The sequence below is a fragment of the Flavobacterium lipolyticum genome (genome assembly GCF_020905335.1).
GTDB lineage: Bacteria > Bacteroidota > Bacteroidia > Flavobacteriales > Flavobacteriaceae > Flavobacterium > Flavobacterium lipolyticum.
In genome coordinates, this window is sequence record NZ_JAJJMN010000002.1 from 230,686 (window position 1) to 346,028 (window position 115,343).

Consider the following 115,343-nt stretch of genomic DNA (forward strand, 5'->3'; position numbering starts at 1 on the left):
AGAACACCTATAAAAACTGGCCGGATGTCATTCGAAAAAATGATGCAGCCTGGTTCGGTACCGATGAGGCCAAAAATATAGCAGAGAATGTACTGCTCTACCAAAGAGAGATAGGCGGGTGGCCCAAGAACATTCAAATGCAGAATGAATTAACGCCGGAGCAGAAAAAGGATTTACTGAAGCTTAAAAAAACAACTGCAGAAACGACTACAGACAATGGGGCAACGTGTCAGGAGATGCTTTTCATGTCTAAAATGTACGCGCAGGTAAAAGACGACCGATACAAAGAATCGTTTTTAAACGGATTGAATTATTTGTTGGAAGCCCAATATAAAAATGGGGGATGGCCTCAGTTTTACCCTTTAAAAAAAGGCTACTATACGCACATCACGTACAATGATGATTCGATGGTGAATATCCTGAACATTATACGTCAGGTAAGTGAAGAAACCGATTATTTTAGTATAAAACCGTCGAAAGCAATTGTCGAAAAAGCGAAAGAATCTTTCCGAAAAGGAATAGATTGTATTTTAAAAACACAATACAGACAGAATGGTATTTTAACAGCCTGGTGTGCACAACACGATGAGGTTACTTTAGCACCTGCAAACGCAAGAGCATTCGAACTGGCATCGTTAAGCGGTTCTGAATCCGCAAAAATTGTATTGCTTTTAATGTCGGTCGAAAAACCTTCTCCTGAAATTATTACAGCCGTACAAAGCGCAAAGCTTTGGTTTGAAAAAACAAAAATCACCAACCTGGAAGAAAAGCGTGTTTTAAATGACGCCGGAAAAGTGATCGATAAAAAAATGGTTGTAACGCAAAATGCAGCCCCGATCTGGGCGAGATTTATGGATCTTTCTACCAATGAACCCTTCTTTTGTGATCGTGACGGAATCCGAAAAAAATCAATAGAGGAAATTGGTGCCGAAAGACGAAACGGCTATTCCTGGTATTCAGATTCACCCAAAGAAGTACTTAAAAAATACACCGCTTGGGCTGTAAAAAACGGAGTAAAAATAACGTCGAAAGAATCTTCAGAATCCCAAAAAAGCAACCGGATTACCGTTGCTTTAGACGGCTCTGGTGATTTTACAAAAATTCAGGATGCCATAAATGCGTGCCCTTCTTTTCCTTATGAAAAGGTAACTGTTTTTGTGAAAAACGGAACTTATAAGGAGAAAATCCGTATTCCGGAATGGAACAGTCAAGTGACCCTAATTGGTGAAAGCAAAGAAAATACCATCATTACTTTTGATGATAACTTCTCTAAAATTAACGTCGGGAGAAACAGTACTTTTCATACCTATACCCTTTTAGTGGAAGGCGATGATTTTTCGGTATCCAATTTAACGATTAAAAATGCTTCAGGTGATAACGGTCAGGCCATTGCACTGTCTGTTGTAGCAAACAGAGTTCAGATTTCAAACTGTTTAATTCTCGGAAATCAGGATACGCTCTATTTGTCCGGAAAAGAAGCCAAACACTACATTAAAGACAGTTACATCGAAGGAACAACCGATTTTATCTTCGGAAGTGCAACAGCTCTATTTGAGAACTGCGAGATTCACAGTATCAAAAACTCCTATATTACTGCTGCTTCAACACCTGAAGGAACCGCTTTTGGATTTGTTTTTAAAAATTGCAAACTCACGGCTGAGCCGGCAGCAACAGCAGTTTATCTAGGTAGACCTTGGCGTATCTATGCCAAAACCGTTTATATGAACTGTGATTTGGGAAAGCATATCAGACCGGAAGGTTGGGAAAATTGGTCAAAACCCGAATCGGAAAAAACAGCTTTTTATGCCGAATACAATTGTAAAGGCGAAGGAGCTCAAAATGCAAAAAGAGTGTCTTGGTCACATCAGCTCACAAAAAAAGAAGCTGAAAACTACAGCACAGAAAACATTCTAAAAGACTCAATTCCAAATTGGTATTCCGGTCAGGCAGCCATAAAGTAAGAGTAAAAGATTCGCAAAAGCCTTAGCATCTTAGCCACTCAGAACCTAAGAACCTTTAAAAAAACATGACTTTCAAACACTTCATTTTTCTATTCCTTTCCTGGGCTTCTTTTGCTCAGAGTACTGAATTTCCATCGACTAAGGTTGATTCAATTGTCAATAGAATCCAGCTTCCCGTATTTCCTTCGTATCAAATTAATATGGTAAAGTTAGGAGCAAAGGGGGATTCCATTACCAATAACAAACTTTTCTTTGACAAAGCAATGGCTTTGTGTAAAAAGAATAAGGGCGGAACAATCATTGTTCCAAAAGGAATTTATAAAATCAATGGTCCGATTCATTTTGTGAGTAATGTCAATCTTAAATTAGAAAAAGGAGCAAAAATTAAATTCAGCGATACTCCGACAGATTATTTACCAATGGTTTTAACGAGTTGGGAAGGAACAATGTTATACAATTACAGTCCGTTGATTTATGCTAATGAATGTTCGAATATTGCCATAACGGGAGAAGGAACGATTGATGGTAACGGAGGTAAAATCTGGAAAAGTTTTAAAGCAAAGGAAGGCGCCGGAAAAAACAGAAGTCGTGATATGAACCATAATAGTACACCTTTTGAGGACAGGAAATTTGGAGAAGGATACTTTTTGCGTCCGCAGATGATTCAGTTTTTAAATTGTAAAAACATTTTGGTTGAAAATATTCATATTGAAAATTCTCCTTTTTGGTGTTTGCATCTATTGAAATCGCAGAGCATTACCGTGCGTGGTGTGCATTACAAATCATTGAATCATAATAACGATGGAATTGATCCTGAGTATGCAAAAGATGTTTTAATTGAAAATGTGACCTTTGATAATGGTGATGATAATGTAGCCATAAAAGCCGGACGAGATCATGAAGGAAGAGCTAATTCGGCTACTCCAAGCGAGAATATTGTCATTAGAAATTGCAAGTTTAAAGGACTTCATGGAGTAGTGATTGGGAGCGAAATGTCGGCGGGAGTTCAGAATGTATTCGTCGAAAACTGTGAAACAGCAGGATATTTAAAACGAGGCATTTATTTGAAAACCAATGCTGACAGAGGCGGTTTCATCAGGAATGTTTTTGTGCGAAACGTAAAACTCGATGAGGTCGAGGATTGTTTGTATATCACAGCCAATTATCACGGAGAAGGAAGTGGTTTTCAATCTGAGATTTCAAATATTTCATTCTCCAATATTACCTGCAACAAGGCCACGGCATCCGGAATTGTAATTCAGGGATTTCCGGATAAAAAAGTACGTAACATCTCCTTTAATGCTATCAATATCAAGTGGGCAAAAAATGCGATTTCAAGCGAAAATGCCAAAGATGTATTGCTCAACGAAGTTGTTATCGGAGAAAAAGCAACGGTGCCAACGGCAGCGAAATAGTTTTTTTAAAGGATCGGAGTGGCTAAGGTACTAAGGTACTGAGTTTTTTGTTTTAGGTTTTAAAAAGTTTTACTTATTTTCAAAAACACATTAACTATGTGAGAGAAATATATTTCTCTTTTGTATTCTTTTTTAAATTTAGAAACTATGTTTCTATGTGTTCAATATTATTTTTTCGAAGTACACTAAACGGATTAATTTTAAATCAAATGACTAAATATTATCTGCTAATTATCGGTTTGTTTTCAGTGGCTTGTTTCGCTCAGAAAACAACACTTTATACTATTGGTGATTCTACAATGGCCAATAAAAAAGATCCCGAACGCAATCCGGAACACGGTTGGGCACAGGTTTTACAGCTTTTCTTTACCGAAAATATTGTGGTTGAAAATAAAGCCGTAAACGGACGCAGTACCAAAAGTTTTATCAATGAAAAACGATGGGATTCGATTTATAAAAAACTCAAAAAAGGAGATTACGTTTTCATCGAGTTTGGCCATAATGACGAAAAAATCGAAGATTCAACCCGATATACAAACCCGCATACCAGCTACCGCTATAACCTGATTAAGTTTGTAAAAGAAAGCCGCCAAAAGGGAGCAACCCCCGTATTGTTAAGCTCCATCGCGAGACGTAATTTTAATGAAAAAGGAGTTTTAATACCCACACACGGTGATTATCCTTTAATAACCAGACTGGTGGCGCAAGAATTTAAAGTCCCTTTCATTGATCTCGAATATTTGACAGAAATATTAGAACAAACCTACGGCCCCGAAAAATCGAAACTGCTGCATTTGCATTTTAAAGCCGGTGAAAATGCCTATTACGATAGCGATAAAAATGATGATACCCATTTGTCATTAAAAGGAGCCACAGAAATTGCCAGAATGGTAATCAATCAAATTAAAGCAGCAACAGATCCTGCCTTGGCTGCATTAAAAAAAGGAATTAAATAGAAGACTTATACAAAAAAAACGAATAGACAAATTAGTTTCTTATTTGTCTTATTACGATAGTTTTATGGCTTATTGTGGTGCTTGAGAGAAAATGTTACAATTAAATTTGCTGTATACTTTAATTACTTCTTCATTATTTTTTAAGAAGAGAAGAGGAAGGTTAAAAGTGTATGATTTATTAATAAGTAACACTGGTAACAGCATATGGGCACCTCTACTTTTTCATTGGAGTTTGATTTGAATATTGCAGAGATACGTAATTTGCATAAGATGTACTTCAAAGATCTGTACAAACAAAGAGTAATGTTTTTTTTAGCAGTTACTTTACTGGTCTTTGTTTATTCAGATTGGAAAGGGAACAATGATTTTTTTCAATGGATTATAAAAGACTTGTTTTTGGTGATCCTTTTTTTACTTTTTCATTATCCAATAGTAAATACAATTTGCAAAGTAACTTTTCGATTGGTTAGAAAATTATTAAAATTTGATCGTTTTTCACGTCAGTACAAATTTAGTTTTACGAATTCATTTATAGAGGTACATTCCCCCCTAGGCGGATTTACTCATAGATGGTGCCAGATAGAGAAAGCAATTCTCACTAAGGACTGTTTTCTGTTATATATTAAAGACAAAAATGGTTATATTATCTCAATTTCAAACAAAGAAAATTGTAGCAAGAAAATAGAAAAACTAATTGCATTTATTGATTGCAATGTTACCCGGGTAGAAAGAATCTGATTGATGGGTAAGAGATTTTTTTAACAAAAGTAAAAGCTAGAATAAGGGAATAAACCATTTTTCATAGTTGGAGTTTGGTACGACAAATACCTTCATTTTTGAAGTCTTTTGAGTCGAATCCGGCGCATATTTGACGTTTTTTTGTAAAAATAGGAAGAATTTCAATTGCGGAAAGGGGTGAAAATCTAGTTTTTTGATGTGTTTTGAAGCTACAAAATGAAATTTTATTGAAAATACTACGGAATGCCTTACAGGGCAGGAGTTATCAGGGGTGGAAAATAAAATATTGACTATTAGTTTGTTGTGAAAAATGAAATGCAAAAAAGAGAAAAAGTAAATTTATCGTTAAGTCAGAGACCTAAAAATGAGGATAAATTTAACAGCAAATGTGTTGTAACTCCCATTCAAACTTCTATTTTTGCGACTTAATTTAATAATTATAAGCATGAACGATCTATTAGTAAAAATCAACGCCGAAATTGAAACATTTAAAGCAGAGGCTGAATCATTAACTGAAAAAGGTGTTAAAGCTGCTGGACCAAGAGCGCGTAAATCTACTTTAGAAATTGAAAAACTTTTAAAAGAGTTTAGAAAAGTTTCTATCGAAGAATCTAAAAAATAATATTTTTTTTCGAAAGAAAAAGACCTCGCTTAATGAACTTTAAGCGAGGTTTTTTTATGCGAAAATTTTAGAAAGATTTCTATGTAAAAAGTTATTCAGGATTGACAAAAAAATGCAGGCAGATATAGTTTTTTAACAACAGTGTCAACTTCCAAATCTTGCTTATTCTTATTAAAAATAATAGATCCTTTAGATGATTGCATTTATTGGAATTAGTGTTCTAGAACCATAAATAAGGCTGAAAGCCTAAAAGCACAAGCATAGTGCAACGCACTATGATCTAAATTACAAGACGTAAACCATCATTTCTATTGAATCATTTTTTAAATCAACCAACGGTTTTTAGTATTGCCCGGATCGAAGTTTAATTTTATAGTTGTATTTTAGACACATCGGTAAAAAGAGTTAGACAATCTTTTGTTAAGGAAGGAAATCAATATTACCGTGTGTTAAACAGACTTGCTAATATAAAATTGTTTTTAGAATGAGTAACGGAAAAAGTCTAAAGGCAGTTGCCTACGGAGAAGTACTTTGGGATGTTTTTGCTGCAGAAAAAAAGGTTGGAGGCGCACCATTAAACGTTGCCCTGCGAATGCAATCGTTAGGCTGCAATGCAGCAATGATTAGCTGTGTGGGAAATGATGAAGATGGTGTTGCCATTATTAATCATATAAAAAATCTTGGACTCGAAGCAGAAGCGATAATCAAGTCAGAAGATTTTCCAACCGGTCTGGTTCATGTGACCCTGAACGAGAAAGGTTCGGCGAGTTATGTCATTCATTATCCGGCGGCCTGGGATAAGATTGTTTTGAGTGATTTTGCCAGAAGTTTGGCAGCGAATGCCGATGTTTTGATTTTTGGAAGTTTAGTTTGTCGGGATGAGGTATCGAGAAAATCTCTTGAAGAATTGTTACAGACAAATGTTTATAAAGTTTTTGATGTCAATTTAAGAAAGCCTCATTATTCCTATGAGATTTTAGAACAGTTGATGCATGCCGCCAGTTTTATAAAGTTTAATGATGAAGAATTATTAGAAGTTTCCGCAGCACTGCATTCGCCTTTTACCACACTGGAAGAAAATATTTATTTTATTGCAGAGAAAACTAGTACGAATGCTATTTGTGTAACCAGAGGGCAATATGGTGCCGTATTGCTTTGGGAGAATCAATTGTATGAGAATTACGGTTATACTGTAAAAGTTGTTGATACAGTAGGGGCTGGGGATTCTTTTTTAGCTGCTTTGATTGCTTCATTGCTTACCGGAAAAAAGCCTCAGGACGCAATTGATTTTGCTTGTGCTGTAGGTGCCTTAGTTGCTGCGTCACCCGGTGCCAATCCCGAGATTCCGCTTTCAAAAATTGAAGGCCTTCGGATTGGGACAGTTTAATTCTAAGAAGATAATTGGTAAGCCCTTAAACAAATTCTGATTAAGGGCTTTTTTGTTTTTTATCATTAAGGCGAAAAATGAAATCTAATAGAGATAAAATCAACGGTCTACACCATTGGATATAGGTAAAAGTTTACATTTCAGAATTAATTACAACAGTTAGTTATATTCTATTAGGAGGTTTGTAAGAAAGAAAATACATAGAATGCGTAATATTGCGAAAGAGAGTTTTATTCAAAAAATAGAGACCGCTAATGGTTGCTTTTTTAGGAATATAAACCACTTTTAATTATCGCTGAATTTGGTATTCAGTATAATTATTTCTTGTCTTTTATTAATAATCTTTAATTACTATGTTCATTACCCTTACTCAGGATCAGGTTCAGTTTCAGTATGGTTCAAAACGATGGCAATACTGTTTTAATGAAATTACAGAACTTGGTTTACTCAAAAAAAAGAAGACCTATCTTCTTGAAAACGGAGTTTTTACTCTGACTACCGCTTTGGCTTATTATTGTATGTTTTTTTCCAATTTAAATGATTTGTATTATATCGGCCCCACGATTATAGTATATGCTATTCTTATCATTTTAAGATTCTATAATACTTTTGAATTTGACTATTATGTTATTGTAAAAGATGTATATAAAAAAGAGATCAAAGTAAAAATTAAGGTTTTAGACCGTCAAGAAATCGGGAAACAGATCGATGAGTTTCTAAACCTGAATTTTAACAGACTTTTGAAGAAAACGAATACAAAACTATAAAATTTAATAATGTTATTAGATGAAATTTCCCAAAATGATCTTTTGGTTATAGCCCTTGCCATACTTTATGGTTTTATTATTACCACCAGAAAAAAATGAAAATCTGCTGCTTCATAAACCTACGATTGAAGTAGTATGATCGCATACTAAAAAAGTATGGCTGTACTACTATAAGTTTAATAGCGGTTGGTTTTTAGCGATACAAAATACCCCAAATAAAATTATGACCTCTTCGATAAAAAGTAAAATAAAAAGCATAAGAGAACTAAAAAATTACACGCAGGAATATATGGCAGATCAGTTAGGTGTTACACAGGCAGGATATAGTAAAATTGAGAAAGGAAAAACGATTCTTTCGTATGAAAAATTGGTTGAAATAGCCAGGATTTTAGAAGTTAGTGTAGAAGACGTAATCAGTTTTGACAGTCAGAGATACTTTAATAGTTTTAATAAAGTGAGAGGAAACAATAATGGAAGTATTCAGATTAATTCGGATAATAGCGCAGTTTTAAAGGCTTTGTATGAAGATAAAATTGTGCTTTTAGAGAAATTGTTAAGCAAAACGGAAGAAGAGTTACGTCGTTATAAAGAAAAATTCGGAGTGATTTAGTCTTAGGAAATGAAAAAAATGGGGCTCAGTAGCCCCATTTCTTATTATTTTGTATCGCAGTTATGCAGTTTGATCGTCTGTAGAAGCTTCAGGTGCGTTTGTTTTTACCGATGCTATTCCGTTATCTCGGGCGCTAGTACTTTCATACATTTCGCTTGCCCCAATAATCTGGCCGTTACTGGCTTTTAAGTTGAAATAAGGTTTTCCGCTTTTGGATTCCAGTCTGTCAAATCTTCCGTCGTCCTGCGAGTTTGTTTTAACAGACTCAATTCCGTTTAAGCAGGCCGCTTTGGTAGTATAACCTTCACTTGTTAGAATAGTTTGCCCATTACCAGCTTTTAAATTAAATTGAAATTCACCATTGGCTCTCTTAGTAATTACAAATTTTCCCATCTATTTTTTGATTAAGTTAAAAATTAAATTCATTGATATTCATAAAAATACAAAACTTCATCGTATAAAGTATAACCGGATGAAAAATAAATTACAGAGAACTAAATCATAATGATTTTTCTCTTTTTTGCAATTTTTGTTTTCTGTTGAAGCATAAAAAAAGAGACACCGTTAGGTATCTCTTTATCTCTGTCGCTAATTGTGCAGACTATTATTTTATTGTGATTGGAACTTCAACAGTTGTTTTGTCCCAGCCAATTACCAAATTCGTTACGGAACCCTGAGTAGTAAAAGCAATAGATAAGGCCTCAATTGTGTTGGATACTGGTTTTACAGGAACACTTACTCTTGCAATATCCTTACTTTCGTCATACGCATAAGCACCCCATAAATCAATTTCTTTATTGATAATGATGGTCCATTTGTCTTTTTCAGGAATAGCAAATAAACTGTAAGTTCCGGCAGGAATATTTATTCCGCCAATAGTAACCGGTTTGTAAAATTTGATTTCACTATTTTCGTTAGCACCTACACGCCAAACTTCACCAAACTTAATCAATTCACCAAAAATAGCACGTCCCTTAACAGAAGGTCTTGAATAAATAACCTTAACTGTCGGAGCCGGATTATCGGTTTTCTTGAATTTTACCGCTTTGTTTGGAGAATACGCAATATCAACCGGACTCGCATCCAAAGGAGCAAATTTAACGTCTTGTGCATTAACTGAAAAAGCTGTCAATAAGACCATTACCAATAAATTAATTTTTTTCATAGTTAGAATAGTTTTTAAGTGTTCACACAAAGTAAGAAAATCCTAAACAGAAATCATATAGTTTTTTTTCTTTTTTTGTTAATGATTTGGTAATGCGAGAGGATTGATAAGGTTCTGTTTTCGTTTTAAATACTTGCTGCCGCAAATCCTCCGTCTACTTTTAGGATCGTTCCTGTCACAAATTTAGACAGGTCACTGCATAAATACAAAAGAGCTCCGTTGACATCTTCGGGAGTCCCAAATCTTCCCATTGGAGTATGTTCGATGATTTTTTCTCCCCTTGGCGTTAGTTTTCCTTCCGGAGTCAGTAAGAGAGAGCGGTTTTGTTCTCCTATGAAAAACCCCGGTGAAATGGCATTGACACGTATTCCTTCACCATATTTAGTAGCCAGTTCTACTGCCATCCATTGTGTGAAATTGTCGATTGCTGCTTTAGAAGCGGCATATCCTACCACCCTTGTTAAGGGACGTTGTGCGGCTGCCGATGAGATGTTAATGATATTTCCCTGTTTTTGTTGAGCAAAAAGTTCCGAAAATACTTGTGAAGGCAACATAGTTCCAATAATATTCAAATCGATTACTTTTTGCAAATCTTCGGTTTGAAGGTCGTAGATGGCCTGATCCGGGCTGATGGTAGCTCCGGGCATGTTTCCTCCTGCAGCATTGATGAGAATATCGAGACGGCCGTATTTTTTTACGATAAAATCTTTGGCTTTTTCCAGTTCTTCTTTGTTCAAAACATTCGCCTGAATGGCAAAAGCTTTTCCACCTTTACTCTCTATTGCGGCTACGGTTGTATTGGCTTTTTCGATAGATTGGGAAACGATTCCGGTAATAACGCCCTGTTTGGCCAAAACGTTAGCAAAGTTACTTCCCAGTACGCCGGCACCACCAGTAATTAAGGCAATTTTTCCTTTTAGATTAAATATTGAATCCATGTAAAATTTTGTGATTGATAGTGTTTTGAATGCTGTTCCTGTTTTAAACTTAAACTTTTACTTTAATAACAATTTTTTTAAGTGAACTTTCGCTTATCATTGCTGAGTGAACATCTTCGGGAAATAGAATTGTAAACTGCTTTTCCTGTAATTCGAAAAACATATCCGGTTTGTCGTAAAAGAAACGAACATCGCGTTCATCACTGTATTCTCCGTTCGGACTAATGCATTTTTCTCTGGGTTTCCAGGCAAAAGTTTCCGGTCCTTTGATCGGAATTTGGATGTCGATATTTTTATCGTGGCATTCAAACCCTTTTATACTTTCTTCTTTAGTGGTGCCTTCGCCAACAATTACAATTACTTTTAAGCCCTCGCCAATTTCAAAGGCTCCTTCTTCAAGAATGCTGATGTCATTTTGGTTTACGTAATCAAATGCTTTTTTAAAATTAGGATGCAGGCCGTAATATCTGGCTGCGTTTTGTAACGAATCTACGATCATTGGTATTTGGTTTTTAGGTGTTTTAAGTTTCCGAATGGATTGCCGCTTGAATGCATTTGGATTTTATTTGTGATTTATTTTTTACTTTATATGTTTCGGGTTAAAGTATTGGTAATTATGTTGTTAGTTGTTTGCTTTTGTTTGATGGCAGTACTTGTCAGAAGCTCGTTTTTGGACTGTCAGTTCGTCTAAAAACAAGTATTTTTGAGACTGGAATAGTTGTATTTATACTTGATGTAAAAGGATTTAATGAGCTGATTTTTAATTTCTTGTTTTTGTGTTGAATGGTTTTTATTGGACGAGTTCCTGTTGCTTCCGCCAAAACTACTTACCGAAATGGATGTAAACAGTAGTACTCTTTGAAGCCTAAAACTACAAATCAAATTGCATTTACCACTAAGAAAATGGTACTAATAATGTAAAAATTTTGTTCTTTGACCATAATATGGAGAGGCAGTCATTAAAGTTCTTTAAACCGATTCCCATTTGCCATTTTGCTTGGCGAGATCAATCGAAAGCTGACCGTATTCTGTCATTAAACCTTCTGCAATCATTCTTTCTGCCCGCTCTTTATTGGGTTGGCTCCATTTGCTTTTTTTGGCATTTCGTGGGGTAAATGTCAGATAATAACTTTCAGGATCCCGTTTCTTGCACAAACTGTCAATCCACCCAAAACAGAGTGCTTCTTCTGTCGCTTCGATAAGATTTACACTTTCTGTTTTACTTTTTTTGTGGTATAAGATCAACCAGATTGATTTCTCGATCTGACTGTTTTCCTGTAGCCAATCGCGCCATTCTTTTCGGTTTTTGGCATAAAGTGCTATTCTTCCATCTTTTGTTTCCATGAGTTTAGAATTGTGTGCGGACATAAATTTACTGAAATTTAATGGTAAAATGTGTAAAGTTTTAAGGATTCTAATCGTGTTTTGGATACGGTTTGTTTACGAATGAAATGGAGTACTACTTTCAAAGGTTTTTAAAAATAGGAATTGTTTAATGAGTGTAAACCTTTGTAAATTTGTAACTTAGTAGTTCTTAGCTTTGATGAAATTTTAAACAATTAGAAGTGATACGATTTAAAGTGTGTTATGATTAGTATCGGAAAGCTCTTCTAATGGACAGGTGAAAAAGATATAGAGATCAGGATTAATAACAATTTAAAATATAAATGGTATGATACATCAAATTGATACAACAGACAATATTGTCGCTTTTCGGGCATTGGCAGTGGTAACAAATGAAGATTTTCTGAGTGTCGTGATCCCTGCAGTGGAACATTTAGTAAAACAAACTAACGAAATCAATTTTTTATTGGTTTTGGATACAGACACTGAGGCTTCTACTTCAGGGGTATGGCTTCAAGATGCCTTACTTGGTTTAAAACATCTTGGAAAATGGAACAGAGCCGCTATAATTACAGATTCGGAAGAGATTATTTCTTTTACGAATGGGTTTGGTTCTGTCATTCCCGGTGATTTTCTTGGCTTTAAAAAAGAATCCTTCAATAAAGCATTGAATTGGGTGGAAGGAAATATCAATATACATTAGTTTTTATCCGATAAAAAAATAGCCCCGAATTCATGAAGTATTGCCTGATGAGACCAGGCAAAATTCATGAATTCGAGACTAAACTATTTTGGAGAGATTTCGAAATAGATCTGAAACAGATGAAATCTAGTGATTGTATTCGATACCGCTGCTTACGTTAAGATCTCTTTTAGCTTTATTGTTTTTTGAAACTTGTTTGTAGCAAGCTGTAGCCAATAGAGGAATAGCCAGGCTTCCAACAACGGCAGCAGTTTTATCTTGTCCCGCTTTTTTCAAAATAGCACCTGCTACAAGAGTTCCTACACCTGCAAAAATTAAATTTTTTACAGAAAACTTAGAGGCTGGTTTTGGAGTAATCCCGTGTAATAGAGGATCTATAAAATTCAATTTTTCCATGATTATACTTATTTATTTAATTAAACTTTTTTGTTATTCATTCTGATGGTCCTTAACAATCAGTCTTGTTTTTTATTACTTCATTTTTATTTTCTGACTTAACAATGCAAAAACACTTAGTTGAGCATACGCTCTAAAAACAAGCGAAAATCCTGCCAAATTGTTGCCATGCTGCTTATTTAGCAAAATTTTATAATTCTAAGAAATGGTTTACGTTCCATTTATAAGATCCTTTTCGCATTATGGTCAGTTTGATACAAGTTGTTGCAAATCCAAATAATCAAATGATTTAAATTATGTTCTTTGTATGGCATAATTTTTTTGTATTCGTTTTTACAGAACAAAATTGTTGATTTAAAATTACTCTATTTTAGTTTACTGATATTACATAGTTTTCCTCTTTTGTTACACAATTTTAGTACAAATACCCCTTTATAGAAATAACCGCTAAATTTTAGTACTTAGCGGCTATTGTCAATTCTATTAATTATTTGAACACTTGGTTTTAAAAGAGACTATTTTTTACCATACAGAACACCGTTTTTTACTGACTTTTTATTTAGTTCTCCTTTCTCAAATAATTGCTCCAGAATTGTATGGGCTTCGGCATAAGAAATATCCAGAATAACGGCATATTCTTTTGGCGCAAGAGTAGGATAAATTTCAAATAGAGCTAATGGGTGCTCAGTTGCTGTTTTTTTCTTTTTAGCGTCAGGAAACAGGGCTAATACTGCATTTTCATAAGAGGCATAAGGTTTAGAACCATAAACGGTTAATTGATTTTGATTCCCATCAGAGAAAAACAAAGTAGGGAAGCCTCGTACGCCAAGACTTCTGGCATAGTTTAGATCTTCCTGAAAAAGTACTTTTGCTTCTCCTTCGCAATCCCATTTTAATTTTTTGGTCTCTAAACCGGAAAGTTGAGCCGCTTCTGAAATGTTTTCCCATTTCGCAATATTTTTCTTTTCGAGATACAATTTCTCCCTAAGAATCCGCATAAACTTTACCGCTTTATCTTTACTCTGAATTTGCGCTGCTTTCATCGCAATACAAGATGGATAGGAAGAATCGAGCGGGTCTTCGAGCCATACATTTCCATCGATAGGCATTTCATAGTACAAACTTGCTTCTTCCCAGTGATGCGCGACATCTGATGGTTTGCTGATTCCGCCACTATTGTAAGACCAGTCCGGAAGTAAACCGCCCATTCTGTAATCAATATCGATATAATTGCCGTATTCGAGTTTTAGTTTTCTTAACTGGGGTTCAATTCCCCAACAGGAAGAACAGATAGGATCAGTATAATAAATAATTTTTATCGGTTTATCTGCTGTCGGGATGATGGCAGTTTCCTTTGCTTTTTCGTGAATTGGCATTTCGCAGGTTCCCGTTTCAGGATCACATAATAGTGGATTTGTTTGGTCTGTACTCATTTTTGAATTTATTTGTGATTGACAGTTTGTACTGCAGATCAGAATTAATAATAGCGACAGTCTTTTCATAAATAACTGTTTTAGATTTACGCTTCGGTTTAAATTTTATAATTTTACTGTAAAGTTCGTCCATCTTTAATCACAAGTCAATTAGTCTAAAAAATATGACTACAGCAAATACATCAGAAAGGGAGAATGAATGTCCGGCAGAAGGGCTTTTAAAATTGCTTTCGGGCAAGTGGAAACCGCAGATCTTTTTACTGGCCGTTACTGGTCCTTTGCGTTTCAACGCACTTTTAAGAGAACTTAAAGGAGCGAGCAAACAATCTGTTGCAACGGCACTTCGGGAGCTGGAAGATTTCGGAATCCTGGACAAAAAAGTAGTTCGTTTAAAACCTTTACATATCGAATACCATCTTTCTGAAAAAGGAGCATCATTAGTTCCGGTTTTCAAGCAATTGGAGATTTTCTCAAAAGAGTAGAATAGTAAGTTTGATCTAACTTTAGAATAAAATAACATCTGTTGAGCGTAGTTATTTTTAAACGCATAGAAACATAGATGTAACACTTTCACAAAAGGCGTTTCACTTAGTTTAAAACATGCAGAGACTACTAGGTGTTAAATGATTTTTTTATTAATTACAACCAACGGTTTAGTATAATTAAATGATATAAACGATGAAAAAGCTATTGTTATTTTTTGTGTTATTGTTTCAAATGGTTGTAATAACAGGGTACAGTCAAAGTGCAGATCCTTCCTCTAAAAAAATTGTCGGAACCTGGTACGCCGATGCCAATCGAAATACAAGGTGGGTTTTTACGGCAGACGGAAAAGTTTTCAATTACGACAAAAATACTTTTAAAGTGATGTACCGATACACTATTTCAAACAGCTGCCAGAATAATTCAGATGATACACTCGAATTTGTAACGTTGATGGATAAGGACGGTGATGAATATTGTTTTAGAATAAACGCTATAAATGAGAACAAGAATGGCGTTTTATCGATGACGAATATGAGTAATATGGAAGCACTCTTGTTTGTTAACGACATCAACATCGTAATAACAAACTAAATTTATTTCGCATTAAACTTTTATTAACAAAAAGCAAATTGGCATTCGTTTATATTTGTAAGGAAAAAAAGAAAAATAGCACAAACAGGTATGAAAATCAATGTATTAAGAATTTTTGTTGTATTTGCTTTCTCCGTAAGCGGTTATAGTCAGAATGTGAAACTGTTAAACATCAATCAGCTGAACGAAAGAATTAAGAACGGCAAAGACAGTACTTATGTTGTTAATTTCTGGGCTACCTGGTGTGCGCCCTGCATTAAAGAACTGCCTCATTTTGAAAAGTTAAAGGCAGATTATAAATCTGATAAATTAGCGGTTTTATTGGTAAGTGTGGATTTTAAATCTAAGTTAAACTCAGCTGTAGTTCCGTTTGTGAAAAGAAAAAACCTGAAAAATGAAGTTTTTCTGTTAAACGAAAGCAATCCGCAGGAATATATAGACCGCATTGATAAAGACTGGTCGGGAAGCATTCCGGCAACCTTATTTATTAAAGAGAATAAAAGAAAATTTATTGAATCTGAATTTACCTATGAACAATTATTAACTGAATATAAAAAACTGTAAATTATGAATAAGTTTATTACTGCTGTGACTCTGTTTTTGTTTAATCTGCTGCTTTCTCAGGCTCAGAGTACAACCCTTAAAGCCGGCGAAACGGCTCCGGATTTTAAATTGAAAAACGTAGACGGAAAAGAAGTTTCCTTTGCCAGTTTTCCAAAAGCAAAAGGATACATCGTTGTTTTTACCTGTAATACGTGCCCTTATGCGGTAGCGTACGAGCAAAGAATAATTGAATTGGACAAAAAGTTCAAAGCTCAGGGTTATCCGGTAATTGCCATCAATCCAAATGATCCTGAAGCTTCTAAGGCGGATTCTTTTGATAAAATGCAGGAATTGGCAAAAGATAAAAAATATCCGTTTCCTTATTTATTTGATGCCGGACAAAAAGTTACCGATCAGTATGGGGCAAAACGTACACCGCATCTTTTTATCGTTTCTAAAACCGATAAAGGAAATGTGGTAGAATATGTAGGAGCAATTGACAGCGATCCGGAAGGAACTAAAACCGAAAAAACAAAGTATGCTGAAGAGGTGATCGCAGCATTAAAAAGCAATAAAAAACCTGCCGTTACACAAACTAAAGAAATTGGCTGTACGGTAAAAAGAAAAGCAAAAGCTTAATTTTCAAGGATTTCACACTCATAAAAAAAAATATCTCAGCAATGAGGTATTTTTTTTATGGTATTTTTAAAGTAGAAGTTTTTTATTAAAAACGCTATATTATCTCCTGTTTGCCCACGCCCTTTCAGGGCTATTTGTAGCATTAGTTTAGATCATAGTGCGTTGCACTATGTTGGTGCTTTTGAGCTTTCAGCCCATTTTAACAGTTTCGAGTGTTTATATTAGAATGAATTAATATTATAAATAAGAAGTAATAAAATGATGCTTCTATTTGCAATAAAACGCTAGAATATTAAGGAGTTACGATTGTTGATAACCAGAATAATTTTTAGTAGCCTACGAAATATAATGCGGTCTTTAAAACATAAGTATTGGAAATCGGTCGCTCTGAAAGAGCCTTAGCAAAAGCATGTTGCGAAGCATCATGACTAATGATGATGATTGTCTAAGCCCCGAAAGAATGAAAGCCTGGTTGCTCTAAAAAACTAACCAATCCTAAGTATTCGAAACCTATTGCTCTGAAAGAGCCTTAGCAAAAGCATGTTGCGAAGCATCATGACTAATGGTGATGAATGGCCAAGCCCTGAAAGGGCGTAAGCCAAGTCCTCCAAAAGGAAAAAAACAATTATCTTAATTTTTCAAAGAATTTTCTAAAGTAGAAGTTCTATTGTTAAAACCTTAATATTATCTCCCGTTTGCCCACGCCCTTTCAGGGCTATTTGTAGCATTAGTTTAGATCATAGTGCGTTGCACTATGTTGGTGCTTTTGGGCTTTCAGCCCATTTTAGCCGTTTCGAGTGTTTATATTAGAATGAAACAATTTTATAAATAAGAAGTAATAAAATGATGCTTCTATTTGCAATAAAACACTAGAATTCTATGGAGTTACGAACTTCGATAACCAGAATAATTTTTAGTAGCCTACGAAATATAGTGCGATCTTTAAAACATAAGTATTGGAAACCGGTCGCTCTGAAAGAGCCTTGGTAAAAGCATGTTGCGAAGCATCATGACTAATGATGATGATTGTCTAAGCCCCGAAAGAATGAAAGCCTGGTTGCTCTAAAAAACTAACCAATCCTAAGTATTCGAAACCTATTGCTCTGAAAGAGCCTTAGCAAAAGCATGTTGCAAAGCATCATGACTAATGGTGATGAATGCCTAAGCCCTGAAAGGGCGTAAGCCAAGCCCCCCAAAAGAAAAAATACACTGATCTTAATTTTGCAAAGAATTTTCTAAAGTAGAAGTTCTATTGTTAAAACCTTAATATTATCCCTGCTTGCTCTCACCCTTTCAGGGCTATTTGTAGTATTAGTTTAGATCATAGTGCGTTGCACTATGTTGGTGCTTTTGGGCTTTCAGCCCATTTTTAGTCGTTGCGAACACCTATAATAGAACTAAACATAAAAATTACAAGTAAAAAAATGATCTTTTATTTGCAATAAAATGTTTGAAAACTGAGGTGTTGCTATCGTTAATAAACGGAATGATTTTTAACAGTCCACAACATTCTCTACTGTTTCTGTTTTTTGTTGCTCCTGGAGCTCCAGTTCGGCAATAATTTGCTTTTTCATTGTGGTATGCACATAGTCTTTGGCTTCGGCATAAGATACATTATAGTTACGTTTAATTTCCTGAAGATGAATTGGAAAATGAGTAAGCAGTTTGTCATAATAGGCATTCAGTTCTGTATTATTGGGCATTTCAAATTTTAGTTTGATTTGAAATCTTCTCAGCAAAGCCGTATCTATACTGTCGTAATAATTGGTTGCACAAATAAGTAAACTGTCTGCCGGAAGATAATCAATCAATTGAATGATCGTATTTACCAGGCGTTTCATTTCAGCCACATCTTTGTCCTGGCTGTCACGGCTTTTACCAATCTGATCAAATTCATCGAGAAATAAAACTGCTTTTTCACGAATTGCTTTATCAAACAACACTTTTACATTTTTAGAAGTTTCTCCAATTTTAGCATCGATTAGGGTACTGAGATTCACAATAACAATGTTCTTGTTTAAAGCGTTTGCAATGGCTTTTGCGGTAGTGGTTTTACCACAGCCGGAATGCCCGTGCAGTAGTATTTTGTTGTCTACTTTGAGATTGTACTTTTTTAATTCTTCGATGTATTTATGTTCTTTGATCGTCTGAATTAATACCGTTTTATTCTCTGTGCTAAAAAGTAAATCTTCCAGTGCTATTTTTTCGGTATCGTTTACAATAAGTTCGTGCAGATTCATTTGTGATTTTATTTGGTGCAAAATTAGACTTTATTCTGCAATATTTTCGTTCCAGATTTCTTTTCCTAAAAAGCGGTTTCCAAAAATTGAAGTTCCAATTCGTATCAGATTCGAACCTTCAGCAATGGCCAGTTCTAAGTCCTGTGACATTCCCATTGAAAGTTGTAAATTATTGATCCCTTCAATTTCAGCTGCGTAAATTTCATCTCTTGTTTTTCGAAGCAAACGCAATGACGGACGCATTTTTTCTTTTTCGACATCCAGCAATCCAATAGTCATTAGTCCTTTAATCTTAAGAGTTTCGTAACGTTTTATCTTTTGAATAAATGAAAGTACTTCTGTTGGAGGCAGTCCGAATTTACTTTCTTCAAATGAAGTGTTTACCTGTATAAAAACCTCCAGTGTTCGTCCTTCTTTTTGCAATTGCTTGTCTAATTCATTGGCCAAACTTAGTCTGTCGAGAGATTGAATACAAGTGACGTACTTAAGAACGTCTTTGACTTTATTGGTTTGAAGATGGCCAATAAAATGGCGTTCGATTTTTAAATCTTTTAGTGCCGAATTTTTATCACGGAGTTCCTGCATTTTGTTTTCGCCAATGAGTGTCTCTCCGGCATTGATCGCAATTTGAATGTCTGCTGCGGAAACGGTTTTAGTCGCCAGTAATAGTTTCACATCTGATACATTTCTGCCGGAACTTTTACAGGCATTCTCCATGCGTTGATGAACCTGTTTTAAGTTGAAAATTATATCTTCTTTCATGAGGCAAAAGTAGCGGTAAGCAGAAGTACTTAAAAGATCCAGTTTTTAGTATAAGTAATAGTCCAGATTGGATGTAAACTGGACCAGATTAGGACTATAAATGAAAAAACTGGATTATATAGCAGATCCTGAATCGAAGTAATTTTGTACAGACAATAAAGTCAAATTTAAAACAAATTAAAATGAGTAAATCAATTTTTTATCATGCCGGCTGTCCGGTTTGTATTAGTGCAGAACAGGATATTTTAAGTTTAATTAATCCTGCTGAAGTTGAAGTTGTCGATCTGGGTGCCGATAAATCAAGAATTGCAGAGGCTCAAAAAGCAGGATTGCAATCGGTTCCGGCTTTGGTAACGCCAAACGGAAATGTGCTTCATATTAATTTTGGCGCTTCTATAGCAGATGTAATTGGATAGATTCACTGTGAGAGGTGAGATGTAAAATGTAAATCGTATGAAAATAGCAGTGTGGGATACCTATGTAACCCGAAAAGACGGAACAGTAATGCATTTTGATATTCTGGTTGACGAACGTACGGTTGATGAAAACCAGATTTTTGAATATGGCAAAAAGTATCTTAAAACAGTAGCGCAGGAAGGGCAACCGCTGACCTCAAAAGAATGCAAATTTTGTCATATTGACAAGGCTCCTGAGACTGTGGAAAGTCAGATTCTTAAACAGGGATTTTCGATTATCGAAATGGAGAACTGTCATTAACTGATTCTTTAGTTTGGTATAAAAAAGGCTGAAACAATAACGTTTCAGCCTTTTTTTATCGGTGTTCGTAAAAAAAAATGATTTAACGAATAGAAACATAGATTTTAGTCAAATAAAGAAATCAAAAATGAAATTTATTTCTTTCAAATAAGAGTCTATGCACATTCAAACGAAGTGTAACGCCTTTTTTATAGAGACAGAGCCTGTGTTTCTATGTGTTAAATGAATTACACCCGATACATTACTATTATAAACTTTTTAATTTTTTCATAAAAACCGGAAAGACTTCATTCAATTCTTCAAATAGAGGATTGTTGCGGTGCTTTAGTTTTATTTCGCTGAACAATTTGAGACCAAGTGCAAATTGGGTGGCTTCGTGTGGATTTTCAAACAGGTTTTTAGCCTTTATTTTTTCGATGATATCAAATATTTCATCATGATTGTCGAATTCTATTCCAAGTTCTTTTGCGGGTTCTGTTTCGCCGTTTGCGTATTCTTTTAAGCTTAAAGTCAGGTAATATTTGTTTGATCTTTTTTGCATGGTATTATTTTTTAAATTCTATTTCAACCATTTGTCTACAATGGTTTTAAAGGTTTCTTTGTATTGTTCACCAACCGTGATCTCGGTTTTATTAATGAATATGGAGTTTTTACTGATGGAGTTTATTTTGTCCAGTGCAACTATAAAGGAACGGTTGATTCGCATAAATTTTTGGGAGGATAGTTTTTCTTCGAGTGCTTTTAAAGAAATCAAAGACATTAACCCTTTTGGGGAATTTTCAAGATGTACTTTCACATAATCTTTGAGACTTTCGATATACAAGATGTCTTTTAATGAAATTCGAACCCACTGGTATTCTACTTTCAGAAAAATAAAATCATCATCATCTGCGGTAATGGACTGAAATTGACCGGAGGCCTCTTCTGTTAATTGTAAAACTTTGCTGGCAGCTCTTAAAAACTCTTCATAACTAAAGGGTTTTAAAAGATAATCAACAGCGTTAACCCGATAGCCTTCAATAGCGTAATGATTGTAGGCTGTGGTGAAAATTATTTTCGGTAATGTTCCCTGCTGTTCCTGTAAAAGGCGGGCAAGTTCCATACCGCTTAAATTCGGCATATTGATGTCCAGAAAAATAATGTCGGGTTGTTGTTCCCGTATCAGACTCATGGCTTCAATAGCATTATCGCAGCTTTGAACCAACTGTAAAAATGGAGTTTGTTCTATAAAAGTTTCCACCAATTTTAAGGCTAGCGGTTCGTCGTCTACTGCGATACATTTTAATACAATCATTGTTCTAAAGTTATTTGCAAGTTTACTTTATATTTTCCGTTTGGATCAATACCGGCCGTTAAACTGTGGTTGTCAGGATAGATGAGGTGTAATCGGCGTTTGGTATTGGTTAAACCAATTCCGCCCTGTTCTGTTGGAGCTGTTTTTTCGAAAAAAGTATTTTCTACTTCAAATTCAAGCAGGGTTCCGTTTTGTTTCAGCGCAAAATGAATCTCGCTTTTGTCTGTAGCATGTACACCATGTTTAAAGGCGTTTTCGACTAAAGGCAGTAAAAGCATCGGTACAATCGGATAATCCTGAATTTTTTCCGGTATATCACCGGTAATGGTCAGTTTACTGTTGGCACGTAGCTTCATTAAAGCAATAAAGTCCTTCATAAAATCTACTTCTTTCAATAAAGTTGTTCTTTCGCCTTCGGTACTGTAAAGCAGGTATCGCATCATTCGGCTTAAAGTATGAAGCGCATTACGGGAATCTTCAATATTAGTATAGGTAAGGGAGTAAATGCTGTTAAGCGAATTAAAGAAGAAATGCGGATTGATTTGTGCTTTGAGCATGGCCAGTTCGGTCATCGTTTTGTCCTGCTCCAGTTTTTGTTTGTGCTGAGCGGCTCTTTGCCAATGCAGCAGCATGGCATAACTGGTACTGATGGCTAAAACCAGTAAGGTGAGGCTAAAAATATAATTGTCGAAATAGGTATTTCGGTATCGTTTGAATCGGATAAGCGCAGCCAGTTTGTTATGCAAATCGGTGTTGAGGTTGTAAAAATAGGATGCCAGCTGCATGATGAAAATAATCAATAGAATCCATAACAGGAAAGGGCCAATTTTGTCTTTAATGATGGTTTTTGGAACAATTACTTTGGCATTATAGTAAAAAATCGCAAGCATGAAAAGTAAAACAATGGTTTGCCAAATCCAGAATATAGGAGGAAGTACTATATTCCAGGTCAGCGGAATATAAAACAGCTGCATATATCCTAATAATACCCAGGCCAGGATGTGTAATCCGGTAGACATAAACGGTTTAAAAAAATGGGGTTTCATTGTAAGTTGTGATTTTAGGGACAATATTACATTTTATTTGAACAGCATATAAAACCAATCGCCGAAAATAGATTTACAACCCGTAAAAACCATTTTAGAGCCGACGAGGCTGTTACAAAAATACTTATTTATCAGGGAACATCTTCCATCGGTTCTCATCTAATCTTTATCGATTGCAGGGGGCTTTTCGTCTATTGTAAAAATTTTGTGTGTTCTATTTCAGTTCTTTTGTTCCTTAATAAATAGATAATCATACAATCCATAAAAATGAACAAGCAATCTTTTTTAAGTATTCTAGCAGCATCTATTGTGATCACTTCGTGTGGAAACAAAAATGATAAAGCGGCTCAGGCTGGAGGTGCACCACAAGTTAAAGAATATAAAACGCTGACTTTAGAACCTAAATCGGCTACTTTATATACAGATTACCCTGCGAGTATTCAGGGGCAGCAAAATATAGAAATTCGTCCGCGGGTAGAAGGGTATATTGATAAGATTTTTGTTGATGAAGGTGCTGTGGTCAGAGTCGGGCAGCCTCTGTTTAAAATTAGTGCTCCGGAATATGAACAGGAAGTTCGCACAGCTACTGCAAGTATCAAAAGTGCTCAGGCTAATTTAAGTGCGGCTAAACTGGCAGTCAATAAAGTGAAGCCGTTGGTTGAAAAAGGAATCATCAGTAAATACGATTTAGAATCGGCACAATATACTTATGAATCGGCTTTAGCAACACTGGCGCAGGCCAATGCCAGTTTGGTAAATGCGAAGACAAACTTGGGATATACAACAGTAACCAGTCCTGTTGACGGTGTCGTGGGCTCTATTCCATTTCGTTTGGGAAGTTTAGTGAGTTCTAATACCGCAGATCCTTTAACGACAGTTTCAAGCATCGGAAATGTATATGCTTATTTTGCAGTGAATGAAAAAAAGCTCCTGAACTTTACTCAGAATACAGATTCCGGAATTGCACTGGCAGAAAAAATTAAAAAGATGCCTGCTGTTTCTCTGCTTCTTTCAGATGGTACAGCTTACGGTGAAAAAGGGCGTATTGAAACCGTAAACGGATTAATCAATACCGAGACGGGTTCCGTTACTTTCAGAGCACGTTTCCCCAATACAAAAAGCATCATCAGAAGCGGAAACAGTACCACAGTAAGAATTCCAAATGAAGTGAATCAAGCGATTATTGTTCCTCAAAGTGCCACTTTCGAGCTTCAGGATAAATTATTTACCGTAGTAGTTGGAAAAGACGGGAGAACTAAAAATGCCAATATTACGGTTTTAGAAAACACTGCAGGAAATTATTATGTCGTAAAAAGCGGTTTGCAGAGCGGAGACCAAATTGTTCTGGAAGGGGTGGCAGCACTTAAAGACGGAACAGAAATTAAAGCTCAGAATCAAAGTGCAGAAACGGTTTACGCGGATTTAAAATAAAAAGAAATGTTTAAAATATTCATACAACGACCGGTACTATCTACGGTAATATCGGTTATTATCGTAATCCTGGGGATACTGGGACTGGCAGCGCTTCCTATTGCGCAATATCCGGACATCGCACCGCCAACCGTGAATGTAGCAGCAAGTTACACCGGAGCGAATGCAGATGTGGTCCTGAAAAGTATCGTAATTCCACTGGAAGAGCAGATCAACGGTGTAGAAAACATGACCTATATGACTTCTACGGCGACTAATGATGGTAATGCCTCTATAAAAATTTTCTTTAAAGTAGGAACCGATCCCGATTTAGCTGCAGTAAACGTACAAAACAGGGTTTCCAGAGCTACCAGTTTATTGCCGGTTGAGGTAACTCAGGCAGGGGTAACTGTAACCAAAAGTCAGAGTAGTAACTTATTGATTTTCTCTTTGTACAGTGACGATAAAGCCTACGATCAGACATTTCTTCAAAATTATGCTAAGATCAACTTAGTACCGCAAATTCAGCGTGTAGTGGGAGTAGGAGATGTTACCGTTTTCGGTTCCAGAGATTATTCGATGCGTATCTGGCTGAAACCCGATGTAATGCAGCAGTATAAATTGATTCCGAGTGATGTTTCGGCTGCTTTGGCAGAACAAAATATTGAAGCGGCACCGGGAAAATTTGGTGAAAACGGAGATCAGGCTTTTCAATATGTAATCAAATACAAAGGGCGTTTAACAAGCGCAAAAGAATTTGAAGAGATTGTCATTAAATCAGCCGGAAACGGACAATTATTGCGTTTAAAAGATGTGGCAAAAGTAGAATTAGGTTCTTTAAGTTATTCTTCGACCAGTACCACAAACGGACGCCCGTCTGTAGGTATTGCGATTAGTCAGACTCCCGGTTCGAATGCACGTGATGTCATTAATAATTCTAAAAAATTGATTGACGAAGCCGTAAAAACGTTTCCGAAAGGCATAAAGTATACCGTATTAATCAATGTCAATGAAAATCTGGATGCTTCAATTGAGAAGGTAATTCACACTTTGGTAGAAGCTTTTATTCTGGTTTTTATTGTAGTATTTATTTTCCTTCAGGATTTTCGCTCGACTTTAATTCCTGCGATTGCAGTCCCTGTTGCGATTGTTGGAACATTCTTCTTCCTGAATTTATTCGGCTTTACCATTAACCTGCTGACGCTATTTGCGATGGTTTTGGCCATTGGTATTGTGGTCGATGATGCGATTGTAGTCGTCGAGGCGGTACACGCCAAACTCGACAATGGGTACAAATCGGCTAAGAAAGCTACTATTCATGCTATGAATGAGATTTCGGGAGCGATCATTTCGATCACACTGGTCATGGCAGCGGTATTTATTCCGGTAACCTTTATCACAGGTTCGACCGGGGTTTTCTATAAGCAATTCGGAATTACATTGGCGGTTGCGATTATTTTGTCGGCCGTGAACGCACTTACTTTGAGTCCGGCCTTGTGTGCTTTACTTTTAAAACCACATGCTGACGATCACAAACATCAAAGTTTTATTCAGCGTTTTTATACCTCATTTAACGTTGCGTTCGACAATGTAACCGAAAAATACAAACGTTCTGTTCAGTTCCTTTCCATCAAAAAATGGATTGCACTGGGATCTATACTTATTGCTGCGGGAGCTTTGTTCTATATGATGAAAACGACACCGTCAGCTTTCGTTCCGGCGGAAGATCAGGGGGTAGTTTTTGCCAATATCAGTTTGCCGCCTTCGGCTTCTATGGAACGTTCTGATGTTGTAGCGAAAAAGGTCGATAGTATAGCGCACACCATTCCGGGTGTCGAAAATACCCTTCGTATCGTGGGTCAGAACTTTACCGCAGGTGCGGGTAGTGCCTATAGTATGGTAATTGTGAGATTGAAAAGTTGGGAAGATCGTGAGTTGAGTGTCAATGATGTAATTGGTCAGCTGTTTGCTAAAACCAGTGGCATTCGTGAAGCCAATATCTTCTTTATTTCACCGCCAACGATTCAGGGATTTGGACAAAGTGGTGGATTTGAATTTCAGTTACAGGATAAAGGAGGTCACAGTACAGCAGAATTTTATAAAGTAAACAATGAATTTCTGGCCAAGCTTTCGGCACGTCCGGAAATACAATATGCGACGACGCCTTTTAACCCGGGTTTCCCTCAGTACATGATGGATATTAATCTGGCAAAAGCGAAAGATGCAGGAGTTTCAGTCAATACTATTTTATCAACCATGCAAGGTTATTATGGTGGATTGTATGCTTCCAATTTCAATAAATTCGGAAAGCAATATCGTGTGATGATTCAGGCTTCTCCGGAGTTTAGAACCAATACCGAAGGTTTGAACAAGATCTTTGTTCGCAATAGCGCCGGAACCATGGCGCCTATTACCGAGTTCGTAAAAATGACCAGAGTATTCGGACCGGAATCTATCTCAAGATTTAACCTGTTTACCTCTATTTCAATCACAGGAGCACCAAAACCGGGTTATAGTTCGGGAGATGCTATTAAAGCGATTCAGGAAGTTGCAGCAGAGAGTCTTCCTGCAGGTTATGGTTATGAATTTTCGGGATTAACGCGTGAAGAATTAGCATCAGGAAGTGAGACGATCTTTATTTTTGTATTGTGTCTGGTGTTTGTTTACTTCCTGCTAAGTGCACAATACGAAAGTTATATCCTGCCTTTTGCTGTACTGTTCTCAATTCCGTTTGGATTGGCAGGAGCCTATTTGTTCTCGATTATTTTCAAGTTGAACAGTAATATTTATTTGCAGATTTCCTTAATCATGTTAATTGGATTATTGGCCAAGAACGGGATTTTGATTGTCGAATTTGCGCTTGAAAGACGTCGAAAAGGATTGCCAATTGTGCAGTCGGCTATTGAAGGAGCGGTAGCACGTTTCCGTCCGATTTTGATGACCTCTTTTGCTTTTATTTTAGGACTTGTTCCTTTGATGTTTGCTTCGGGCGCAGGTGCCGTTGGAAATAAATCGATTGGAACGGGTGCTGTTGGCGGAATGTTGATCGGTACCATTTTAGGAGTATTTGTAATTCCGGTGTTGTTCATCATTTTTCAGACATTGCAAGAGCGTGTGAGTGGTCCGCCAAAAGAAAATTATGATGATGAAGGTGACGATGAAGAGGAAGTGCAATTGATAGAAACTCACAAAGAGTAGTAATTTAATTTTAAAAAAATGACTTATAGTTCTAATAAATATATTCTTGTGGTAGTGGCAGCTGCTCTGCTGAGTGCGTGCTCGATTACCAAGAAATACGAACGTCCGTCGGCTATTTCGACCGATAAGTTGTATCGCGATCAAAATGCTGCCGATTCGACTACTATGGCAAGTATGCCGTGGCAAACTGTTTTTAAAGATGAAAAACTGAATGCTTTAATTCAAAAAGGTTTAGATCAGAATCTCAATTTAAAGAATGCGATCGAAAATATAGTGCAGTCGAGAGCTACTTTGCGTCAGGCAAAATTGGCTTATTATCCAACGCTGAATTTTGATGCGAGTGCTACACATAACAAACAATCAAAGGCGGGACTGAATTTCCCCCCGGGAATTAATATCAATACATTGACAACAACCTATAAGTTAGGGTTAAGTACTTCCTGGGAACTTGATATTTGGGGAAAATTGAGCAGTTCAAAAAGAGCGGCTTTAGCTGCCTATCTTGCTACAGATGCTGCAAAACAAGCCATTCAGACACAATTGATCGCTGATATTGCGAATAATTATTTTTTGCTGTTAGCGTATGACAAACAATTAGAAATTACCAAAGCGACTTTAGAAAGCCGTATTAAAAATGTGGAAACGATTAAAGCGTTAAAAGAAGGTGCAATAGTGACCGGAGCAGCAGTGGTACAAAGTGAAGCCAATCAACATGCAGCTGAGGTATTGATTCCGGATTTAAAACGAAGTATTCGTGAAACGGAGAATGCTCTTAATATTTTGTTGGGACAAGCTCCGGGCGCTATTGAAAGAGGGACATTGGGGAATCAGACCGTTCCGGAAAATTTGGCAGTAGGTATGCCGGCACAATTGCTGGAAAACCGCCCGGATGTTCGTCAGGCCGAGTTTAATTTCCGCACTGCGTTTGAAAGTACCAATATGGCTAAAACGTATTTTTATCCAAGTTTAACACTTACCGCAAGTGGCGGATTCTCTAACCTGCAACTAACGGATTTCTTTACCAATTCTGTTTTTTATTCTTTGATAGGAGGCTTAACACAGCCTATTTTCAATCAGGGACTGAATAAGGCAAGATTAACAACAGCACAATCCAAACAAGTTCAGGCACTGAATGATTTTCAACAAAGTCTTTTAGTAGCAGGGCAGGAGGTATCAAATGCTTTGTATGCTTATGAAATGGCCGTTGAAAAAGAAGATTCAAGACAAAAACAAATTGAAGCCCTTGAAAAAGCGGTTGATTTCACACAACAGCTTTTAGAGTACAGCTCGGCAACCAATTATACCGATGTATTAACTTCAGAGCAAAATCTATTGGCAGCACAATTAAGCGGGATTACTGATAATTTGCAAAAATTACAAGCAGTAGTTGATTTGTATCGCGCCTTAGGTGGTGGATGGAAATAGTCTTCGCGGCTTCTATTATTTTAAATTTTGAAACGAAAAGCGCCTCAGTTGATGAGGCGCTTTTTTTGTACTATTTAGAGTTTCGTGAGCTTTCTTTGAAAAACAAAATCACTCTTTTGGTTGCGTTCCCGTTATAATCTCAAAACTTCACAGCATTTTTGGGAACGGTTTCTCCGAGGGTAGTTGTTTTAGAAAAATCTGTTTTTGGAGATGCGGTCAACTCAATATTCTGGCAAGCTTCTCCGTTAATGGAGATTGCTTTCGCAGAAGTCGAATTAAAAGCTATATTTTTTAAAGACATATTTTTAGTATTGTAAATCTCAAATACGGTTGGGTTTTCGATGTCTAATTTGGCATTGTTGATTTTAATTCCGTTAGCATCAATAATCGAAAAGCCTTTTTCTGCTTTGGCAATCAAATTGGAGATTTCGATATTTTCCAGATTCATTTCAGGCAAACCTTGCAGAAATACCGCTTGCTGCGCGCCCTTAATGGTGATGTTTTTAATCGATATGTTTTTAAACTGTGGTGTTTGTTCGTTTACAGGAACAGCTTTTGTAGTTACGGTGTTTCCGCCTTCGGCCAAAGTTTCGGCTATGGATTTTCCCCCATAATACAAATCAAATGAAATGGCTTGTGATGGAATATCGGTCATAAAGATATCCGAGATATAAATGTTTTCCACAATTCCTCCACGTCCACGGGTGCTTTTAAAACGCAAACCAACATCCGTTCCCATGAAAGTACAATTGGAGACATGCAGATTTTTCACTCCGCCCGACATTTCGCTTCCCACTGTTACTCCGCCATGCCCGTGATAAACGATGTTGTTTTTTACGATGATATTTTCGCAGGCAACAGCTCGATCACGACCGTCTTTGTCTTTTCCCGATTTGATACAGATGGCATCATCACCCACATCAAAACTTGAATTTTCGATAATGACATTTTTGCAGGATTCTACGTCAAGACCGTCACCGTTTTGAGAAAACCACGGATTACGAACGGTTATGTTTCTAACAATTAAATCCTCTACCATAAACGGATGAAGGTTCCAGGCAGGTGAGTTTTGAAATACCGGACCATCAAACAATACTCTTTTACTATTTTGTATGCTCACTAAAACTGGGCGAAGGAAGTCGTGAATGGCTTCAAATTCTTCTTTTGTTTTCAGATCATGACGAACATTCTGATCAGCACCTTTGGAGCCTTTTAAATATTGTTCAGAAGGATACCAGCTGTCTTTCTTGTCATTTAAAACGCCACCGGAAGCGATAAATTTCTTCCATTGTTCCTCCGTCAGTTTGTTTTTTTTAACCTGTCTCCAGGCTTCTCCGGAACCGTCCCACACACCACTTCCCGTGAAGGCAACATTTACCAGATTCTTACCATAAATAGGAGAGATGCATCGCCAGGTGTTAAGCCCTTCAAAACTGGTTTCAATAATGGGATATAAACTTTTGTCGGTAGAGAATTTAATTAAGGCGCCTGTTTGGGCATGAAGTTCAATATTGCTTTTTAGTATAATCGGACCTGTTAGCCAGATTCCGGGTGGAATAATTACTTTTCCACCACCTTTTTTTGACACGGCTTCTATGGCATCAGCGAAAGCTTTAGTGTTTAAAACATAGCCGCCATTTACAGCTCCAAAATCTTTTAGATTTACAGTATTATTTGGTATTAACGGTTCATTGACTTTTGGCATTTTAAATTCGATGCCTTTGTATGTATCATAAGAATCTGAATTTTGTGCAGTAAGTTCGGAACAGGTCAGAAGTAAAAATACCACTGTAAAAAACAAGTGATGAATAGATTTGGTTTTCATAGGTATAGTTTTTTATGGATTTTTTTATTGATTTTGGAAATGTAGGCCAACATTAATAAAAAAAGTTAAATGTAATCGATTACACAAAACTATTGAAAAATATTTATAAATGATAATTTACTTCAAAAATAAAATAATCATTAAATAAATTTCATTGTTGAACGTGATCGTTTTGCCACGAATGGCATCAATTTTACAAATTCTGTTTGATTTCTTTTTTTGCTATAGAAATTGTGCGAGTCAATATAAGTTTTTTTCTTAACTGAACTTATATAACATTTAAGATTTAATTTTAAGCTTGTTTTTTGTGAAAGAAATAATGTTATTTTAGCTGAAGATTTGTAATGTTAAATAGTGCATTTAATTTTACAAAGTATAACTAAAATATAAGTGATTTTATGAATAAAACACTTTGGGAAAAGGTTTTAGCATTTAGTTTTGATCAACCAAATGATCAATATGGGTTTTCAACAAGATTAGCACTAGAGAATCATTGGACGATTCATTTTACTCAAAGTGCTATAATTGAATATAAAAAGTTTCTTTTTCTGGCCGCAACCAATAACGAAATGGTTTCACCTTCAGAAATTGTTGATATTGTCTGGCATCAACACTTAATTTTTACTAATTCTTATTCAGATTTCTGTGATTTATTAGGAAAAAGAATAGAACATATTCCCTCAACTCATAATAGATCAGAATTTGATAAGTTTAAAATGGCAAAAGAAAGGACAAAGGAGCTTTATGAAGTTAATTTTGGTCCACAGTTAGCTGAAATTTGGCATTATCATAATGAATTAGATTCTTTACATTTAGAGAGAAGCAGCTATGAAATTTCAAAACTTAGAAAAAACTTTTTAATCTATACCATCGCTCTGTCATTTCCGGTGTGTTTGGTTCTCTTTTCATTTTTAATAAAAATTAATAATCCTAATTTCCTTATAGCATATCTTTTGCTTTTTGTTGTTGTAATTTTATTCTTGAAATTTTACGTCCGAAAAAGTTTTCTTTCGCTATATGATACAATTAAGTCCAATTTTATTTTGCAGAATCTTACGGCACTTGAGATGGTGTTTTTTAGAGAAAACAAACTGGATGCTGTAATTCATGGAGTGGTAAATAATTTGATTATAAATCATAAAATTAAGATTTTAACAAATGATAGATTAGAATTAATTGATGAAAGTTTCGTTGAAAATAGATATGAGAACTGTATTGTCGAGATTATGAAAGATTTTGAGCCAATGTCTTATAAGGAATTATGCAAGACTGCCTCGCAAAAACCTATTTTTGAGCAGCTTCAGAAAGCAACCTACAGAATAAGAAACAGAATTTTTGATTCGAAAAAATTTGCGAATGTAGTGATCCTTGTAATGAGTATTTTAGGATTCTTGTTAAGCATTGGTTTTAGCCGATTTATAACTGGGGTTTGGAGAGGTAAGCCTATTACATTTTTACTTTTTGCGATTGTTCCTTTGGTTTTAGTTTCGTTGTATTATATCAATCAGGTATTGAATTTAATGTTTACAACTATTATTCCTTCTGTTTTTGAAGATAAGGCAAGGATAGCTACAGCACATGAAAAGAATTGGGAGTGGGATTATTTTCTTTATGGAAATATAATAGTAGCAAGTTCATTCATGCCATTGATTAATTACAATACAAATTCGGTTTCTTCAAATAATTTTACCAGTTCAGGATCATGTGGGACTTCTTCATGCGGGACTTCTTCGTGCGGAAGTTCTTGCGGTTCTTCGTGTGGAGGGTGCGGTGGTGACTAAAAGAAATCATTAAAAAAACAAACATTCCGTCCCAGAAATCTGAAACGGAATGTTTTAATTAAAAAAAAAACTCAAGTAATAACAATTGTTATGAGTGCTTTTACTGCTTGTGCAGCTTTTTAGAATACTCCAATATAATGGTTTCCTGCTTTGTTTACCAGTTTAGCTCCTTTAGTAACAGCTCCTGTTGGGATATCGATAACGTAAATGTTTCCGTCTTTTCCAACTGGTGTAACCGCTAAGTAAAGCTCATTTCCATCCACTACAAAACCTTGGTACTGACCAAAATCTATAGCTGCGTCATAAGCAATGCCTTCTACTTTTTTAGCCGTTTTAGCATTTAAATCTACTCTTGCAACAAATCCTTGTTTTCCTGTTGCGGTTTGTGTGTAAAGTACATAAGCAATTCCGTTTCCTGCATATCTCCAGGCATCGATATAAGATCCTTTTATGCCTAATGCAGCATCAAGGCTAATTACAAATGAGTCATCATATTGATTGTTTTGGTTGATTCTTACGATATAAGAACCTCTGTTGGTATCTCTTTGGGTAGCCTGATAGATGTTACCGTCAGTTCCTAAGAAACTATTGAAGCTACGGAAACCGCTCGTATCTCCAAAACCAACTTTTGAAGAAATAATTTGTGGATTCGCTAATGATGGATAATCTACTACAACAGATTTAGCACCTAAACGGTCATAGGCAGTTTCGATTTGTCCTGTAGCCGGATTCGTTTTACGCAACCATGTCCCGATAATTACTTTGTTTCCCGCTTTGTTGATCGTAGGAGCATCTAAACGGAAAATATGGTGTCCCAAAGCTTCTTCCTGAGGGCTTAATGGAAGTTCATACTGATCGTATTTTGAAATACGAATACCTTTAAGGTCTAAAGCAAGAACAGTAGCAGTACCTCTTGTATACATATACGTTTTGTCCGGATTTGTTTTAATTACGGGAGAAGTTACATTTACAGCTACACCGGTTTTATCTCCATCAAAAAGTTTATTCCATCTTGGAGATGTTCCTGCATATTGAGAAATGTTTACAGTTGTACCTGATTGTGTAAAGTTTTTAGCTCCATTTACGGTATAGGTCATAAATTCTCCACCATTAGCTCCGGTATAAGTAATGTTGAAAAGCGTTTTTCCGTCTACAGAAGATTGCAAACGAGCTGTTCTGTTGGATTGTACCGGCATACCATCTGCATAAACATTAATCGAATAGTTTGGATCTTTGGCGTTTTTCTTAGTTACGGCATAAACCATAGTTCCGCCGTTTCCGTCTCCTGGATTTTCCTGCATTAATGCTCCCGAAACCGTAATCCAGCGATCAGTTGTTTCAGGATTTATTGGATCTGCAACTTTCTCATCATTGCTACTACAGCTTGTAGTCAATGAAAATACACCTAAAACTAGACCAGATGTAAATAGTTTAAACATATTTTTTCTCATATTCATTGTATTAAAAAATTAGATATTAAAAGTTATTAAGGGTATAATTCAGTTTTAGATAAAAAGCACGTCCGGGTTTTTGAACAGCGTAATTATCGAAAACTTGTTTATCAAAAATGTTTTTGGCATCAATACTTACCACAAATTGTTTGTTCGGAAAAACATAACTCAAACCTAAATCCTGTGCAAATTGGGCTGGTGTTTTGGAATCCGGTACGTCAATCCAAATTGTTGGAAAAGGATCTACATAACCAAAGTTGTAGTACAAATTCAACTGTGATTTCTTTTGAATCAGTTCATTAAAGTTGTACTGAACGTTTCCGTTTACGGTAAAGAAAGGTTCATTAGGGATTTGTCTGTTGTAAAAATCCAGCTCCTTCCCATTATCATCGTATTTCTTTTTGTATAAGGAGTTGAATCTTGACAGGTTCATCGATACAAACAAACGGTCGTTATAGCTATAATTAAAGGATGCTTCATAGCCAATGGATTGCGCACGTCCCAGATTGTCAAACGGTAAAACCTGTATGGCATCATTCACTCTGTCATTGGAGACACGAACAATTCTATCTCGGGTATTTCTCGAAAAACCTGTTGCAGCAACCGAAATTTTGTGCGTATTTATGGCGTAAGGGCCAAATTGTAATCCTAAATTGAAATTGTTGCTTTGCTCCGGTTTTAGATTGGGGTTAGCCAGTACATTTTCACTGGGTCTTCCAAATATTTCAGTTGCACCTGGTAATCTGATGGCTTTTTCTGCTGATGCCGTAATCATAAGTTCAGGAGTAATAAAGTAGGAAGCGGCCAGTCCGTATCCAAATAGCGGAGTTGTACTTTTACTAATCTTTTCCACTACCGTGGTTTGCCCGTTTTGTGTGACCAATTCCGGTTTTCTGTGGTTTACTTTTTGTTCGTAAAACTTACCGAAAATATTGGTTCTCAGACGGGAGTCAAAAGCCTGCATTTCGTAGGCTAGGGAAGTAACCGTTTTTTGTAAATCAGATGTGGCTTCAAAATCTCTTTGAAATTCCGGTTTGATTAAATCGTCTTCATTTCTATCCAGTGTATAGAATAAATTGCTGAATATAAATCTGTTTTTTTCATTTAGATTATAAGTCAATACGGTTCTGGAGCTAAGTACATTCTCTGAGATGGTATTGATTGTTGGTGCACCTTGTTGTGCCCCCGTATAAGATAAAAGGGGTTTGCCTGTCCTTAAATCTATTACTCTTTCACCAAACCAGTTGTAAGTCCATCTGACAGTATCATTTACGATTTGATGTTTACCGCTGTAGACCGTGTTGGTTGAAAAATCCAGTTTTTTAAATAGGAAATCTTTTTTAGAGTAATTCAGACTTAAAACAGTCGCATCAGCTTCGGAGAAACGACCTTTATAAGGTTTTGTCATGTATTGACCGTGCTGAATTTGATTGTGATCTTCAGAGACATTTAACCCAATTAGAAAATTGTCAGCCCATTTGACATTGGTAAAACCGGCTTCAAATCTTCCTCCGTAGGATCTGTATCGGTTTTCGAAACGTTTAACCCGCACCGCTTCACGAGTTCCGTCCGGTGCTATATTGTAAATAAATCTTCCCCATACTTCATAATCGTTATCAGAATAATTATAAAAACCGGATCCTTTTACCGTAAAACCTGATTTTGCGCGATAGGTTGTATTAAAGTTAGACTGAATAGTATTGAAAGAACCATAAGAAGCAGAGGCATTCAGTGTATTTTTGGCACCTTTTTTTAGAATCACATTTATAGCTCCACCCAAGGCATCATCAGCGAGTTCTGCAGGAGTGACTCCTTTGTACACTTCGATGCGCTCGATTAAGGCCGGTGGTATACTGTTAAGACTAAAGGAGGAGCCGTAGGTATCTAATGGAATTCCGTCAATAAAAATTCGGATGGCATTTCCGGACATTCCGTTCAGATTGTAATTTACGCTTGAACCTAATCCACCGTTTTGTCGGATTCGTACACCCGCAGAGCGGTCAAGTAATTCATTGGTTTGCAGATTTCGAGTGGCAGCGTCTTTAGTTTCTATCACATTGACAGAGAAACCTTTGGTCATAATTTCTCTTTTTACCGATGTCTTTTTTACAACAACCTCTTTTAAGGCTTGTGGATCATTTGATTTTTCCAATGAGATATTTACCTGAGCAGTAGGACTGTTTAAAGTTACCTTTACTGTTTTAGTTTTCGCTTCAAGTGATGTAATTTCGAGAATGTATGTACCGTAAGCAACATTTTTAATTTCAAATTGACCATTGTTACCAACTAAGGCAAATTTTTGAGTTCCGGCAATTGTAACTGAGGCACCAAATGCAGATTCAGAATTTTCAAAAGTAACTTTTCCTTTAATATTCCCATTTTGGGACCAAACTGAAAAATGAACGAATACCAACAATAACAATAAAAACCTCATGATTTATGTACTTCTTAAATAGAAATGCAAAGCTAGATCATTGTTTATATTTAATCTAAATAAAGGAATTAGAAGATCATTAGAATTACATTAGAAATTCTAATGTTGGGATAGATTTAGATTTAGAAGTCTAAGAATCGGATGTGTTTTGTACTATTATACTTTTTAAATTACCAAGGTCGAAATTAAGAATAGTTCACTGAAAGGTTTGGTGTTCTGTGTTTGTGGCTGATAAACAGTTGTTTGTGTTGTGCTGCAATAGTACATAATAATTTCTTAATTTTGAAATGAATTATTGCCAAAATAAGGTCAGTTTTTTGAAATGGCTTTTGTTTGTTTTATAATCGTTTGTCTCTAATTTCTTCTAATTATGCTTTCTTTTCAAACCAACCATCAGGAATTTATTCCGGCCGAAGAATTACAAAAAAGCGTAAAGTGCTTTTGGTATGATAAGATTGATTACGGGAGAGTACCATCGAATTTTGAAGTGATACCGGATGGTTATGCTGAAATTATTTTTTATTTTGGAAATGAGCTTCGTATTTCTTCTAATGGAGTTATGAAACCACTGACATCACCATTTATGATTGGGTTACTCCATCAACCGGCTGTTTTCAATTCTGTTGATTCACTTGAAATTATCGGTATTAGGTGTTATCCGTGGATGGTTTTTGATCTGCTTGAATTGTCTTCCCAAAAGGGTAAGGTGGGAGTACAGGCTTTTCAGCATCCTATTGCTAAACTTCAGTCTGTTTTGAACGATCTGATCGCTTCACACAAAATTGAAGAGGCAATTGCTAAAGTCGAAGACTATTTTTTGACAGTAGAAGTAAAATCTGGCACTAACACTTTGTTATCTAAAGCAGGTGCCGCCATGACAGTGGCTGGAGGAAGTATGTCGGTTGGTGAGGTTGCTGCGGTTTCTCATGTTACAATACGTACTTTAGAAAGAAATTTTAAGCAATCGTCAGGTTATACGGTTAAAAATGTTTCGGCTGTCATGCGCTTTGAACAGGCTCGCAACCGATTATGGCTCGAGCCCAATCTAAGTATTGCCAGTTTAGCGCAGGAATTAGGTTATACGGATCAGTCTCACTTGAGCAGAGAATTTAAACGTTACAGTGGTACCACACCGGGTGCATTTGCACGAAAAGCAAAGCAACAGATGGTAAATTATGATTTTGTCGCATTTATACAATCCTAAAATAACCGGATAGCAGAATTTTGTCATTCTTAATTTAGAAGATAAAATGATGTTATTAAAAGATCAAAAAGTAGCCATTATTGGTGCAGGACCAGTTGGTCTTACTATGGCAAAATTATTACAGCAAAACGGAGTCAATGTTACCGTTTATGAAAGAGATTTAAATGCCCAAACCAGAATTTCAGGTGGAACACTTGATCTTCACAAAGGTTCGGGACAAGAAGCTTTAAAACAAGCAGGTTTATTAGAGGGGTATTTGGATAAGGCACTACCCATGGGAAGAACAGTAGCAGATCCCCAGGGAAATGTGTTATTTTCTAAAACAATAACCGAAGAAGAACGTTATGATAATCCCGAAATCAACAGGAACGATTTAAGATTGTTATTGCTTAATAGTTTGAAAATTGATACTGTAGTCTGGAACAGCAAGTTTACCAATCTTAAAGCCGACAGCGGAAAATGGTTTTTGGAGTTTGAAAACGGGACAAATACGATTGCCGATTTTGTTATTGGAGCTAATGGAGGAATGTCTAAAGCCAGAAAATTGATCACACCCGCTACAGTCGAATATACCGGAACATTGATGATACAAGGCGAGGTGCTTTGTCCGGAAACATCCTGCAGGAAGTTCAATAAATGGTGTAACGGCACTATACTTATGACTTCTGGAAAAGAAGGCTTGTTGGTTGCGAATCCAAAGAATGGAAAAGTATTGAGTTATAATATCATTTTCAAAAGTCCGAAGGAGTTTATCAGGAAAGATGGTACTTTTGAGAGTACCGATGGTATTCGAAAGTACCTTTTAAATCGGTTTTCTGAATGGGATGAATGTTATATAGAATTGCTTGAAGCTACTTTTTCTTTTGTTTTATGGCCAACAAGGAAGATCAGTCTAGATTATCAGTGGAAAAAAGAGCGTCCGCTGCCGATCACACTCATAGGAGATGCAGCACATATTATGCCTCCATTTGCGGGCCAGGGTGCCAATATTGGGTTATTAGATGCTTTAATTTTATCGAATAATCTGACCAATGGAGAATTTGAAACGATAGAGGAAGCAATCAGCGATTACGAACAAAAGATGTTTGTTTATGCCACACAAGCACAACTCGAGACGGCAACTAACGAAATAGCAATGCTAAGTCCTGATTTTTCTTTCCTGAAATTTTACAGGTAATTTTCTGGTTTTATTTTTATAAAGTGTCGTGTAATAAATAGCCACGAATTCACGAATTCTTTCTAATTTGTATTCTTAAAAAATTTGTGAATTCGTGGCTAATTTTTTTAAGGTTATAGATTAAAAGAAAGAAATCTGAAATTATTAAAAAAATGCTTCAATATTAGCGCTTTGAAGGGGTAAAAATCTGCATTATCTGCTAACCCGAGCGATAGCGAACGGGCGAAGCAATCTGCGTGAAATAAAACTCTCGCAGAGGCGCAAAAGCGCAAAGTTTTGCATTGGAGTATTTGATGTCTTTAAAGAGAAAGATCTTAGCGTCTTCGTGACTTTGCGAGAAACAAAAATCTGCGTGAAAAAATACACTCGCAGAGTATCTTCAACAGATTACAGTTTAGCCTTGAATTTCTTGATTTTGAAGTTTGCAGATTTGACTAATTTTCCGTTGTCGGTGATCATGACACAGCTATAGTCGGGATATTTTTTTAAAAGAAGAAGTCCCGATTTTTGTCCCAAAACCATAAGCGAAGTACTTAACCCATTTGCAGTTTCTGCGTTTGGACCAAAAACAGAAACACTACACAAACCCGTAACAGGATATCCGGTTGCGGGGTTGATGATATGAGAATAACGCTTGCCGTTGAAAACAACAAATTTTTCATAACTTCCGGAGGTGGTCACAGCACCATTGTTTAACGGAACAACGGCAAACAAAGCATCGGGATGAAAAGGATTCGTCATGCCGATGTTCCAGTCTTTTCCGTTGGGCTGTCTTCCCCAGGCTGTCATATCTCCTGAACCGTTTACAATTCCGGCTTTAATACCTTTTGCAAGCATTACATTTCGGCATTTATCGGTTGCGTAACCCTCTCCCAAAGCGCCAAATCCAATTTTCATTCCTTTGAGTTTTAGGAATACGGTCGATTGAACGCTGTCGAGGATAATATTTTTGTAACCTACTTTTTCTACTGATTTTTTAATAGCCTCGGCAGAAGGCATTTCTGTCATTGATCCGTCAAATTTCCAGATTCGATCCATTGCGGCAAAACTGATGTCGAAACCGCCTTTGGTAGCTTCAGAAAATTGTAATGCTCTTTGGGTAAGTTCAAAAACTTCACGATCTACCTTTACGGGACGGATTCCCGCATTTTGATTGACCTCAGATACTTGTGAATCAGATTTCCAGTCGGAGATCAGGTTTTCAATTCGTGTGATTTCAGCAATTACAACACCGATATTTTGTTCTGCGGTGAGCGAGTCTTTTGCAACGATCGAAATGTCAAAACGTCCTCCCATGAGTAGTGTAGTTCTTTTCCGTAAAACTTGTGCATTACTGGTCAGACCACCTAGTATTAGCAGTAAAAACAAGTAAGGAGTAAGAATTGATTTTTTGATTGACATTGAAATTTATTTTACATTTTAAACGAAAATCAGGTGTAATAGTTCATTAGTAACAATCGCTCAAAAGCTGACCGTTTTTCTTGTATTCAGAAAGGTTCCTGACATTTCTTTCGAGACACAATTGGTCGAGAATTGCTTCGACATCCTGCTGCATGGCAAGTGAACCGCAGATCATAATAACACCGCCTTTTTGCAACAAGTTGATAAAGAAATCAGCATCACGTTTGATGAGATCCATCACATAAAAATGCTCGTTTTCGCGGGACAGAGCCAGATGAAAACTATGCAGTTTTTGTTTCTGAATCATTTCGGCAGTAAACTTTTTATAGCCTGAAACCGTTTCTGTTTCCATTCGGAATCCTGAATATAAATGTGTTTCTGTCCTGGTTTTATTTTGCTCAATCATTCCAAGAAAAGGAGCAATACCCGTTCCGTTTGAAATAAAGGCAGCCTGAGGTACTTTTTTAGGAAAATGGAACGCTTTATTGTTGATGATTCTGGCTTTGATTGTGTTTCCAGGAACCAGAGCGTTTAGAAAACTTGAGCCCAATCCGTGTGGATGTAGTTTAACTACTAATTGTATGTTTCCGGAATGACTTCCGATGGAGTAGAGACGTTCCCTGCTGTCGTTAGCCGGATAAATAGCCAATAAGTCACCAGAAGTAAATTTAGCCCTCATGTTGGCGCGCAAGGTGATCAGGAAAGTCTGCTCGGTTTCGGAAATAAGCGTTTTGTCCAGAACCATTAATTTTTGCAATCCTTTGGGAACATGATTGTAAAGCGAAGGAGTTGTCGACAATGGAATTTCCATCTTAGCACTCCACAGTCTGATCCAGTTCACAAATTCAACTGCCGATTTATCATTTATCGTCTGAACATCTAATAAACGTTCCGCCCAATTTTGATTTTCTAACTGTTTGTCAATTTCGAAAGCAAAACCGCAAAAATCAGGATAGGCATTTGAACCGAATCCTACTACAGAATAAGTGATTTTTTGCTGTTGCGGGTATTTCTTTAAAAGGGATATAAATTTATTTCCATTCGAAGGTGCATCTCCTAATCCGTGGGTAGAGGAGAAGACAATTAGATGTTCTGCTTTTGAAAAAGCAGTGTAGCTGTTCAATTCGGTAATGAATGCTTTTTTGCCCTGATCGATCAATTGTTTGTGAACAGCATTGGCAAATCGTAAAGAACTTCCATTTTCTGAACCGACAAGCAATATAAATTCACTTTCATTGGCTTTGAATTTATTTTTGATTCGGCTAGACCTTCTTTTTAAGGTAATTGCAAAACCCGAATAGATAAAAAAGAGGATGTTAATGCTGGCAATAGCAAGTACAAAAGCCCAAATTCCGTTGGCTCTTCCGGTATGAAGATCAAGGCTTAAGTCTGAAAACTGGGCTGTCATTGGAGAAAGTTTTTTTCCAACAATAGCACCGGTTACCTGATTGACTTCAATTTCACGGTCTTTTAACTCTATGATATAATATTCTTCCGGATCATCTGTAAAAGGAAATTCAATTTGTTTGACGTCCGCCAAAAGGGTATGTTTGAAAACAGAAGTTTCTTTTTCTTCTTTGGAAATAACAGCTTTGACCACTTTGACTTTTTCCTGATCTTTTTTATCCATGAAGAAATTGAATTTTTCCAGAGATAAATACGTTCCCGTAAGTGCAATAATCAAAATCGGAATTAGTGCCAGTCTTCCCAGAACAACATGGTAGTATTGTGCGAAATATTCTTTAACTACTTTAGCGAAAAAATTACGAATGCCTCTTTGTCGGTTTAAAACCAATGCAAAACCCGAAATTGCAATTAAAACGAGTAAAAAGGAAATAACACCAACAAAAAATCGTCCCGTTTCATGAAGAAACAAAGAACGATGGAATCCGGTAACCCATTGAATAAATTCACTTTTTTTCAGGGGTGTTCCTAATTTTTTACCGGTTTTAGGATCAATATAAGCGTTAACGTCATTGCCCTCTTCATCAATAGCCTGTAGGGTTACAAATTGATTGTGATCGATACTTATGGTAGTGATTTCAGAATAATTCTTTTTGAGTACGGTAAGGGCTTCTTCCAATGTGATCTTATCAAAATTCTCAGCCCGGTACGGAAGTGTTTTTTCCTGCATCGCATCAACAGCCAATATAGTACCTGTTGCCGAAGCGAGGATTAAAAATAGAGAAGAGAATAAAGCAAGAGCCAGGTGCGCGTAACGCCAAAAAGAAAGAGTCATTGAATGTAATCTATAATGTAATCAAATGTAAGCGTTTTTTTTGCCACAGATTAAAAGGATCTGATTTTGTTGAAACTTTGTAGAATCTGTGGCTGTTCTTTTTAAAGAAATTAATTTAATAGTGAACCGTACGATTACTACAATTAAATTTTGTTTAATCTCACATATCTGATATAACCTTTTCCTTCTGTCTTGTCTGCCAATCCTTGAGTAGTAAGTGGAATTTCTAAATCACTTACGTAATATTTTTGATCTTCTACAGCCGATTCAAATCTTAGTTTATATCCTTTATTTATTTTAGAATCTTCTATTTCAATGGTGGTGATACTTCGGTCTCCACCTGTAACAGAAGCTCCTGTTTTTGCACTGATATCAGTAGGTTTTGAAGTTTGAAATTTATTCCATTCTTTCAATGATTTGTACCATTTTTTGTCGTCACCCATTACGTAAAGTGTTTTCTCGTATTCTCCTTTTGGATTGATAAGTGAAACAACGATGTAAGCACCTTCTCCCATATAATTAGCCATTTGAAGCATACATTTGTATTTGCTTTGTGCTGCAGACTGAAAAGAGATCAAGCAGATTAATGCTGCTGTAAGGGCTATTTTAAATATTGATTTCATTTTTTTAGATTGTTAGATCTTTAGATTTTTAGATTGTTGGATTATCAGGTTTTTGAAACTTGAAACATGAAACATGAAACATGAAACTTGAAACAAGAAACATGAAACATACAGTTTTTAGCTATTACTTTAAAAAGTCAATAGAAACATTGTTTTTGGTTAACGATTCGTTTTCTTTTGCTAAAGCATAAGCACTTTCGTCAAATTCCGTGTTGATGTCTTTTTTAGCACCAATGGATAAAAGATACTTTAAGATAGAGTCGTCTTTGGCAACCATAGCTGCTTTGTGTAAAGCGGTTAATCCATCCTTGTTTTTAGCATTAACGTCAATGTTTAAAGGAGCTAATTTTTTTACCAGAGTCAGGTCATTTTTAGCAATGGCAGAATGGTACAGTGAACTTCCGTCTTTTTGTACAGCTGCTAAGTTTAGTCCTTTTTCCTGAAGTAATTTTATTTTTGCTTCGAATGGATCTTGAGCAGCATTGGCTTCACGGCCCATCGGACGGTAAGATTGTACCAAATATACTCCCAAATTGTTTCCGTCTTTGTCTTTTACATTTACATCAGCACCTTTGCTCAATAAAGTAGCAACTGCTTCCGGTGCTCCTGATCTTACTGAGAAAGTCAATGCCGATTCACCTTTGGCGTTTTGCAGATTGATGTTTTTGGTAACCGGTAATAATTTATCTAATGCAGCAGTTTCTCTTGCTCCTGCAGCAATCATTAATGGTGTATTTCCGTCTTTGTCGATTTTGTTAGCATCAACACCTTTGGCCAAAAAGTAAGCAATGATCTCTCCCTGGTTGGGTTTGTTTGCCAATAAGTGAAGTACATTTTCTCCGGACTTACTGGTCGCAATAGCTTTTAATTTTACTTCTTCCACTAAATATTTGTAAGTTTCAAGAGTATTGGTTTCTCTACGTGAACCTTGTGCTGCGATTAGAAGCGCATTGTCAGTTGGTTTTACTTTTCGGTCTAAAAGTTTTTTTAGAAGAGTAATATTTCCTGTTCTTGCTGCATAATCGAAAGCAGTACTTCCGTTAGCATCAACATCCTTTAAAGACAATCCTTTTGATACTAAATAATCCGTCAAAACAAGGTCTTTGTCAGAGGCTACAGCCATTAGTAACAAATTGGCACCATCGGCATATTTTTTCTTTGGATCAATTCCGGCTTTGAAAAAAGCATCGTACAAAGCAGTATTGGTTTGACCGTTTGAAGCAGCAAAAGCGATTGGAGTAGTACCGTGGCTGTCTTCCAGATTAATGTCAGAACCTTTTGCAATAAGGTAATTAACCAGTTCAAGATTTCCTCGGTAAGCTGCCCAATGCAGGTAAATACGATTGTCGTGAGTTAATTTAGCCGTGGTATTACCGGGCTGGTCCAATAAGAATTTTATAGAAGCGATAGGAGCATCATTGTTAATCGCAACAACAGTCGCATCAAAAGCATTAGCATTGGGTACTGTCGGACTATTTCCTTTTGCAATTTCAGCTTTAACGGCATTTACATCCGGTGCTGTTTTCCAAAAAGACTGTTCTAATAATATGTTTTTTTGCTGAGCACTAACAAAAAAAGAGGCGGCTAATGCAAAAGAGAGAAAGAAATTCTTTTTCATATTGTAAGATTTACTATTTTTTTAAAATGAGTTAGTTTTGGTACACTACTGAAATAGCTTGAGAAACACAATCTATTTAGAATAGTTAAAAATAACGCAAATGTAAAAATTAATATTAGTAAATCAATGTATTTGCTGAAGAAACTCCAATTTTAATCTTTTTTTAAGGATTAAAGACCGAAATGTTCAGAAAAGTAAAAGCCACAGTTTGCAGTCTCAGTTTGCAGTCTCAGTTTGCGGTCTCAGTTTGCAGTCTCAGTTTGCAGTCTCAGTTTACAGTCTCAGTTTACAGTCTCAGTTTACAGTCTCAGTTTGCAGTCTCAGTTTGCAGTCTCAGTTTGCAGTCTCAGTTTACAGTCTCAGTTTGCAGTCTCAGTTTGCAGTCTCAGTTTGCAGTCTCAGTTTGCAGTCTCAGTTTGCAGTCTCAGTTTGCAGTCTCAGTTTGCAGTCTCAGTTTGCAGTCTCAGTTTGCGGTCTCAGTTTGCAGTCTCAGTTTACATTTTACCGGTTTTGTTAGGTGATTATTGTTTTCCTTTTTTTCCTTCGATGTTTGGCAAGAAACTGGTCAGAACACCAATTAAAGGTAAGAAAGCACAAATTTTAAAGACATATTCGATGCTGGTAGTGTCGGCAAGTTTTCCCAGTACGGCAGACCCTAATCCTCCCATACCAAAGGCTAAACCAAAGAAAAGACCTGCAATCAGACCTACTTTTCCGGGAACTAATTCAGTAGCGTAAACCAAAATTGCGGAGAAGGCAGAGGATATGATCAATCCAATAATTACCGATAAAATTCCGGTCCAGAAAAGCGAAACGTAAGGTAATAATAGTGTAAACGGAGCAACGCCTAAAATAGAAACCCAAATAATATACTTTCGTCCAAAACGATCACCTAATGCGCCACCAAACAACGTTCCGGCTGCTACTGCACCCAGAAAAGCGAAAAGATAAATTTGTGATTCCTGAACTGATAAATGAAACTTATCAATCAGATAAAAAGTATAATAACTGGTCATGCTGGCCATGTAGAAGTACTTTGAAAAGATCAGAACCAGTAAAATTCCCAAAGAAATTATTACTTTTTGCTTAGAAAGGGTGTGGTGTCTTTCTTCAGAAATAGCCGATTTGTTTTTTGCCTTCAGATTCAAATGTTCCTGATACCATCTGGCAATACCTGAAAGTATTACAATGCCAACAATAGCGGCCAAGCAGAACCATATAATGTTAAACTGTCCGTAAGGAACAACAATTATCGCTGCTAATAATGGTCCGATAGCACTTCCGGCATTTCCTCCCAGTTGAAAAATAGATTGGGCCAGACCTCTTTTTCCTCCTGAAGCCAGATGGGCAACCCTTGACGATTCGGGGTGAAATATAGACGAACCAATACCAATTAAACTTACCGCAAGTAAAATATTGACAAAGCTGGAAGCGACCGCAACTGCCGCAAGACCCACGAGGGTAAAGCCCATACCTATTGCCAGCGAATACGGACGCGGCTTTTTATCGGTATAAAAACCAATGAAAGGCTGTAGGATTGAGGCTGTTAGCTGATAGGTCAGGGTAATAAGTCCGACTTCAGTAAAACTCAAACTAAATTTAGTTTTTAAAATGGGGTAAACGGCCGGAATTACAGCTTGTAACATATCATTAATGAAATGCGTAAAACTGATCGTGAACAAAATGGAGAAAACGGTTTGCTGCGCTAATTGCTTAGAGTCTGTTAGGGTATTGGTAAAAGTAGTTTCTGTTTTCATAAGTAATATTAGATCAGATCATCTGATGAATATGGATAAAAAATTAGTAATTGATATGTCCTATAATTTTTGCGACAGTATTCCAGGCTTTTTTAGGATCCTGTGCAATAATATTTTCTAATAGTTGTTGGTGTACGGCTGATGTTTCCTGGAATATTTTCGTATCCCCATAAAGATGCAGGAATCCTTTTTTAAGATGTACGGAAGCAGATTTGTAAAGATCAGCCAGAATTTCATTTTTTGAAGCTTTTGCAATCGCAATATGAAATTGTATATCAGCTTCTACACATTCTTCCAGATTTCCTTCTTTGGCAGCGATCATTCTGTTGAGTAAATGCTCTTTCATGGCAACGATATCGTCATCAGTTCTGTTGATTGCAGCTTTTTCAGCAATTTTCATTTCGAGTATTTGTCGAACTTCGTCCAGGTCCTGAACATTGGCGCGCATGATACGCTGATCCATTGGTTCGCGTGTACTGGTTAATCGCTCTACAAAAGTACCTACACCTTGTTGTATACGTAAAAAACCTGAGTTAGCAAGCAATTTCATCGCCTCACGTATAGACGAACGACCCACACCAAAACTTTTCATCAACTCAGCTTCAATGGGTAGTTTTTCATTAATTTTATAATGACCCAAGGTGATTTGCTCCTGTATTTTGGAGGCAACTTCTTCTGCAAGTGATTTTTTTTGGATTAGTGTTTTCATGCGTAGTATTCACATCATCTGATGATCGCAAAAATAAAAGAATAATTGTAGAATCAACCATTATTAAGTCTTTTTTATGATTTAATTGGTGAGCTGATGATAGGGAATTGGGGCGATTTTATGGGTTGTTGGTTGCTTTTCAGTTTGTTATGTTTAGATATGGTTTCGTTTTAATTTGAATCTCTTAACAATAAAATTGTATAACTTTTCGGGTGAATTATATAAAGTTTTTCAATTTAAATTACAGAAATTTGATGTTGATACCCAAATATCATTTTTTAACTAAATCTACTATGTATGAAAAATCTAAAACACATTGTGCTTCTTTCGGGCGTATTCTTTACTTTTCTGAGCTGTTCAAATGACAAAGAAACGCCATCTAATCCCGGTACGATTACAAATCCTGTAGAAGGTAATCCTGCGAATACGACTTATAAACCTGCTTTTGTAGGGCAAACTCGTACCAATGGTGTACAGACCAATACGGCATTTGAAGCTAAGGTTATTACAAGTGCGCTTACAAGCCCTTGGGGAGTTAAAAGTCTTCCAGATGGCCGTTTGTTAGTCACACAAAAGGGAGGTACTATGCGCATCGTTACAACTGCGGGAGTGATAAGTGATCCAATTACCGGTATTCCTGCTGTAAATGCAGGAGGGCAGGGGGGTCTGTTGGGCTTATGTCTGGATCCTGAGTTTGCATCAAACAGAATGATTTATTGGGTATTTTCAGAAGCTACTGGCGGAGGAAATAACACGGCAGTGGCCAAGGGAAAATTATCGGCTAATGAGAAAACAATAGAAGGAGCGACGATTATCTACAGAGCAAAGCCTGCCAATGCCAGCACCCTTCATTATGGCGGACGTATTTTGTTTGATAAGACAGGTAATTTGGTAGTTAGCACCGGAGAACGTTCGGTTTTAGAAACAAGGCCTTTGGCACAATCGATTACATCAGGTCTTGGTAAGGTGGTAAGAATTACAAAAGAAGGTCAGCCGGCACCAGGAAATCCAACTTTTAGTCAGGCAGGAGCATTGCCTGAATTGTATACTTACGGACACAGAAATCCTCAGGGATTGGCGCTTCACCCGGTTAGTGGTGAAGTTTGGCTTTCGGAACATGGACCACGAGGAGGAGATGAAATCAATCGCTTAAAGGCTGGTACAAATTACGGATGGCCTACCATTACTTACGGAATTGAATACAGCGGAGAAAAAATAGGCGCGGGAATTCAACAGCAGGATGGTATGGAACAGCCGGTTTATTACTGGGATCCGGTAGTCTCGCCTAGTGGTATGACGTTTTATAGCGGTAATCGCGTTCCGGAATGGCAGAACAATCTTTTTATTGGGGCTTTAAGCGGAATGCATATCGTGCGTCTTGCTATAGATAATAATAAAGTTGTGGGTGAAGAGAGGCTTTTGGTGTCAGAGAATCAACGCTTCAGAGATATTACTCAAGGAAATGACGGGGCTTTATATGCGGTTACGGATGGCGGCAGATTGTATAAGATTGATAAAAAGTGAGATTTGAGTTTTGAAAATTAGGATAAAAAAATGGTGCTGAGAGGCGCCATTTTTTGTTGGTATAAAAGTGTTTTTTTTAGATTTTTAGATTGTTGGATTTTTAGATTGTTGGATTTTTAGATTGTTAGATTTTAGATTAGCGATTGCAGATTTTTAATTTTTGACTTTTAATTTTTAATTTAAGATTGTTGATGACATTGTCCGTTTGATCATAATGGTTTTGAGACGCGCAACATGCTTTTAGTCTATTATTTTGATAGGTTAATAAAAGTTTTGTTCGTTTTTGTCTTGAAATTAAAAATAACTCATTAAATTTGCCGCATCAATGAGAAAAAAGAACCAGAATAGAAGCTATTGTAACAGCAACATGATGATGTGCTGCGGCCCTGTTATGAGGTTAATTGATCTGGCTTACCTATAAAATAATAGTATTTATTTAAGAAGCCTTTCATGATTTTTTGAGAGGCTTTTTTGTTTTTAAACTTGAATTACGGAATGATTGAATTAAAAAATGTCACTAAGAATTTCCATCAGAAGGACCGAATAGTTTCTGCCTTATCGGATGTATCGCTTAGGGTTCCACCCGGGAAAATTTTTGGTGTAATAGGAACATCGGGAGCAGGAAAAAGTACCTTAATTCGATGTGTGAATTTGTTGGAAAGACCCACTTCGGGAGAAATTATTGTAGACGGAAAAGCATTAATGCAATTGTCTAATGCCCAACTGGCGGTAGAGAGAAGACAAATTGGAATGATTTTTCAGCACTTTAATTTACTTTCATCACGCACGGTTTTTGAAAATGTTGCCTTTCCTCTGGAGCTTGTGGGAGCTTCTAAAGCTGAAATCAAAAGTCGTGTTTTAGAATTATTGGAATTGGTAGGTTTGAAAGAAAAGGCAAGTGATTATCCGGCAAGTCTTTCGGGCGGTCAAAAACAAAGGGTTGCCATTGCACGTACGCTGGCCAATAATCCCAAAGTACTTTTATGTGATGAGGCTACAAGTGCACTGGATCCTGCGACTACAAGATCGATTTTAAATTTACTGAAAGACATTAACCGTCGTTTGAACATTACCGTTCTTCTAATTACGCACCAAATGGAAGTCGTGAAATCGATCTGTGATGAAGTAGCGGTAATCAGTCACGGAAAATTAATAGAGCAGGGAAGTGTTGGAGAAATTTTTGCTGATCCGAAACACGAACTGACCAAAGAATTTATTGCTTCGTCTTTGCATCTTGATGTTCCACAGATCTATCAGGAAAGGCTGCGAAAGGAAGATGGTGAAGGACTGAACCCGCTCTTGAGACTTGAAATGACGGGTAAATCGGTTAACGAGCCTGTTATTTCGGAGGTTTCGCGTTTGTTTGATACCAATTTTAAGATTGTAAGCGCGCAAATGGATCAGGCAGGAGAAGTTAATTTTGGTGTGATGCTGATCGAATTGTCAGGTAAACGTGAAAATTATGACGCTGCAATCCAGTATTTTATTTCAAAACATATTAAAACAGAAATCATAGGTTATGTCTGAATCCATTATTGAATTATTATTAAAAGGTACTTGGGAAACCATAGTGATGACTTTTGTCTCTGGTTTTTTTGGTTTTCTGCTTGGACTACCAACAGGTGTTTTGCTTTTTCTGACCCGAAAAAATCAAATTTTAGAACAGCCGGTTTTGAATCGGTTTTTATCGGTTTTGGTGAACGTTTTTCGTTCGATTCCGTTTATCATCTTAATTGTATGGATGATTCCATTTACACGAGCGCTGGTAGGAACTTCTATTGGTGTAAGTGCAGCATTAGTCCCGTTAAGTATTGGGGCAGCTCCTTTTATTGCAAGATTGGTAGAGAATAGTCTTTTGGGACTTCCGTCAGGGCTAATCGAGGCAGCACGTGCATTGGGGGCAACACCTTTGCAAATCGTATTTAAAGTGTTGCTTCCGGAAGCTTTACCATCTTTAATCAATGCCGCTTCCATTACTTTAATCACACTTGTGGGATATTCTGCTATGGGTGGAGCAGTTGGAGCAGGTGGTTTAGGACAGGTGGGGTATCAGTACGGCTATATCGGTTATGATGCTGTAACGATGAACTCGGTATTGGCTTTACTGGTTGTTCTGGTATTCCTGATTCAGTTTGCAGGTGATGCATTGTCTAAACGATTTGATCTTAGATAACGTTTAATTGAGAGTAAAGAAGAAAGAGTTAAAATTATAAATAGTAGAAGGATGAATAATAAACTAAATTTTTTAAAATTTGCAGGAATTGTGGCACTGTCAATTGTGGTGTCCAATTGCGGAAAAAGTAAAAGTAACGATCCGCACCATATTAAAGTTGGTGTTGCTGCCGGTCCGGAATATGTGGTGGCTCAGGCAGCTCAAAAAGTGGCCAAAGACAAATACGGTCTTGAAGTAGAATTGGTTTCTTTTAACGATTATGTGATTCCAAACGAAGCGTTGAGTCAAGGTGATATTGATGTGAATGCTTTTCAACACAAACCTTATTTAGACGAGCAATCGAAACAGCGCGGATACAAACTGGCGATTATTGCCAAAACCTTTATTTATCCAATTGCCGCTTATTCTAAAAAGATCAAAAACCTTTCGGAATTGAAAAACGAAAGCACAATCATTATTCCAAATGACCCGACAAACGGAGGGCGTTCTTTGTTGCTTTTAGAGAAAAACGGTGTACTGAAACTTCGCCCAAATGTTGGTTTATTACCTAAAGTAACGGATATAGTGGAAAACCCTAAGAATCTTAAAATATTAGAATTAGAAGCGCCGCAATTGCCACGTGCTTTAGACGATCAGAATGTTGCAATTGCGATTATCAATAATACTTTTGCTTCACAGGCAGGACTGGTTCCGGCTCGTGATGCCCTGTTTGTAGAGGACAAAGATTCGCCTTACGTTAACTTAATCGTGAGCCGTGATGACAACAAAAAAGAAGAAAAAATAAAACAGTTTGTAGCAGCTTTTCAGTCAGCAGAAGTAGAACAAGCTGCGGTTCGTGAATTTAAAGGCGGAGCGGTAAAGGGCTGGTAAAAGTTTTTCTAGAAATATTAAGTAGGTCGGATAATTTTTTTTTAATCTGGTAAAACCTTGCAGTTTTATAATGCGCAATGATTTTTTAATCGTTGCGCATTTTTTTTGGCTAAAATCGACGTGGTGAAATCTGTTTTTCCATTGCTTTAAGATTTTGGGTTTGTTTAGTAGGCTTTTTTGTAATACTACCAAGTGTTACATAATTAAGCTTATTTATTTCATTAATGCTTCCAGTTGTTGATTTTGTTTGTGTTTGATTATTTTATTGTTTTAATTTTAATTAATGAATTAACAAGAATAAAGATACTTTTTGAGGTATAGAAATTAACTGTTTGATTTGATCCAGCCATTTAATTAACCACAAGATTAAAACGAAAAGCCTTATGAAAAAATGCTATCTGTTACCTATGTTAATTTTATCCTTCTTTGCCTATTCTCAGGACATTCTCTGGGAAAAATCATACGGAGGGCAGCATGCCGATTATTTGTTTGACGCGCAGCCCACAGCCGATTATGGTTTTATCCTGGCAGGTAGTTCCTTATCTAACAAAACCGGAAATAAAGACGATGATAATCATGGGGATCTGGATTACTGGATCTGGAAAATGGGTGAAAAAGGAGAACTGGTCTGGCAAAAAAGCATTGGCGGAAGCGGCTGTGATTTGCTTCAGAGCATTAAAAACACCAGAGACGGCGGTTTCATTCTGGCTGGGACTTCTGACTCAGGAGTTGGCTTTCAAAAGAAAGATAGTTGCAAAGGCATTACTGATTTTTGGGTCATCAAATTGGATGCATCGGGTAGTGAACAATGGCAAAGAACTATTGGAGGTACAGGGAAGGATGAACTCTTATGTGCTTTTCAAACCAAAGACGGAGGTTATATGTTAGGAGGTTCATCCAGTTCCGATTATTCAGGTAATGGACTTACCGGAACAAACAGAATTTCTAAGCCCACCACAAAAGCGGCTCAGTTTAATAAATTAGAGAAATGCCGTGGTAACATGGACTACTGGATTGTTAAACTGGACCAACAGGGCGATGTTGAATGGCAAAAGACCTACGGAGGAGCATATACCGATGTACTGAGAAGCATGGAACAAACCACAGACAATGGCTATATTTTGGCAGGTTATTCTAATTCTCCTGTTTCAGGGGATAAAACAGAAAATAACAAAGGAGTCGGTGATTACTGGATTATCAAAATAACGGATACCGGCGAAATTCAATGGCAGAAGACCTATGGAGCCGAAGGAGACGATCAGCCTTATGTCATTCATCAGACTGCCGATGGCGGTTATATTGCGGGCGGAAACTCCAACAGCAAAAATGCTTTGACCACACTGGGCGGCATAGTAGGCAACGGGACCGATTACTGGATCCTGAAACTCGATAAAGACGGAGGTGTGGTATGGAGTAAAACCTATGATTTTGGAAAAACAGACATCCTGACCTCATTGGTAGAAAACCAAGATCAAAGTTACCTCATAGGCGGTTATGCGCAAAGCGAAAGCAGGCGTCCGCGTGAAGGGATCGTAGCCAAAGCACTTAACACTGTCAGTAAAGAAAAAGAAGGTATTAACGACTATATCGCGATGAAAATAGACGATAAAGGCGAAGAAATCTGGAACAAAACCGTAGGCAGTGCCGGTGAAGATATCCTCAGGAAGTTAATCGAAACCCGAGACGGAGGATATCTGATGGCAGGAACCTCAAATTCGGCTTCCTCAAGAGATAAAAATGGCAGTATGGGAGGCAATGATTTTTGGGTAGTAAAACTCAAAGACAAAACCAAAGTAGAAAAGGTAAAATCCAGCATCGAAGTCATTCCTAATTCTGCTTCAAGCTATACCAACATCATCATTGGTTATGATTTTAAAGAGGGTACCGCCACACTGATCGACATCGCCGGACGCACCTTACAGGAATTTGACCTCAACAGCAGAACCGTTCCCGTTAATCTAAGCCGATACCCTGAGGGAATCTACATCATCAAAGTCAGAACAGATGTGAAAACAGAATCTGTAAAAGTGATTAAAAGTGTACGATAAATTAAATAATCAAAAAAATCAATAAGATATGCAAATGAAAAAATCCTTCATTCCTTTTTTGATTTTCGTTTTATTATTAAGTATTTCGAAAACAGTAGCGCAAAATGATGCTGATAGACAACCACAAATTACACCTCCATATCCTGCAACTGCTGATTTAGGGAATTATGGTAATGTTCCTGTTGGACTTTTTACAGGTTCACCTTCAGTAAATTTAGAATTATATACACTTAAAGAAGGTGGAAATACAATTCCTCTGTCGATGTCTTATAATTCAAATGGCGTTCAGGTAGATGCAATTCCCAGACAGCTTGGTATAGATTGGAATTTAATAGCTACTGGAGTAATTACTAGAAGTGTAGTGGATCAGCCGGATGATGAAATAGCTTTTTATAATGTTGATGCCTCATTGATTGATTGCATTCCAAATGATACCGCTAGGAATATAGCGGGAGCAAATCAGGTTGATACGGAGAAAGATGTTTTTAGTCTGAATGCATTTGGGTTGTCTGTCAAATTTATATTTGCAGATGATAGAAGAAATACAATCCAAATTGAACAGAGTAAAATTAAAATTGTTTACGAAGGTGGTTTTTTTACTGTCATAGACGTTGATGGAACTGTCTATACTTTTGGAGGAACGAATGCTGTTGAAGAGTCACTCAGCAGAAACGAAGGAGTCTCAGGCCCTGTCCCCCCAGTACAATATAACACCGCCTGGTATCTTACTAAAATTCAAAAGCCAGGTGGAGTATCACCAGTAGTTTTTTCTTATTCTCAAGAATGGATGAGATTTTACAGCTCTTATTTTCAAAAAGCAGTATCAACTCAACAGAATATACGTAGTACAGGTTATATGAGTGGTATTTCCCAACCAAGAACTCAGACGTATAAGAACAAACAATATCATAAAACATCATTATTAAAAGAGATAAAAATTAATAATAAGAAAATAATTTTTGATTATGATTATAAAAATCCGCCTGCGGAATTTCAGAGTCATAATTCAAAACAACTGATTTCTATTAAGGTTTATAATGACACTATCAATTTAGCAAATTCTCTAATTAAAAAAATCGATTTTAATTACGATCAAATAACACCATCCAATATTGGTGCTAATGGGTATACCAATGTTGATCAGAAATTAATATTTCTGAAAGAAGTGCGAGAACAAGGAAAAAGTTCATCAGCTGAATTTGTTAAATACTCCTTTGATTATTATCAGCCCGAAAAACTTCCGGCAAGGCATTCATTTGCAAAAGATTTATATGGTTATTTTAATGGAGGTAATGGGGTAAATGATCTTATTTTTAACAATATCTCTACCAGTACCGTTCCCGGAAATGAGTGTTATTCTTCTCCATTATTTACTGCTTATAAAAGTATTGGTTCATTGAGAGCTCCTAATGATTTACATACCTACTGTGGGATGTTGAAATCTATTTATTACCCAACTAAAGGAAAGACAGTTTTGGAGTATGAATCAAATAAACTTGTTGCAAATGTTTTTGTGAAAGGGAAAAATGTTTCAACTGTTACGGTTGATTGTATGGATAGTACAACAGGTGTTTCGATTCCCTTCCAAATTGGTAAAAGGCAGGTTGTTGCTATTTCTGGTAATGTTGGAATAGGTGATGAAGAAGGACTCTGTGAAAATTATTTTGCAGCGCCACACCATGTAACAGGGCAGAAAGTTGTTGTTAAAATTCTCGATGCGTCTACAGATGCTATTTTGTATTCGTTCGATAATACTCAGGAAAGGGTTATAAATAAAGAAGTATGCCTTGAAGCAGGTTGGTATAAAATTACGGTGAAAGCTTCAAAGTGCTCTTTTGGTAATGCGTCTATTAAGTTCTTTCCAACTGGGATGGAACCCCATTGGGAAAATAAAGAAACTTCGATGGCCGGAGTACGAGTTATGCGTACTACTGATTATGATAATAATGGATCTGCGAATGTAAAAAGATATTATTATGGCACTTTGAATAATTTGGAAACATCTTCGGGGTCATTTGCGACAATTGATCCTTATATAACGGAGAATATAGATGTTTCGGATGTTGATTTAATTGATTTGGGACAATATACAGGAGATATATCCACTAGAGATTTTGTTAGAACCTTCACTGTAACTTCCAGTCCAAAAAAAACCCTTATTTCATTTGACGGAACAACAATAGGATATAGTTCTGTAGTAGAGAGCTGGGGTGGGGATCATTTCGAAAATGGAGGTATTGAGAATATTTTTGATGTTCATAGTGACATTGAACCGTTAATGTTATGTCAGGAAATTATTAGAAATGTTAACTATTCTAATTCTCATTTAAATGGGAAACTTAGAAAGAAAAGAATCTTTAAAAAAGAAAATAGCTTGGTAAAAAATATATCAGTTGAACAATATTTTTATGATGCTAAACCCGAGTTAGAATACAGTAAAAATAATTTTGTAGGAATACCTTATTATAGCGCTAAAAATTTCGTACTGTACGTAATAAACCAATATTCGATTACAAGCAGATTTAGTTATTTATCAAAGAAAATAGTATCCTCATTTGACATTAAGGGGCAAAATCCTGTGTCAGTAACAACCTTATACGATTATGCTAATAATACCCATCTACAGTTAACATCAGAAAGTATTTTAAACTTAAATGAAGAGAAAGAGTTAGAAAAGAAATATTACTATCCTGATGATTTATTAAACGAGCCTTTTATGGCCGAGTTAAAAACAGCGAACAGAATCGGTATATCGATAGCTATTGAGAAATATAGGAGAGGAACACTTTTTTCTAAGGATAAAACAGTTTATGATAAAAGTACGTCAACTAGTAATTTATTGCTTCTAAAAGCGATATATGCAGCTAAGTTTACAAATGAACTCCTTAATATTCCTAATATAGGTAATCTTGAAAAGAAAATTACTTACGATCAGTATGATGATAAGGGAAACATTTTGCAATATACACCTGAATCAGGAGTACCGGTGTCTATAATCTGGGGATATAATAAAACACAACCTATTGCCAAAATTGAAAATGTATCTTATAGTTCGATCCCGGCAGGAACTATAATAAATTTACAGGAGCTTTCAAATGCAGATACTGATAATTGCATGTCAGATGATTGTAGGGAACAGTTATTGAGAGAGGCTTTGAATGCTTTAAGAAATTCTTTTCCAAATAGTTTTATTACCACTTATACTTACAATCCACTGCTTGGTGTTACAAGTATAATAGATCCGAAAGGAGTATCTTCTTATTATGAATATGATTCCTTTGGCAGATTGAAATTTGTAAAAGATCAGGATCTAAATGTAGTTCAAAAATATTGCTACAATTATAAAGGTCAGCAAACGGATTGCAGCGATAATACTTCGGCCAGCGAGTATTTCTATAAAAGTGCAGCCAGAAACGGATCGTTTACCAGAAATAATTGTGCTGCAGGAGGAACAGGTCAAATGGTGAGTTACAGTCAGGCGGTTGGGGCGTATACGTCTACGATTTCGCAGGCTGATGCGGACAGCAATGGTTTAAATAAATTTAATACTGATGGGCAAGCCTATGCCAATGCAAATGGGACCTGCACTTTTTACAGTGCCGCAATAAACCGATCTATTACTAAGAATAACTGCGCGACAGGAGGAGCAGGTTCAAGTATTGTCTATAGTCAGCCGTATGGCGCAGCCTTTTCTAATTCTTCACAGGCGGAAGCCGACAGTAAGGGATTAACTAAATTTAATGCTGAAGGACAAAACTTTGCAAATACAAATGGAACTTGTACTTTTTCTAACGTTAGCATAACAGGAAATTTTACCAAAAACAATTGCGTTGCAGGAGGTGTTGGACAGGTAGTTAGTTATACGCTTCCGGCAGGTTCAAAAACATCGACTGTTTCCCAAGCCGATGCAGATTCCCAAGCAGCAACCTTATTTAATACAAACGGGCAGGTAAATGCTAACGCTATTGGTTCCTGTATCTTTTCAAGTGCAAGTTTAACGGGTACATTTACTAAAAATAGTTGCTTTGGAGGAGGTGTGCCACAGGTCGTTAATTATACGCTGTGGGCAGGGGCGAAAACATCGACAGTTTCTCAGGCTGATGCAAATGCACAGGCAACAGTATTATTTAATGCAAACGGACAGATTTATGCTAATGCTATTGGAACTTGTACCTTTTCTAGTGTAAGCAAGACCGGTACATTTACTAAAAATAATTGTCCTGTTGAAGGTGTTGGGCAGGTCGTAAGTTATACACTTCCGGCAGGTTCAAAAACATCAACTATTTCTCAGGCTGATGCAGATTGGCAGGCATTAGCTTTATTTAATGTAAATGGACAAGCAAAAGCTAATGCGACAAGTATTTGTACTTTTTATAATAAAGCTAAAAGCAGAATGTTTGTACTGAGTAAGTGTCCCGAAAAAAGTAATACTACATATACTGTTCCTGCCGGGCAATATTCCTCTACAATTTCACAAGAAGATGCAGATGCAAAAGCTCAAAAAGATATCAATGCGTTTGGAAAAGATTTCCGTAAAGGGAAATGTTGGTAAATTCTGTTATTAATTGATAAAATAATGACTCTTATGAAAATATATATAGCAGGAGTAATTTTACTATTCTTTATAAGTGAGAGTATCAAAGCTCAAACTTTAAGCAATGGCAACTTTATATACACCCTAAGTCCTAAAAAACCGGTTAAAGCAGCAAATCTAAGTACGCTGACCAAGGACGAAATGAGTCAGACTGTAACCTATTTTGACGGATTAGGCCGTCCGATACAAACCATTGCCATCGGTCAGGGAACAGGAGACAAAGACATTGTAACCCCTATGGAGTATGATGACTTTGGCCGGCAAGTCAAAGAATACCTGCCGTATGCAGTGGCCAATGGAAGCAACAGTTACCCCATGATCGACCCGAAAACAGCTATAAGTGCAGCAACCATCTTTTATGGTAAATCGGAATACGATAATACCTCAAATCCTTTCTCTCAAAAAGCATTTGAACCATCACCATTGAACCGCGTTTTAAAACAAGCTGCTCCGGGAGCTTCGTGGGAAATGGGCAAAGGCCATGAAATTAAAATCGATTACCAGGCCAATACCGATGTGGATGCGGTAAAACTCTACAAAGCCAATACTACTTGGGACGCAGGTTTAGGATTGTACGACATTAGTTTTACTGATGCAGGAACCTATGCGGAAGGAAGACTCTATAAAACGATTACGCACGATGAAAATACAACTGCAACCCCAAGCGAAAGTGCCGGTTCGACGGTAGAATTTAAAAATACCGAAGGGCAGGTTATCTTAAAAAGAACCTACAATTCAGGCAATCCACATGATACGTACTACGTTTACGATATTTATGGGAATCTGACCTATGTATTGCCCCCAAAAGTATCGGGTGCAGTTAATGACGAGATTCTAAACGGATTGTGTTACCAGTACAAATACGACTACCGCAATCGTCTGGTCGAGAAAAAACTGCCCGGAAAACAATGGGAGTTTATAGTGTACGACAAACTCGATCGTCCCGTAGCCACAGGACCGGCTTTTTCACCTTTTAAAGATGAAACTGCCGAAGGCTGGCTCATTACCAAATACGACGCCTTTAGCAGACCTGTTTATACGGGCTGGAGCAGTCAAACCTCAAATTCAGCTACCAGAAAGGCATTACAGGATGCCCAAAATACCGCTGCCGTTTTATTTGAAACGAAACAAAGTTCAGGAACCATAGACGATATACCGGTATACTACAGCAATAACATTGCTCCAACGAAATTTAAACTTTTAACCGTTACCTATTACGACAATTATAATTATCCTAATGCAGCTGTTAAGCCTACAACTATTGAAGATCAGACCGTTTTAGACAATGCCAAAGGTCTGGTAACCGGAAACTGGACAAGAGCCTTAACCACTGCCTCAGAAACATCAGGAGAAACCACCACTACCTTTTACGATCGAAAAGCCAGAGCAGTGAGTACTCGAACTCAGAATTATTTAAGCGGTTATACCAATACCGACAGCAAACTAGATTTTATTGGAAAGTCACTCTATACCATCACCAAACACAAACGTACCTCAGGAGATACCGAGCTCATCATAAGAGAAGAATACACCTATTCGCCGCAGGATCGTTTGCTGACGCACACCCACCAAATCAATGGCGGAACAGTAGAACTTTTGGCAGATAACACTTATGATGACTTAGGACAATTGATCGTTAAAAATGTAGGGAACAACACAGCAAGCCCTTTGCAGAAAGTACATTATAGGTACAACATTAGAGGCTGGCTTACCGGAATCAACAATGTGGAGAACCTACAGCAAGATACGGACCCGGTGGATTTGTTTGCCTTTAAGATTAATTACGACAAACAGCCGGGTAATTCACAGGTTCAGGCTTTGTACAACGGAAATATTTCAGAAACCTATTGGAAGACCAACACCGATCTTACCAAGCGTTCCTATGGGTATCAGTACGACAATCTGAATCGTTTAACCAGTGCAATTTACAGTAAACCCAATGATGCTATTCCGATTTCAGGGGCCTATAACGAAAGTTTGAGTTATGATAAAAACGGAAACATTAAATCTTTGCAGCGATATGGAACCAGTGATGCACCGTCTATTGTTTTTCAAACAGATGATTTGACTTATGATTATTTAAATGAAAACTCCAATCAACTGACCAGAGTAACCGACGGTACTGCCGGAAATGACAACGAGGGTTTTATAGATGCTAATAAAATCGGGGATGATTTTACCTATGATGCCAATGGAAATATGATTACCGATAAAAACAAAAACATTACTTCTATCACTTACAACCACTTGAATTTACCTCTAAAAATTACCTTTGCGACCACCGGAAATATTGAGTACATTTACAATGCCAATGGCGTAAAACTAAGTAAAACGGTTAATAAAGGCACTTGTATCACTACCATTACAGACTATTTAGGAGGATTTCAATATGAAAGTATGGCCAACAAATGCACAAGGGCAGGAAGAGGATATACCGGAGTTCTGAAGTTTTTCCCAACTGCTGAAGGTTATGTAGAGCCTTCAGGAAGTTCTTATAAATATATCTATCAATACAAAGATCACTTAGGTAACATACGATTGAGTTATACTAAAAATCCGGCAACCCAAGTTCTTACTATTATTGACGAGAATAATTATTATCCTTTTGGATTGAAACACAAGGGGTATAATGATTATGTAGCTGCTAGTAATAAGTATAAGTACAACGGGAAAGAACTCCAAGATGAACTAGGACTTAACATGTACGCAATGGATATTCGTCAATATGACCCAGCTATAGGTAGGTGGACAGTAATTGACCCCGTTACACATCATACAGAATCACCATATAGTGCATTTAATAATAACCCTGTATTTTGGAAAGACCCAAGTGGAGCAGATAGTCAAATATCAGATTTAGTTAAAAAACTTTGGGATTTGACGCCTGATGATGGCAATGTTTATACTTATACTTTTAATAATGAAGACCCAAAAAAGAAAACGACAACAGATGCAGGTCATGGTGATAAAACTGGCTGTTGTGTTGACCCTGGTACAATAGATGGTTCTGAATATGAAAAAGATTATGCCTTAAAAGTTGAACAATCCGTCAATAGTTGGTTAAATGAATGGGGTATAGATAATCAAAGTACTAGAACAGGGGACATAGATAAATCAGGACAAAAAAAAATTGCTTGGAGATTAAAAGCAGCTAAAAATCATGGTTCAATTATAATGGTTAGTATTCATATAGATTCAGGTGGTAAAGATGGTCTTTTTGCTATCTATGATAAAGATAATTTAGAATCTAAATCATTAGCTATGAAAATAGCAAGTAGTTACACATTTGGATTAGGAGACGCTGATGGCATTAAAGAGGATGTTAGAAATTTAGGTATAGTCCAAAGATTCTCCGGAAAAGCATCTGTTTTATTGGAATTAGGAGGTATTGCAAATAAAAACATGAGAGATAGAATAAATACTAACTCAAATTTGATGGGCTATGATATAGCAAGAGGTATGTATTTATACCTAAATGGAGTAGAACCGCCTACGCCCCAAACGAACAAAGCACCTGCAACAACATCACCATGGCCAGAAATGTTTAATCCTTTTAAATTTTAAATATGAAAATAGAAAAATCATTATTGTTTATTTTTATTATTTTATTAAATTCATGTAACTCACAAAATCATAATTCAAAAAAAGCGCTAATAAATAGTAGCAAAGTTGATGTTTTAACCGTAAATAGAGTAAAGGCTTTTTATTTTATGAACAAAATGGACAAATCTATTACAGCATTTGTAAAACTGGATACTATCAATCCAATAGATTTAGATGAAGTAATTGAAGAAAATTTAAAACTAAGTCCAAATTCATTTACAATTGAAATTAATAAAAAAATTATCGAACTTAATTTTAATGAGAAAATAAACAGGTGGATTAAGATAAAAAGTCAAATAGATAATGCTATTGATAAAAGTGAAAATGTGGATTATTTAGAGTTTTTTTACAAAAATTCAAAAACAAATAAATTATTTAATAAGTATGTAACAAATAAAATTTCACAAGATTGGGGTAGTTTATCAAGTTCAGATAGTTATAATGTATACTTTGATATAATAACGACTATATCTGATTTAGATAATAAAAATGAAAAAGAAGTAATTTCAAGTTTTTATCATTTTATGGAAGTATCATCAATTCCTAAAGATTAAAATAAGTAGCATTTCCTTTTATACTTCTGATTTAATTGAATATTCATAAAATACTCCGAGTAGTTCTTTATGAAAGCTATGGGAATGTTTCCTGACTTAACACCCACAAACCAACTAAAATCCATTCCTTATTCAGAGTGGCTTTTTCCCAACTGCTGAAGGTTATGTAGAGCCTTCCACAGGTTCTTACAAATATGTGTATCAATACAAAGATCACTTAGGTAACATACGATTGAGTTATACTAAAAATCCGGCAACCCAAGTTCTTACTATTATTGAAGAAAATAATTATTATCCTTTTGGATTGAAACACAAGGGGTATAATGATTATGTTGCTACTAGTAATAAGTATAAGTACAACGGCAAGGAACTCCAAGACGAGTTGGGGCTTAACATGTACGATTATGGAGTAAGGAATTATGATCCTGCGATTGGGAGATGGATGAATATTGACCCATTAGCAGAAATATCAAGAAGATTCTCTCCATATACTTATGCACTTGATAATCCAGTATTTTTTATAGACCCAGATGGTAGAAAAGCTGAAGCTGGACAATCTGGAAATTATTATGATTGGGATGAAGGAATTTACAAAAATAAGGATACGGGAGAACAAGTAGATGCTAATGTGGCTATTGCAAGTCATACCAATGATATTGACCCACCCAAAAAAGGAAGTTCTTGGGGAGATAAATTTAGAAGTATGGCGGACTCAGCTAGTAAATGGGTTGATAATGCTTTTGGTAACGATGCTAGACAGATGGCAGATAATGCTAGTCAATGGGCAACGGATTATAGTGAAGCTCATTCGAGTATAGGTGCAGGTGATATTTGGGCTAGGCAGATGGAACCTATCAAAGAGCTTTACGAATTAGGCTTAGGTGCGACGGGTGTAGGAATATCAAATACCAGAAGTTTTGCAAAATTTGCACCAGAAGGCTATACTGTTGCGGCAGAAAAGTTTGATTATTTCTTTGGAAAAGTTAATTCTTCACCTGATAATATGAGAAGGTCTTTGCAGAATTTGAGTGATTTAAAAGAAATGGGCTTAGCTTCTAAAGGTGCGTTGATAAGAATGTTTAATAAAGCATTTTCTTCTGGGACTGAAATAAGCACGAAGTTTACTCCGCATGGAACAACAATAACAAAACAGGTACAAGTTGGTGAGCATGCGTTAAATGTAGGCTTTTTCTATAAAGCGGGCAATATGGATGCTACTCCAGCTGTAACAACTATTATTCCTAAATTAAAACATTAAATATGAATATTAAATTTGAAAGAATAAAGAAAGCTGAATTTAAAAATAAGCAAAATTCTATTGTTTTATTCGAGAAAATATCAGATGATAATTTCGGAGAGATTCAATCGAATGGATGTATTTTTCAATTTGGTTGGAGAGGAGATTTTATTTTGCCTGTTGTAAAAGAGATTGATTCGATGAGATTTGGTTTAGGAGTTGACTTTAATTTTATTATTGTAGATAGTGAAAAAAAAGAAATTATATATAAAATAGAATTAGATGACTACTTTATTAATTTTATTGTTATCGGTAATGTGATTTATATTGCTTCTGAACTAAAAGTAATTCAACTAAGGATAGATAATTTTGAAATTTTAAATGAGTTTTATTTACCTGAAATATTTGATGATTTTGTTATAACAAATGATTCAATTATGGCTTCATGTATAGACAATCAAAGCATCAATTTGAATAACTTTTAACATACAACCCCCCGCTGGCGCGAGCGTCCCGCTCGTGAACGCAAAGAAAATCGATAAAGAATATAAAAGCCCCGAACTGCCGAAGGTTATGTAGAGCCTTCAGGAAGTTCTTATAAATATATTTATCAATACAAAGATCACTTAGGTAATATTCGTTTGAGTTACACGAAAAATCCGGCAACCCAAGTTCTTACCATTATTGACGAGAATAATTATTATCCTTTTGGATTGAAACACAAGGGGTATAATGATTATGTACCTACAAGTAATAAGTATAAGTACAATGGAAAGGAGCTTCAAGACGAGCTGGGGCTTAACTTCTACGATTATGGAGCTAGGAATTATGACCCTGCGCTTGGTAGGTGGATGAACGTTGATCCGTTAGCGGAGCAAATGAGAAGACACTCACCTTATAACTATGCATTTAATAATCCTGTATATTTTCTTGATCCTGATGGAATGGCACCTGATGATTGGATACAAAGAAAAGGAAAAGACGGTAAAAGTACTTTTTTCTTTGATGCGAGTGTTAAAACGCAAGAACAAGCCACAGCCGCATATGGAAATGATGTTAATATAGTAAAAGAAGGTACTAAAACTATGAGTATGAGTGATGGTAAGGCTGATGGTCGTTATTCATATACATATCACAATGATGGTAGTGTTACCGATGGAAATAATCAAAATGTTACTTTTTCTGATACTAAGATTGAAACTGAAGGGGGTACAACTATTGTAAATCCTGCTCATAAAGATGGAACTTTTTCAGGTATCTCTATGGGAGGAGCACTTGGAGGAGGAATTTCTTTAGAAGCTGGAATTGTAAATGATCCTACAGGTAGTAGTGCTTTATATTTTTCTTTTGGAGGAAATTCAGGACTTGGTGGTGGTTACGGTGCTAAAGGAGGAGCTATAACTCCAACAGCTTCAAATCCTTTTTCCGTTAATGATTTTGCAGGAAAAGGAAATTCTTTTAGCGCGGGTATTGAATCTCCTATTGGTGGATATAGTATTGAAAGAGGCGGAACGCAGGGAAATAGTTTTTCGAATTATGGAACTGTGACGCAAGACAATGCACGACCATATACTTATACAGCAGGAAGCGTTGGCTCAAAGAGCTCGTTAAGTGTAGGAGCAATGGCTAGTGAAACAAAAACATGGATCTTTAAATATAATTAAAAATGAAAAATGAAGGGTTTGAGTTATCAGCTAAACAATTAAAAGTTATTTTAACTGTTGTAACAATTATATTTGTGATTTTTCTCATGTATAATTTTTTTATTTTAGACAACAGAGAGAAATTACTTGATACCTCATTAAAAAATATTCAAGAGGAAAATTATCAAGGATTTGTAATTAATAAAAACTATGACAAAGACAATCATAATTCTCCAATGATATATTTAAAAAATGAAACTAAAGTTGCTGTATTTGGTGAGTTTTGGTCTAAAATAGAAATTGGAGATTCTATCGTAAAGAAAAAAGGAGAAACAGTTATTACAGTTTACAGAAATAATGAAAAATTTATATTAGATAATCAAGAAATTATTAATGGTTTAAAAAAGAAATAATTTCTGCACTCCGCTGTTCGAAGTCCCCCGCTGGCGCGAGCGTCCCGCTCGTGAACGCAAAGAAAATCGATAGAGAATATAAAAGAGCCCCGAACTGCCGAAGGTTATGTAGAGCCTTCTGCAGGTTCTTATAAATATATCTATCAATACAAAGATCATTTGGGTAACATACGATTGAGTTATACTAAAAATCCAGCAAGCCAAGTTCTTACCATAATTGACGAGAATAATTATTATCCTTTTGGATTGAAACACAAGGGGTATAATGATTATGAAGCTGCTAGTAATAAGTATAAGTTCAATGGAAAAGAACTGCAGGACGAGCTAGGGCTTAACATGTACGATTATGGAGCAAGGAATTATGATCCTGCGATTGGGAGGTGGATGAATATGGATTCTAAAACTGAAGCTTATTATCCGATATCACCATACCAGTATGTACTTAATAACCCTGTTGTTAATATTGATGTTAAAGGAGAATGGACAGTTACGAGACACTATAATTTGACTTATAATTCACTTGCCGCAGCTGGAATAGGAAAAGTACAAGCTAATTTATTAGCGCATTATGTATCAGTATATGCAGATAATCCAGGAAGCCACATAAATGCAAATAATATGGCACATCCAACTAATCAGAAATTTTATTCGCCATATATTGATTATTCGGGTACTTCAAATTCGCAGGTTACCGATTATACAGGTAAAGGATATAATTATAATATTTGGCATTCTATGCGTTCAGAATGGGAAGAAGACAATAATACAATTTCGGCTCATGATGCAACCGAAAGGGGGATGGAATTTGGATGGGACAAAATTTTCCAATCAGCCGAAGAAGGACAACTTAAGGATTTAAAAGCAAATAGTAAAGGAATTGAAGCTTTTGGACAAGGTGTACACGCGCTACAAGATGCGTATGCACATAAAGGGCGTTCAGATGTTGGTGTAGGGCATTTGTGGAATGATAGATATGGCGATACATCAGGTGCACAAAGAATTTCGGACTCAGCAATTACGGTTCACAATATTATGTCTGGTAATTGGAAAGCTTTTGAAGGTAAAGAAGAAATAAAATTTGATGCAAATGGTATGACTAAGAATCAATTTGCAAAAGCAATGGAACAAATTAATAAATATTTAAATCAGTAAAATTATGACGAAATTAATTAGGATTTTTAGTGTACTATTAGTAATATTCTCATTAGGAATGATTATTTTATTTGGTGCTTCAGGTCATAAATTCGACTTGAATAAACATGATAATCAAGTTTATCTACTCTTTATTCTCTTGTACTTGTCATCAGCAATTGTTTTGTTTTTTTCTTTATATAAAGAAAGTCTAATAATGAAAAGAATTGCAGTTACTCTTTTATTCTTGATTTTGATTTCATTCATATATTTATTTTATGAGATAGTTTCAATTACAATAGGCGATTTTTCCGCGATAATACCAATAATTTTTAGTTTAGTTATTATTTATATGGATATAAAAATTTTGTCAATTCTAATTAGTAGTAATCCTAATGTCTAGTCCTGAAATATCGGTAAACAAAAATTGCCTTTGCAAGCCCTAGATCAATTGTGTACATTTACAACGTTGCGAGACAAAAACTTTGAAAAACTGTAAACGAAACCTGTAAACCTGCTACTACAACCGGTTGTCTGTTTGGTTATCAGTATGATAACGATGCTTTAGAGTTTATTAAAAATTGGGTTATGATTATAGACTTAGCTATAACATTAATTATTTTTTTTCTGAAAGCATTATAATATATAATTTTTTAAATATAAATTTTCAAGAAATAAATAACTACATAGCCCCCGCTGGCGCGAGCGTCCCGCTCGTGAACGCAAAGAAAATCGATAAAGAATATAAAAGCCCCGAACTGTGGAAGGTTATGTAAGAGCCTTCAGGAAGTTCTTATAAATATATCTATCAATACAAGGATCACTTAGGTAATATACGATTAAGTTATGCTAAAAATCCGGTGACTCAGGTTCTTACCATTATTGACGAGAATAATTATTATCCTTTTGGATTGAAACACAAGGGATATAATGATTATGTAGCTACTAGTAATAAGTTAAAGTTTTATTCAATTAATAAAAGAAGGTTTAGGAATAAGAAGTTCAGTAAGAATATTGAAAATATCAGCTACTACAACATTTAAAAGAAACGTTTCAATTACTCTGAGTATTACCAATTCAATTAATAGAAAAGGAAAAAAATAGGAAGTGGGTAAACTGTGTATTTTCGTTTTTAAACAATTTATTTACTACTCAAGCAAACAAATCTCAAAAATAGTTTTACCATTTTCATTACGGTGCGTGATGTAGCCGCCGTGTGCCTCAATGATATTTTTAGATAACGTTAAACCAATTCCGGCGCCTTCTGTTCGGGTGGTGAAAAAAGGAAGGAATACTTTGTTCTCAATCTCTTTTTCGATTCCGTTTCCGGTGTCCGTGATTTTAATGAAAGCCCTATTTTCTTTAAACTCTGCCGACACCGTTACTGTTTTTTCCGTGGCATCATTTAAAGCATAGATGCAGTTGGTCAATAGGTTGATAAAAACCTGTTCGATTTGCTGTGAATCGATCGTAATCCAGTGTTTGGAAGTAATAGTGTTGACAACTTCAATACCTTTTTCTCTGAACAGGGGAGCCATAATCTGAAGACAATTGTGCATCAGTAGCTGTAAGTCAGCTTTCTCTTTTTTTGGTGTAGGTAGCATGGCCAATTTTCGATAACCTTCAACAAATTTTTGCAGGTGATCGCTCCGTCTCAACATGGTCTCGACACTATTTTTCACATCTTCCAAATCTTCAGCGGACATAGTATCCTGATCAACCAGATCTTGTAGATTCTGGCAAATAGAACGAATGGGAGTGATCGAATTCAAGAGTTCATGCGAAATGACTTTCATTAAGTTTACCCAGGCATCTTTTTCTTTTTTTTCGACTACATTCTGAATCGAATCCAGTAAGACAATAAAGTAATCTTTTCCAAAAACTTCTGTACGCGAAGCCTGCAACACAAAGGTTTGCATGTTTTGCTCTTGTACCCGAATTTCTAAGGAGGTTTTGACTTCCTGAAAATCGTCAGCTTCGATAACTTCACATAACGAAGGTAATTGGTCTTTAAGATATTTCCATTTGGAGACTTTGGGAACATTAAAATGAGAAGAAAAATGATCGTTCATTAGGAAAATGTTCCATTCCAATTCTTCTTTTTGCAGAATGATAATCCCGGATTCAATAGTGTTTAAAATCGAACGATAGACAATGTCTTTGGAGATTTGTTCGTTTTGTTTGCTTTTTAGAGTATCGTAGAGGAGAAATAATTCGTGGTAGTTTTTATTGTATTTATGTTGTGAAAAATCCGAACCGAAATCATTTTGTAGTATAGAGGAGATAGTTCTGTTGTAGAGTAAAACAAAATTTCGAACATAAAAGTACATTTCGCGAACGAGCAGAAAGACAATAAAGAGACCAAATATTCCGGTAAAGAGTAACTCTTTCTTAAAAAAGAGCAAGGAGATTTCGATCATCACAACAATTAAGATCAGTCTTAAAAACAACAATTTATAGGTTTGAAATGTTCTGAACATATTAGTTGATATTGATGTTGTATTTTTCTAAACGACGGTACAAAGAGCCTCTGGACAATCCTAATTCTTCAGCCGTTTTACTGATATTATTGTTGTTTTTCAGCAAGGCTTTCTCAACTGCGGCCTTCTCTACGGAAGAAAGCTGAATGTCATCCGGGTTTTCTTCGTAGGGAGTTATGGTCTCTAAATCTAAATCGGAAATGGTGATTTTATTGTTTTCGCACAGAATAACGGCACGTTCAATTTTATTTTCCATTTCTCTGATGTTGCCATTCCAGGCATGTTTTTCAATTTGTTCCAGTACTTTTTTGTCAAATTGAATACCATTTCGGTCGTATTTTGCAATCATTTTGTCGAGAAGATATTCTGCCAGTGGAATTTTATCTTCATGACGTTCCCGTAATGGAGGCAGAACGATTTCCATGGTATTGATACGATAATAAAGGTCTTCTCTAAAGTTTTTATCGGTAACTTCTTGTTTAAGATTTAGGTTGGTTGCTGTAATTATTCGGACATTTAGTGGTCTTGGCTTTGTTTCACCCAGCCTGGTTACTGTTTTGGTTTGAATAACCTGTAGCAGTTTCGATTGTAAATGCAGCGGTACATTCCCAATTTCATCCAAAAAGATAGTTCCGTTTTGCGCCATTTCGAAACGTCCGGGAGTATCGGTTTTGGCATCTGTAAAAGCACCTTTGGCATAACCAAATAGTTCACTTTCGAAAATGTTTGAATTTAAGGCTCCCAGATCGACGGCTACAAATGGATGGTTTTTCCTTTCGGATTGGCTAAAAATATGATGTGCTAAAACAAATTTACCCGTTCCGTTTTCGCCCAAAATCAAAACGTTGGCATCCGTTTTAGCGACTTTATCGGCAAGGGAATAGGATTTTTTGATCATTTCGGAAGTACCAATAAAAAAGTCATTTTCAATTTCGATATCCCTGGTTTTCTTTTGCTCCTTTCGGGATTTGTCGACGGCTTGTTTGACCGATTCCAGTAGTTTTTTATTTTCCCAGGGTTTTAATATATAATCAAAAGCACCTGATTTTAAACCTTCAACAGCTGTTTCGACTTTGCCAAAGGCGGTCATTAGAATCACAACGGTTTTTGGCGAAAGCGTTTTGATTTCCTTTAATAGATACAACCCTTCTCTTCCGTCTTCAAAACCTATTCTGTAATTCATGTCGAGCAAAACAACATCAATGTGTTTTTGTGACAATAATTCGACAATATTTTTCGGATTATTGAGCGTATAAATGTCTTCAAAATACTTTTTCAGGAACACTTTCGACGCAAAAAGGATGTCTTCCTGATCGTCTATGATTAATATTGCGGCATTTGTCTTTTTCATTTTTGTTCAGTTTTGGACGAAAGCTGTCCATTATTGGACACTTGCGGATTCTTTTAAATACTAAAAAATTTAAAATAAGGCAGTTATAAATTTTAAATTTTTGGCACGAAAATCATATTACTATTAACAAATCATCAAATAGGAGAATGATTATTGCCGGTAAATGTAACAAAAATAGATATTTATAGATTATCTTATCAATTATCTTAATTTAGGATCTGTTTTTTACTTCGGCAATAAAATTCTCAAAAGGAAAAACAAACATCAAAAACAAAGTAGTATGATCAGAATTAAAGAGCTTTCAAAAATTTTCAGAACCGAAGAAGTAGAGACAAAAGCCTTAAGCGAAATTTCATTAACCGTAAACGAAGGCGATTTTGTATCGATCATGGGACCTTCGGGTAGTGGAAAATCAACTTTGTTAAACATTATCGGTTTATTGGATAGCGCTTCCGGCGGAAGTTATGAACTGTTAGGACAGGAAATGATTGGTCTGAAGGAAAATTTAAAATCAAAAGCGAGAAAAGAAAATATCGGATTCATTTTTCAGAATTTTAATTTAATTGATGAATTATCGGTCTCTGATAATATTGAATTACCGCTGATTTATAATAATGTTCCCTCAGCAGAGCGAAAGAAAAAAGTACAGGAAATGGCTACTATATTGGGCATTTCACATCGTTTGAAACATTATCCGCAGCAGCTTTCGGGAGGACAGCAACAGCGTGTAGCCGTTGCAAGGGCTTTAATCAATGATCCGAAAATTATTCTTGCCGATGAACCTACAGGAAATCTGGACAGTAAAAATGGTAATGAAGTAATGGAATTGTTGACAGATCTTCATGCGGGAGGTGCGACAATTCTAATGGTTACACATTCAGATTATGATGCTTCGTTTTCGCAAAAAACAATTGTTATGAAAGACGGCGTTATTCTTTCGGAGAAAATGAACCATAGAAATGTAGATGTTTTAGTAAACCATTCAATAAACTAAATCATGCTAAAGAACTGGATCAACATATTTATTTACCACATCAAAAACAACAAGCTTTTTACAGCTTTAAATGTTTTGGGCTTGAGTATTGGAATCGCGGGATTAATTTTTGCTATTTTGTACTGGAACGATGAACAATCCTACGATCAGTGGAACCCTAATAAAGACAAAATTTTTTTAGTAACCAATAAAATGAATGCTACGACCTATTGGTCTTCGAGCTCAGCACCGGTAGGATCAGCGTTAAAAGCTGCAAGTCCTGAAGTCGAATCATTTTGTTATTTAAACGGAGGTTATGATAATGACATTCTTTATTTTAAGGACAAAAAAGTACAATCGGACAAGATTACCATTGCCCAAGGAAACTTCTTTGATTATTTTCCGTATGAATTTACTGAGGGCAGTCGAAAGGGAGCTTTACCGGATGTAAACAGTATTTGTTTATCGGAGGATTTAGCGTTTAAGCTTTTTGGAAATCAAACTGCTGTAGGCAAAAAAGTAGTTTTACAGAAGAAAGTTTTGATGGTACGAGGCGTTTATAAGTTGGATAAAAAATCAGCCTATAATCCTTCCTGTGTTGTTAATTTTATGGACCAGCGAATTAATGCAAACATTCAGTTATGGGGAAACTTTCAGTATGTTTTATTACTGAAACTGAAAGAGCAGGGGAATCAAAAACAAGTAGCAAAAAATCTCCAAAAAATATATTTTGAAAACCTGACGGTCCGATTTGCAAAAGAGAAGGGAATTACTCCTAAGGAACTTATTCGCAAATATGGTGAAGTAAAACCAAGTTTAGAGTCTCTGGCCTCAGTTCGTCTGCATACCAAAACCGGAGGTATGACAGAATCGAAAGGGAATTTCCAATTTTTACTTATCATGGTAGGGTTATCGGTTTTAATCCTTCTGTTATCGATTGTAAATTATGTTAATTCAGCTACGGCAAATGCGGTGAAGAGAGCGAAGGAAGTTGGAGTTCGAAAAATTATAGGTGCTTCAAAATATGGTATAATTCAACAATTTTTTTTTGAAACGGCTCTCATTGCGTTGTTTGCCATTTTGGTATCATTGGTTATCGTCGAAATTTCGCTACCGTATTATAATGCCTTTTTAGAAAAATCACTCGTATTACAAAGCAGTCAGTTTTATCTGCAGCTGATGGTTATATTTTTTATAACGGTTGTATTGGCCGGTATACTTCCGGCAGTTTACGTTTCTAATTTTGAGCCTTTAAAAGTGTTGAAAGGAAACTTTGGCCGAAGTAAAAACGGTATTTGGCTCCGTAACGGTATGTTGATTTTTCAGTTTAGTGTGGCCGCTTTCTTTATTATCGGATCTTATATTGTGTATCAGCAAATAGAACATATGAACTCTAAAGAGTTAGGTTTTAATGGAAAACAAATTCTGAACATTTCGTATAAGAACATCTATGGAGAAAAAATCAGCAATAAAGAGCGATTGGACCGATATACTAGCATCAGGAATCAATTGCTTCATATCAAAGGGGTTAAAGAAGTTTCGGGTGGCGGTTTTGTCCTGGGATATGGTCCAAAATCGACTATAACCTATCAATATAAAGATAAAAGTGTAGACGGAGAAAATATACCAATAGACTTTGGATTATTGGAAATGTTGAAGATTAAAATCGTTAAAGGGCGCTATTTGGATCCCAAATTTGCTCAGGATACTGTCAGTTCAATGTTGATTAATGAGACTGCACTCAAGTTATTGAACGAAAAAGATCCGATAGGGAAAAAGATAAACTGGAATGGTCAGGATGCCATTATTGTGGGAGTTGTAAAAGATTTTAATCTGCTGGATCCGGGTCAGGCTATTCCTCCGATGTCTTTTTTTCATTTTAAAACAGTACCTTGGTTTACAGAACTTTTGAATAATATTTATATCACTGCGGATGCCAAAACGATGCAGCAGACTTTGACCGATATTGAAAATCTTTGGGTAAAAAAAGTAGATACAGAATATCCGTTTTCCTATGATTTTGTCGATAAAGGGTACAAAAGATCGTATAGTAATTATGTGAGGCAGAAAAATCTATTTTCTTTATTAAATGTTATCGTTATCACCATTGCACTCTTTGGATTATTTGCTTTGGCTTCGTACTCTATCGAACGACGTATGAAAGAAATCGCGATTCGAAAAACACTGGGTGCGGAAACCAATGTTTTACTAAAAGAACTTTGTAAGCAGTATGTGGTTTTCAGTGTTATAGGTTTTTTAATAGCATTGTTTCCCGTATATTATCTGTTGAACAAATGGTTAGAGAATTTTGCTTACAGAATTAATATCTCTGTATATCCCTTTGTGATTGGATTTACTGCTTTACTTACGCTAACCTTAGTAGTGGTACTAACAAGAGCGTATCAGGCTACTAAAATAGATGTTTTGAAATATTTAAAATACGAATAACATGCTAAAGAACTGGACCAACATATTTATTTATCACATCAAAAACAATAAGTTTTTTACAGCTTTGAATGTTTTGGGTTTAAGTATTGGAATTGCAGGATTGATCTTTGCCACTCTGTATTGGAATGATGAACACTCTTATGACGAGTGGAATCCTGAGAAAGATAGAATTTATACGGTCCTGAACAATATTGGCGGGGGCAATGTTTGGGCTGTAAATTCGCCTATTCCGGGACCTCTTTTAAAAAGAATGAGCCCGCCTTTAGAGAGTTATTGTTATTTTACAAGCAATTATGCCAGAGAAACAATACAGTACAATGGTAGAATAGAAGTAGTCGATAAAATTTTCTCAGGGCAGGGTAATTTCTTTTCTTTTTTTCCTTTTGAGTTTATTCACGGCAGTGGAAAAAGCGCACTTTACGATCGGAACAGCATCGCTTTTTCTGAAGAGACAGCTTCCCGCTTGTTTAAAAGTGAAAATCCAATAGGAAAGCAGGTTAAGTATGCCGACAAAATTTTTATTGTTCGGGGCGTATACCGATTGTCTAAAAAAGCTTCAGTAATGCCTAATGCTGTTACAACTATAATTGAATACGAAATAGATAAAAACAGAGAAAGCTGGGGACTGCGCTATGGATTAATGTTAAAGTTAAAAAAGCAGAGGGACACGACAGCAATACTCAAAAATTTGAATACCATCTATATCGAAAAGAAAGTCAAAAAGCAGGCAAAAGCGGAAGGAATCACTTATGAAGGTTATTTGAAAAAGTACGGAGAGGTAGAAAAAGCTAAGTTACTTCCGTTTTCAGGAACAAGATTGTATCAGGGAAGTTACCCTTTTCCGGAAGGAGGAGCCAATCTTCGGTTTTTAAAAATTTTAATGGGATTATCAATTCTTATTTTACTGCTGTCAATTGTCAATTATGTTAACCTTGCCACCGCAAATGCTGTAAAGCGAGCTAAAGAAGTTGGAGTAAGAAAAATAGTTGGTGCCACAAAATCGCAAATTATTACTCAGTTTGTTTTTGAAACAACTCTGATCACGCTTTTTTCACTTTTGTTGGCATTGGTGATTGTTGAACTTTCATTGCCTTTTTACAATTCACTTTTGCACAAAGAGCTGATTCTTGAAGGCTCTCAGTTTTATTTACAGCTAATTTTCATTTTTATAATCGTCATTACGGTTTCGGGAGTTTTGCCTGCGATGTATGTCTCCAACTTCGAGCCTTTGAAGGTTTTGAAAGGGAATTTTTCCCGCAGCAAAAACGGAATCTGGCTTAGAAACGGTATGTTGGTTTTGCAATTCGCTATTGCTACATTTTTTATCATTGGTTCAATTATAGTATACCAGCAGGTTAATTATATGGCTCATAAAGATTTAGGATTTAAAGGTGCTCAGGTGATGGATATTTCTTTTAAACCTAAGAAAGGAAGAAATCAATTTGAAAGATACAAAACGATACGGCAGGAACTTTTGAAAATAAAAGGCGTTAAGGCAGTTTCGGCAGGGGTATTTTCTATCGGTAACGATATTAATTCATGGTCAGGCATGCACTACAAAGCAAATAAAGAAGTGATAACACAGCAGATGGCGATTGACTTTGGGATGATGAATGTTTTGGGGATCCGGATAGTTAAAGGAAGAGATTTAAACAGCAAAATTGCATCAGATAGTAGTAGTAATGTTTTGTTGAATGAAGCTGCCGCCAAAACACTCTTAGAAAAAGATCCTATTAACAAAGAAATCATCTGGGAAGATAGAAAATTAAAAGTTGTTGGCGTGGTAAAGGACTTCAATTACTTTGGACTTGAAAATAGTATTTCGCCCATGATTTTCATGCACATCAAAGCTTTCGAATGGATGGAAAAGGATTTGCTTAACATTTCGGTTAAAATCGCACCACAAGATATGCCCGAAACAATTGCGGCTATAAATAAATTTTGGATAACAAAAGTAGATGCAGAATATCCTTTTGAATACAATTTTGTTGACAGAAGCTTTGCCCGGACATATAAAATGTATGAGAAACAAAGCCAGCTGTTTTCACTCTTAAACGGAGTTGTGATTCTTATTGCCGTTTTTGGATTGTTTGCTTTAGCTTCTTTTTCAATGGAAAGAAGAGTAAGGGAAATTGCGATTAGAAAAACATTGGGAGCAGACACCACTATTTTACTCGGTGAATTATCGAAACAATATGTCGTTTTTTGTATGATTGGTTTTGCAATCGGAATAATTCCTGCTTATTTTTTATTGCGAAAGTGGCTTGAGGACTTTGCTTTCCGGATTGAAATTCCTTTGCTTCCTTTTATAGTTGCTTTTGTATTGTTGCTCTTTTTAACCTTATCAATTGTGTTGGCAAAAGCCTATCAGGTAACCAAAATAGATGTTTTGAAATATTTGAAATACGAATAAATCATAAAAAGTAAAGCCTTCAAAGTGAGAACATTTTGAAGGCTTTTTTAATGGCAGAAAACTGGGAAAAAGAATTATCTTTGAAATAATAAGATTCTATTGGTAAAAAAAAGAATGTGTTTTTTTAATTTTTCAGGCTATATTTTATGAAGATGTTTTTCCTTAAATCGGTACTGTTTATATTTTGTCTGACCTTATTTTCCTGCGAAAGTAAAAAGCAAAATCCAGGCGTCAAAGCTTATGAAGCTGGTGTAATTTTATCTTTTGATGATGCCTATGTAGACGAATGGGCCGAAGCCGATCAGGCTTTGAGAAAATACTCCTGGAAAGCTACTTTTAATGTCTGCCGTATTGATTCGATTGGGAAACCGCAAATCGAAAAACTTCTTGAAATGCAAAAATACGGACATGAAATAGCCGGACATGGCTATCATCACTATAATGCCGTTAAATTTGTCAATAAAAATGGAATGGATGCTTACATTGATCAGGAAATTACCCCTATGATCGCTTCCATGAAAAAACATTCTTTTAAAATGACCACCTTTGCTTATCCATACGGATTAAGATCTGATGCATTGGATAAAGCGTTATCTCCCAAATTTAAAATTATTAGAGGAAGAGCTTTTGGAGGAGAACTTCCGGAAAAACAGGACAGCTATTTTAACAATTCTAAAATTGTATTTGCCTTTGATATCGACAATAGCCATATTCATTTCAGTATTCCGTATCTTCTAGAATTATTGCACTATGCAAAACAACACAACAAAATCCTGATTTTATGTGGTCATAAACCCGTTAGAAATGTTACCGAAAATTATCAGACTAAAATCGAAACTTTAGAATTTATCTGCAGGTACATGAAGTTAAACGATCTCAAGTTTTATACCTTATCGGACTTAGACCGTTTGCTCGAGCACAAATAAATTTTCTTCAACGTTAAATAACAATAATTTTTTGCTGAAACGAAAGATTCAGATCAGCTCTTTTTTCGACAGAAATCATGTGTTTTTCACTCAGGTCAATCTTTAAAAATGGAGAGAAGGTCTTTTGTGAGAATAGCTGTTTTTTTTCGAAATTAGGGAGGTGATAGGTTAGAAATCAGTGTTTTGGCCGGTGAATTTGAGGTGCGCTACAAGCTCCCGATCAAACGATTTCGTAAATAATCCGGCATATTTTTTCAAAAATCGTATCTTTGTATCAGGAAAATTGTAGAATTAATTATTAGTTAAATTGTAGAACAAGTTCTACAGGCTATTATAAAATGTTCTACAGTCGATTTAATTTCAGCATACTATTTTTGCTACTTATTAAGAAAATAGAAACAATTATATATTTAAAAAATAGAATAAAGTAAGGTTTTTGTATAAAACACATTTATTCTAAAAAAAAAGATCCCCCCAAATCTCTTTTAAATATCTGTTGTGTTATGGTTACTATTGATAGAGAAGTATTCTGCTTTGTTGTTTTTTAAACAAAGAAAGAGTATCTTAGAGGAATAAGATCTGTTATCAGTATTAAAAACAGAATTAGTATTTGCTAATTTTTGCTATAGAACAATATTTATTCAAAATGTAGTACATCATTCAGGATGTTCTTTCGATACCTAATTAAAAAAGTGGCATGAGTTATTGATTTGATTCTGTGACTCATTATTTTATTTATCATTTTAAAATATAAATTTTGATTAGAAAAGATTCCTTAAATAGTACCTTTAGTTTTTTTAAACTAAAGTTCAAACACAGAAAAATAATTCACTACACTTTAATAGCCTGTGTTATTCTTTTACAAATAATTGCTATCGTTATCTGGTATAACGAATCGTCTAATGAAGCAGAAATGTCGAAGACTTTAAACTCGATGGATTCATTGAATAGAATAACGCATTTTACCAGCGGTATAAATAATTCATTTGTTGATTCTCAAAAGAGTTTTAGTAATTATACCTATTATAGAGATAAAGAATCACTGAATAAGTACACCGCTTCTTTAAATGAGATCAGTCGTTTGATCGACAGCTTAAGCTTAATTACCAGAGATAATAAGGCGTTCATGAAGATTCTAGAAGAAAAGAATCAGTCAGAGCACTCTGTAGAGGCTATAAAATCCAGTATAGATTCTATTATTGAGTCGCAGATTAATTCCGATAAAACTGCTTTATCAAAGCCTTTTAAATTAAACAAGTTTGAGTTTAAAAAGATCTTAGACAGCATTAAAACGGACTCTTATATGACCGTAGACAGTGTATCTAAAAAAGGTTTGTTCTCAAGATTGGGAGCTGCTTTGGCCGGAAAAGTGGATGTGCAAAAAGAGAAGCTGAATATTACGGTTACGATGAAATACGATAACAAAGTAGTTACCGGAAGTATCGAAGAACAGTTTGCGAACCTGTTTAATACCACTAATAAATTTTACGAAGAGCAGTTTAAGAACTTAAAGAAGTCATTTGCTAATTTAAAAGATCAGGATGCTAAACTAAAAGAATTCAATAACGAATTACTGAATTTAGAGTCGGCGATTATGCCGAATTACAATAATTCATTGAAATTGCTTCAGGACAATACTCAGAAACAATTGCAAAAGCAGTACGAATCCAATAAAATAGCGAGAAGTTATACCATTGGGATTTTGATCCTGATGATGTTTATCGTTTCGCTTGTGCTTTTCGGCTTCACGAGACTGGCTTTCCAATACGAAAAAAGACTGACTACTGCTCAGATGCAGATCCGTGAAAACCTGAATTTTAAGAACAGAATTATGGGAATGATCAGTCATGAAATAAGATCGCCTTTAAGTATTATTTCTATTTACAGTAAGATGATTAGTGCTTCTATAAAAGATGCCGAAATAAAAGATACTTTTAAATCAATTCAGTTTACTACAAACTCATTGCTTCTTTTGGCCAATCAGATTCTGGAGTATTCGAAAGACGGAAATTATGAGCCCAAATTGAACAATAAGAAGTTCCTGCTTAAGGAAGAGATTCATCAGATTGTTCATTCGATGGCTTCATTGGTTGAAAGTAAAGGAAATAAGATTGAAGTTAATTCTAATCTGATTTCAAATCTTGAAGTGAATTCTGATGCAGCAAAAATTCATCAGCTTTTTTATAACATTATTGGGAATGCGAATAAGTTTACCGAAAATGGATTGATAAAAATTGCGATGGATCTCGAGAAGACCTCTGATAAGCAAGTAAATTTAAAAATAGAAATTGAAGACAGTGGAATTGGAATTGCCAAGAATGACCTGAAAAACATATTCGAACTTTATTATCAGGGTACCGTTTCAGGAAAAGTAAACGATCTTGGAGTAGGTTTGGGGCTCAATTTGTGTAAAGAAATTGTAGAATTGTTTGATGGGAAAATAGATGTTCAGAGCGAAGAAGGCAAAGGGACAACGATTATTTTCAACCTCTTCATAAGTTTAGTTTAAAATAAGACCAAATTAATATACTTTTTGTATATTGACAGTAAAAAGGCAATTAGTTAGAGAAAAGCGCTGAAACAACCCTAAATTAGGTAAATGAAAATGAAATCCCCATCCAATAACTATAGCTTTTTAGTAGCTGATGACCATAGTGTGGTTCGACAAGGCGTTTCTTTGATGATAAAAGAGTTATTTTCGAATGCTTTAATTCATAAAGCCGGAAATTTTAAGGATACCCTTACTATTTTAAAAGAACAGAGTATAGATTTATTAATCTTAGATGTAAATTTTCCTGACGGAAACAGTATCAGTATCATAACAGAGATTAAATCCATCCAGCCCGAAGTGAAAATACTGATCTTCTCCGCTTATGATGAGAATATTTATGCAATGCGGTATTTGAATGCGGGAGCATCCGGATACCTGAACAAAGAAACTTCGGAGGAAGAAATGAAAAACGCAATCAGTTCGATGATTTTGTCCGGAAAGTATATTACACAGAATCTTAAAGACAGGATTCTGGACTCTTATATTTCAAAAAAACCAACAAATCCATTAGATGTATTGTCTAACAGAGAAATTGAAGTGGCACAGCTTTTAATTAAAGGCTATGGTAACCTCGAAATAATTGAACACCTGAACATTAAGAAAACAACGGTAAGCACCTATAAAAACAGGATTTTTGAAAAGCTTGAAATTGATAATCTGGCCGATTTGATCAAAGTTTTTCATTTGTATGCGGACTGATAAACAACATACTTCAAACCTATTTTAAAAAACAGGACTTTTTAAGTACCTGTTTTTTTTGTGATTATTATTTTTTTTGTGATGTTTTTTCTGTAGAAATAATTCTACAACAAGGTGTTCCATGTTCTATAACGTATTGATTTTATTGCATGTATTTTTGTTTTGTCAGGAAGACGCAGTTGCTGGAACTTTATAAATAAGATGGATTTGTAGCAGAATGGATTATTTTTTTTCAGCATCTAGCTTCCTGTATTAAAAGACACTCTTTTGTTGTTACGGACGGCTTTTTTTGTTTTTGCTTTTGTTTTTTGGGTTATAAAAGTCAGGTCAATTTTTATTTTTTTAGAAGATCGCCGTCTGATCAACAAATAGTGCTTTTAAAATCTAATGCAAATTTTAATGCTAAAGAAAACTACAGTTAATAGAAAGGGAATGTATAAAAGTAAGACTATGGAATTCGATTTTTATAATACAAAGAAGAAAGCAAATGTGAATGTTTTTAAATCTAAAGCATTTGATGAGGTTCAGGACGCTCTTTTCGTATTTACGATTTCGGCAGATAACGATTATGAGATGCCCTTTATAAATGACGCCACTTATGAAATGTTTGAAGTTTTATCCAATAAGATGTTTACTAATACCGTACTTTCTATATACGATCGAATTCATCAGGATGATAAAAAAAGGGTGAAAAACTCTTTATTCGACGCTATTAAAAAAAGAAGAAAATGGAGTGTTGTGTTCAGGGCAGAATTGCCTTTCAACGGATTAAGTTGGTTTAAGGTGACTTCAAAAAGGCTAGTCAATAAAGATGGAAGTACGGAATTTTATGGCCGTATAACTGATATTACCGAATTAAAGGAGCAGGAGTTAAAACTCAGAAGAACGGAACAACGTTTTAAGTTCATGCTGATGACTTCAAATGAAGGTATTTGGGATTGGGATCTAACCAATGATCGAATTTATTATTCGCCGCAAGCCTTAAATATACTGGAATTGAAAGCGTCTGATATTGCTCACACTTGCGACGGATGGAAGAAAATGATACATCCGGAGGATGTTGAAGATTGTCAAAAGGCATTTAATGATCATTTTGATAACAGAACTCCTTTTTACGAAAATTTTCAACGTGTATTAACTTCAAATAAAAAATACAAATGGATTCTCAGTAAAGGAATGGTGACCGAGCGTGATCTTGAGGGAAAACCATTAAAGGTAATAGGAACTTACAGCGATGTTTCTTTTCAAAAAGAGAAAGAGCTTGAGTTAAGAAGAGAAATGGAAGTGTATAAAGAAAAGAACAACAGATTGTTGAATTTTTCGCACATCGTTTCTCATAACCTAAACTCGCACGCAGGTAATTTTAAAGTTCTTTTGGACTTGATCGATTCAGAAGAAGGTTTTGATGAAAAAGTTGAAACATTAAAATACCTGCGTGCGGTTTCCGGCGATCTTAGTAAAACAATTGAAGATTTGTCGCAAATTGTAAATGTTCAGAACAATGCCGAAATTAATATCGAGGCACTGAATTTAAACAGTTATTTAAACAGGGTACTCAACATTGTTAATGCTTATAACAACAAGAATAATGTTACGATTATCAACAACGTTTCCCCTGAAGCAGTGGTTCATTTTAATCCGGCATATCTTGAAAGTGTATTGCAAAATTTAAGTAGCAATGCTATAAAATATGCAGATCCTAAAAAACCACTGATCGTCGAATTTAATTTTTTCAGAGAAAATGGAAGAAAGGTATTTACCATAAAAGATAATGGTTTGGGAATTGATCTTAAGAAACACGGAGATTTAATTTTTGGAATGTATAAAACATTTCACAAACACGAAAAAGCAAACGGTTTGGGCTTATACATTACAAAAAATCAGATCGAATCTATGAATGGAAACATTACAGTAGAAAGTCAGGTAGGAGAGGGTACAACTTTTAAAGTCTTTTTTAAAGAATAAGGGTGCTGCGTTCCGCATTATATATAGAATTTCAGATTACATAAATAATTATTTTTAGAATGGAAAAATTTATCGTTATTAAAAAAGCCAATGGAGAATTTCAATTCGAATTTGTAAATAAAAATGGTGAAATTATTTTAAGCAGTGGCGATTATACCCGAAAATTCATGTGTATGAAAGGGATTGAATCAGTAAAAGTTAATTCACAGGACAATACAAAATTCTTCCGGAAAACCAATTCAAAAGATGAAAGATACTTTAATCTTAAAGCTTTTAACGGAAAGATTATCGGAACAAGTAAAATATTTAAAGACAGAGATTCCCGCGATGAAGGAATACTGGAATTTAGAAAATATGCACCACATGCTATTGTAGAAGATCACTCTAATACAGTATTGGCTGAGAGTGCAGCATTTTAGAGTTATTCAATAAAACCGTCTGCCATTCGGTTTGATTTTATAAAACAATGAACTTTTGTCGTTTTCCGGATTGTAATAACGGAATCGTTTTTTAGATAATTTAATTGGTATTTTACACAGCTAAGACCGCTTTTGCGGTCTTTTTTGTTTTCAGTAAACTCAAGTTATAAGGCAATTATAGGTTACGCTCTGAAAGAGCAAAAGCGAGGTCGAAAATATAGTCATCCCATATATTTTGTATAAGATTCTCTAAAAATGCGAACGTTTTTGTATTGGAATTTGTTGGGAACTAAAATTGCTTTTGCCCTTTCAGGGCAATGCTGTATCTTGATCTAACACATAGTACTTTGTACTATGCTGTTGCTTTCGGGCTTTCAGCCCTTTTTTCCGCAATTTCTGTTCTTGATCTGCTATAAGCCGAAAAACATTTGTGTCTTTTGTTACTTGCCCGTTTTATTTTAATTCTTTTTTTTGTAAAAAAGGAGGTTAATATTTTACAAATAGTAAAAAAATGACTTTACAAGGAAGTTGCGCTTAATCAAGACTTAACTTCGGCTCCCTGCAGTATTTTATCTGCCACTTTCCTTGAATTTCCTCACTTTAAAGATGTAAATCCGCCACTATTCTGCCAATATTTCAAGGATTATAAAACTATTTTTTTACAAATACTTAACAAATTACACCCCTTAATTTTCTTTTCTTTAACAATTAGATAATTTTTGATTATTTACTATTTATAAAATTAATTGTTTATTTGCTTGTATAAATTTAATATTTGTAAACAAATTAACCATGAAAACAATTTACAAGGCAATTTTAATTTTTTCGGTTGCACTTTTTACTCCAAACATAATGGCTCAAAAGGCAAGCATCAGCGGAACAATTACCGACACACAGTCTCCGCTTCCGGGTGCTACCATAATATTGTCTAATAATCTAAAAACTACAACAGATTTTAGCGGTTATTTTACCATTCAGGATGTCAGACCAGGCAGCTTCGAATTAGAAATTTCTTATATCGGATATGAAGTGAAACACATACAGATTGAAATTACTGACAATCAAAAACTGAATTTAGGTACAATTCAGCTGCAAACCAACTCAAAAGAACTTAATGAAGTTGTGGTTAGTGGAATGACCCAAAGAAATAGTGAAGCAAGAGCATTGAACATGCAGAAAAAATCAATGAGTATTGTAAATGTAATTGCAGCCGATGGGATTGGAAAACTTCCGGATCGTAATGCTGCCGAAACCGTACAGCGTATGCCGGGAGTTTCGATAGAGCGCGATCAGGGTGAAGGACGTTTTGTATCGGTGAGAGGATTGCCGCCATTTTGGTCGTCAACTACAATTAACGGAAACAGAATTCCAACTGCCGAAGAAGAAACGACTTCGAGAGCTACCGCATTTGATTTTTTTCCTTCAGATCTTATCGCTTATGTTGAAGCTACTAAAGCGCTTACACCGGACATGGATGGTGATGCGATTGGCGGAAGCGTCAATTTTACTACACAAACCGCTCCAACGAAAAGAACAATTAAAGCAAGTGTTTTTAGCGGATACAATCAAAAATCGGATAAAGGAATTTATAGTGGATCACTTACAATAGGGGATAAAAGTAAAAATGGAAAGTTTGGATACATTATCAATGGTACGTATTGGGACAGAAACTGGGCAACCGATAATTACGAGGCGAGAAGACAAGGTGATCAGGGCGTTTACAGATTGGAGTTGAGAGATTACACCGGAGTTAGAAAAACCACAGGTTTGAATGGTGCAATGGAGTTTAATCCTTCATCTAGAGATAAAATTTTTCTAAAAGTAACTTATGGCGGACTTACAGATGAAGAAACACATTACAAACACCGTATCCGATTTGATAAATTCAATGGTACAACAAATGCATTAACGGTGGAACAACAAGATATTCACAACCAATTAATGACACAATTTTTAGGTCTTGATTTGGGAGGGAAACATCAGTTAGCGAACGGAAAATTAGATTGGAGTCTTGCTTCTTATCGAAACAGGTTTAAGTATGGCAACATCCCAAATGCAGAAGACAACAGTTATTTTTTAATTCAGTTCAATCAAACGGGAGTAGGTGTTAAACCCGAATATTTAAAAACAGTGCCGCTTGCCAATGGTGGAGCAGGAGGTCCAAGAGCGTATTGGGCTGCTGATGGTGGAATTATGGATCCAAGCAATCCAAAGTCAATATTTGATTTTTATTCCGATCCAAATTTCAAAACAGATCCGACAAAAATGAAGTTTTCTACTTTAGAATTATACAAAATCAACATCGTAGAAAGAGACAACATTATTGCGGCAGTCAACTACGAGCACAATTTTAATGAGAATCTTAAAATGAAGTTTGGAGCGAAAGTAACAGATAAAGATCGTATTGCAACTTTTAGAGACGAGTATTACAACTGGACAGGTTCTCCAACCCCTTATTTATCCAACTATGCTTCTGATTTAATTCTTCAACCGGGAGGTACAGATTACTTAAGGAAAGAAACAGGCACTTTGATTGGAAATAGTTTCGGTCCGGTTTTATCAGCGGATGGAATGACAAAATTATTCAATACCTCCAAAGCAAATCTGGTTTTAAATCCTGCTGATTCGCAGATTCCGGAACTGGGTAAAGGATTAGGAAGAAACTTTAATGTAGGGGAGACAACCTCTTCTGTTTATGCGATGTCAACCTATAATCTGTCGGATAAATGGACTGTTTTGGGAGGTCTGCGTGTAACCAATACTATCACACAGGTAACCGGTAAAACTGTAGAAAACAATGTGGTGGTAGATGCTGAGAATACTAAAACGTATACCTCCGTACTTCCAATGTTGCACGTAAAGTACACTCCGATTGAGAATTTGAACCTTCGTTTTGCCACAACCAGGACATTTGCAAGACCTAATTTTGGAGATATTTCACCTGCAGGTTCGCTAAATACTATTGACGGAGAGTATGCAGGAGGAAATCCAAACTTGAACCCTACCTATTCCTGGAACTTTGATTTGTTGGGAGAGTATTTCCTTGACGAAGTAGGAATCATTAATGCCGGAGTATTCTACAAATCGATTACAGATCCAATTTTTGACGATACTTATCAGGGTACCATAAACGGAATTCCTGATATAGAAATCAGTTCACCTGCTAACGGAGGTAATGCATGGATTGGTGGAGTTGAATTTGGAATTACCAAGAGATTCAGCTTCTTGCCGGGATTCCTGAAATATTTTGGGACTCAGATCAATGCAACTCTTATGGACTCTGAAATGACGTTAGGGAAAAATGCTAACAATCCTAACGGAAGAAAAGTGTCAACACCTTATCAGGCAAAAGAATTATACAATATACAACTGTTTTATGAGAGCGGCAAACTAAATGTGAGAGCTGCCTTTAATCACAAGGGAGCTTATGCCACAAGTTTTGATGCCAATGCTAAAAATACAGACATGAATGATATTTATTACGGTAAATACAACTCGCTTGATTTTTCTGCTTCCTATAAAATTGGAGATCATTTTACCATTTTCAGTGATGTAAACAATGTATTGAACGAGCCTTTGATGTACCATTTTGGAGAAACACCAAACCGTCCGAAACAGGTAGAATATTACGGAATGAAGTTTAACCTTGGTTTAAAATATAATTTATAGACAACTATAAGTTAACCCGTTGGATGTGCGCAGATTTTATTTTTACAGTTTATTTTTTTTTAATCTGCCGCAATCAACGGGTTTCTAAAACAACCGTACTTATTTCACATTGATCACAACCCCATCACGTTAAATCTTAAGAACTAATGTCTAAAAAAGCGTCTAATTTTAGGTTCATACTCAAAACGTCCATAGCGGCATTCGGCACTTATTTTTGTATGTATGCCTTCAGAAAACCTTTTACGGTCGCTACTTTCGATCAGTTGTCTTTTTGGGGAATAGATTATAAGATTCTGCTCATTCTAGCACAGGTTTTAGGTTATACTTTTTCTAAATTTTTAGGAATCAAAATCATATCCGAATTAAAGTCGGCCAGGAGAATTTTATACTTAATCAGTTTTATCGCCATTTCAGAATTGGCTTTGCTGGGTTTTGCTTTGGTACCGGCACCTTACAACATTCTATTTTTATTCATCAATGGATTGCCTTTAGGAATGATTTGGGGAATCGTTTTTTCTTATATCGAAGGCCGAAAAACAACTGAATTACTGGGGGTAATTTTATGCTCGAGTTTTATCGTTTCCTCTGGAGCGGCGAAATCTGTGGGAGTATTCGTTCTGAAGGTTTTGGGGTGCAATGAGTTTTGGATGCCTTTTGTTTCGGGATTACTTTTTATTGTTCCGCTAATCGTATTTTCATTGTTTTTGGAAAAAATCCCAAATCCGGATGACGAAGATTTAGCCCTGCGATCCAAACGCAGACCTTTAGATAAAAAAGAACGTGCATTATTATTCCGACAATTTGCTTTTCCGTTGACCATACTTATAATTTTCTATGCCATGTTAACGGCAATGCGTGAATTCAGAGATAATTTTGCAAGAGAATTATGGGATTCTTTGGGATATAAAGAGAGTATTTCGATCTATATGTACTCCGAAATTCCGATTGCGATAGCTGTTTTGGTCATTTTAGGATTTTTAGGAAGTATGAAAAACAACTACAAAGCCTTCAAAAATTATCATTTGGTGTTGCTCGTAGGTTCTGTACTTATAGGGATTACAACCTTATTGTTTCAAAAACATTTAATATCACCAGTTCCATGGATGATAATTTCCGGATTTGGAATGTACGTTTGCTACATTCCGTTCAACGGTCTGTTTTTTGACCGTATGATTGCCACCTATAAAATTGATGGAAATACCGGATTTTTAATTTACATCGCCGATGCTTTTGGTTACTTAGGAAGCGTACTGGTATTGTTTTTTAAAAATTTTGGCGACAAGAATATTTCCCTGTTAAGCTTTTTTACTACCTGTATTTATCTGCTCTCTTTTGTTGGGATCATCACTACCATCATGTCCTTTAACTATTTTAAAAGGAAGTTTAGAAAGACAGCTAAGATTCATACAGCTATGAGTTATGAGATGTGAGTTATGAGATGTGAGATGTGAGATGCAAGATTTGAGATGTAAGATGTGAGATTTGAGATGTAAGATCTAAGATTTGAGATTTGAGATGCAAGATCTAAGATTTGAGATTTGAGATTTGAGACGCCGAGGGAAACTTGAAACCTGAAACTTGAAACCTGAAACCTGAAACCTGAAACTTGAAACTTGAAACCTGAAACCTGAAACCTGAAACCTGAAACAACAAACCATAAACCAAAAACAAATAAACAAATAACCAGTAAAACAAATAAAAACACAAACATGAAAGAGAAGTATGATTTAATAATTATCGGGGCAGGAGTTCTGGGCACATTTCACGCCTACCATGCCCTGAAAAAAGGAATGTCGGTTGCCATTCTGGAAAAAAGCAGTAAACCGGAAGGTGCGACCGTTAGAAATTTTGGACAGGTTGTACCGTCTGGAATGGATCGAAAATGGCAGAATTTTGGAAAAGAAAGTTTAAAGATTTATAAAGATATTCAATCGCAGTTTGAGATCAATCTCCGCCAGAACGGAACTGTTTATCTGGCTTCAAATGAAGAAGAAATGCAGTTGATTGAAGAACTTCATCAGATTAATATTTCGAATGATTACGAATCTAATTTGCTGACCAAAGAGCAATGCCTGAATAAATACGACGGTTTACGTGCTGACTATTGTAAAGGAGGATTGTTTTTTCCGCAGGAAGTTACCGTTGAACCTTCCACAATGATTCACAAATTGCACCAGTTTATGACAGCCAATCTTGGACTTGATTTGTTTGTAAACACTACGGTCGTAGAAACCCAGGACCTAAACGATGAAGTAATAGCAAGAACTGCAGCAGGTGAGGTATACAAAGCTTCAAAAATTATTATTTGTAACGGAAGTGATTTCAAAATATTATATCCTGAGATTTACAACAACAGCGATCTCATTGTATCTAAATTGCAGATGCTGCAGACGAAACCTCAGAACAATTACAGATTGGACGGCTCTATTTTAACGGGATTGACCATCAGAAGATATGAATCGTTCGAAGAATGTAAATCGTATCAGACCATCAAAGCAAAAGAAAATCCGGATAGTTTTGAGAAGAAGTATGGCGTTCATATCCTGTTCAAGCAAGCCCTTGACGGCTCCGTAATTTTAGGAGATTCTCATGAGTATGCTCCCGCAAAAGATATTGATTCTTTGGGATTTGATCTGAATATGGACATCGATCATTTTATGATTGAAGAAGCCAAAAAGATAATTGATTTGCCTACTTATGAAATCCAGAACAGATGGTTTGGAATGTACTCGCAATGCAAGACCAAAGATATTTTCGAATACACCGTTGACCAGAATATTCACATCATAACCGGAATAGGAGGAAAGGGCATGACGGGAAGCGCAGGATTTGCCAAACACAATATTGATATGATTTTTAATGCTTAGGGATTGTGAGATGTGGGTTATGAGTTATGAGGTATGAGTTATGAGTTTCAGAGATAACCTGAAACCTGAAACAAATTTAATTATAAATCATAGTATATAATCTATAATTAAAGTCTTTTTTAGAGAAATAACACAAACGATCAACCATTAACCATCAACTATAAACAAAAAAAAAAAACAGCCTGTTTGGCTATTAAAATAAATACACAAAATGAAAATTAATGAAATTGAAATGGTTGTTTTTGATATGGCCGGAACAACAATAAATGAGCAAAATATAGTTTACAAAACATTGCATAAATCCATCAACAACTTCGGGATCGGGGTTTCTTTGGAATCGGTATTGTCATTAGGAGCGGGAAAAGAAAAACATCAGGCGATCAGGGATATTTTAGAATACAATAAGATCACAGACGAGAATAAATCAGATGTAATATTCGAATATTTTAAAGAAACACTGGACAAAGAATATCTTTCAGCTTCCGTTTTACCTATAGAAGGCATTGAAAATATTTTTGAAAATTTAAAAAAGGACGGTGTAAAAGTGGTACTAAACACAGGCTACAGCAGTCACGTTGCGAATACCTTATTAGAAAAGCTGAACTGGAAGGAAGGAAACCAATACGATGCCTTAATCACCGCTGATGATGTAGTGTTGGGACGTCCATTTCCGGATATGATATACAAAGCCATGCAATTGTTTGCGATTACAGACGCTTCAAAAGTTCTAAAAGCAGGAGATTCTGCGATAGATATTGAAGAAGGTAAAAATGCCAAATGTGGCGTAACTATTGGTGTTTTATCCGGCGCACAAACCAGACAGCAGCTTGAAGCAGCCCAGCCCGATTACATATTAAATTCGTTGGCATCGCTTTATAGTGTTATGGGGTGAGCGGTTAGATGTGAATAATGTTAGAAGTAAGAAGTGAGAAGTAACAATTAACAATTAACAATTGACAATTAACAATTAACAATTAACAATTATCAATTATCCATTATCCATTATCCATTATCCATTAACCATTAACCATTATCCATTAACCATTAACCATTATCAATTAACAATTAACAATTAACAATTAACCATTATCCATTATCCATTATCAATTATCAATTAACAATTAACAATTAACAATTAACAATTAACCATTATCCATTATCAATTAACAATTATCAATTAGTAAAAACAATATCCCTGCAGGAAAAGTTTCAAACAAGTAAATAAATAGTAACCATAAAACAATTCAACCCAATGAAAAAGATTTTTAGATTAAGTTACATTACAATTCTTGCAAGTGCGCTTTTAGTCACTTCCTGTACCAACGATTCAGCGCTTGCGAAAGACGAACAGGCAGTAAATGCTAAAGCAAACTCTAAAACCGGCAAATCTGCTTTAAGCAGTGGAACCAGAAAATTACTGATTATAGGAATCGACGGCTGTCGCGGCGATGCTCTAATGGGAGCCAACACTCCTAATATTCATGCTTTATTACCCAATGCGGTTTACAGTGTAGATGCATTGACCGAAGCACCTACGTGGAGCGGAAACGGCTGGTCGACGATGCTTACCGGCGTGACCCATTTGAAACATGGCGTAACCGATAATTCATTTTCGAGTCCGAATTTTACCTCGTATCCTAGTTTTTTGAAAAGACTTGAAACGTATAATTCTGCTTTAAAAACCATGTCGATTGTGCATTGGGCACCCATCAATACCTATATTGTGAATGGCATTGATGTAGAGAAAACACTCACTACCGATTTGGCTGTTAAAAATGAAGTGGTTGCCGCACTTACAAACGACAATCCGGATGCCTTGTTTTTGCATTTTGATGATGTCGATCATGCAGGACACAGCTATGGATTTTCGCTTAATGTATCGCAGTACAAATCTTCAATTGAAACCACAGACGGTTACATAGGTGAAATCTTAACGGCTTTAAAGAACAGACCTAACTATGCCAATGAGGATTGGTTGGTCGTGGTAGCGCCGGATCACGGAGGGATTGTTACAGGTTCCAGTGGATCTCATGGCGGAAGTTCTTACGAAGAACGAAACATCTTTACTATTTTCAACAATAAAAACTTTACGTCGACTAAAATCGAAAAACCGGTCGATCCCACTACAACGATAACGGGTAAGTTTGTCAATTTTAATTCCAATTCTATTTATGCTTCAACATCTAATGCACTTTACAATTTCGGAACTTCGAGTTTTACAGTGGAGTGTCGGGTAAAAACATCAGGATATAGCAGTGATCCTTCGCTGGTTTCGAATAAGAACTGGGTGAGCGGTAAAAACCGAGGTTTTGTCATCTGCGCCAATACCGGAGGAACATGGAAGGTAAATATTGGGGACACTCAAAGTCGTGTGGATATTTCCGGTGGGACAATCAATGATGGGAAATGGCATCATTTGACACTTGTGGTGGACCGCACAGCCAAATTGGTTAAAACGTATCAGGACGGTGCTTTTGTGGGGCAGGCTGCTATTGGAGCCAGTTTCGGAAGTCTGACTTCTGGACTGCCTTTTGCGATAGGACAGGACGGAACGCTAACGTATGGTGCCAATGTAAACGGAAATATTGCTGAGGTGCGTGTATGGAACAAAGCCTTATCGGAAGCTTCGATTTTAAATTATACCTGTTCTTCGGTTACCGCTTCACATCCGGATTACTCCAATCTTATTGGATACTGGAAAGGAGATAACGGATCAGGAAACAGTTTTACCGATTCAAGCGTTCAGCAGGTAAACCTTGCTTTTCCAAATACTCCAACATGGATAAACACTACAGCCTCTTTAAAATGTGGTACCGCAACAGGAGCAGTTCCTAAAATGGTAGATATCGCCTATTCTTCGTTACAATGGTTTGGTGTACCCATCAATACAAGCTGGTCATTAGACGGCCGTTCATGGCTTCCGACAGCGAATTAAAAATTTGTGTTTTTTGTTTTTTAAAGGGTTATCTTCTTTTTTGAAGGTAGCCTTTTTGGTTTGATTCTGGCTTGGAGTTTAACCGCAAAGAACGCTAAGATGTTGCGCAAAGTTCGCAAAGATTTTTTTTTCTCATTTTGTGTCATTTCGATCGAAGAGAGAAATCGCATTAGAAACTCGACACAGAATGTCGCCAATCTTTTTCGAATCCCACGTGTGATTTGCTTCGTTAAAAATTTGTGTTTTATTGTTTTTTAAAGGGTTATCTTCTTTTTTGAAGGTAGCCTTTTTGATTTAATTTTGGTCTTGAGTTTAACCGCAAAGAGTGCAAAGATGTTACGCAAGGTTCGCAAAGGTTTTTTTTCTCATTTTGTGTCATTTCGATCGAAGAGAGAAATCACATTAGAAACTCGACACAGAATGTCGCCAATCTTTTTCGAATCCCACGTGTGATTTGCTTCGTTAAAAATTTGTGTTTTATTGTTTTTTAAAGGGTTATCTTCATTTTTGAAGGTAGCCTTTTTGATTTAATTTAGGTCTTGAGTTTAACCGCAAAGAGCGCAAAGATGTTACGCAAGGTTCGCGAAGTTTTTTTAATGTAAAGGGATGAGTTTAACCGCAAAGAGCGCAAAGATACTGCGCAAAGTTCGCAAAGTTTTTTTTCTCATTTTGTGTCATTTCGATCGAAGAGAGAAATCACATTAGAAACTCGATACAGAATGTCGCCAATCTTTTTCGTATCCTACGTGTAATTTACTTCGTCTATTCACTGTCCTTCGAGTCCCCTTCGGTCGATATTGACAAGCTTAGTAGCTATTTAATCGTAAAGTTCTATCTATAGAGCTTTGCGAACCTTACCTTTTTTAAAGTCTTAGCTCTAAAAAAACTTAGCGTTCTTTGCGGTAAAAAAAACTAACTATTACTCTCAGAATAAAAGTAAAGTACCAGCATCACACAGTTTTCTGTTGTTCGGTTTTGAGGCACGTGTGGATGTCTTCCGTTGAAGCACAATGAATCACCTTCATTGACAACCACTTCTGCATCATCAATAATATAAGTCACACTTCCTTTTATGATGTATTTGAACTCCCAGGCATCTGTAATTACTTTTTCGCGTTTACAGTTGGGTTCCACGTCAAGAATTACAGCTTCAAAACCAATAGAGTTAATGCTTTTACTGAAAATATGATAGTAGTTAAAACCGGTGGTTTCGGCACGGTCCTCTTTTTCTATCTTTTGATAATCGTCTTTTTTAATATGAATGTACTTCGCATTCTTGGTATTTTCAACACCTTCAAAAAAATAACTCACATCCGTATTTAAGGATTGTATCAATTCAATCAAAACAGGTAGGGAAGGAATTGTTCTTCCGTTTTCAATTCTGGAAATCAAACCGTTGCTAACTCCGGCTCTGTTGGCTACTTCGTGTATGGTTAATGCATTTTTCTTCCTGATCTCTTTTAATCTCTTTCCAATACCAATTAAAAAATCTTCCATAATAAAAACTTCAGTTTAGTATGGTAAATATAACACAATTAGCGGGTGAGTTGCAAAAGAAGAGAAGCCTTAGTGTGAACTTTTGTATTTTCTATAGCTAGGATTATGGCACACGGATGATACGGATTCGTTTCACGTAAACACGGATGAAAACGGTTTTTTAGAGGAATAAAAGACATTATTATGATAAAATAATCCTATCCCAGATAAAACAAAAAATAATCCGTGAAGATCCGCGTCTTCGCCTAGCGAATCAGTATCATCCGTGTACTTTTTTTAGTACGGCTTTAAAACAAAAAAGAAGTTTTATAAAAAAGGAGCGAAATCAATTCACCGTGACATTTCTTACCCTGGCTTTTTTAATGAGGTTGAGTGACTCTCTAATCAGAGATTTTATTTCGAGAGGTGGAGTTTTACGCCCTTCATGTTTGTTTTGTATTGGACCATCTATGTCCATTTTAGCTGTCTGTAAATCTCTTTCAAAAGCTTTGAGAACCTGATTTTCGATAGTTGAATGTTTTTTGTAGTAATAGATTGCATTGTGCAGATCTTCGATATGACCGGTAAAATCTAAGATTGCTCTTTTGGATATTGCCCGATTGTAGTAAATAGAAAACTCTAAAGGATCAGTTTCAATGGCTTTGTCGAAATCCTCAATGGCATTATAATGGTAATCCAGTTTTTGAAGACAGGTTCCTCTTAAGGCATAAACCCCCTGATCAAATCCGGAATTGATCGCACAGTTTAAATGCAGCAGGGCATCCTGAAACCGATTCGACAAATAAAACTGTCTGCCCTTTTCCAAATGAAGAGAACCATCATTAGAAACGGGTTTTGAAAGTCTTTCCGTAAACTTTTTTATTACTAAAGTGTTGAACCATTTCATGCTCTTGAGATTTTAGCCAACAGATTAAACAAGTCCTAAAAAGATTTATTAGAAATGGGGGGATTAAATTTAGGTAATTTTTTGAAATATAACAACTTACGATTGTTTTTATTTCGAAGAACACAGCAAAAGGATCCTAATTACCGAATAGGTAAGAAAATTTTTCCAAAGAAATACAACAACTGAATAAAGTGATTTGCTTCGTCAAAAAGCTACTTTTTCTTTCTGCCGAGCCAAATGATTAGTCCTGTAATAGGTAATGTCGCAGCAAAAAGACAAACCAAAAAAGCAATTATTTTAGTGGTCAATCCATAAACACTTCCGGTATGAATAGGATACATCAGACGTTTCAGTTTGTCACCGTTTGAATAGGATTTGTAAGGTCTGTTTTCAATATTTTCCGCCGTATACTTATCAAAATAAGCCGAGCTGGATTGATGTGGAATGATTCTTTCCAGATCTTCCTTCAGAACCGTAATACTATTGATTGTATCCACCGGCATTCTAATTTGGATATTTCCGGTATAAGGAAAAATACTGTCGGTCTTATTGTAAATACCTTGATAAAAAGCAGTATTATTGAGTTTAGGATCTATTTTTGTTGGATTCTTTACTTTTAAAGACACTTTTTTACTGGTAGTTCCATCGGCGATTAAATAAAGGCCATTTTGAAACCAGTCAAAGGCAAAGGAAAGACCGGTTAGCGAAATAATAAGCAAAGCTAAGAAGCTGTAAAAGCCAAAAGTAGAATGAAAATCCCAATTGATTCTTTTGAAGGAACCGCTCCATTTTACCTTTAGTCGTTGTTTTAAATTTTTAATCTTTTTCGGCCACCATAAAACCATACCTGTGATCAGCATCAGAACAAAAATAATACAGGAAGATCCCATAATAAGCTGCCCGGCATCACCCATTAGCAATTGTCTGTGGAGGGAAAGCACTACTACAAAAAACCGACTTTCCTGAGGTGTTGTGGCGAGCACTTTTCCGGTATAAGGATCAATAGAAAAAAACTGTGCCTTTTTATCGGCATCCTTTGCCAGAATTTGGAAGGTACGCGAAGGATCATTGAAGGTATAAATTCGGGTAATTTTTTTGATGCCGTACTGTTTCTGAAGAACGTCTGTACAATAATCAATTGTTTTTTTGGTCGTCCCTACAGATGAAACCTGATAGTATTGAGGATGTAAGAATGAGTCAATTTCTTTTTCAAAAACTAAAATACTGCCGGTTAAGGCCGCAATAAAAACGATTAAACCTGAGCCAAGCCCCAGCCATAAATGTATTTGTCTGATCGTTTTTTTTATTCCTTTCTTCATTTAGTAGCTTATTTGGTTTTATAGGCACTCTGGTTCACACCGTAATGGTATCATTTTCTGTTAGAATTAAACTTGAATCCACAGAAAATGCGTCGCAAATTTATACTTATTTAGACTAAATCTTTGTTTTTTGAATGAAAAAAAGAGCCGTAAAACCTCAAAAATGCTTATTTATTAACTTTTGAATGGAGTAGTCTTAAACTTTGAGAAGAGAAAACTTACAGATTGATTTTGATTCGTTTTGTGGCATTCGTACAATTTTTTAAGCTGATGCTGTTGTAATATTGCTTTTTTATCAAGAAACTGATTTATTTTCTGACAAAGGCGCATGAATTATTAAAAATTCTATAGAATAAATCGAAATAATACTTGTTAAACAATTATTAATCTTTATTTTTGCGCTGTTTTTATTAATTCTAAATAAGAATAAAATCACTAACCAAAAAATTAAAATCAATGAAATATCTTAGTTTAAGAACATCAAAGTTTTTATTTATTATCAGCCTTTTATTTTCGGTCTTTTCTTCTTTTGCACAACAAAATGGTGGAAAAATTAAAGGACAAATCACAACCTCTGACGGAAAATCGGCTTCGGGAGTTATTATTACACTTAAAAATTCAAGATATAAAACCATTTCAAATAGCGACGGCAGCTTTAGACTGAACAAAATAGCAGAGAATATTTATACTCTGCAAGCTTCATTATCGGGCTACGAAACGATCGAACAGGAAGTTACGGTTGCCAACAATGAAACGACCAATGTGACTTTGCAATTGAAATTTAATGGTAAAGAAACCAACGTTTCTGAAGAGAATGGCGATCAGTTAGATGAGATAATCGTCTCGGCCAGTAGAAAAGTAGAAACTTTATCAAAAACACCTTCTTCGGTAACTGTCATTAATGCTAAGGATATTGAAGATTTATCGATTGTGAGTCCAAATATTGCCAATATTGTGGCATTTGCGGTTCCAGGCTTAGGATCGGGTACAAACAATACAGGGAATTACGGTCAGACACTTCGCGGTAGAAATCCCTTAGTTTTGATTGATGGAATTCCGCAATCGACGCCATTGAAATCTGCAGGACGTGAGCTGCGTTCTATAGATCCTTCTGTAATTGAACGTATCGAAGTCATTAAAGGAGCAACTGCTATTTATGGAAATGGTGCTGACGGAGGTTTGATTAATTACATTACAAAATCAGGTAAAACTCAAAAGAAATTCGCCGGATACAGTGAGGCAGGAACTAACGGAAATATAAAAGGTGACAGTACATTAGGATACCGCTTCAATCAGCAGTTTTATGGGAAAATCAGTAAGTTCAACTATATGGTAGGCGGAACTTATGAAAAAACGGGTGTTTTTCGTGATGGAGGAGGGAAGGTTATTTCTCCTGAGTACGGATTAGGAGAAACTAAAACGTATAATGTGTTTACTAAAGTAGGTTACGATTTAACCCCTAAGCAAAGAATTGACTTCATGTACAATTATTTCAGTTCGAATCAGGATTCGGATTTTATCCTTAAAAATGGAGTATACGGAGTAAGTCCTGCAATTGGAGTATTGGGTAACAGGCCTGGTGTAGACGAAGGAAATCGTTACAATCACAATGCGAATCTTCAGTATGTAAACAGAGGGATTTTTGGGAGCACTTCACTTACAGCTAACTTGTATTTTCAGGATTTCCTGACGGCATTTTCTAACTCTACTTTTTTCTACGGAAGCGGACAATCACAAACGGCATCTACCAAAAAAGGGGTAAGAGTATATTTGAATTCTCCTTTTGTAATTTCGTCAAACTTCACGGGTGATGTGACTTACGGATTCGATTTATTGAACGATAAAACGAACCAAAAACTGGTAGACGGACGTGTTTGGGTTCCGAACATCGATATGGTCAATCTGGCACCTTATGCACAATTATCGACACAGCTGTTTGGCGACTGGAATGTAAAAGCAGGTTTGCGTGCAGAAAACATTAAAATCAATATCGACGATTACAATACTCTTGCTACCGGTGCAAATGGAGCGGGAAGTATTGCTGTAAAAGGGGGAAAACTTAATTATGATGCTTTTGTTTTTAACACGGGTATTCGATATTCAAGATTTAAATTCTTCAATCCGTTTGTGAGTTTTTCTCAGGCTTTTTCTGTATTTGATTTAGGAAGGGTTTTAACCAATGCAAAACAGGATGCCATCTCTAAGTTGGAGACAGAACCAATTATTGTCAACAACTATGAAGGAGGTTTTAGCAGTCAGTTAGGAAAATTCAATGTAAGTGCTTCTTATTATTTGAGTACATCAAAATTAGGAACCAATTTGATTCAGGTAGACGGATTTTTAGTAGCAGAACGTTTGCCGGAAAGAGTTTGGGGATATGAGGTTCAGGCCGATTACCAAATTCTTAAGGAATTGACAGTAGGGGGTAACTATGCCAATGTACAGGGAAGAGGGGATAAAGATTCTGATGGGAACTTTTACGGACCAAACGATATTTATTTGAAATCAAACCGAATTCCTCCGGTTAAAATTACAGGTTACGCAAAGTATGGCGGTAAAAGATTAAATGTTGAATTGTACTGGATGTATGTTGGTGATCGTGATGTTTTCAAACCAAATGCCAAAGGAGCTTATGCCATTGGAGAAGGACCAATTCATTCTTTCAATTTATGGAATCTGGCATCTGCTTATAAAGTAACAGATAGCATCCGTGTTAAACTTGGAATTGAAAATATATTCAATACAGATTATTATCCAACAACTTCGCAGTTTTTTGGTACAAATGCCAATTATACAAGAGGAAACGGTACCAGATTTAATTTAGCACTGGGGTATAGCTTCTAAAAGATAGCTTTCCAAATAATATTATTTTGTTTTTTTATTTAAAGGTTCCTGACGCAGTTTTGTCAGGAGCCTTTTTTTGTTTTGAAGGGTAAAAAAAGTCACAGTATTCAGTCGCAGTTTTCAGTTTTAATGTGTACTGATTACCGTGACTGAATACTGCGACTTGTTTTGAAAGATAAAAGAAATAGTCACAGTTTTCAGTCACAGTGCTCAGTTTTAATGTATACTGATTACCGTGACTGATTACCGTGACTGACTACTGCGACTGCAAACTGCAAACTGCGACTGAATACTTAAAACCTATAAAGCCCCTTCTAATTCCAGTGACTCCTTAAGTAAAGGATAGTTTACTTTTCCGTTTGGTGTAAGCGGAACGTCTTCTATGTGCATCACTTTTAAAGAACTGGCGTGAAGATTTAGTTTGGCTTTTAGCACTTTCAGAATCAATTCTTTGTTCAGATTTTCGTCGGTGTACATTACGGCCAGATGTTTATCGTTTATTCCGATACAGATAAACGTTTGCCCACCCAATGCATCTTTCAGCAATAATTCTGTTTCGTCAAGATTGAGACGTACTCCGAACAATTTCACGATTCGTTTGATTCGGCCTACAATATAGTAGTAACCTTCTTCATCTTGTCTGGCCTTGTCTCCGGTGTGGAGTCTTTCCTGTTCTTCATAAAACTGAAGATCAGCTCTCACATTGGCATAACCACCATAGACATTTGGACCAATGTAAATCAGTTCCTCTGTTTCGTTATCGATCTCAAAACGTCCATTTTTAACTGGTAAACCAATAGAAGTTCCTTTTCGCAACAGATCTTTCGGAGGCAAATAAGCCATACGACCGGAAGCTTCTGTTTGTCCGTACTGCGCAAAGAATTGCTTGCCGAATTTCTCACTAAAATCTGAAATTGCCTCAATTAGTTTGTGATTCAGCATTCCGCCCGTATGGGTCAGGTAACGTAAGGAAGGATGATCTTTCTTGAAGAATCCAATACTGTACAGCATCTCATAGAAGTACGGAACTCCACCTAAGGTAGAGTATCCGTACTTTTTGAAATCGGCCCAGAATTCTTTTTGAAAAGCATCTTTATCTGTACAAACAATCTGACTGGCTTTGATACAATTGGTGGTAAAAATCGACAAGCCATACACAAAATTGATCGGTACATTTAAAGGTACTACATCATCTGACCGGATTGGCATATACTCCATAATCGATTTTGCATTGTGTACCAGGTTTTCATCAGAAAGCCTAACAAATTTAGGCGATCCTGTAGTTCCGGAAGTGCTTAGCAAAAGTTTTATTTTGGCATGTATCGGGTAAATTAAATTTACGTTTCGTTTAAACAATACTATCGTTTCGGATGCATTTACAGCCGTATAGCCTTCTATTTCAGTTCGCGTAGGGTCATAGATATAATAAGGAGTATATTTCTGTTCCAGATTTTCCTTAAAATTTTCGAGTAAACCCATTCCCAACAAAGCAATCGTAAACCTGCTCTGGTAAAAATTTAAAAGCGTTTCAATAGCCGGTAACTGATTGTCATTGTAAATAAAAACAACTGAACGGATGTTTTCGATTTCCAGTGACTGATCCATTTCTGCAATAGATTTTGAAACTCCGGTACTGGCGTCGGTAAAAGTCAGCTTTTCATTTTTTCTGATTAAATCGTATAGTTCCATAAGTTTAGTGGTCTATTCTAATTGATTTCAAATCCGTATTTTTTAAGAATGTCTTTAATTTTTGCTACACTTCCCATCTCCAGAATGTCTTCCATTTCGATTGAGATTTTGTAAGTACTTTCAAGTTCTTCTACTAATACCAAATGACTCAGCGAATCCCATTCGGCTATAGCCTGATATTCCAGTCCGTCGTTTACTGCCTCAACAGGAATTTCAAAAGCTCTTGCAAATACTCCGTGTAATTGTTCTATTGTACTCATTGTTCTATTATTTAATATTAAATTGATATTTTTTATTTGTTGTCTAATGTTTTGTGATGTAATTCATATGCAATAGATATGACGCTCCTCCGGAGCTTTCGCAAAAAAATACGTTATAAATGCTATAAATATGATGCTCCTTTGGAGCTTTTACAAATGTTATCTCATTGGAACGTAATTCTATAGATATGACGCTCCTTCGGAGCTTTTACAAAAAAATACGTTATAAATGCTATAAATATGACGCTCCTCTGGAGCTTTTACAAATGTTATCTCATTGGAACGTAATTCTATAGATATGACGCTCCTTTGGAGCTTTTTATAAATGCTAAGCCCCATCGGGGCAAAATATTTATAGAAATTGGTAAAATCGTTTCAATAAACCCCAACGGGGTGGCATATTTTGAACCGCTTTAGTTTTAAAGCTTTGTATGTTTCCATTTTCCTTTTCGGAAAACAACGATACAAGCCACGGCCAATATAATTTCTGAAACAAGGATGGCCGTAAAAACACCATTGGAACCCAAATCAAAAGAAATTCCCAGGGCATAGGCAAGCGGAATCTGTATGACATAGAACATCAGGATGTAAAGCCAGGTCACCACTTTTACTTCGCCGGCCGCATTAAGGGCTCTTGAAATCACCATCGTATAACCTAATAATATGTAGGCTATCGAAATTAGATGAATGTACATGGTACTAAAAGAGATCACCTCAGGAATGTCAGTAAAGATTTTTATAACCGGAACAGCAAGGAATATCCAGCAAATTCCAATTAAAACCAGAAATCCCATGTTTAACATTCCCGCTCTCCAAACCGATTTTTCGGCACGTTCGGGCTGTTTGGCTCCCAGATTTTGTCCGGTTAAGATTCCTGCGGCATTTCCAAGACCCCAGGCCGGCATCGTAGCGATAGAAGTGACTCTTTGTGCCAGAATGTAACCTGCAAGAGCACTCTCGCCAAAATGCGACATGATCTTAATCATGAACACCCAACTTGATGCCGGAATGATAAATTGTACGGTACCGCCAAAAGCAAGTTTCAGTACTCTTTTGAAAATAGCAAGATTGAAGACCATTTGTGCCAGACCAATTTTTAACATGGTTTTTGCCCTTATCAGATACCAGGCCTGATACAGTACTCCAATTACTCTCGCAATTAAAGTGGCCAGTCCAACTCCCAATAAACCGTATGCCGGAATAGGACCCCAGCCATAAATAAATACCGGACACAGTACAATGTTCAATGCATTGGAAAGCCACAGTATTCTCATAGCTGTCGAAGCGTCTCCAACACCTCGAAAGATTCCATTTACGACGATTCGAAGAATCAAAAATCCGCTGGAAGCAAACATGACGATGCCGTAAGTTCTTCCTTCCTCAACCATAGCAGCCGAAAGTCCCATAGCACTCATAATATCAGTGGTACAGATGGTACAGACAATGCTAATCAGGGCGGCAATAGGTACTGTAGCATAAATCACCTGCATGGTGGTTTGACCTGCAGCTTTGAATTTTTTCTCGCCAATTCTTCTGGAAATCATCGCGGATGCCGCTATCCCCAAACCAATGGAAACCGAGTAACAAAAAGTGATAAAAGTAGTGGTCGCTCCCGCAATTGAAATGGCATTCGTACCCAATCGGCTTACAAAGAACAGATTGGAACATACAAATAGGGATTCCATCAGAAGCTCAACCACCATTGGAACTGACAGTAAAAGAATGGTTTTGTTAATACTGCCGGATGTGAAGTTTTTTTCACTTCCGGCAAGAGAACGCCTTAATAAACCAAAGAAGGAGCGTGTTTTTAAAAGGGCTTCTTTCATTAGTTTTCTTTTGCTGTTACTATTTCTTCATGGATTAACTGATGTAACGGATTCGGTACAAAACCACTTTTCTTCATGTGTGGAAATCCGGCCGTTTCTTCATAACCATTATACAAACGTCGGCTATTGAAAATAAGACGTTTGAATTCAGGTATGAACATATTGTACTTGTCGAATATTTCCTGAAGCTCAGGATGTTCTGCCTGATATTCGATGATAATATCGTAAACACAATTCCAGAATTCCTTCTCTGTGTAGTTAGCGTTTGTAATCATAACGTGACTCAGGTATCTGAAGAAGGCATCAAAAATGGCGATAAGTATCGTTAATGGTGCATTTTCAGGATTTGGAGAGGCATTAAACAAGTTATCAATAAATTCCTGCGGCAATTTTTTCTTTGCTTCTTCATTAATTAAAATATCTCCCACAAAGTCCTGCAGGGCAATACGTGTTGGCACATAATCTTTTAGAATCAGAATCACATTTTGTCCATGTGGATCAATAGATAACGAATGCTGGTAATAAATCTGAAGCACGGGCTTAAGATACGCAGTCATATAAGCTTTGAGCCATTGTTCTGTAGAAAGACCTGACTTTTCTATCAGTTCTTGTACAAGACTTTTTCCGGTGTTGTCTACATATAATAATGCCGCCATCGTCATTAAATTCTCTCCTTCTCTAAGGGAATTTATAGGACTTTCGCGCCACATAGCCCCCAAATATTCATTGTACTGGTAAGGAGGATTGTCAATTTTACTATAACTCGGGTGGGCATAGGTAACCGAAACGACTTCACCTAAAAGTACAACTCCCATTTTTTGCAAGTGCTCGTCTTTTTTAAGAACATTTTTCAGATACTCTGTCAAACGTGGCGCTATCAATAATTGTTTAGGAGACAAACCTCTAACATGGCTGGTGTTTAAAATAGACATTGATGTTTTTACATAATGTTTATGAGGTGCACTTTCGTTGAAAAAAGTACGAATACTTTGTTGAGGGCTGTAAATGTCTTCGGTTAGCTCTAATGGGATAAGATGTTTGGAAGCAATATCATTAGAGAATTGCATCACGAGTTTATTTTGCCATTGCCATACATGCACCGGAATAAAAACATAATCATACGGATCTACATTTAATGCCGCTAACTTGTTTCTAAAGGCATCCAGTTTTTCTTTGCCAATTTCATTTTCATAAAAATCCTGATCGTTCACATCGGTCTGTAAACGCAGATTAGCTCTGTTTTTATGAGCAGCAATCCAAATTAAACGTGTTCTTTGATCAGACTCCGGATTGTATTTTGTATAATCTTCCGAGTCAAAACCAATACGCCCCTTGTTGACTATTACCCACGGGTGGCCATCCAGACTGTGTTCGATCGTTTGAAAATCAGCATCGGCTAGTTCCGCAGCAGGCACACGACGGTTTGACTGAATGTAAGCATCGGCGTATAAGGTGTGCAGTAACTCTTCGATATAATGGGCCAGGGTAAAAGAGTTGATACCGAAAGTTTCCTGAAGTTCGATAAAGAAATTCGGTACATCGATATGTTCTAATTTTACTTCATGTTCCACTTTACAAAGGCTGTCTTTAACAATATGCCAATAGTTAAGAAATCTCGGATAAGCCGAAAAAGTATAGTAAATACTCGCGGTGTCGGTTTCTAATCTGAAATGGGTAAGTCCATCCTCATCTTTAGCGGTTATTTGAGGGTTCGCGACGTCTTCACGCATCAATTCCGAAATACTTTTGGCAAGTAAGTTTCGATTGACCTGATTCCAAATATCGGCGTTGAGGTGCTGAGCGTCTTTAAAGGTATTTTCTGGGGTTATCATCTGAGTTGATTTTTAGTATGATCTAATGGTTTACTTGCTCGTTTACTAATTCCAAAACATTCGCCGATGAAAATTCAGGAGTTGCTCTTTGTACTCCGAATTGTTGAAAAGCAATACGTTTTTCAACCTTATACACTTCACGATTAGCGATTTGGTTAATGATGTACGAATTTCGATAAGCACCCATTCCCAAGTCCGGAGTCGAAAGTCCATGCGTATGCAATTCAGCATTCTGAACAAAAATATCCGTACCGTTTTTGTCAATAGTATAATTGCGATGTACTTTGAATAAGCCATTTTCCAGTCGGCCAATTTTGTCCTGAATTCCTGAAAGAATTGTGGGTTCTTTATATTTGTAACCCGTTGCCAGAATCACATAATCGGTTTGATCCTCGAAAGGCTGCTCCAGTTCTGTTTGTACAAAATCAAGTAAATGCGAACCATCCGTATCTTCTTTTACCGAAGTCAGGCGCATATTCGAACGCAATTCTACATTTAGTGGAGTGTCTTCTAAGCTCATCTCGTACAAGCTGTCGAAAATCTCGTTAATCAATTCGTGATCAATCCCTTTGTATAGCCCATGCTGACTGTCTAAAAGCTGTTTTCTTTTTTGTGCCGAAAGACTGTGAAAATGATCTACATATTCCGGAGAAGTCAGCTCCAAAGTCAGTTTGGATTTATTGTCAAGCGGGAAGAAGTGTGACGAACGGGTGAACCATTTCAATTGCAATCCGTCTTCCGTATCCGGTAAAAGATCACGGAATACCTCGGCAGCACTTTGTCCTGAACCAATGATTGTTACCGACGCATTTTTCTGAATCTGAGGTTTGAAATACAAATATTGAGAGGCATGAATCACATTTGGAAGAGCTTCTGTGTCAATAAAATCAGGTACATGTGGTGAAGTTCCCGTACCCAAAACTATTTTATGTGTATAATAAACTGTCGTAACACACGACTGAGTATGGATCACCGTAACTTTGTACACATCATCAACAGGGTCAATTGAAATCACCTTGTGCGAAAATTTAAGGTTGCTTAACTGAGCCGCCGCCCATTTGCAATATTCATTGTACTCTCTTCTGTAGATAAAGAAATTTTCGCGGATATAAAATTTATAAGCACGTCCGCTTTGTTTGATGTAATTTAAGAAGCTGTATTTATTCGTTGGATCGGCCATGGTAACCAAATCGGCTAAAAACGGAACCTGTAAAGTGGCATTGTTTAGCATTAAACCCGGGTGCCAGTCAAAGCCTTCCGATTGATCAAAAAACAGTGCTGATAAATCTTCAATGGGTTCGATAAGTGCGGCTAGTCCAAGGTTGAAAGGACCAATTCCAATTCCGATTACCGAATATATTTTTTCTGTATTCATTGTGGTTATTTTATGAATTAAACTTGTGGGGCTGAAACGATATTTTTTTGAAACTCTTCGGCAGCCGGGAATTTAGCCCAGTACCATTCTCGGTAACAAAAGTTCAGATTGGCTTTTTTATGAGGCATTTCGATTACTTTCTGAATTTTAAATCCAACGTGAGCTTTGTTCATCATCGAAGCGATAGAATCTACAGAACCTTCACCTACCATTTTGCCTACTTTTGATTCGCTCAATACAAAATCCATCATAGACTGAGTTGCCGGAGAGCCGTATTTCAGTTTCGGATCTGTTGGCGCGATAAACTGGTGCGTTCCATAATCAGACGGAAGTACGTCATAGTATTCTCCCACAATGTCACGGCTCGCCCAATATACTTCGATATTAAAAGTAGGAACACCATTAGCTTCTCCAATGTAACTGTGCGAGTGACCACCAGGAAGCAACGTGCGGTAAAACACCTCCAAATCGCGGATTGGCCAGTTCATCTGCCAGATTTTCAAAGCATGTTCGCGGTGAAACCACTCGTGAAGCATCTCCAAATCTTTGTCTACATCTACCGGACGCAAGGTGATGGTTACATTTTCTTTCTCAAAATAACGGCTGAAAACAGTAGTGTTTGCTTGTGGCTGAATTAATTTTTTAGAGAAATAGTGTCTGTTTAAAGGATTTGGGAAAGTTTTGTACACCGCCGGATTGGTTCTTGGTGCACTGGCCTCATCCATATTGTTTAAACTGGTTAGTAAATTTCCTTTTACGATTAATTTGACACTTTCGGTGAAATGTGAAACTAAGCCGGTTACATCTGATTCTCCCTCTTTTCTGATAGCTTCGTAAATCAGGTTAAGCAAAGTATCTTCGTCAGCAAGTTTGTTTTTACCCAAAGCACTCACAATTCCAAGCAAGTGATTGATTAAGAAATAATAACCCCAGAAATCAATAATTCTTTTTTCAGCAATAAAAGAACGGCTGTCTTTACCAAATTCCGGAATCAAACGTTCCAGTTCTTCTACTTGTCCCTGACGGAAAAAGTATCCCTGATTGTCTCTGAAATAGAATTTTGAAGGGAAAAGATTTTCATCGAATTCAACCATTACATTCTGTTGGTGAAATTCTGATCCAAATCCGTATTTGTTGAAAATACCAATTAAAGGCGTAAGGCTAATATTCAGGTATTGTTTGAACCAGGCAATAGCAGTGTCTGCTACTGTTAAGTCTTGTCTTTTTGCCGATTCTTCAATCAGAGTTACGATTCTTGGCAGCTCAGTCAAAATGTTATCCTGTGTCAAAGAAGCTACCAGCGTCACATTTTTATTGGCGTTGGCTCCATGAAAAGGATTTTGACGGATACTAGTACTGAAACCATCGATAATTTTATCTTCAAAAACCACCGTGATGAATGCAGGATCGGTAATCAGCTGAATTTGTGGATAGTCTTTCTGAATGCCTTTTCCCCAATCTGTTTTCATCAACTGCGCGGCATCATAACCACGATTAAGTTCGTGTAGGTAATTGACGCGGAAAGAGTTGGTGATTTTCACATGCAGTGAGAATTTATACATCCATTCGCTTTCGTCATTGTACACGGTACGAACCGATGAGGTTGCCGCATAGGAAGGACCAAATTGCCCCAGACTGAAAAGCAGTTGTCTGGATTGCATTTCTTTTACTTCTTTTTGCTCTAATAGATAGTTGGCTTCCCAAGGGTGTGCAGGTACTACTTTGTATTGCGAATAAAAATCCAGTAATTCTTTGGCATTTTTATTGGCATACTTTGAAATTTCATTTCTCAGATAATCGGTGATCAGATAGTCTTCGGCACTTTTTTCGGCTACATTTTCCGGGTGAATCAGGAAATAGTGAAGCGGGAATTGTCCTTGGGTTTCAGGAGAATATTGAACCAATTCGTCCTTTGTAAATCCTTCTCTGCTTTTTGGCAACGGATGCACGGTATGCCCCAGGATCAAAGATTGTTCAGAAGCTATAAAAGACTGTTCCGGATTGTTGGCTGTACGGTCACTGTTTTTGTAATGTTCCAGATATAGTGCCAGATTTTCGATGCTGTTTTGCATACGTTTTTGCGTAGGAACAGGATCAATATCAGGGTTTTCTGTTTTAGAATATGCCGCAACAAGTTCTGTAAATTCGATTGGATTTATTTCTCGGAATGTATCTGTCGCAATAGTGCGTGACACTACGGGAAATCCGAAGGCATGTACGCCACTTTGAGAAAAATAAACCAAAGGAGCAAAAACTTCCTGGCCAATAGCAGTGAAATCAAATTTAAGAAAAGAACTATGATCGATAGTTTTCATAAATTCGGCCAAAGCAGGGTCGTATTTTGGAACACCTTCGTATTGGATCCAATTGCTAAATTCTCTGCAATAGCAATTGAGCAGGGATTTGTAGTTTACTTGTTCTGCCAGTTGGTAAAAATTAGTTGAGTCTGTGGTATTCATCTCCGTTTTGTTTTATGAGGTTAAGAATGTTTTTAATATCATTTAGGGTGGTAAGAGGATTTAAAATGGTGAACTTCAGGTAGAATTCTCCATTTACTTTGGTGCTGGCTACGAGTACTTCTCCGCCATAGAAAAGTTTCTCTTTGATGTATTTGTTGACCTCACAAGAGTTTGATTCAACGGGTCCGTCCAGATAGCGGAACAATAAAATACCAATATCAGAGTGGCATAACAGTTCAAAATTCGGATCGGTTTCAATGTAGGCGGCGGTTTGTTGAGTGATTTCGATTAGGGCTTCAGTAAATTGTCCAAGTTTTTTCTTGCCCATATAACGAAGAGTAAACCAAAGTTTCAAAGCATCAAAACGGCGTGTAGTCTGAACAATCGATTTATTAACCTGAGCCGGAAGCACATCGTAATTTTGTTCTTTTGGATTCAAATAATCAGCGTGATGCTTGATAATGTCGAGCTGAAGTTTGTCTTTTACAATAAAAGCACTGCTGCTCACCGGTTGGAAGAACGATTTGTGGTAATCGATGGTTACAGAATCGGCCAATTCGATACCGTTTAATAAATACCTTTGTTTCTCTGTCAGTAATAATCCACATCCATAAGCAGCATCTACGTGAAGCCATAAATTATAGCGGTTGGCGATATCAGCGATGCTCTTCAAGGGATCTACGTTACCGAAATCGGTGGTACCTGCGGTTGCGGTAATGGCAATTGGAATATTTCCTCTCCTAATTTCGTCGGCGATTGCTTTTTCCAGTTTTTCAGGATCCATGCGGTATCTTTGATCCACTCCAACATTTACGATTGCCTGTTCTCCAAGACCTAAAATCCAGGTGGTTTTATGATTGCTGAAGTGCGCCTTGTCTGAAACAAAAATTCTGTATTTGTGTGCATCCGGAGGAAGACCTTCCAATTTGATATTCCATTTTTGATACTGCAAAGCATAATAATCTCTCGCTAAAAGCAAGCCCATCAAATTACTTTGAGAGCCTCCGGCTGTAAAAACACCATCACCCTGAGTATAGCCAATCTGCTCGCTTGTCCAGTCAATTAGTTTTCTTTCGATAAACGTTCCACCGGCGCTTTGGTCGTAAGTATCTTGTGAGGAGTTGATAGCGCTGATCAGAATTTCTGCCGCTAGTGCCGGAATAACAACCGGACAGTTTAAGTGTGCAATATATTCCGGAAGGTGAAAGGCAGTGGCGTGGTTCACATAAAGCTCGTCTACTTCGTTCAGCAGACTTTCGTAATCGGGTAGTGGAGTGTCAAAATCTATCTCTTCAACTTTTGCTCGGATTTCTTCAGGTTTGATTCCACTGAAAGGTTTTTTATTATTTTTTAGGAAATTCGAAACGCGTTCCTGTGCTAATTTCATGGCTTGAGCGTATTCTGTTCCGGAGTTTTGATGGAAAATGTCTTTGTAAAAATCCTGGTCCGGCTGGACTCCTTTTTCGGTGACTTCTGTACGAATCAATGTGGTATTCATAAAATAGTTGTTTTAAGGGGTTAAAGTTATTTTTCAGTCGAGGTAAACGACTTTTTTAGATAATGGGGTTCTCTTTTTTTTGGAGGGTTTTAAGGCTTCGGGATAATACCCCAGATAAAGAAGCCCTAGTGATTTTTCATTTTCTGAGAGGCCAAATTTTGCCACATAATCGATAGCTACTCCTTTGGTACTCCAGTAACTGCCCATTTTATGAGCATGACAGGTAAGCGCAATATTTTGCACAGCAGAAGAGACTGCAGCAATTTCTTCCCATTCAGGCAGGTCAATTTTGGTGTTTTTCACCATGACTACTCCAATCATGCAGGCTGCATTGAGCGGATAATTTTCGAGATAAGAAAGCTTGTCTTTTTGATCTTCAGGAGATAATTCAGTATAGAAATCTCGGTAATAATGAGCCATATATTCGCCGTACTTTTTCAAATATTTACCCCTAAAAACGATAAACCTCCAAGGCTCTGTCATTTTGTGGGTAGGAGCCCAGGTGGCATTCGTCAAAATTTCTTCAAGCAATTGATCCGGTAATTCTCCCTTGATAAACTGATTGGCGTAGACGCTTCTCCTGTTACGGATGTTCTTCGAAATTTTGTTTAATTTATAAGAAGAGTCTGATAGCTTGATTTTACTGGGGTTGTTCTTAATTTTCATTTATTTTGGAAATTTTTCTAAGAAAATTCTTTTTTATTTTGGCCAAATAAAAATAAATTTGTAAGTAATTCTTATTTAGAATGAATAAGAATAGTGAGTAGCAAAAGTATAAATTAATCTGGTAGAAAAAAATGTTTTTTTAAAAATTTATACGAATGAACGTACACTTGGTTTTGAATTTCTTTAGTTTTTATTATTTAATAAACTGATTATTAGTTTTTTGTGTTTTGGTGTTTAAAGTCTTTTTACAGCTATTATTAAATTGTAAAAAAGAAGTTACGTGTAATTTTTACAGATAAAAAGTGAGATAAGAATACTGGTTTTATTTTGTATTCTTACAAGAAGTTGAACAATGAAAGGAGATCAGCAGGGAAGGAGCATTTAGCCTGCTTTTAGGAAGTTTTTAGCAAAATTTTAATGGAAGTATTCTCGTCCATTTAGAAATAGAAAAGGGGTCGGAATTTTAGAATTTTGAAGCTCTTTTTTGAGTAAAAATGCCTTAGGATGGATCAATTTAATTTTGAATTGAGAATAGTTGTTCTAAATTAACTTTTAGATTAGATAAAATGTTTTAATTTTTAGTTTTGAATGTGATAATTACAGTTTTTATTGCCATAAACAAGTAAAACCATAAAAATTAGTAGCTTCTTGTTGTAAGTGTAAAATTATTTTGTGACATCGTTTAAATTTGTGAGGTGCGAAAAATCATTATATCTCTCTTCATCTTTTTAATTGTATCCAATATTGGGTTCTTTCAGCAGTTTTATAAATTGCCGATATTGCTGGAGCATTTTAAGGAACATCAGCAAAGACATGATATCAGTTTTTTTGATTTTTTGGAAATGCATTACTGGGGAGAAGATTTAAAAGACAATGATTCTGATCGTGATATGCAGCTTCCGTTTAAGAACATATCCGGACCTTACGTACAGCTGGTGTTTGTTCCGCAGGACAAGCCCGTATTTTACATTCCTTTTACCGTTGGATTTTCACAATCGGATACAATTCCTTATACCTCAGATTTGTATTCAAATCCTTCCTTGTTTTCGGTATTTCGTCCTCCTATAGCCTAATTTAATATTATAGAATTTTTATTGTGGTTAAGACATTTTTGATGTTTTAGCCCTGGCATTACTATATTCAAATAAATTAAATTATGCTTAATAAGATCATACAGTTCTCCGTTAAAAATAAACTGGTAATTGGGATCTTCACGTTGCTATGGATTATCTATGGCGTGTTTGAAGTAACCCGTTTACCCATTGATGCGGTTCCTGACATCACCAACAATCAGGTACAAATTATAACAACTGCTCCGTCTTTGGGGGCAGAAGATGTAGAGCGTTTAATTACATTTCCAATCGAACAGGCGATTAGTAATATACCACAGCTGAAAGAAAGCCGCAGTATTTCGCGTTTTGGACTTTCGTTGGTTACGATTGTTTTTGCAGACGATACCGATGTGTATTGGGCGCGTCAGCAGGTGGCCGAACGATTGCAAAAAGTAGAAATTGCAGAGAACGCCAATATTCCTGAAATGGCACCTGCCACTACAGGTCTGGGCGAAATTTATCAGTATGTTTTGAAACCGCAACCCGGATATGAAACGAAGTATTCTCTGGAAGACCTGCGTACCATTCAGGACTGGACGATAAGAAGACAGCTTCTGGGAACTCCCGGAATTGCTGATGTCGCTACTTTTGGAGGGAAACTAAAACAATATGAGGTTGCCGTTAATCCGTCGCGGCTTAAAGCGCAGAACCTGACTATTAAAGAAGTTTTTACAGCACTGAGCAGTAATAACGAAAACACGGGTGGAGCTTATATTGAAAAAGGGCCAACGGTACTTTACATTCGAAGCGTTGGACTGACCCGAAATATAAAAGACATTCAGAATATTATTGTCAAAAATACACAGGCCGGAACTCCGATTCTGATTAAAGATATTGCAGAAGTAAAAATGTCTTCTGCTATACGCTACGGAGCCTTAACGACAGACGATATTGGTGAGTCGGTTGGTGGAATTGTAATGATGCTTAAAGGAGAGAATGCGAATAATGTGATCGTAAAGGTTAAAAAACGGGTTGCTGAAATTGAGAAGATCTTACCCAAAGGTTTAAAAATAGAACCTTTTTTAGATCGGACTAAAATGGTAGATAATGCTATTGGAACGGTAGAGAAGAATCTTATTGAAGGAGCTTTGATTGTAGTATTGGTACTGGTACTTTTTTTAGGCAATTTGCGAGCAGGTTTTATTGTGGCTTCGGTAATTCCTTTGGCCATGCTGTTTGCAATTATCATGATGAATACGTTTGGTGTGAGCGGGAATTTAATGAGCTTGGGTGCGCTTGATTTTGGTTTGATAGTCGATGGTGCCGTAATTATTGTCGAAGCCATTTTGCATCATATTCATTCCGCCAAAAAGTACAAAGAGATCGATTCTATTTCGCAAGAGGAGATGGATAAGGAAGTGACAGGTTCGGCAGGGCGTATGATGAACGCTGCAGTATTTGGACAAATTATTATTCTGATCGTATACCTCCCAATATTATCATTAGAAGGCATCGAAGGAAAGATGTTCAAGCCAATGGCACAAACGGTAGCCTTTGCTATTTTGGGTGCTTTTATATTATCCCTTACTTATGTTCCAATGGTGAGCGCCTTGTTTATTAGCAAGAAAATAAGTCATAAGCCCAATTTATCCGATCGAATAATGACAAAACTTGAGTTTTATTACGAAAGAGTTTTGTCACGAGCATTGCAAGTTAGAAAAGGGATTGTGATTTCAGCTTTCGTTTTGTTTGGTATCGCCTTGTTGCTTTTTAGTCGAATGGGCGGTGAGTTTATACCACAACTGGAAGAAGGTGATTTTGCTGTAGAAACCCGTTTACTACTGGGGACAAATTTGTCAACGACCACAGCAACCATTGAGAAAATTTCGACGGCATTAAAAAATACTTATCCGGAAGTGGAAAAAGTAGTTTCCAGAATTGGGAGTGCCGAGATTCCAACAGATCCTATGCCTATAGAAGGAGGTGATATGATTATTGTCTTAAAAGATAAATCAGAATGGACCAGCGCTTCTTCGTTTCCTGAACTGGCCGATAAAATGACCCAAACCGTTAAAGAGGTTGCTCCGGGAGTTACGACTGGTTTTCAGTTTCCGGTTCAGATGCGTTTTAACGAATTAATGACAGGAGCAAAGCAGGATTTGGTTTGTAAAATTTATGGCGAAGATCTCGATAAACTGGCAAAATATGCCGAGCAGTTAGGCGCGATTAGCACTACTGTAGAAGGAGCTACGGATCTTTATGTGGAGAAAGTTACCGGAATGCCACAAATTGTTATCGACTACGACTGGGCAGAAATGGCGAAATACGGCATTTATGTTTCGGATATCAATCAAACCGTAAATGCCGCGTTTGCAGGAGCTGTAGCAGGCAGTATTTATGAAGGAGAAAAAAAGTTCGATATGGTGGTACGTGTAGAAGCTAATGGACGGAAAGATATTGAGGATGTTCGTAATTTACTGATTGCAACCCGCTCCGGAATGCAGATTCCGTTGTATCAGGTAGCTTCGGTAAAAGAAGTGGAAGGTCCGAACCAAATTCAGCGGGAAGATGCCAAAAGGAGAATTATTGTTGGTTTTAACGTAAGAGGACGGGATGTTGAATCTATTGTAGAAGAATTACAAAAGAAAGTAAACAGTCAGATCAAATTTGATCCGGGTTATTATATTACCTATGGTGGTACTTTTGAAAACCTGCAACAGGCAAAATCGCGCCTTGGAATTGCAGTCCCGTCAGCTTTGTTTATGATTTTGGCCTTGTTGTATTTTGCTTTCCGATCTTTTAAAGAAGGCATTATCATTTTTACTGCCATTCCTTTGTCCGCAATTGGCGGTGTTTTTGGACTGGCTTTGCGGGATATGCCGTTTAGTATTTCGGCCGGAGTTGGTTTTATTGCCTTGTTTGGAGTAGCCGTTTTGAATGGAATTGTTTTAATCTCCGAGTTCAACCGCATACATAAACAAGGTGAAATTATCGATCCGCTTCAAATTATCATTACCGGAACCAAAAACAGGTTGCGTCCTGTATTGATGACAGCTGCTGTTGCTTCTTTAGGATTTTTACCTATGGCTTTGAGCAATGGCGCAGGAGCAGAGGTACAGCGTCCGTTGGCCACGGTCGTGATTGGCGGACTGATTACGGCTACTTTGCTTACACTTTTTGTACTTCCTGCGATTTATTTAATGACGTATCATACTAAAGTTTTTTCTAAGAAAAATAAAAAACATAAGATGGATAAACTGACTTTACTGGTGCTGGCTTTGTTTCTTACGGCTTCCGTACAGGCACAAGATGCACCTATTTCGCTTGAAGAATCTTTATCAATAGCGATGCAGCACAACAGAAGAATTAAATCTTCTCAATTGAATGAGAGATCAAAAGAACAATTAGAAAAATCTGCTTTTGATATTCCTAAAACAGCTTTTACTGCCGATTATGGTCAGTTTAATAGCGCTGTAAACGACACCCGTTTTGGGATTAGTCAGACTTTTGCTTTTCCAACAGTATATGCAAATCAGAAAAAAGTACTGAGAGAGCATCACAATGCCGCAAAAGCAGAATCGCAGCTAACAGTACAGCAGGTTAAGTCGAATGTGAGGAACTTATTTTATGATTACATCTGGCTCAACAG

General features: G+C 36.3%; 84 protein-coding genes (2 of these 84 only partly in view). 50 read left to right on the forward strand and 34 right to left on the reverse strand.

All coding sequences use genetic code 11. The features are described 5' to 3' along the window. The 8 genes from pelA to LNQ34_RS17870 all read left to right on the forward strand — a co-directional run. Positions 1 to 1,961, forward strand: the 3' portion of a protein-coding gene (gene pelA / locus LNQ34_RS17840; protein WP_230000697.1) for a pectate lyase. 64 nt of this gene lie to the left of the window's left edge; 1,961 of the gene's 2,025 nt are visible here — the last part of the coding sequence; the start codon falls outside the window, past its left edge; its stop codon occupies positions 1,959 to 1,961. A gap of 65 nt (positions 1,962 to 2,026) precedes the next feature. Continuing rightward, the gene (locus LNQ34_RS17845; protein WP_230000698.1) at positions 2,027 to 3,376 is read left to right on the forward strand and encodes a glycoside hydrolase family 28 protein; all 1,350 of its coding nucleotides are present in this window, start codon (positions 2,027 to 2,029) and stop codon (positions 3,374 to 3,376) included. A gap of 209 nt (positions 3,377 to 3,585) precedes the next feature. Beyond that, positions 3,586 to 4,332: a rhamnogalacturonan acetylesterase gene (locus LNQ34_RS17850; RefSeq protein ID WP_230000699.1), complete on the forward strand. Its 747-nt coding sequence runs from the start codon at positions 3,586 to 3,588 to the stop codon at positions 4,330 to 4,332. A gap of 303 nt (positions 4,333 to 4,635) precedes the next feature. Next, on the forward strand, positions 4,636 to 5,070 hold the full coding sequence (locus tag LNQ34_RS23655) for a YcxB family protein (protein ID WP_428979067.1): 435 nt from the start codon (positions 4,636 to 4,638) through the stop codon (positions 5,068 to 5,070). A gap of 445 nt (positions 5,071 to 5,515) precedes the next feature. Then, positions 5,516 to 5,692: a histone H1-like protein Hc1 gene (locus tag LNQ34_RS17855; protein WP_017495627.1), complete on the forward strand. Its 177-nt coding sequence runs from the start codon at positions 5,516 to 5,518 to the stop codon at positions 5,690 to 5,692. A gap of 484 nt (positions 5,693 to 6,176) precedes the next feature. Further along, positions 6,177 to 7,079: a carbohydrate kinase family protein gene (locus LNQ34_RS17860; protein ID WP_230000700.1), complete on the forward strand. Its 903-nt coding sequence runs from the start codon at positions 6,177 to 6,179 to the stop codon at positions 7,077 to 7,079. Between the two features lie 353 nt (positions 7,080 to 7,432). Then, entirely contained in the window at positions 7,433 to 7,846 is a 414-nt protein-coding gene (locus tag LNQ34_RS17865; protein ID WP_230000701.1) for a hypothetical protein, read from the forward strand. A 223-nt stretch (positions 7,847 to 8,069) separates the two neighbouring features. After that, a complete protein-coding gene (locus tag LNQ34_RS17870) occupies positions 8,070 to 8,456 on the forward strand; it encodes a helix-turn-helix domain-containing protein (RefSeq protein WP_230000702.1) in 387 nt (128 codons plus the stop codon). Positions 8,457 to 8,516: 60 nt separating this feature from the next. Here the strand turns inward: LNQ34_RS17870 and LNQ34_RS17875 are convergent, their stop codons facing one another. From LNQ34_RS17875 to LNQ34_RS17895, 5 genes are all read right to left on the reverse strand, one after another. After that, the gene (locus LNQ34_RS17875; RefSeq protein ID WP_017495632.1) at positions 8,517 to 8,849 is read right to left on the reverse strand and encodes a YegP family protein; all 333 of its coding nucleotides are present in this window, start codon (positions 8,847 to 8,849) and stop codon (positions 8,517 to 8,519) included. A 211-nt stretch (positions 8,850 to 9,060) separates the two neighbouring features. Next, complete coding sequence (locus LNQ34_RS17880) at positions 9,061 to 9,621, reverse strand: DUF2911 domain-containing protein (RefSeq protein ID WP_230000703.1); 561 nt, start codon at positions 9,619 to 9,621, stop codon at positions 9,061 to 9,063. Between the two features lie 125 nt (positions 9,622 to 9,746). Next, complete coding sequence (locus tag LNQ34_RS17885; protein WP_202704314.1) at positions 9,747 to 10,559, reverse strand: SDR family oxidoreductase; 813 nt, start codon at positions 10,557 to 10,559, stop codon at positions 9,747 to 9,749. A 49-nt stretch (positions 10,560 to 10,608) separates the two neighbouring features. After that, on the reverse strand, positions 10,609 to 11,058 hold the full coding sequence (locus LNQ34_RS17890; RefSeq protein WP_202704313.1) for a NanQ anomerase/TabA/YiaL family protein: 450 nt from the start codon (positions 11,056 to 11,058) through the stop codon (positions 10,609 to 10,611). A 470-nt stretch (positions 11,059 to 11,528) separates the two neighbouring features. Further along, complete coding sequence (locus LNQ34_RS17895; RefSeq protein ID WP_202704312.1) at positions 11,529 to 11,903, reverse strand: YdeI/OmpD-associated family protein; 375 nt, start codon at positions 11,901 to 11,903, stop codon at positions 11,529 to 11,531. A gap of 328 nt (positions 11,904 to 12,231) precedes the next feature. Between LNQ34_RS17895 and LNQ34_RS17900 the strand changes: the two genes are divergently transcribed. Next, positions 12,232 to 12,606: a SpoIIAA family protein gene (locus LNQ34_RS17900; RefSeq protein WP_017495637.1), complete on the forward strand. Its 375-nt coding sequence runs from the start codon at positions 12,232 to 12,234 to the stop codon at positions 12,604 to 12,606. A gap of 126 nt (positions 12,607 to 12,732) precedes the next feature. Here the strand turns inward: LNQ34_RS17900 and LNQ34_RS17905 are convergent, their stop codons facing one another. Together LNQ34_RS17905 and LNQ34_RS17910 are read right to left on the reverse strand one after the other, a co-directional pair. After that, on the reverse strand, positions 12,733 to 13,002 hold the full coding sequence (locus LNQ34_RS17905; RefSeq protein ID WP_017495638.1) for a hypothetical protein: 270 nt from the start codon (positions 13,000 to 13,002) through the stop codon (positions 12,733 to 12,735). Between the two features lie 515 nt (positions 13,003 to 13,517). Then, complete coding sequence (locus tag LNQ34_RS17910; protein WP_230000704.1) at positions 13,518 to 14,435, reverse strand: DsbA family protein; 918 nt, start codon at positions 14,433 to 14,435, stop codon at positions 13,518 to 13,520. A gap of 164 nt (positions 14,436 to 14,599) precedes the next feature. Here LNQ34_RS17910 and LNQ34_RS17915 point away from each other — a divergent pair, with 164 nt between their 5' ends. The 4 genes from LNQ34_RS17915 to LNQ34_RS17930 all read left to right on the forward strand — a co-directional run bounded on the left by LNQ34_RS17915 (position 14,600) and on the right by LNQ34_RS17930 (position 16,694). Further along, complete coding sequence (locus LNQ34_RS17915) at positions 14,600 to 14,917, forward strand: winged helix-turn-helix transcriptional regulator (RefSeq protein WP_230000705.1); 318 nt, start codon at positions 14,600 to 14,602, stop codon at positions 14,915 to 14,917. 196 nt (positions 14,918 to 15,113) lie between these two features. Further along, complete coding sequence (locus tag LNQ34_RS17920; RefSeq protein WP_230000706.1) at positions 15,114 to 15,512, forward strand: hypothetical protein; 399 nt, start codon at positions 15,114 to 15,116, stop codon at positions 15,510 to 15,512. Positions 15,513 to 15,602: 90 nt separating this feature from the next. Beyond that, positions 15,603 to 16,076 (forward strand): TlpA disulfide reductase family protein, encoded by a 474-nt coding sequence (locus LNQ34_RS17925; protein WP_230000707.1) that lies wholly within the window; start codon positions 15,603 to 15,605, stop codon positions 16,074 to 16,076. Positions 16,077 to 16,079: 3 nt separating this feature from the next. Then, positions 16,080 to 16,694 (forward strand): thioredoxin family protein, encoded by a 615-nt coding sequence (locus LNQ34_RS17930; protein ID WP_230000708.1) that lies wholly within the window; start codon positions 16,080 to 16,082, stop codon positions 16,692 to 16,694. 1,493 nt (positions 16,695 to 18,187) lie between these two features. Here the strand turns inward: LNQ34_RS17930 and LNQ34_RS17935 are convergent. Then, complete coding sequence (locus LNQ34_RS17935; RefSeq protein WP_230000709.1) at positions 18,188 to 18,934, reverse strand: AAA family ATPase; 747 nt, start codon at positions 18,932 to 18,934, stop codon at positions 18,188 to 18,190. Between the two features lie 30 nt (positions 18,935 to 18,964). Then, positions 18,965 to 19,696: a YggS family pyridoxal phosphate-dependent enzyme gene (locus LNQ34_RS17940; RefSeq protein WP_230000710.1), complete on the reverse strand. Its 732-nt coding sequence runs from the start codon at positions 19,694 to 19,696 to the stop codon at positions 18,965 to 18,967. A 182-nt stretch (positions 19,697 to 19,878) separates the two neighbouring features. Between LNQ34_RS17940 and LNQ34_RS17945 the strand changes: the two genes are divergently transcribed. Then, on the forward strand, positions 19,879 to 20,112 hold the full coding sequence (locus LNQ34_RS17945; RefSeq protein ID WP_230000711.1) for a thioredoxin family protein: 234 nt from the start codon (positions 19,879 to 19,881) through the stop codon (positions 20,110 to 20,112). 37 nt (positions 20,113 to 20,149) lie between these two features. Beyond that, positions 20,150 to 20,413: a DUF2024 family protein gene (locus tag LNQ34_RS17950; RefSeq protein WP_202702775.1), complete on the forward strand. Its 264-nt coding sequence runs from the start codon at positions 20,150 to 20,152 to the stop codon at positions 20,411 to 20,413. 247 nt (positions 20,414 to 20,660) lie between these two features. Here LNQ34_RS17950 and LNQ34_RS17955 read toward each other — a convergent pair whose 3' ends face one another. The 3 genes from LNQ34_RS17955 to LNQ34_RS17965 are packed head-to-tail and all read right to left on the reverse strand — an operon-like array spanning position 20,661 to position 22,753. Continuing rightward, positions 20,661 to 20,954, reverse strand: coding sequence for a DUF3861 domain-containing protein (locus tag LNQ34_RS17955; protein WP_017495650.1), 294 nt, complete (start codon positions 20,952 to 20,954; stop codon positions 20,661 to 20,663). An 18-nt stretch (positions 20,955 to 20,972) separates the two neighbouring features. Continuing rightward, positions 20,973 to 21,707 carry a LytR/AlgR family response regulator transcription factor gene (locus tag LNQ34_RS17960; protein WP_202702777.1) on the reverse strand — a complete coding sequence of 245 codons (735 nt, stop codon included), beginning with the start codon at positions 21,705 to 21,707 and terminating at the stop codon, positions 20,973 to 20,975. Then, complete coding sequence (locus LNQ34_RS17965) at positions 21,704 to 22,753, reverse strand: sensor histidine kinase (RefSeq protein ID WP_230000712.1); 1,050 nt, start codon at positions 22,751 to 22,753, stop codon at positions 21,704 to 21,706. The genes LNQ34_RS17960 and LNQ34_RS17965 overlap by 4 nt, the downstream gene beginning before the upstream one ends. Before the next feature lie 267 nt (positions 22,754 to 23,020). On the opposite strand from LNQ34_RS17965, the gene LNQ34_RS17970 reads away from it, so the two are divergent. The 3 genes from LNQ34_RS17970 to LNQ34_RS17980 are packed head-to-tail and all read left to right on the forward strand — an operon-like array spanning position 23,021 to position 28,786. Further along, positions 23,021 to 24,184 (forward strand): efflux RND transporter periplasmic adaptor subunit, encoded by a 1,164-nt coding sequence (locus LNQ34_RS17970; RefSeq protein ID WP_230000713.1) that lies wholly within the window; start codon positions 23,021 to 23,023, stop codon positions 24,182 to 24,184. 6 nt (positions 24,185 to 24,190) lie between these two features. Further along, on the forward strand, positions 24,191 to 27,361 hold the full coding sequence (locus LNQ34_RS17975) for an efflux RND transporter permease subunit (protein ID WP_230000714.1): 3,171 nt from the start codon (positions 24,191 to 24,193) through the stop codon (positions 27,359 to 27,361). 18 nt (positions 27,362 to 27,379) lie between these two features. Then, the gene (locus LNQ34_RS17980) at positions 27,380 to 28,786 is read left to right on the forward strand and encodes an efflux transporter outer membrane subunit (RefSeq protein WP_230000715.1); all 1,407 of its coding nucleotides are present in this window, start codon (positions 27,380 to 27,382) and stop codon (positions 28,784 to 28,786) included. A gap of 139 nt (positions 28,787 to 28,925) precedes the next feature. Here LNQ34_RS17980 and LNQ34_RS17985 read toward each other — a convergent pair whose 3' ends face one another. After that, a complete protein-coding gene (locus LNQ34_RS17985; RefSeq protein WP_230000716.1) occupies positions 28,926 to 30,611 on the reverse strand; it encodes a glycoside hydrolase family 28 protein in 1,686 nt (561 codons plus the stop codon). 398 nt (positions 30,612 to 31,009) lie between these two features. Here LNQ34_RS17985 and LNQ34_RS17990 point away from each other — a divergent pair, with 398 nt between their 5' ends. Continuing rightward, positions 31,010 to 32,392, forward strand: a complete 1,383-nt coding sequence (locus LNQ34_RS17990; protein ID WP_230000717.1) for a glycine-rich domain-containing protein — start codon at positions 31,010 to 31,012, stop codon at positions 32,390 to 32,392. Between the two features lie 119 nt (positions 32,393 to 32,511). Here LNQ34_RS17990 and LNQ34_RS17995 read toward each other — a convergent pair whose 3' ends face one another. Together LNQ34_RS17995 and LNQ34_RS18000 are read right to left on the reverse strand one after the other, a co-directional pair. Then, a complete protein-coding gene (locus LNQ34_RS17995) occupies positions 32,512 to 33,831 on the reverse strand; it encodes a DUF4374 domain-containing protein (RefSeq protein WP_230000718.1) in 1,320 nt (439 codons plus the stop codon). A 37-nt stretch (positions 33,832 to 33,868) separates the two neighbouring features. Continuing rightward, positions 33,869 to 36,277 (reverse strand): TonB-dependent receptor, encoded by a 2,409-nt coding sequence (locus LNQ34_RS18000; protein ID WP_230000719.1) that lies wholly within the window; start codon positions 36,275 to 36,277, stop codon positions 33,869 to 33,871. Positions 36,278 to 36,647: 370 nt separating this feature from the next. On the opposite strand from LNQ34_RS18000, the gene LNQ34_RS18005 reads away from it, so the two are divergent. Continuing rightward, positions 36,648 to 37,481: a helix-turn-helix domain-containing protein gene (locus tag LNQ34_RS18005; protein WP_230000720.1), complete on the forward strand. Its 834-nt coding sequence runs from the start codon at positions 36,648 to 36,650 to the stop codon at positions 37,479 to 37,481. A 46-nt stretch (positions 37,482 to 37,527) separates the two neighbouring features. Then, positions 37,528 to 38,658 carry an FAD-dependent oxidoreductase gene (locus LNQ34_RS18010; RefSeq protein ID WP_230000721.1) on the forward strand — a complete coding sequence of 377 codons (1,131 nt, stop codon included), beginning with the start codon at positions 37,528 to 37,530 and terminating at the stop codon, positions 38,656 to 38,658. A 387-nt stretch (positions 38,659 to 39,045) separates the two neighbouring features. Here LNQ34_RS18010 and LNQ34_RS18015 read toward each other — a convergent pair whose 3' ends face one another. From LNQ34_RS18015 to LNQ34_RS18040, 6 genes are all read right to left on the reverse strand, one after another. Further along, positions 39,046 to 40,059, reverse strand: a complete 1,014-nt coding sequence (locus tag LNQ34_RS18015) for an FAD:protein FMN transferase (RefSeq protein ID WP_230000722.1) — start codon at positions 40,057 to 40,059, stop codon at positions 39,046 to 39,048. 46 nt (positions 40,060 to 40,105) lie between these two features. Further along, a complete protein-coding gene (locus LNQ34_RS18020) occupies positions 40,106 to 42,298 on the reverse strand; it encodes a PepSY domain-containing protein (RefSeq protein ID WP_230000723.1) in 2,193 nt (730 codons plus the stop codon). A gap of 143 nt (positions 42,299 to 42,441) precedes the next feature. Beyond that, a complete protein-coding gene (locus tag LNQ34_RS18025) occupies positions 42,442 to 42,921 on the reverse strand; it encodes a DUF2271 domain-containing protein (RefSeq protein WP_230000724.1) in 480 nt (159 codons plus the stop codon). A gap of 124 nt (positions 42,922 to 43,045) precedes the next feature. Further along, positions 43,046 to 44,539, reverse strand: coding sequence for an ankyrin repeat domain-containing protein (locus LNQ34_RS18030; RefSeq protein WP_230000725.1), 1,494 nt, complete (start codon positions 44,537 to 44,539; stop codon positions 43,046 to 43,048). A 521-nt stretch (positions 44,540 to 45,060) separates the two neighbouring features. Continuing rightward, the gene (locus LNQ34_RS18035; protein ID WP_230000726.1) at positions 45,061 to 46,296 is read right to left on the reverse strand and encodes an MFS transporter; all 1,236 of its coding nucleotides are present in this window, start codon (positions 46,294 to 46,296) and stop codon (positions 45,061 to 45,063) included. A gap of 43 nt (positions 46,297 to 46,339) precedes the next feature. Beyond that, positions 46,340 to 47,005 (reverse strand): FadR/GntR family transcriptional regulator, encoded by a 666-nt coding sequence (locus LNQ34_RS18040; RefSeq protein ID WP_089077545.1) that lies wholly within the window; start codon positions 47,003 to 47,005, stop codon positions 46,340 to 46,342. Between the two features lie 297 nt (positions 47,006 to 47,302). Between LNQ34_RS18040 and LNQ34_RS18045 the strand changes: the two genes are divergently transcribed. The 13 genes from LNQ34_RS18045 (at position 47,303) to LNQ34_RS23575 (ending at position 66,816) form a co-directional block, all read left to right on the forward strand. Then, positions 47,303 to 48,529 carry a PQQ-dependent sugar dehydrogenase gene (locus LNQ34_RS18045; protein ID WP_230000727.1) on the forward strand — a complete coding sequence of 409 codons (1,227 nt, stop codon included), beginning with the start codon at positions 47,303 to 47,305 and terminating at the stop codon, positions 48,527 to 48,529. Positions 48,530 to 49,024: 495 nt separating this feature from the next. Beyond that, complete coding sequence (metN, locus tag LNQ34_RS18050; protein ID WP_202702793.1) at positions 49,025 to 50,056, forward strand: methionine ABC transporter ATP-binding protein MetN; 1,032 nt, start codon at positions 49,025 to 49,027, stop codon at positions 50,054 to 50,056. Then, on the forward strand, positions 50,049 to 50,702 hold the full coding sequence (gene metI / locus LNQ34_RS18055; RefSeq protein ID WP_230000728.1) for a methionine ABC transporter permease MetI: 654 nt from the start codon (positions 50,049 to 50,051) through the stop codon (positions 50,700 to 50,702). The genes metN and metI overlap by 8 nt, the downstream gene beginning before the upstream one ends. A gap of 51 nt (positions 50,703 to 50,753) precedes the next feature. Then, positions 50,754 to 51,572 (forward strand): methionine ABC transporter substrate-binding lipoprotein MetQ, encoded by an 819-nt coding sequence (gene metQ, locus LNQ34_RS18060; protein WP_230000729.1) that lies wholly within the window; start codon positions 50,754 to 50,756, stop codon positions 51,570 to 51,572. 383 nt (positions 51,573 to 51,955) lie between these two features. After that, a complete protein-coding gene (locus tag LNQ34_RS18065) occupies positions 51,956 to 53,620 on the forward strand; it encodes a T9SS type A sorting domain-containing protein (RefSeq protein ID WP_230000730.1) in 1,665 nt (554 codons plus the stop codon). Positions 53,621 to 53,654: 34 nt separating this feature from the next. After that, positions 53,655 to 58,172 (forward strand): DUF5977 domain-containing protein, encoded by a 4,518-nt coding sequence (locus LNQ34_RS18070; RefSeq protein WP_230000731.1) that lies wholly within the window; start codon positions 53,655 to 53,657, stop codon positions 58,170 to 58,172. Between the two features lie 33 nt (positions 58,173 to 58,205). Then, positions 58,206 to 61,778, forward strand: a complete 3,573-nt coding sequence (locus tag LNQ34_RS18075; protein WP_230000732.1) for a DUF6443 domain-containing protein — start codon at positions 58,206 to 58,208, stop codon at positions 61,776 to 61,778. Between the two features lie 2 nt (positions 61,779 to 61,780). Further along, positions 61,781 to 62,371: a hypothetical protein gene (locus tag LNQ34_RS18080; protein WP_230000733.1), complete on the forward strand. Its 591-nt coding sequence runs from the start codon at positions 61,781 to 61,783 to the stop codon at positions 62,369 to 62,371. A 232-nt stretch (positions 62,372 to 62,603) separates the two neighbouring features. After that, the gene (locus tag LNQ34_RS23660; RefSeq protein ID WP_428979068.1) at positions 62,604 to 63,629 is read left to right on the forward strand and encodes an RHS repeat-associated core domain-containing protein; all 1,026 of its coding nucleotides are present in this window, start codon (positions 62,604 to 62,606) and stop codon (positions 63,627 to 63,629) included. A 2-nt stretch (positions 63,630 to 63,631) separates the two neighbouring features. After that, positions 63,632 to 64,093: a hypothetical protein gene (locus LNQ34_RS18090; RefSeq protein WP_230000734.1), complete on the forward strand. Its 462-nt coding sequence runs from the start codon at positions 63,632 to 63,634 to the stop codon at positions 64,091 to 64,093. A 156-nt stretch (positions 64,094 to 64,249) separates the two neighbouring features. Continuing rightward, a complete protein-coding gene (locus LNQ34_RS23665; RefSeq protein WP_428979069.1) occupies positions 64,250 to 65,272 on the forward strand; it encodes an RHS repeat-associated core domain-containing protein in 1,023 nt (340 codons plus the stop codon). Positions 65,273 to 65,274: 2 nt separating this feature from the next. Beyond that, a complete protein-coding gene (locus LNQ34_RS18100; RefSeq protein WP_230000735.1) occupies positions 65,275 to 65,664 on the forward strand; it encodes a hypothetical protein in 390 nt (129 codons plus the stop codon). Positions 65,665 to 65,823: 159 nt separating this feature from the next. After that, entirely contained in the window at positions 65,824 to 66,816 is a 993-nt protein-coding gene (locus tag LNQ34_RS23575; protein ID WP_346432367.1) for an RHS repeat-associated core domain-containing protein, read from the forward strand. A 1,127-nt stretch (positions 66,817 to 67,943) separates the two neighbouring features. On the opposite strand, the gene LNQ34_RS18110 is transcribed toward LNQ34_RS23575, so the two are convergent. Together LNQ34_RS18110 and LNQ34_RS18115 are read right to left on the reverse strand one after the other, a co-directional pair. After that, positions 67,944 to 69,275, reverse strand: a complete 1,332-nt coding sequence (locus LNQ34_RS18110) for a sensor histidine kinase (RefSeq protein ID WP_230000736.1) — start codon at positions 69,273 to 69,275, stop codon at positions 67,944 to 67,946. Between the two features lies 1 nt (position 69,276). Further along, entirely contained in the window at positions 69,277 to 70,626 is a 1,350-nt protein-coding gene (locus LNQ34_RS18115; RefSeq protein ID WP_230000737.1) for a sigma-54-dependent transcriptional regulator, read from the reverse strand. Between the two features lie 280 nt (positions 70,627 to 70,906). Between LNQ34_RS18115 and LNQ34_RS18120 the strand changes: the two genes are divergently transcribed. The 13 genes from LNQ34_RS18120 to LNQ34_RS18180 all read left to right on the forward strand — a co-directional run bounded on the left by LNQ34_RS18120 (position 70,907) and on the right by LNQ34_RS18180 (position 92,491). Then, on the forward strand, positions 70,907 to 71,620 hold the full coding sequence (locus tag LNQ34_RS18120; protein ID WP_230000738.1) for an ABC transporter ATP-binding protein: 714 nt from the start codon (positions 70,907 to 70,909) through the stop codon (positions 71,618 to 71,620). Positions 71,621 to 71,623: 3 nt separating this feature from the next. After that, positions 71,624 to 74,047: an ABC transporter permease gene (locus LNQ34_RS18125; RefSeq protein ID WP_230000739.1), complete on the forward strand. Its 2,424-nt coding sequence runs from the start codon at positions 71,624 to 71,626 to the stop codon at positions 74,045 to 74,047. A gap of 1 nt (position 74,048) precedes the next feature. After that, entirely contained in the window at positions 74,049 to 76,460 is a 2,412-nt protein-coding gene (locus tag LNQ34_RS18130) for an ABC transporter permease (RefSeq protein WP_230000740.1), read from the forward strand. A gap of 152 nt (positions 76,461 to 76,612) precedes the next feature. Next, on the forward strand, positions 76,613 to 77,386 hold the full coding sequence (locus LNQ34_RS18135) for a polysaccharide deacetylase family protein (RefSeq protein ID WP_230000741.1): 774 nt from the start codon (positions 76,613 to 76,615) through the stop codon (positions 77,384 to 77,386). Between the two features lie 757 nt (positions 77,387 to 78,143). Continuing rightward, positions 78,144 to 79,895, forward strand: coding sequence for a sensor histidine kinase (locus tag LNQ34_RS18140; protein WP_230000742.1), 1,752 nt, complete (start codon positions 78,144 to 78,146; stop codon positions 79,893 to 79,895). A 90-nt stretch (positions 79,896 to 79,985) separates the two neighbouring features. Continuing rightward, on the forward strand, positions 79,986 to 80,636 hold the full coding sequence (locus LNQ34_RS18145; protein WP_202704003.1) for a response regulator transcription factor: 651 nt from the start codon (positions 79,986 to 79,988) through the stop codon (positions 80,634 to 80,636). A gap of 450 nt (positions 80,637 to 81,086) precedes the next feature. Beyond that, complete coding sequence (locus tag LNQ34_RS18150) at positions 81,087 to 82,601, forward strand: PAS domain-containing sensor histidine kinase (RefSeq protein ID WP_230000743.1); 1,515 nt, start codon at positions 81,087 to 81,089, stop codon at positions 82,599 to 82,601. A gap of 59 nt (positions 82,602 to 82,660) precedes the next feature. Further along, on the forward strand, positions 82,661 to 83,020 hold the full coding sequence (locus LNQ34_RS18155) for a YegP family protein (RefSeq protein WP_017495681.1): 360 nt from the start codon (positions 82,661 to 82,663) through the stop codon (positions 83,018 to 83,020). 792 nt (positions 83,021 to 83,812) lie between these two features. Beyond that, positions 83,813 to 86,689: a TonB-dependent receptor gene (locus LNQ34_RS18160; protein WP_230000744.1), complete on the forward strand. Its 2,877-nt coding sequence runs from the start codon at positions 83,813 to 83,815 to the stop codon at positions 86,687 to 86,689. A gap of 146 nt (positions 86,690 to 86,835) precedes the next feature. Continuing rightward, complete coding sequence (locus LNQ34_RS18165) at positions 86,836 to 88,119, forward strand: DUF5690 family protein (protein ID WP_230000745.1); 1,284 nt, start codon at positions 86,836 to 86,838, stop codon at positions 88,117 to 88,119. A gap of 279 nt (positions 88,120 to 88,398) precedes the next feature. Next, positions 88,399 to 89,556 (forward strand): TIGR03364 family FAD-dependent oxidoreductase, encoded by a 1,158-nt coding sequence (locus tag LNQ34_RS18170; RefSeq protein WP_230000746.1) that lies wholly within the window; start codon positions 88,399 to 88,401, stop codon positions 89,554 to 89,556. A gap of 211 nt (positions 89,557 to 89,767) precedes the next feature. Next, on the forward strand, positions 89,768 to 90,448 hold the full coding sequence (locus tag LNQ34_RS18175) for a phosphonatase-like hydrolase (protein WP_230000747.1): 681 nt from the start codon (positions 89,768 to 89,770) through the stop codon (positions 90,446 to 90,448). A 360-nt stretch (positions 90,449 to 90,808) separates the two neighbouring features. Further along, complete coding sequence (locus LNQ34_RS18180; protein WP_230000748.1) at positions 90,809 to 92,491, forward strand: DUF4983 domain-containing protein; 1,683 nt, start codon at positions 90,809 to 90,811, stop codon at positions 92,489 to 92,491. Between the two features lie 912 nt (positions 92,492 to 93,403). Here LNQ34_RS18180 and LNQ34_RS18185 read toward each other — a convergent pair. The 3 genes from LNQ34_RS18185 to LNQ34_RS18195 form a co-directional block, all read right to left on the reverse strand. Further along, a complete protein-coding gene (locus LNQ34_RS18185) occupies positions 93,404 to 93,988 on the reverse strand; it encodes a helix-turn-helix domain-containing protein (protein ID WP_173965216.1) in 585 nt (194 codons plus the stop codon). Positions 93,989 to 94,313: 325 nt separating this feature from the next. Next, positions 94,314 to 94,874: a tetratricopeptide repeat protein gene (locus LNQ34_RS18190; RefSeq protein ID WP_230000749.1), complete on the reverse strand. Its 561-nt coding sequence runs from the start codon at positions 94,872 to 94,874 to the stop codon at positions 94,314 to 94,316. 212 nt (positions 94,875 to 95,086) lie between these two features. After that, positions 95,087 to 96,193, reverse strand: coding sequence for a PepSY-associated TM helix domain-containing protein (locus LNQ34_RS18195; RefSeq protein WP_230000750.1), 1,107 nt, complete (start codon positions 96,191 to 96,193; stop codon positions 95,087 to 95,089). Positions 96,194 to 96,649: 456 nt separating this feature from the next. Between LNQ34_RS18195 and LNQ34_RS23470 the strand changes: the two genes are divergently transcribed. After that, on the forward strand, positions 96,650 to 99,037 hold the full coding sequence (locus tag LNQ34_RS23470; protein ID WP_202702902.1) for a TonB-dependent receptor: 2,388 nt from the start codon (positions 96,650 to 96,652) through the stop codon (positions 99,035 to 99,037). Positions 99,038 to 99,337: 300 nt separating this feature from the next. Here the strand turns inward: LNQ34_RS23470 and LNQ34_RS18215 are convergent, their stop codons facing one another. The 8 genes from LNQ34_RS18215 to LNQ34_RS18250 form a co-directional block, all read right to left on the reverse strand. Next, entirely contained in the window at positions 99,338 to 100,726 is a 1,389-nt protein-coding gene (locus LNQ34_RS18215) for an AMP-binding protein (protein ID WP_230000751.1), read from the reverse strand. 17 nt (positions 100,727 to 100,743) lie between these two features. Then, positions 100,744 to 100,986 (reverse strand): acyl carrier protein, encoded by a 243-nt coding sequence (locus LNQ34_RS18220; RefSeq protein ID WP_230000752.1) that lies wholly within the window; start codon positions 100,984 to 100,986, stop codon positions 100,744 to 100,746. A 419-nt stretch (positions 100,987 to 101,405) separates the two neighbouring features. Beyond that, positions 101,406 to 102,812 carry an MATE family efflux transporter gene (locus tag LNQ34_RS18225; protein ID WP_230000753.1) on the reverse strand — a complete coding sequence of 469 codons (1,407 nt, stop codon included), beginning with the start codon at positions 102,810 to 102,812 and terminating at the stop codon, positions 101,406 to 101,408. Next, positions 102,812 to 104,644 (reverse strand): IucA/IucC family protein, encoded by a 1,833-nt coding sequence (locus LNQ34_RS18230; protein WP_202702899.1) that lies wholly within the window; start codon positions 104,642 to 104,644, stop codon positions 102,812 to 102,814. Before LNQ34_RS18230 ends, LNQ34_RS18225 begins: the two co-directional genes overlap by 1 nt. A 22-nt stretch (positions 104,645 to 104,666) precedes the next feature. Next, positions 104,667 to 106,019 (reverse strand): lysine N(6)-hydroxylase/L-ornithine N(5)-oxygenase family protein, encoded by a 1,353-nt coding sequence (locus LNQ34_RS18235; RefSeq protein ID WP_230000754.1) that lies wholly within the window; start codon positions 106,017 to 106,019, stop codon positions 104,667 to 104,669. A gap of 17 nt (positions 106,020 to 106,036) precedes the next feature. Then, positions 106,037 to 108,478: a GNAT family N-acetyltransferase gene (locus LNQ34_RS18240; protein WP_202702897.1), complete on the reverse strand. Its 2,442-nt coding sequence runs from the start codon at positions 108,476 to 108,478 to the stop codon at positions 106,037 to 106,039. After that, on the reverse strand, positions 108,456 to 109,976 hold the full coding sequence (locus LNQ34_RS18245) for a pyridoxal phosphate-dependent decarboxylase family protein (protein ID WP_230000755.1): 1,521 nt from the start codon (positions 109,974 to 109,976) through the stop codon (positions 108,456 to 108,458). Before LNQ34_RS18245 ends, LNQ34_RS18240 begins: the two co-directional genes overlap by 23 nt. Positions 109,977 to 110,009: 33 nt before the next feature. Beyond that, the gene (locus LNQ34_RS18250) at positions 110,010 to 110,642 is read right to left on the reverse strand and encodes a nitroreductase family protein (RefSeq protein WP_230000756.1); all 633 of its coding nucleotides are present in this window, start codon (positions 110,640 to 110,642) and stop codon (positions 110,010 to 110,012) included. A 695-nt stretch (positions 110,643 to 111,337) separates the two neighbouring features. Between LNQ34_RS18250 and LNQ34_RS18255 the strand changes: the two genes are divergently transcribed. Together LNQ34_RS18255 and LNQ34_RS18260 are read left to right on the forward strand one after the other, a co-directional pair. Beyond that, entirely contained in the window at positions 111,338 to 111,715 is a 378-nt protein-coding gene (locus tag LNQ34_RS18255; RefSeq protein ID WP_202702894.1) for a hypothetical protein, read from the forward strand. An 83-nt stretch (positions 111,716 to 111,798) separates the two neighbouring features. Further along, on the forward strand, positions 111,799 to 115,343 hold the 5' portion of the coding sequence (locus LNQ34_RS18260) for a CusA/CzcA family heavy metal efflux RND transporter (protein ID WP_230000757.1). 835 nt of this gene lie beyond the right edge of the window; 3,545 of the gene's 4,380 nt are visible here — the first part of the coding sequence; it begins with the start codon at positions 111,799 to 111,801; the stop codon falls past the right edge of the window.

Coding starts and splice junctions, on each gene's coding strand:
- LNQ34_RS18025 (WP_230000724.1), bottom strand. CDS start 42,921: ATGAAATCAATATTTAAAATAGCCCTTACAGCAGCATTAATCTGCTTG.
- LNQ34_RS18155 (WP_017495681.1), top strand. CDS start 82,661: ATGGAAAAATTTATCGTTATTAAAAAAGCCAATGGAGAATTTCAATTC.
- LNQ34_RS18240 (WP_202702897.1), bottom strand. CDS start 108,478: ATGAATACCACAGACTCAACTAATTTTTACCAACTGGCAGAACAAGTA.
- LNQ34_RS17905 (WP_017495638.1), bottom strand. CDS start 13,002: ATGGAAAAATTGAATTTTATAGATCCTCTATTACACGGGATTACTCCA.
- LNQ34_RS18245 (WP_230000755.1), bottom strand. CDS start 109,976: ATGAATACCACATTGATTCGTACAGAAGTCACCGAAAAAGGAGTCCAG.
- LNQ34_RS18250 (WP_230000756.1), bottom strand. CDS start 110,642: ATGAAAATTAAGAACAACCCCAGTAAAATCAAGCTATCAGACTCTTCT.
- LNQ34_RS17915 (WP_230000705.1), top strand. CDS start 14,600: ATGACTACAGCAAATACATCAGAAAGGGAGAATGAATGTCCGGCAGAA.
- LNQ34_RS17940 (WP_230000710.1), bottom strand. CDS start 19,696: ATGAAAGAAGATATAATTTTCAACTTAAAACAGGTTCATCAACGCATG.
- LNQ34_RS17980 (WP_230000715.1), top strand. CDS start 27,380: ATGACTTATAGTTCTAATAAATATATTCTTGTGGTAGTGGCAGCTGCT.
- LNQ34_RS18135 (WP_230000741.1), top strand. CDS start 76,613: ATGTTTTTCCTTAAATCGGTACTGTTTATATTTTGTCTGACCTTATTT.
- LNQ34_RS17960 (WP_202702777.1), bottom strand. CDS start 21,707: ATGATTGTATTAAAATGTATCGCAGTAGACGACGAACCGCTAGCCTTA.
- LNQ34_RS17860 (WP_230000700.1), top strand. CDS start 6,177: ATGAGTAACGGAAAAAGTCTAAAGGCAGTTGCCTACGGAGAAGTACTT.
- LNQ34_RS18150 (WP_230000743.1), top strand. CDS start 81,087: ATGGAATTCGATTTTTATAATACAAAGAAGAAAGCAAATGTGAATGTT.
- LNQ34_RS18230 (WP_202702899.1), bottom strand. CDS start 104,644: ATGATAACCCCAGAAAATACCTTTAAAGACGCTCAGCACCTCAACGCC.
- LNQ34_RS18195 (WP_230000750.1), bottom strand. CDS start 96,193: ATGAAGAAAGGAATAAAAAAAACGATCAGACAAATACATTTATGGCTG.
- LNQ34_RS17910 (WP_230000704.1), bottom strand. CDS start 14,435: ATGAGTACAGACCAAACAAATCCACTATTATGTGATCCTGAAACGGGA.
- LNQ34_RS18065 (WP_230000730.1), top strand. CDS start 51,956: ATGAAAAAATGCTATCTGTTACCTATGTTAATTTTATCCTTCTTTGCC.
- LNQ34_RS18045 (WP_230000727.1), top strand. CDS start 47,303: ATGAAAAATCTAAAACACATTGTGCTTCTTTCGGGCGTATTCTTTACT.
- LNQ34_RS17885 (WP_202704314.1), bottom strand. CDS start 10,559: ATGGATTCAATATTTAATCTAAAAGGAAAAATTGCCTTAATTACTGGT.
- LNQ34_RS17995 (WP_230000718.1), bottom strand. CDS start 33,831: ATGTTTAAACTATTTACATCTGGTCTAGTTTTAGGTGTATTTTCATTG.
- LNQ34_RS18185 (WP_173965216.1), bottom strand. CDS start 93,988: ATGGAAGATTTTTTAATTGGTATTGGAAAGAGATTAAAAGAGATCAGG.
- LNQ34_RS17935 (WP_230000709.1), bottom strand. CDS start 18,934: ATGAATCTGCACGAACTTATTGTAAACGATACCGAAAAAATAGCACTG.
- metN (WP_202702793.1), top strand. CDS start 49,025: ATGATTGAATTAAAAAATGTCACTAAGAATTTCCATCAGAAGGACCGA.
- LNQ34_RS18125 (WP_230000739.1), top strand. CDS start 71,624: ATGCTAAAGAACTGGATCAACATATTTATTTACCACATCAAAAACAAC.
- LNQ34_RS18000 (WP_230000719.1), bottom strand. CDS start 36,277: ATGAGGTTTTTATTGTTATTGTTGGTATTCGTTCATTTTTCAGTTTGG.
- LNQ34_RS17965 (WP_230000712.1), bottom strand. CDS start 22,753: ATGAAACCCCATTTTTTTAAACCGTTTATGTCTACCGGATTACACATC.
- LNQ34_RS17975 (WP_230000714.1), top strand. CDS start 24,191: ATGTTTAAAATATTCATACAACGACCGGTACTATCTACGGTAATATCG.
- LNQ34_RS17990 (WP_230000717.1), top strand. CDS start 31,010: ATGAATAAAACACTTTGGGAAAAGGTTTTAGCATTTAGTTTTGATCAA.
- LNQ34_RS18100 (WP_230000735.1), top strand. CDS start 65,275: ATGAAAAATGAAGGGTTTGAGTTATCAGCTAAACAATTAAAAGTTATT.
- LNQ34_RS18005 (WP_230000720.1), top strand. CDS start 36,648: ATGCTTTCTTTTCAAACCAACCATCAGGAATTTATTCCGGCCGAAGAA.
- LNQ34_RS18120 (WP_230000738.1), top strand. CDS start 70,907: ATGATCAGAATTAAAGAGCTTTCAAAAATTTTCAGAACCGAAGAAGTA.
- LNQ34_RS18090 (WP_230000734.1), top strand. CDS start 63,632: ATGAATATTAAATTTGAAAGAATAAAGAAAGCTGAATTTAAAAATAAG.
- LNQ34_RS17845 (WP_230000698.1), top strand. CDS start 2,027: ATGACTTTCAAACACTTCATTTTTCTATTCCTTTCCTGGGCTTCTTTT.
- LNQ34_RS17875 (WP_017495632.1), bottom strand. CDS start 8,849: ATGGGAAAATTTGTAATTACTAAGAGAGCCAATGGTGAATTTCAATTT.
- metQ (WP_230000729.1), top strand. CDS start 50,754: ATGAATAATAAACTAAATTTTTTAAAATTTGCAGGAATTGTGGCACTG.
- LNQ34_RS17865 (WP_230000701.1), top strand. CDS start 7,433: ATGTTCATTACCCTTACTCAGGATCAGGTTCAGTTTCAGTATGGTTCA.
- LNQ34_RS17950 (WP_202702775.1), top strand. CDS start 20,150: ATGAAAATAGCAGTGTGGGATACCTATGTAACCCGAAAAGACGGAACA.
- LNQ34_RS18080 (WP_230000733.1), top strand. CDS start 61,781: ATGAAAATAGAAAAATCATTATTGTTTATTTTTATTATTTTATTAAAT.
- LNQ34_RS18010 (WP_230000721.1), top strand. CDS start 37,528: ATGATGTTATTAAAAGATCAAAAAGTAGCCATTATTGGTGCAGGACCA.
- LNQ34_RS17985 (WP_230000716.1), bottom strand. CDS start 30,611: ATGAAAACCAAATCTATTCATCACTTGTTTTTTACAGTGGTATTTTTA.
- LNQ34_RS17920 (WP_230000706.1), top strand. CDS start 15,114: ATGAAAAAGCTATTGTTATTTTTTGTGTTATTGTTTCAAATGGTTGTA.
- LNQ34_RS18115 (WP_230000737.1), bottom strand. CDS start 70,626: ATGAAAAAGACAAATGCCGCAATATTAATCATAGACGATCAGGAAGAC.
- LNQ34_RS17850 (WP_230000699.1), top strand. CDS start 3,586: ATGACTAAATATTATCTGCTAATTATCGGTTTGTTTTCAGTGGCTTGT.
- LNQ34_RS18235 (WP_230000754.1), bottom strand. CDS start 106,019: ATGAATACAGAAAAAATATATTCGGTAATCGGAATTGGAATTGGTCCT.
- LNQ34_RS17895 (WP_202704312.1), bottom strand. CDS start 11,903: ATGGAAACAAAAGATGGAAGAATAGCACTTTATGCCAAAAACCGAAAA.
- LNQ34_RS18175 (WP_230000747.1), top strand. CDS start 89,768: ATGAAAATTAATGAAATTGAAATGGTTGTTTTTGATATGGCCGGAACA.
- LNQ34_RS17930 (WP_230000708.1), top strand. CDS start 16,080: ATGAATAAGTTTATTACTGCTGTGACTCTGTTTTTGTTTAATCTGCTG.
- LNQ34_RS17955 (WP_017495650.1), bottom strand. CDS start 20,954: ATGCAAAAAAGATCAAACAAATATTACCTGACTTTAAGCTTAAAAGAA.
- LNQ34_RS17900 (WP_017495637.1), top strand. CDS start 12,232: ATGATACATCAAATTGATACAACAGACAATATTGTCGCTTTTCGGGCA.
- LNQ34_RS17880 (WP_230000703.1), bottom strand. CDS start 9,621: ATGAAAAAAATTAATTTATTGGTAATGGTCTTATTGACAGCTTTTTCA.
- LNQ34_RS18170 (WP_230000746.1), top strand. CDS start 88,399: ATGAAAGAGAAGTATGATTTAATAATTATCGGGGCAGGAGTTCTGGGC.
- LNQ34_RS18075 (WP_230000732.1), top strand. CDS start 58,206: ATGAAAATATATATAGCAGGAGTAATTTTACTATTCTTTATAAGTGAG.
- LNQ34_RS18190 (WP_230000749.1), bottom strand. CDS start 94,874: ATGAAATGGTTCAACACTTTAGTAATAAAAAAGTTTACGGAAAGACTT.
- LNQ34_RS17970 (WP_230000713.1), top strand. CDS start 23,021: ATGAACAAGCAATCTTTTTTAAGTATTCTAGCAGCATCTATTGTGATC.
- LNQ34_RS18145 (WP_202704003.1), top strand. CDS start 79,986: ATGAAAATGAAATCCCCATCCAATAACTATAGCTTTTTAGTAGCTGAT.
- LNQ34_RS17945 (WP_230000711.1), top strand. CDS start 19,879: ATGAGTAAATCAATTTTTTATCATGCCGGCTGTCCGGTTTGTATTAGT.
- LNQ34_RS18215 (WP_230000751.1), bottom strand. CDS start 100,726: ATGGAACTATACGATTTAATCAGAAAAAATGAAAAGCTGACTTTTACC.
- metI (WP_230000728.1), top strand. CDS start 50,049: ATGTCTGAATCCATTATTGAATTATTATTAAAAGGTACTTGGGAAACC.
- LNQ34_RS18180 (WP_230000748.1), top strand. CDS start 90,809: ATGAAAAAGATTTTTAGATTAAGTTACATTACAATTCTTGCAAGTGCG.
- LNQ34_RS18130 (WP_230000740.1), top strand. CDS start 74,049: ATGCTAAAGAACTGGACCAACATATTTATTTATCACATCAAAAACAAT.
- LNQ34_RS18030 (WP_230000725.1), bottom strand. CDS start 44,539: ATGAAAAAGAATTTCTTTCTCTCTTTTGCATTAGCCGCCTCTTTTTTT.
- LNQ34_RS17925 (WP_230000707.1), top strand. CDS start 15,603: ATGAAAATCAATGTATTAAGAATTTTTGTTGTATTTGCTTTCTCCGTA.
- LNQ34_RS18110 (WP_230000736.1), bottom strand. CDS start 69,275: ATGTTCAGAACATTTCAAACCTATAAATTGTTGTTTTTAAGACTGATC.
- LNQ34_RS23470 (WP_202702902.1), top strand. CDS start 96,650: ATGAAATATCTTAGTTTAAGAACATCAAAGTTTTTATTTATTATCAGC.
- LNQ34_RS17855 (WP_017495627.1), top strand. CDS start 5,516: ATGAACGATCTATTAGTAAAAATCAACGCCGAAATTGAAACATTTAAA.
- LNQ34_RS18040 (WP_089077545.1), bottom strand. CDS start 47,005: ATGAAAACACTAATCCAAAAAAAATCACTTGCAGAAGAAGTTGCCTCC.
- LNQ34_RS18035 (WP_230000726.1), bottom strand. CDS start 46,296: ATGAAAACAGAAACTACTTTTACCAATACCCTAACAGACTCTAAGCAA.
- LNQ34_RS18220 (WP_230000752.1), bottom strand. CDS start 100,986: ATGAGTACAATAGAACAATTACACGGAGTATTTGCAAGAGCTTTTGAA.
- LNQ34_RS18165 (WP_230000745.1), top strand. CDS start 86,836: ATGTCTAAAAAAGCGTCTAATTTTAGGTTCATACTCAAAACGTCCATA.
- LNQ34_RS18020 (WP_230000723.1), bottom strand. CDS start 42,298: ATGACTCTTTCTTTTTGGCGTTACGCGCACCTGGCTCTTGCTTTATTC.
- LNQ34_RS18070 (WP_230000731.1), top strand. CDS start 53,655: ATGAAAAAATCCTTCATTCCTTTTTTGATTTTCGTTTTATTATTAAGT.
- LNQ34_RS18015 (WP_230000722.1), bottom strand. CDS start 40,059: ATGTCAATCAAAAAATCAATTCTTACTCCTTACTTGTTTTTACTGCTA.
- LNQ34_RS23655 (WP_428979067.1), top strand. CDS start 4,636: ATGTTTTTTTTAGCAGTTACTTTACTGGTCTTTGTTTATTCAGATTGG.
- LNQ34_RS18225 (WP_230000753.1), bottom strand. CDS start 102,812: ATGAAAGAAGCCCTTTTAAAAACACGCTCCTTCTTTGGTTTATTAAGG.
- LNQ34_RS17870 (WP_230000702.1), top strand. CDS start 8,070: ATGACCTCTTCGATAAAAAGTAAAATAAAAAGCATAAGAGAACTAAAA.
- LNQ34_RS18160 (WP_230000744.1), top strand. CDS start 83,813: ATGAAAACAATTTACAAGGCAATTTTAATTTTTTCGGTTGCACTTTTT.
- LNQ34_RS17890 (WP_202704313.1), bottom strand. CDS start 11,058: ATGATCGTAGATTCGTTACAAAACGCAGCCAGATATTACGGCCTGCAT.